A 115343-nucleotide genomic window follows, 5' to 3' on the forward strand; every position below is an offset into this window, starting at 1 on the left:
CCTTTATGACCAAAAGCTCGAAAGAAACGGTCTAGGAAAATCTGAGCTTCTTTCCTTTCTTTGCCAGTAATATGCTGTTGACAAAAATCAATAAATTCCTGTAAGCTTTCAAGGGTAGTAGTCATCTTTTGCTTCACTCGCTTAAAGTCTTTGCTTGTGGTGGCTGGTTCTGGAGTGCTACCGCACCGAAGCCAACCGTTGGACGGACAAAGTTTTGAGAATTTCAAAGTAGTCCATCATATACTCTGAGTTCTGCTACAGTCTGGGCTAGATCTTGCATTTCATAAGCTGCAGGTAACTCATCAACACTATTGTAAAATTAGGTAGGCGATCATACAGCTATAGATTTGTATCCGAATTCCCTTTTCATTTTTGGTAATGAGGTTGTCGAGTTTAATGTGCATTTTCAAGAACTTCCACAGAAGTTCTATCTGCCATCTTTGTCGGTATATTTCCCCGATTTCTTCATTGCTGACCGCCCCTTCCCCTTCTCAAGGTAAATCCGTTGCTATCCGAAATTTAGTCAGACTTTCTAGATCACAGAAAGCCGCCACGGCAAACTCCCTATTGTGAAGGTAACAATTTGTCTGGATTCTGTCTGTAATAGCATTTTTTGTCTCACTTTTCTCAACGTTTAACACTTCTGCCATCGATGTACTGATTATTTTATGATTAGGATTGAAAGTACCATGCTTACCTAAAGCTGGTTGTGCTTCATCAAATAATGATAGATGGACACCTTTTAAGGACAATTTTTACTACTCTCCCATCCTAAATTGTTAGAAAAAAACAACATTTACCTATTAATTAATCCCACTCTGTTGTGTATCTTGACCTTGCACAGCGTCGGCAGCGGAAACACCATCACCCTGAAAACCAAAATACCATAAAGTAGCGGCAGCTTCAGCGCGAGTTACTGGTCTTTTTGGCTGAAATAGGGTAGTAAAACCAAAAACTCGCCGAATATTGGCTTGTTCGGCATTTTGAAAATCGGCATAAAGAGCGCGCACCAGCTGCGGGTTAATTTTATTAGTATCCTGAAAACCCCAAGTATTTTTAATTGTATCAAGATTGGCGCTCGGTAAAGCTTTTCTGATATCTAATGGCACTTTCCAAGCGATTAAATCTTCCCGGGTTAAAGGGGAATTGGGACGGAATAAAATCGCACTACTATCTCCCGTTAAAGGAGAGGAAATTAACCCCGCTTCCGCTAATCCTTGAATATAAATATAATCGGGATCGTTATTTTTAACATCACTAAAAGCTGGGGAACTATTGGCAGTAGCTAAACGTATTTGTTTACCCGCTACATTAGCATAAATGGCATTATTAGCCTGTAACAACCAGCGAGCAAATTCTCGGCGCGTTATTGTATTATTAGGGTTAAACTGACTGTTATTACCTGTTAATACTCCTAATCTAGCTAAGTCTTGAATGTAGCTTTTTAATGGATTATGTAAGGATTCGAGATCGTTAAAACTGGTGGGATTGAGATTGGGTAACGGGGAGGGACTAGGGGAGGGACTAGGGGAGGGAATAGGGGACGCAATTGGGGTTCCTATTGGACGATAATCGAGGCTATATTCGGTATTGGGAGAAGTGGCAGTTATGGTGATAGTTAATTCTAAATTATCTCGACGGGCCGTTAGGGTACTATTGACTCCTTCCCCAGAAAAGGGAGTGATAATTTCCCAATTATTATTAACTAATTCCTGTTGATAAAAAGCCTCGATCGCATTGCTAGGATCGTTGGATTGCCAACGGGTTTGCCCAGCAGTATTATCAGGATTTGTCTGCACCGATAATAATTCTGATTGACTATATCGAGGAATTTCTGCGGGAAAATTTGCGGGTAATTGCCTGTTATTAGGAGAGTTTTCTGGTATGGGATTTGTTTGTAGATTAGGATCGGCAGCCAGACGATTTTCTAGGGCAGGATTGCCACTACAGGCTGCTAAAATGCCCAGCAGGGTGATCATTGTACTGTAGCGAATAAACTTACTCACGGTCTTTACCAATATTGTTTCCTTAGCTTTATCCTAGCTTATTTACCCAGGGTTTTGACTAGGAAAAATTTTGCGCCACCATTGACGTAATTTCCCCAGCAGAAATCTTCCTAATCCTTTTGTGTATTTTTCAAATTTGTAGTAAAATAAAATGTCGATTATATCCTGGGTGGCAAGATACTTGAGATAGGATACTCCTTGATCTATACGCGCATCACTATATTCTAAATAAACTTTGCGACTGAGGCGATCGGATAAATTCCATTTTGGTTGAAAATATTCTTGCATCCGCTGTTGATAAGGGGCAAAACTGCTCGATTTTCCCTGTAAATATTCTTCTATGTATTCACAAGCAATTTCGGCTCCTTTCATAGCATGGCGAATACCTTCCCCTCCTAAAAAGTTAACCGTAGAAACCGCATCACCAATCGCTATAATATTCGGTTCTTGATAATAAATATCTTGCAGATTGAGCGAATATTCTAAAATAGAGCCATGAATGTCGATTATATCATATTTAGAGAGATTCATGTAGGTTTGAATAATTTGTGTAATATAACTTTTTAAAGGCTTAACTTCAGGAATATAAGGATGTTCTCCCTCTAACCAAGCAGCTCCTATTTTTAATTGCTGATTATCCATAGGAAAAATCCAGCCATAACCCTTAGGACTCCATTTATGACCGAGAAAAAATACTAAATTATCTTGATATTTTTGATAATCTAGTTCTGGCACAGCAATTAAATATTCAATACCAACTGCTTTTAAAAAATTAGGTTTTTCTCGTTTATGTTTATACATAACCCCTCTAGCGTATCCCGTAGCATCAACCAATAAACGAGTAGTAACTGTCTCGATTTCCTCGCCTTTTGATTTCAAGAAAACAGTTAGCTGATCCTCCATCTGTTCATATTTCAGATAACGACAACCTAAACGAACTTCTCCCCCCCAACGCAGCACTTCTGCGGCTAAAAACTCTCGCAACTTGGCAAAATCAAAAACTACCCCTAAAGGTTGCGGTGATGACCAAGAACGATGTATGCTAGTGGAGATAATTTCAATATTTTTCCAAAACCTAGCCACTACGGTTTCGGGGAGATTGAATTGTTCTAAAATTTCTAGGGGAGAAGCGGCACTAGAAAAGTTATTATCTTGCCAACTAGAATGTTGTTCCACTAAAAGAACACGATAACCTTTTTCACTTAATAATCTACCACAGTGACCTCCCGCCGGTCCCCCCCCAATAATTACGACATCATAATCCATGGTCACTCCCTCGCCTTGCCAATTTGCTTCTATTTTACCCTAAATTGCCCTTTGTTAAACCCCAAATGGTTAAGCTGTTGTCCATCTAAATTTGATTCTCTTTTTGCCTTGTTTTCTATCCCATCATCGAAATTATAACTTTAAATGCAAACTGGCTTATGACATTCTTACTATTATTAGTTACTTCCCTATCGCTGATAATTTGGTTATATTTAATTTTAGCTAGGGGACAATTTTGGCTATCTAACCAAAAAATTAATCCTGTCACTTCTACTTTAACAAATTATCCAAAAGTCTCGGCAATTATCCCCGCAAGAAACGAAGCCGACGTTTTACCTATCAGTTTAACCTCACTCTTTAACCAAGATTATCAAGGAGAATTTTCGATTATTTTAATTGACGATCAAAGCAGTGATTACACGGGGAAAGTTGCCCAAGAAATTGCCGATAAATATCATAAATCTGGACAAATAACTATTATTTCTGGACAACCTTTAGAGATAGGATGGACGGGTAAATTATGGGCAATGAAACAGGGAATAACAGAGGCTACCGAGAAATTCGCCCCCGATTATTTTCTGTTCACCGATGCCGATATTGCCCACGCACCGGATAATTTAACCCAATTAGTCACTAAGGCAGTACAAGAAAAACAAGCTTTAGTTTCCCTGATGGTGTTGCTAAATTGTGACAGTTTTTGGGAAAAATTTCTTATTCCTGCCTTTGTTTTTTTCTTCGAGAAACTCTATCCTTTTCCCCTAGTTAATAATCCTAATTCCCCGATAGCTGCCGCCGCTGGGGGCTGCATTTTAATTCGCCGAGATATCCTAGAAAAAATTGGCGGTATTGAGATTCTTAAACAAGCTTTGATTGATGATTGTTCCTTGGCGATTGCGGTTAAAAAATATCTGCAAAATCACCCTGAAAATACTGAGAAATCCATCTGGTTAGGATTAACAGAAACCACCTATAGTCTTCGTCCCTATCCCGATTTAGCCAGCATTTGGAATATGGTAGCCCGCACCGCCTTTACACAACTAAATTACTCAATACTTTGGTTAATAGGGACAATTTTCGGGATGTTTTTAACCTATCTAGCCGCCCCCTTGGGTTTAATCTGGGGATTGGTCTTAAAAGAAACATCAATGATTATAATTAGCACCATAACCTTATTAATAATATCCCTTTCCTATAGCCCGACTTTAAGACTATATAAATTATACCCCCTGCGGGCTTTAACTTTACCCCTAATTGCCCTCTTTTATAGTTTAATGACCGTCGATTCTGCCCTGCGTTATTGGCGCGGTCAAGGAGGAGGTTGGAAAGGGCGAGTTTATCCTAATTAGCTAGAGCAAGCCTCAAGAATTCCTAACAAATTAACTAAGTAGTTATCTTAATGCTTGCTGCTATAAGCTTAATTTTCTTCCTCAACTTCTGGCGTTGGTTGTGGTAAACGAGCGATAAAATCTTTCATTTTAGGATGATTAAACATTTTCTCCGTATCTTGCAGAAGACGTTTACCCCAAAGATTTTCCCCCAAAAATTCCAGACTGACATAACGACTATCGCTAGTGAGAGCGGCCTGAGCTAATTTGATGCCCTCCTCGGTTTTCCCTTGACTATAAACAGCCACCGCAATAGCTAACTGAGGTTCCGCCTGTTTAGGATCGATTTTCAAAGCGGCCCGCCAATCTTGAAGAGCTGCTTCCTTATCACCCTGTTCGTATTTAACTAAACCAATATTATTAATAGCGGGCCAAAAATTTTTATCTTGACTAACAGCTTTTTCGTAAGCTGCAATCGCTTGGGGATATTGTGCTAACTTGAGATAGGAATTACCGAGATCAAAAAGAGCGGGGGAGATATCGGGTTTCATTTGCAAACCCGCTTCAATCTGGGCAATAGCAGACTGGTAATCTTGATTCTGAAAATAAGCACTACCGAGGGAAAATTTAATATTAGCGTGGGCATCGGCGGGAGCAAGGGACAAAGATTGATTTAATGCCTCGATACCGAGTTGCACCTGATCGTCTTGCAGATATAAACTACCGAGAATAAACCAAGTTTGATAGAGATGGGGGGCTAACTGCACCGCTAACTTAGCCCGTCCGAGGGCCGCATCGGTACGGCGGAAACGAGCTAATTGGATGGCATCCTCAGCCATTTCAATTCCCGCTTGTTCCATCTGTTCTAACTCCGGTTCGATGGCGTAGGGGAGTAGTGCTTGGGAAAAAGCCGGCGGGCTGCCAGCGACGAAAAAAATGAGCAAAGAAATGATTAATTGAAGTTTTGGCACAGTTTACCCCCGCGATAGGCCTTTTTAAATCAGTCTATCTCGCTTGGGAGTTGTTGGCTAAAGAAACAACAAAGGCAACTCTAGAGACGTTAGTATATAACCAATTAACTTTCGGCTCATCGATGGCAATAACCGTGTTGGGAAAATCAAATCGCCCCCTATTTTGGATATTCGGACTCATGGCTAGTGGTTTTCTGGCGGTGGGAGTGGTTTCTTATCGCTTGCTGCAAACTCCTCCTCCTGCCCTAGAATTGGCGAAAATGACCGTTCCTGCTCAACGGGAAACCCTCGCTGTGGAAATTAAAGCTAGTGGTAGGGTGGAACCAATCCAAAGTGTCAACATTAGCCCGAAAAACCCCGGCCGATTAGTGCGATTATTGGTGGATCAGGGCATGATCGTTAAAAAGGGACAAACCCTCGCCGTCATGGATAATTTAGAGGTGTATGCCCAGGGGATGCAGTCAGAAGCGCATCTGCGGGAAGCTCTAGCCAGTCTGGAACAGGCTAAACGCAGTATTCCCGAAGATATCCGGCAATTACAAGCCCGATTTTATCAGGCCCAGGCCAGTTATAAGCAATTAGAAGCCCGTTTAGCTCAGGCCAAAGAAAGAATTCCCAAAGATTTAGACCAGCTGCAAGCTCAGGTACAAGCAGCCCAATCCCGTTTTCGACTAGCAGAAAATCGGGTTAAACGCAATGAAAATTTAGTCCGGGAAGGGGCGATCGCTCAAGACCAATTTGATGCCGTCCTCAATGAATATCTCAACGCTAAAGCCAATTTAGACGAATCGATCCGCCGTTTGGAACAAGCGGATAAAACCGCTTCCCCAGAAGTGGCCGGAATTGAGCAGGAAATGATAGGAGCGGCAGCAGCGATCGCAGAAGCGAAATTTGCCCTCGAACAACGCCAAAAAACCCAAGAAACCGAGCTGGCTCGACTAGAATCATCTGTAGCGGCCGCTAGGGCCGATTTAGAGCAAGTTAAGATTCAATACCGCGATACGGTCATTACTGCTCCCTTTGATGGCATCGTCACCCAAAAATACGCCACCGAGGGTTCTTTTGTCACTCCCACCACTTCGGCCTCTAGTACCGCTTCCGCTACTTCCACCTCGATTATCGCCCTAGCATCGGGATTGGAAGTGATTGCTAAAGTGCCAGAAGTAGATGTGGGTTTATTGCAGCGCGGCCAACCCGTGCGAATTGTCGCCGATGCTTTCCCTGAAGAAGTCTTTGAAGGTCGAGTTATTCTCGTGGCTCCTGAAGCAATTATCGAGGATAATGTTACTTCTTTTGAAGTGAGAATCGGTTTGGTGACGGGACGCGACAAACTCAAATCGAAAATGAATGTGGATGTAACTTTTGTCGGCCAGCAGTTAGATAATGCCCTGGTCGTGCCGACTGTCGCCATTGTCACCCGGGAAGGCAAGTCAGGGGTTTTAGTTCCCGATGGCGCAAATAAACCCAGTTTTAAACCCGTTTCGATCGGTTTGGTCTTAGACGATAAAACTCAAATTTTATCAGGTTTGGAAGCTGGAGAAAAGGTCTTTATCGATCTCCCCGAAGGGGCCGAAGATACCTCGAAAACTAATCAAAAATCTCGATAATTTTCTTTAACAAGTATTCCTAAATTGTCTTTTTTATGCTAGGTCAGGATTCGATAAATGGGGGAATGGGGGAATTCAACTAATACCCCAAAACCCTACAACTATCTAACCGATAACCGATAACTGATAACTGATAACTGATAACTGATAACTGATAACTGATATGTTTATCATCGAAAGTTTAAAAATGGCCGTCTCCACCCTAGGGGCCAATAAAGTGCGTAGCGGCCTGACCATGTTAGGAATTATCATCGGTAACGCTTCGGTGGTGGCCATGATCGGTATTGGCCAAGGGGCGCAAACCTTAGCCAATGACCAGTTTGCTAACTTGGGACCGAATACCATTTTTGTGGTGCCAGGGTCGCGACAAGCACGCAATACCACCGTTAATTTACCGAAAACCTTAGTTTTAGCCGATGCTCAAGCGATCGCCGAACAGGTTCCCACCGTCGCCGAAGTCGCCCCGGAAATAAACGCTCGTTTCCTGATTTCCTATCGTAATCGCAATATGACGGCTCTAGTCACGGGAAGCACCCCAGAATACGCTTCTGTCCGCAATTTTACCCTAGAAAAAGGTCGTTTTATCAATAATATCGATCTAGCCCGTAACAAACGGGTAACGGTGATCGGCCGTGAAGTGGCATCGCAACTTTTCCCCACCCAAAATCCCCTCGGTCAACAGCTGCGGATCAAAAATCTTAGTTTTGAGGTGATCGGGATTTTAGAGGCGAAAGGCTCCTTTTTTGGCAATAATCAGGATGAAATGCTGATTATTCCCCTTAGCACCATGAACTCGCAACTGGTGGGCAAAACCTCTCCCTACGGTGTCGAGTTGAGTTGGATTAGTCTCACCGCGCGATCGGGGGAGGAAATCCGTGCTGCTAAGTTCCAAATCCAGAATCTCCTGCGTTTACGCCATAAAATCGTCGCTGAGGATGATTTTCGCGTCGAAACTGCTAAACAGATGATCGAAATCTTCGGCACGATTACCCAGGGACTAACCCTACTTTTGGCTCTAATCGCCGGTATTTCCCTAATTGTCGGTGGTATCGGGGTGATGAATATTATGCTCGTTTCGGTTTCGGAAAGAACCGGGGAAATCGGACTAAGAAAAGCGATCGGAGCCAGAGAACAGGATATTCTCTTACAATTCCTGATTGAATCAACTCTTGTTTCCATCGCTGGTGGTGCCCTTGGTATTCTCGTCGGTGCAGGAGCGATCGTTCTCGTCTCCAGTTTCTCTCCCCTGGCTGCCACTGTTTCCGCCACCGCCGTCGCCCTGTCTTTGAGCGTTTCCACGGGTATTGGTCTCTTTTTTGGCGTTTTTCCCGCCTATCGTGCCTCTAAATTAGAACCGATTGTCGCCCTCAGAAGTGTCTAAGCTGCCCGCGCATTAGTAAAGGGATTGGGGGAGATTCAGCTAATCTCAGGATAGGCGGTTAAAATGCGCCTTAGCTTAATTTTTTAACGTTTCCTTAAATCTGTAAATAGACCATTTAATTGATTATTATTTATTCTCCTGACTCCTGACTACTGGCTACTGACTCCCAACCCTAACAACAATTTTTGATTTTTACAAGAGGTCTAATGTGTGGGACGAATTTGATAATCTCGATAACGACGATAATCATTGAGAATGCGATCATGGTCAAAGCATAAAGGTTGGGGGAATTCCCAGAGATGAAAAACCCCGACTTTTTTGGCATCATCGGCAGCAATTGGTTTGCCTTTTGCCGTGGCGATAAAAACAATACTAATGGTGTGTTGACGTGGATCGCGGTTAGGATCGGAATAGACGTGAAATTGCTCGATTAACTGCACCTGCAAACTGATTTCCTCGTAAGCTTCCCGAATGGCCGCCGTTTCCACTGATTCACCGTAGTCCACGAATCCTCCCGGAATTGCCCAACCAAAGGGCGGATTTTTTCTCTCAATCAGCAAGATCGGACGGTGGGGCGAGTCGATCAGTTCGATGATAATATCAACAGTGGGAGCAGGATTACGATAGGTTGTCATTCTGAATCTTCTTTTGTGGGATTTTTAAACCCTCAACCCAAACCGACTTTTGGATACTATGTACAGTTGGCCTTCATACCTTTTATTTAAACTTAAGTATTTATACTCAGGTAACAAGTAGGATGCTGCCACTTTCTTCTATCTGTATTATCACACTTTTTTTATCTATTTCGATCGTCCCCCAAGTAATAGACCCTAACCGCTAACAGTCCGAAAAAGAACAATCCAGTCGATCTTCTTAAGTGTAACTGCCAAAATAAGGATAATTCTGATGCTGATAGCTAAAATAACTGATATTAGTCAGTTTAGCTCATAATGCTGGCCAAGGCGATAGATAGGAAGTGAAGGACGGGGAAATAGTCAGAATTTTCCCAGATGCCACAGATAAAGCCATTTCTTTGTCCCTTGTTTGATCGAGGAATCTGGCTCTTTTTATGCTAGATATTTTCAGAAATTACTAGAGACAAAAAAAATTAAACCTCCTCAACTGCTCTGACACAGGTTACAAATGCCCCGATAACGGTTAAGCTTATTTTAATCTCTGTAATTGCTTTTATGGATCATTTAACTGCTGAAAGACTCAATTTAACCACAAAGATCGCCTATGGTGCTGGCGATTTAGGACCGGCTATCACTGCCAATATCTCGGTATTTTACCTGCTATTTTTCCTGACTGATGTGGCAGGATTATCGGCTGGATTAGCTGGTAGTGTGCTGATGGTGGTGAGAATTTTCGACGCTATTAACGATCCGATTATTGGAATGTGGAGCGATCGAACTCGTACGATCTGGGGTCGTCGCTTACCATGGATGTTATTGGGTTCAATTCCCTTCGGAATTAGCTATTTTTTACTGTGGTTAATCCCGACTAATAACCAATTATGGCTATTTTTATATTATATTTTTATCGGCATTATCTTTAATTTAACCTATACAGTAGTCAATCTTCCCTACCAGGCTCTCACCCCTGAATTAACCCATGATTATAATGAGAGAACCCGCTTAAATAGTTTTCGTTTTGCCTTTTCTATCGGGGGTAGCATTCTCTCATTAATTCTCTATATTCTCGTCTCATCGTCCTATGCAAACAATCTCCATCAGGCTTTTTTATTGTTAGGTGTAGTTTGTGCTTTAATATCGATTATAGCAGTTATTTGGTGCGCTTTAGTTTTACAAGAACGAGGAGCAAAAGCGATTCTCAATCCCCCTCAGAAAAAAGTTTTGGCAATTGCTTGTATAGTTATCGGTGCGCTTTCCTCGGTCTATGGACTAGGAAAAATTGGGGTAAATACCAGGGACTTTATCGCTATTTCCACAATTTTATTAGGAATACAAGGGATAGTTTCAGGGTTAACCCTTTACTATGGCAAAACTGAAAATCATCTCAGGGATAGCGCAGCAATTAAACAGAGGGAAGCCGCTAATAATACCGAAACTATTCCCCTGAAAGAACAATTAAAAATAGTTTTTGGTAATCGTCCCTTTTTATACGTTATTGGCATCTATCTTTGTGCTTGGTTAGGAGTACAATTAACCGCATCGATTTTGGTTTACTACGTCGTCAGCTACATGAGACTATCGGAAGCAGAATCGGGTTTAGTCGCTTTAGCAGTCCAGGGAACAGCTTTAGTGATGTTATTTTTCTGGCAAGCAGTTAGTCAGAAATTAGACAAAAAAATAGTCTATTTTTTAGGGATGACAGTCTGGATTATTGCCCAAATCGGTTTATTTTTGCTCCAACCAGGAGAAATAACTTTAATGTATGCTTTGGCAGTTTTGGCGGGATTTGGCGTATCTGTGGCCTATTTAATTCCTTGGTCAATGGTTCCTGATGTGATTGAATTAGACGAATTAGAAACAGGAAAACGTCGAGAAGGGATTTTTTATGCTTTCATGGTACTTTTGCAAAAAATTGGTTTAGCTTTCGGGTTATTTCTTGTCGGTATTGCCCTAGAAACATCGGGTTTTAAACCGAGAATACCAGGAGAAGCAATTCCTGTGCAGCCAGATAGTGCTTTAATAGCAATTCGCCTAGCAATTGCGCCTTTACCAGCATTTTTCCTGATCATTAGCTTAATTCTTGCCTATTTTTATCCAATTACTCGCCAAGTTCACGCCGAAATTTTAGACCAATTAGCAGCAAGAAGACAAGAAGAAAAGTAGGCCTTGCTGAATCAAGCTATGAAGGCCAACTGTGCAGCGTATCCAAAAGTTAGTTTGGGTCTAGGTTTTAAAAATCCCCACACCCATTGCCTGATTACAGTTCTAAAGCTTCGTAGATGTATAATTTATTCAAAAAACCGACACTGCTGAAGTGGTAACTAGGTAAAGGGGGAGGGAACCATAATTCCGTTTGATAAACACTGAAAATGAGAAAATTTTTTCTCGTGGTATTAGTGGCGATCGCTTCTTGTAAAAAAGGATGACCCGTATCCACCAACATTTTACAGTAACCCCGCAAGAGAGCTTGCACCTCGAGGGAAGCTTGCGCCCGAGCGCAGACATAATCCCGAAGATAGCTAGTTAACCTCTGAGAAGCGTATTGTTCGTAATCTTCACGATTGGGGTTAGTTGTCAGCAATATCCCCGCAATTCCCCCTAAAACCACTCCTACCACCACTCCCCCTAACCGTGCCAATTTCATAAGCTCTCAAACCATCACTCACTTACCCTAACCATAGCCTGAATTTAGGATAAAAAACCTGTTGCCAACCATTCGTTTTGTGCTATAATAGCAAAGGTGTAAGGCGAGCGTAGCCAAGTGGTTAAGGCAGTGGATTGTGGTTCCACCATTCGGGGGTTCAAGTCCCCTCGTTCGCCCTCTTATGAACTACTCCCATCTACTAGGTAGTCTCCTGTCTCCGATCTCAAAAATGGAAATTAATTTGGCACGACTACTTAACAAATTATTGCGATCGCTTGCCATTAACTAATTTTCAGCGATAATCTAAAGTCAGAGTTGATCGGGAGATAAGATCATGAACTTTCGTCTAGTTCTATTTTCAGGCCTAGTAACGGCCTTAGTTGGCGCTGGTATTGGTTATGGCATTAGCCGCATTGAACGCAATCCTAGCCAAGTCAACTATAAAAATCCCTATAACTATCAAATCATCTATAGACGTTATTTGACCGGTGCTGGGGCAGCAATTGGCTTCTGTGTGGGTGCGAGTTTACAAATGGTCAAAGAACTCAAAGAAGAAAGAGATAGAGAAATGGGCATCCTAGATGATGGCTCAGAATTCTAGTCTTTTGGGGTTAATTCCTCAAGAATGATGAATTGAACGTGATTAATCGCTAAATCGCCGATGGGAACTTGGGTTTTTAACACTGGTTGTCCTTCACTTAGCATTCGTTCAAAGGGGATGTCTTTGGCAATTTCCGTGTGATACCAAGCTAAACCCATAAAGAAACGATTGGGATAGGGACCACCTTCAAAAATATCATCGGGATTGGACTCCATGGGAATCCAACCGATAGAGGGCAGATAAAATTCCATCCAGACGTGATTGTAATCTGGTTCGAGGGGTAAATTACGTTCCAGGGGATGGGGTGGGCATTTATAGCGTCCCACTGTGCGACAGGCAATACCATTGAGACGACACAAAGCCAATAATAAACCCACATATTCCCCACAGGAACCCACTCCGCGCCGCAGGGCAATATCGGGGGTGTCGATGTGGGGTTTGATACCGTAGGAAAGCTGATCATAGACGTAATTACGAATACTATAAACTTTTCGGAGGAGATTGGTTTCTCGACCGATCGCTTCTTCGGCAGCATTGAGGATAATTTCTGTGTTCATGGCCAGATCATCATTATCGATCAAATAGCGATCGGGAAAATCAGCGGGTAAGGAGGGTAAATTTTCGCAATCTTGGGGGGTAATTTGGTATTTAATTCCCCACACTTCTAAAACCACTTTCCACCCAAAAATATGACGTTGTTTGGCGGTTATTTGCTCGAACTTAAATACTGCTACCCGCTGCCCGTCCTGAATTTCTTCAATAAAAGGCAATCCCACCGCTTCGACGCTGCGAATTTTTTGCCGCGGTGTTTCTAAGGGTAAAGCGATGCGCCATTCCACATCTTTTAGTTCGACATTATAGAGAGGTTCCAATTCCTCGACGTAGGATAATTCAATCAGATAACCGTTAGAAAGGGTGTATTTTTTAGCGGGATCGTAGTGAAAATATAGAGGATGGACAAAAGTACGCGGACGATAACTAAGTTCGTGAACCTGTTCGGAATTGGGATTATCGCGGATACAGGGTTCCTGGAAAGCATAGGCCACATATAATATATCCTTGCCACTGTTAGCATCGCGATAAAATGCCAATCCCGTCGGCGATTCAAAAGGAGTTATCATGCTAAAAAGCTGTTCTCCCGTGGCGCGATCGAGACAGTAAACCGTTTGTTCTAGGGTATCCGTTAGCCAAAGTTCTTCCCCGCGAATGGTGATATTTTCGATGCCGATACCCGGCGCGTACAAACGAGTAATTTCCTGTCCCGATTGGCGCTCAAATATAAAGATTTGTCCAGAACGTTGACAAGTGACATAAATTGTGTTGCCGGTTACGGCGACTCCGTTAGCGGTGTAGGGAAGACGGGTAAAAAATTTCGGGGTAAAATCTTCGAGAGTGCAGCAGTAGAGATTTTCGCGAGTAGTGAACCAGAGGTGATTTTGATCATCGATTGCCAATCCCGTCGTCCCGACGAATTCTTGCCAGCGATGGGAATTAAGTACGGTTGTATGACCAGTATCGAGGGCAATTTGGTATAAATAGCCGTTTTTTGCGTCGATAGCGATTAATTTGTTATCTTGAAATACAATTCCGTGCAGGGCTGTGGCGCTAATCGGACGAATCGTTTGACGATGGGAGGAAAGACTGGCAGGATCGAAAATCATAGGAGGAAGCGAAAAGGGAGAGCGTTTTTAAATGAATAAAACAGCAATTCTCCCCACGATAGCAAATTTTCTCGCCCTTGAATGCTCGTAATGAACTGCAATCCCGAAAAAAATGTCAAGAATTGTCACCTATAGTCCCTCTCATACCCTTGTACCTACCTACGAGTGTTTCAATCGTTGCAGTTATTGTAATTTTCGCAGGGATTTAGGCACTGATGGCTGGTTAAGCTTGGAAAAGGCCAAAGAGATTTTAACTGCTTTGCAGGGTTCAGAAATTACGGAAATTTTAATTCTTAGCGGGGAAGTTCATCCTTTAGCAGCCAATCGAGAGTTATGGTTTCGGCATATTTATAATTTAGCAGCATTGGCTTTAAATATGGGTTTTTATCCCCATACCAATGTGGGTATTTTAACTTTTGCCGAGATGGAAAAACTGAAAAATGTCAATCTATCTATGGGCATAATGTTAGAACAAATGACGGTGACTTTATTAAATACTGTCCATCGTCATGCCCCCAGTAAATTGCCGTCCCTGCGCTTAGAACAGTTACAATGGGCGGGAGAATTAGCAATTCCTTTTACCACGGGGTTATTATTAGGAATTGGTGAAACGGAATGCGATCGCTTAGTGACCTTAGAAACTATTGCCGCCATTCATCAACGTTGGGGACATATTCAAGAAGTGATCCTACAACCCTACAATACTGGGAAAAAAGAACAGTGGCAAAATAATCCTTTTGATCTGCAAAAACTGCCCGATCTAGTTAGACAAGCTAGGGAAATTTTGCCCCCAGATATTGTCATTCAAATTCCCCCGAATCTAGTACCCGATCCTCTTTTTATCTTGGATTGTTTGGCGGCAGGAGCGCGGGATTTAGGCGGTATTGGCATTATCGATGAAGTTAATCCCGATTACCTCCATTTACACCCTGATAAATTAAAGGAATTTTTAGCAATTTCTGGCTGGGAATTAAAGGCGCGCTTACCAGTTTATAAGTAAGAGTAAATGGGAAAGTATCGCCCTAATCTAGTTTAAAATATTAAATATAAATCTCAAGACAAAACTTGCTCAAAAACCTTATTTATCCCAGCATAATATCTCGATCAAACTCAAGAATAATTTCCCAAAAACCCAGCAACTTTTTTGACTATAATAACGACAAGATTATCAGTATACCCTTAGACTATCCTATGATCAGCCCGATCTCGATCGCAATATATATTTATGAAATTTAGTGAAATTGCCCAAAAATTAAGCCCTTTAGTCTCTGCTCAAAGTTTGACCGCCTATCCCGACAGAAATCCCCAAATTAAAGCCATAACTCCCATCGAAACCGCCCTAGTCGATACCATTAGCTATATCGAAGGGGGAAAATTTGCTGCCTTTGTCGCCAAAACTGAGGCTACTGCCCTAATTCTGCCTCTGGATACCAATTTACAACAACAGGCCGACGAACGCGGCATCGCTTGGTTAGCTAGTGCCAATCCCCGACTTTTATTCGCCCACGCCATCAAATTATTCTATCAACCCTTTCAGCCCCAACCCTACATTCACGCCACCGCCGTGGTGCATCCATCGGCTAAAATCGGTCATAAAGTTGCCATCGGGGCCCATGCCGTAGTGGAAGCCAATGTCATCCTCGGTGATGGGGTGTGCATTCATCCTAACGCCGTTGTTTACCCCGGGGTGTATATTGGCGATCGCACAATTCTCCACGCTAACTGTACCATCCATGAACGGGTACAAATCGGCAATGATTGCGTTATCCACAGTGGCGCTGTTATTGGTGCCGAGGGCTTCGGTTTTGTGCCTGTTCCCGAAGGCTGGTTTAAGATGGAACAATCGGGTATCGTGGTCTTAGAAGATGGGGTAGAAATTGGCTGCAATAGTGCCGTGGATCGCCCGGCAGTGGGAGAAACCCGCATCGGCAGCCAGACTAAGATCGATAATCTCGTCCATATTGCCCATAATTGCCAAATTGGCCAAGCTTGCGCCCTAGCAGGACAGGTGGGCATGGCAGGAGGCGTAAAAGTAGGCAATCGCGTTATTCTAGCAGGACAGGTGGGCATTGCCAATCAAGCAGTGATCGGGGACGGTGCGATCGCAACAGCCCAAGCTGGCATTCACAACGATATCAGGGCAGGAGAAGTGGTTTCTGGTTCTCCTGCCATGCCGCATAAACTATTCCTCAAGGTAGCAGCCGCTTACAAGCGTTTACCCGAAATCTATCAAGCGGTTAAGCAGTTGCAAAAATAGCCCTATTCAGGAAACAGGAGACTCCGAGACAGGAGACAGGAGATTATTTTTATTTATTCTCCCCACACCCCACACCCCACACCCCACTCTCCACTTCCCCATCTCCCTACACCCTACACCCTACACCCCACAACCCGATCAAAGTGACTCGCAAAAGCAAGGGCGCTATCGCCGCAGGACATCCAAAAACTGCTGAAGCTGGACAATTAATCTTAGAAATGGGCGGCAATGCCTTCGATGGGATTGTTGGCTCGATTTTAGCGGCTTTCGTGGTCGAATTCACCCTCGCTTCCCCGGGTGGCGGCGGTTTTTTACTAGCACATACCAAAGAAAAAGTCAATACCCTTTTTGATTTTTTTTGTCAAACTCCCAAATCTAAAAAACCCTTGACAAATATCGACTTTTACCCTGTGGCGATCAATTTTGGTGGTGCTAGTCAAGATTTTCACATCGGACGAGGTGCGATCGCCACTCCTGGTGCATTACGAGGATTGGAAACAGTGCAGAAAAAACTGGGAAAATTGCCCTTGGCCGTGGTAGCGGAACCAGCGATCGAATATGCTCGTCAAGGCTACATTTTGAGCCAATATAACGGCTTTTGCCTGGGTTTACTCGCTTCGATCCTGCTCAAAGATAGAGAGGGTTTAAAAGTCTATGCTCCCCAAGGAAAACTCCTGCAAGCTGGTGATCGCTGTGTGATGAGGGATTTTGCCAACACCCTAGAGGAATTAAGCAAAAAAGGCGTAAAAGACTTTTATGAGGGAGAAATCGCCCACCAAATCGCCAAAGATATGCAGGAGGGCGGTTATCTTACCCTAGAGGATTTAAGTCATTACCAAGTCCTTGAGAGAAAACCCCTAAAAAGCCAATATCGGGGTTACGAAATCCTGACTAATCCGCCTCCTAGTTCTGGAGGAATTCTCCTAGCTTTTGCCCTAAAATTACTGGAAAAGGTCAATTTATCGGTTTTAGAGCCTCTAGGAGCCAAACATCTGCAAATTTTAACGGAAGTAATGGCCTTAACCAATCAAGCGCGCGCCCAAGGCTACGATAATTTTATCCATCAGGAGGGAATCGCAGAGCAATTTCTCTCACCAGAATTTCTAGGTCAATATCCCAATAAATGGGGCAGTACCACCCATATTAGCATTATCGATGGGGAAGGTAATGCCGCCAGTGCCACCTTTTCCAACGGCGAAGGATCAGCCTATACCGTGCCGGGGACAGGAATTATGCTCAATAATATGATCGGGGAAGCGGACTTAAATCCCTTTGGTTTTCACAATTGGCCCGTTGATCGTCGTTTATCCTCAATGATGTCCCCGACGATGATTTTAGAGTCCGGAAAGCCGCGATTTGTTCTCGGTTCTGGGGGTTCCAATCGCATTCGCACCGCCATTTTGCAAGTTATTAGCAATTTAATCGATTTTCGGAAATCTTTACCCGATGCGATCGGTGCCTCGCGCATACATTGGGAAAATCAACAATTAGGAATTGAACCCCTAGAAGATCAGGAAAATATGCTCAAAAATCTGGTTTTACCCGCAAATACTCAAGTATCCCAGTGGCAAGAACAAAATATGTTTTTTGGGGGTGTGCATGGGGTGGCAGTGAATGATTGGGGGGAGTTAACCGCTACGGGCGATCCGCGTCGGGATGGAGTAGGATTAGTGATTAGTAATTAGTAATCGGCCAACATAGTGGTGTGAGCTTATTTACTTCTTATCGTTTACTGTTTACTTTTGAGATACTCATGTTGCTCTTGCGTTATGGTATTACCGTGAGTGCGGTGCTTGGGTTGATTTTCTTGGCTGAATCCTCGGTTAAGGCACAAACTCAGTCCGCTGCCGATTTATTGAAGAAACCCCGACCTGCTGCCAATCCAGTTTCTCAATTACCCAGTCCCTCGGCGGCACCGGCAACCACGGCAGCAGATCCCAAAGCCCCCAATTATCTTAATCCTAGTGGCAATCCCCTAATTTTTCCCACCAAACCGGATGAGGTGAATATTAGGGTAGTACAACCGCTCACCTTAAATCAAGCGATCGAATTAGCTTTAAAAAATAATCAGACCTTACAGACGGCCCGGGTCGATTTAGAAATCGCTCGCGCCCAATTAAAAGAACAACAGGCGGCCTTATTACCCACGGCCGAAGCGGAAACCAGTCTCACTCAAGATCAATCGGCAGCTGCCCAAAGACAGAATAATTTGGCTCGTCAACAGGGAATCCCAGCAGTTACACCGGAAGATAGTACCAACTTTCTGGGTAGTGTTCGGATTGTCTATGGGGTTTATACAGGGGGTGAACGGACAGCCCAGATCAAAAGAGCCGAAAAAGTGATCCGACAACGGGAATTAGAGGTGGAAAGAGTCTCGGAACAAACTCGTTTTGATGCCACCGATGCCTATTATGAATTGCAGAGGGGTGATGCCCAAGTAGCGATCGCCCAAGCCTCGATCGAAGATGCTAGTCAAAGTTTACGGGATGCACAATTATTGGAGCAAGCGGGACTAGGAACCCGATTTGCTGTTCTACAGGCGGAAGTTGACCTAGCCAACGCTAACCAAGACCTAACCCGGGCGATTTCTACCCAGCGTATTTCCCGACGGCGACTGGCACAGATATTGAGTGTCGGTCAGCACATTGAGTTAACGGCTGCCGATGAGATTCGCGAGGCGGGAACTTGGGGCTTAAGTCTTGATGATAGTATCGTTTTGGCCTACAAAAATCGCGCCGAATTAGAACAACAACTCTTACAGAGGGAAATTAGCGCAGAAGACCGCTCGATCGCTATTTCGGCGGTGATTCCTCAAGTAGACCTTTTGGGTCAGTATAATGTTCTTAACGATCTCAGTGATGATGCCGGTTTTGGCGATGGTTTTAGCGTTGGCGGCCGGATTCGTTGGACTTTCTTTGATGGTGGTCGTGCTTTTGCTCGCGCTCGTCAAGCGGAAAGAAATATCGATCGCGCCGATACGGAATTCTCCCTCCGTCGCAATGAAATCCGCCTTCAGGTGGAGGAATCTTACTATAATTTGATTTCTAACCAAGAAAACATTAAAACCTCACAAAAAAGCATTGAATCAGCCACGGAAAGTCTGCGATTAGCCCGTTTACGCTTTCAGGCGGGTGTGGGAACCCAAACGGACGTTATCAACTCCCAACGGGATTTAACCGATGCCAGAAGTCGTTATCTACAGGCGATCGTCGATTATAATAGATCCTTGAATAGTCTCCAGCGATCGATTAGTAATTTACCGGATAATCGTTTGTTTGAAGTGCGTTAATTGTGCGATTTATTGATCTGTGGTGTGGGGGGAGATGGCCAAATCTCCCCTATTTTAACGGGTTTCGATAGATCACCGGGTTAGGCGATCGTTCCCGTCAGGGGGGAACTAGGACTAGCATAGGACTTCATCGGCATTCTTCCCGCTAAATAGGCTAAACGTCCCGCTTTTGCCGCCATTCCCATGGCTTGGGCCATCATAGCCGGATTGGCCGCCATAGCGATCGCACTGTTAATTAATAAAGCATCAGCCCCCATTTCCATGGCCCGGGCTGCTTCTGAGGGTGTACCGATCCCAGCATCGACCACCACGGGAATTTGGGCGGATTCGATGATAATCGCGATATTTGCCTCATTTTTCAGCCCCTGTCCCGACCCAATCGGCGATCCTAGGGGCATAACCGTGGCGCAGCCAGCTTCCTCTAAACGTTTGGCTAAGAGAGGATCGGCGTTAATATAGGGCAGTACGGCAAAACCTTCTTTAACTAATTGTTCGGCCGCTTGCAAAGTTCCGATCGGATCGGGTAATAAATATTTAGGATCGGGAATAACTTCGAGTTTAATAAAGTTATTGTCTTCCTGTCCCAATAATTTAGCCATTTCTCGCCCTAAACGGGCCACCCGAATCGCTTCTTCGGCCGTTTGACAACCGGCAGTGTTGGGTAACATCCAGATTTTCGACCAATCGATCGCCTCTGCTAATCCCTCATGACCGGGTGCGTTCGTTTGTACTCGTCTAACGGCAACGGTGACAATCTGACATTCACTGGCACTAATACTTTCCTGCATAGTCGTCAGATTGGCATATTTGCCAGTCCCAGTCATCAAGCGGGAGTAAAAGGTTTTCCCGGCAATGGTGAGACTATCATTCTGGGGTGATAAAAGCACTTGGGGTTTATTCTCAATAATAGTTAAGGACATAGGTGGAATAGTAACTGGTGATGGTTGATTAAAGCGATCGCAGCGAAAATGGGTCAAAATGGGATTAACTTTGTCATTAATCACCAGGTCAGCAATCAGGGAAGCAGTAACAGGAGCGAGTAAAATGCCATTGCGATAGTGACCGGTGGCTAAAATCAGGTTATCACAGCTACTGCGGCCTAAAATGGGCAATTCATCGGCTGTACCCGGACGGAATCCCCACCACATCTCCTCGATTTCCCAGTCAGCTAAAGGGGGATAGAGACGGGTAGCACGCGCAAAAAGGGTTTGTAGTCCTTGGGGTGTATTACCCGTTTGCCAGGACACTGTTTCGGAAGTGGCCCCGATAATTAAACGACCATTGCGACGGGGAACCAGATAGGTTTGGGGACCGAATAAAACCCTAGCTAAGGTCTGGTTAGGGGGCATTTTTACCGCAGCCATTTGACCTTTGACGGGATGGATGGGGAGGGGTAAAAGTTGACTGGCCCAGGATCCCGCCGCTAAAATATAAATTTTTGCTTCTAATTCCCCAATTGAGGTATAAATACTCTTGACTTTTCCCTGCTTTTGTTGTAGGGCGTGGACTTCTACCCCTTGGCGAATTTCTACCCCTAAATTTTCGGCCGCTTGTTGCAGCGCAGTCACTAGCTGCCGGTTGTCCACTTGTCCATCGTCGGGATACCACCAACCACCGACCACATCTTTACCTAGTCCGGGTTGGTAGAGGTGAACTGCATTGCTGTCTAACCAAATTTTATTAGCTGTATTGGCAGTAAAAGACTGATCTAGCTCGTAAACGGGAGCAAGAATACCACAGGGATAGTAACCGCTATTTATCCCCGTTAAATCCTCGATTTTGCGGCTCCATTCTGGATATAACCAGCGCGATTGTAAACAAAGATCGAGAAACGGACCCGGGGGAATCCCTTCCGCATGGGGGGCCAACATTCCCGCAGCCGCACGACTAGCGGCCTGAGCTATATCTCGAACTAGGAGGGTAACTTTTGCCCCGCGCAATTGCAAATCGACGGCGATCGCTAATCCGATGATACCACCGCCCAGGATCAAAATTTCGCTAGTTGAGTTCATAAAAGTCTCTGGCACCGAAAAGAATTACTGGAATGACAAGCAATTAGAAGTTAAAACAAGAAAGACGTAGTAAAATAACATATATATTTTTTTATCCCAATTAATCATAATTTTTAGCTTGATTGACTGCTAAACTCGCAATTAGTGGGCCGAGAGGGGGAAGAAGTGAGGCTACTGGCATAATTTAAGCTTAAGATGATTTGTAGTCAATCTTTTCTAAGCTTCCCTTTTTCTTTAGAGCTTATGACTTCCCCTGCTGTCGATCGAGTTTATCAAGGTCAATTCGGAGAGTTTACGATTACGAATAGCGATCGCCTAGGGGTGCGTCTCTACCGTCTGGGGTTAAATTTAGCGGCTTTTAGTTTCGCTGTCGCTACAATTATAGTTCTCACCGGACCGCAATTATTGCCCCTGACCAACCTTTTATACATTGGTTTTTGTCTGGGGTTAGGCATCAGTTTATTGACTATCCATATATATTTAATTCCCCTCCATCGTCTCCTGCAAGTTTTTTGGCTAATCGGGGCGATTACTTCCCTGATTTTCAGCCTTTATTATCACCTTTCTCCCCTAGAATTTGTCTATAACCACCCGGTGAGTTTATTCGGTGTCGGCTTTATTTTTGCTAGTCTCACGGGGATTTATTTCAAAGAAGCTTTTTGTTTTAATCGTCTAGAAACCAAGTTTTTAACCCCTCTAGTTCCCACCCTTTTACTCGGTCATCTTTTGGGGATATTGCCCCTAAATTGGGAAAAGGGGCTATTAATTCTCTGGGCGACTTTATTTGTTATCTTTGCTCTGAGAAAGTTAAGCCAACCTATCCCCAACGATATCGGTGATAAATCCGTCTTTGAACATCTTAATCATTGACTAACTCTCCAGAGATTAAAATCTATTCTAAGATACAGTCTTGCGGGCGGGTGAGTGGAACGAACCACGGAGACACAAAGATCGATCACTACTATATAAGTTAAACTGATCGGGTTTCAGCTTTTTGTTCTTTATCTCTTTCTGGTTTATTCTTGGTCAGTAATCAGTAAGCAGTAATCAGTGAAAAGACAGTGGGAAACTTCTATTTAATACTGTCACTTAAAACTCAAATCTGATAACTGATAACTGATAACTGATAACTGATAACTGATAACTGATAACTGTTACTTATCTGGAGTCCTCGATGGTAGCAGGATTAGCAGTATTGGGAGTCTTGCTAGTGAACATTTGTATTAGACTAAAACCGACAAAAGCGAGTAAGGCTATGCCACCAATAGTAGTAACAATTTTACCCACGAGATTTTCTGTGCGGGGTTGTTCGGGGGCATCCTCATTGGGATCCTCCGAATGGGCAAAACGATTGTAGAGGAAATCGAGGGCTTCATTGCGGAGTTCGTAGTAACGGGGATCCTCGGTAATTTGGGAACGAATCCGAGGACGGGCAAAAGGCATCTTTAACACCTCCCCGATTTTAGCGCTCGGGCCGTTGGTCATCATCACCAAGCGATCGCACAAGAACAAAGCCTCATCGATATCGTGGGTAATCATCAACACGGTTAACTGGTGTTCTTGCCAGATTTTCAGCAATTCTTCCTGTAATTCCTCTTTGGTGATCGCATCCAGGGCCCCAAAGGGTTCATCGAGGATGAGGACTTGGGGACGAATGGCCAGGGCGCGGGCGATCGCAACCCGTTGTTTCATACCTCCCGATAATTGGGGGGGTTTTTTCTGGGCTGCTTCTGTCAATCCCACTAAGGATAGATTTTCTTCCACGATCTTCACCTTCTCAGCCTGAGATTTTTCGGGATAAACCGAATTAACCCCGATATAAACGTTCTCAAAGGCGGTTTTCCAGGGCAAAAGGGAATAATTTTGGAATACCATCATCCGGTCTGGTCCTGGTTCCTTAACCTCTTTATCCTGTAGCAGCACTTGCCCACGACTAGGAGAAGAAAACCCCGCCACCATATTTAAAAGGGTCGATTTACCACAGCCGGAGTGACCGATAATGCAGACAAATTCCCCCTCATTAACTTGCAGATCCACACCGTCTAAAACGGTGTAAACCCCTTCGGGAGAGGGGTATTCTTTGGCAACATTACTAACTAATAAAAAAGGCTGGGTGGTGGTGCTGGAATTCACGGTCTTATCGGTAAAAGTTTGCATATTCGTCCTAGATTTATTTTAAGGTGGGCAAAGCCCACCACAACCATTAATTAGCGACAGGATCATCGAGGAGAACTTCTGAGATGCGATAATCGCGACGGATGGAAAAACGTTCCAGATAGCCGATCGGATCGTCGGGATTGAAAATAAGATGATCAAAGAGGGCGAAACTGTGGCGATCGGGTTCCAAATCGGGAAGGCCCAGGGACCGGCAAGCTTCGCCAAAAAGATCGGGACGACGGACGCGTTCAATCACTTCTACCCAGTTGCGGGGGAAAGGCGCGTAACCCCAACGGGCAAGCTGAGTTAAAGTCCATAGGGCCTCACTCCGGCCCGGACAGTTAGCTTGATCGACGTAAAACTGATTAAATCGGAAAAGGGGTTCGGGGGCAGTTCCTAAACCGCGGTCGTAACCATCGAGGAAACCGGGGCGAATAATTGCGCTATCCACGCCCACATACTGGGGCTGACTGAGAATATTAACGATTTCTTCTCGATTACGCCGATCATCGCAGTATTCACAGGCTTTAATTAAAGCTTTCACCATGGCGATATGGGTTTCGGGATGTTTCGCCGCCCAAGTTTCCCTGACCCCCAGTACTTTTTCCTGGTGTCCGGGCCAAATATCAAGATCGGTGGCGATAACGTAGCCTAATTTTTCCTGAACGGCGTAGGAGTTCCAGGGTTCCCCCACACAATAACCGTCGATCTTACCCGCTTTTAGCAGGGAAACCATCTGAGGCGGCGGAATTACGGCTAAATTCACATCACTATCGGGATCGATGTCGCCACTAGCTAACCAGTAGCGTAACAGCAGATTGTGCATGGAGGCGGGGTGAACCATGCCAAAAGTGGCGATTTGATCGGGACTTTGCTGGAGGGCATCCTTTAAGTCCTCCAGTTTTTCTACCCCCAATTCCCTGTATTTATTGCTGAGGGTGATGGCGTTACCGTTGCGACTGAGTACCAAGGCGCTAATGACGGGGACAGAGGGCTTATTGCCGGCCCCAATGGTCATGCTGAGGGGCATTCCCGCCACCATCTGGGCTGCATCGAGACGACCGGTGGCTACTCCTTGGGCGAGTGCTTTCCAGTTGGGTTCCCGTTGCAGGACAACATCCCCTAATCCTTCCTCGGCGAAGAAACCTTTCTCTTTGGCGATAATAATCGGGGCGCAATCGGTGAGGGGGATAAAACCGATGGTGGGATTGGTTTTCAGTCGGGTAGCTTGGCCGATCACTGTTACTGGTTCGGTGGGTTGGCCGACTTTCTTCGATCGCTTCTGTTGGTTGAGGAAGTAAACGATCTCGTTACGGAGGGCGTAGTAACTGGGGTGATTAACTACTTCCAAACGATGCCGGGGCCGGGGAATGGGAACATCGAGAATCTGACCGATATGGGCCTCTGGACCGGTGGTTAACATCACCACTCGATCAGATAGTAATAGGGCCTCATCTACATCGTGCGTGACCATGATACAGGTAACGTGGCTTTCCTCGACGATTTCCATCAAACGTTCCTGTAAATTGCCTCTGGTTAACGCATCCAGCGCCCCAAAGGGTTCATCGAGTAGCAGGACTTTTGGCCGTAGGGCTAAAGCACGGGCGATCGCTACTCGTTGTTTCATGCCTCCCGATAATTCTCCCGGTCGTTTGTTGGCGGCATGGCGCAGGTGTACCATATCGATACTATGTTCGATGACACTTTTGCGTTCAGCAGCCGGTAGATGACGCAGGACACGGTTAACTCCTAGGGCGATATTTTCCCGGACGGTTAACCAGGGCAGCAGCGAATAATTCTGGAACACCACCATGCGATCGGGACCGGGACCTTTAATTTCTTTTCCCTCTAAAATCACCCCTCCCACCGTCGGGCGATCGAGTCCGGCGACCATATTTAAGAGGGTGGATTTCCCGCAACCGGAGTGACCGATTAAAGAGATAAATTCCCCTTGAGTAACGCTGAGATCGATATTTTTCAGGGCGATATATTGACGGCCATCGGGCAGAGGGAAAACCTTATCAATGTGATCGACTTCAATAAATGCAGACATTTTCAGTAATCAGTTATTAGTTATCAGTTATCAGGAATCAGCTTCTGAAGGCAAGAGGCAAAAGAAAGAATCTGGCAATTCTCCTATCTAACAAGAAGGTTAGAAACTAGGTAGATCAAAGCTTTTAGCTTAACAAATTAGGTTTTAGATTCGGTCTTTGTTATCGGGGGTGAGGTGGGTTGGGTGGCTAATAATTTAGTTTTGAACCTCACCCACTTTTATTTACTTGTAACAAACTTATTTATTTTCTTCGGGTACAACTAATTTAGCAATGTAGGCCATGAGGCGATCGAGTAGGAAACCAACAATACCCACATAAATCAGGGCGAGGATAATTTCACTGATCATGGAACTATTCCAAGCATCCCAGATAAAGAAGCCAATTCCCACGCCACCGATCAGCATTTCCGCCGCTACAATCGCCAACCAAGATAAACCGATCCCGATTCTTAATCCGGTGAAAACGTAGGGAACAGTAGCGGGAAAAAGAATGTTGAAAAAGTATTCAACTTTGGATAATTTTAGCACTCTAGAGACGTTTTTATAGTCTTGGGGAACCTGTTGTACTCCCACGGCAGTGTTAATAATAATTGGCCAAATTGCTGTAATAAAAATTACAAATATGGCACTAGGTTCGTTATTGCGAAAAGCCGCTAGGGAGATGGGTAGCCAAGCTAGGGGGGGAACGGTACGCAGGATTTGGAAAATCGGATCGATCGCATCATAAATTAGGGCGCTGCTACCGATTAAAATACCCGCAGCGATGCCAACAATAGCGGCAAGGGTAAAACCGACGGCCACCCGTTGTAAACTAGCGAAAATTTGCCAGAATAAACCCACATCTGTGCCACCATTATTAAAAAAGGGATTAACAATTAATTCCCATGTATCGCTAACCACTTTAGTGGGACTAGGGAGGGGGGCATCGGGACTAAAACATAGTATTTGCCAGATGAGGAGGAAAATTAATAAAGCAATCGCCGAAGTTGCTAGTTTGGGTAATTTTTTTTGCAGGTCTTTTACCCATTTCGGACCTTGAGAACGACGAGAAATAGAAACAGCCATAATCAGTTATCAGTTATCAGTTATCAGTTATCAGTGGTGGAGTGGTTCAGTTATCAGTGATCAGCATCAGTGATCAGTTATCAGTTATTAATTACCAGTTATGAGCAAATCATCTTTAACTGTTGACTGGTTACTGATCACTGCTCACTGATTTAAACCTTTTTAATCTTGAGAGATTTCAGGTAAGCGGTGGGATTTTCGGGGTCAAAAGTAACACCATCAAAGAAAGTTTCCACACCGCGAGAGGTAGAGGTGGGAATTTGATCGGCCGGAACATTGAGGGCTGTGGCGGCTTCTCTCCAGATATCTTCCCGGTTAACTTTATCAACTAAAGCTTTGATGTCTGTATCGGCGGGAATATAGCCCCAACGGATGTCTTCAGTCACAAACCAAGTATCATGACTCTTGTAGGGATAGGAAGCGTTATCAGCCCAGAATTTCATGGCTACGGGGCTATTTTCGATCGTGCGACCATTGCCGAAATCGATATTACCCTGCATTCTTCCCAAGATATCGGCGGGGTCAATTTTCAGCCATTCCCGTCCCGCAATAATCTCGCACATTTCCTTCACATTAGCGGGATCATTGCACCATTGCTGCGCTTCCAGAACAGCCATGGTTAAAGCTTTTGCCGCTTTGGGATTTTTATCCACCCAATCGGCGCGTAAAGCGAAGGCTTTTTCGGGGTGATCCTTCCACAGTTCCCCAGTTATCAGGGCTGAATAACCGAGTTTTTGCTTAACCAGTTGCGCGTTCCAAGGTTCCCCCACACAGAAAGCTTGCATCGTGCCGACTTTCATGTTAGCCACCATTTGTGCCGGAGGAACAACAATTAGGGATAGATCTTTATTCGGATCAATGCCGCCAGCGGCTAACCAATAGCGCATCCAGAGATCGTGAGTACCACCGGGGAAAGTCATGGCGGATTTAACTTCTTTGCCCGCAGATTTAGCTTTAGCGAAGGATTCTTTCAGTACACCGCTATCGAGGGCAACTTTTAGATCCATGTATTCGTTAGCCACAGAAATCCCTTGACCGTTGGTATTCAAACGCGCCAGAATATACATTGGTACGGGCTGTTTGGTGATTTTGCCCAAGGTCATTAGGTAGGGCATGGGGGATAAAATATGCGCCCCATCGATACCGTTACCCGCCGAACCTAATTCGAGGTTATCCCGGGTTGCAGCCCAAGAGGCTTGTTTCATCACCTGTACATCGGGCATCCCGTGTTTAGCGAATAAACCTTTTTCTTTGGCGATAATTAAGGGGGCAGCGTCGGTGAGGGCAATAAAACCTAGTTTAGCGGTGGTGACTTCGGGAGTTTCTCCACCAGCAACGGGGGAAGCGGCAGGACTGCCGGCCGGGGAGGGACTGGTCGCGGTATTATTGGGAGTGGCGCAACCATGCAGAATTGCGGTTCCTACGGCAGTTGCCCCGGCAGTGAAGATAAATCTACGTCTAGAAAGTTTACTCATGGACTAACAAATCGTGATTAGAAACTAAACAAAGGTGATGAAACGGTGAAAAGTTCTCATTACTTCCCCCAACTGACTGCGGTGATAACCGAGAAAATTTCTTCAAAGTAACTGTTGATTCAGTAAGGGTGCTTTAATTATTTGTATCTCTCGATCGCTTTTGCCTCTCCATCTAGGGAGATTTAGCAGTAGTTTTTGTCTAAGAGATTTTTTCTAGAAGCATAACGGTTTTGAGGATTCGATGTATAGCGTCGGTTTTTAGTCATCTGGGCTGGAAAGCTCATTTTATTTCAGGGTTATCAGCGAAGCAATTAACTTAAATTTACAGTCTTCAACGGGAAAGATAGTATAGATTGTTACAAAATATTGCCAGTCATGTAATAAAAGCATAAAAATTTGTCTGTAACGCATGATTGGGGGCGATGGGGGTTTTTTAGCTATCTTGAATCAGTTACCAGGTTTGAGTTTGCAGTTCACTCATTACTGATGGGTGCATCTCATATTTGTGAATCTCTCCCACTTATGGTGAGCAGCAGAAATTATTACGTCAATGGTAGGGGCGCATTTTGATCCGTGAGTTTATCGAACTGCGTGCGCCCAAAATGTAATATAGATAATATTTCTCCAAAATTGAGCTGCACCCTGTGTGGACAGCTTATTTTGATTAATGCAGAGGAAGTTAGTTATATTGAATTTTGGCAGCATCAAACAGAGGTAACTTAAATGTCGGACTAACAAGAACGAGGGGCTGATAAATTTATAGCGTTTCCCATTCATAAAAGGTACATTCTCGACCTTAAACAGCTTAATCAGTAAAGCTTTAAGTGTGCCGCACAGGTACGAGAACCGCTATAAGCGCAGCTATCAAGCTAAAATTGATCAACCCCCGGGTAAACCGCCCCAGGGTGGTTCTAATGTTAAACCGCCACCAAATCAGGACAAGGAGAAAAATAACCCACTGATTATCTATGCCCCCTTTTACCTGTTCCCTGTTCTAACTGATAACTGATAACTGATAACTGATAACTGAATATGGCTTATTCTCGCATTAAAAAACTAGCAAATTATCTACGTCCCTATTGGCAAATAGTCACTGGAGGGGTAGTTACTCTTCTTATTGTTAATCTTTTGGGTGTTTATATACCGCTTTTAATCCGGGATAGCATCGATGATTTGAGTAAATCCTTTGACTTCAAAAAAATCATTTACTATGTGATTTTAATTGTCGCTTTAGCCTCGATTATGTGGTTTATCCGCATGATTTCCAGAGTGTTATTATTCGGCATAGGTCGTCAGGTAGAGTTCGATCTTAAACAAAAAATCTTTGAGCATTTATTAACCCTTGAACCTGCCTATTTTTCTCGGCAAACTTCAGGAGATTTAATCAACCGTGCCACTAGCGATGTAGATAATGTGCGTCGTCTGGTGGGTTTTGCTTTGCTCAGTTTGGCTAACACTTTTTTTGCCTATGGGTTAACTTTGCCCGTAATGTTAGCGATTCATATTCCCCTTTCAGTCGCCGCTATTTCTATCTATCCTTTGATGTTAATTGCTGTGCAGTTATTTAGTGGTCGTCTGCAGCGGCAACAGAAAAAAGTACAGGCAAAACTCTCGCATCTGAGCGATTTAATTCAAGAGGATATGAGTGGTATTACTCTGATTAAAATCTATGCCCAAGAAGCTAACGAGCGCCTAGCATTTAAACAAAGAAATGGCGAGTTATTACAGGCTAATTTAGATTTAGTCCAGACTCGTAATTTTCTTTTTCCCCTGATCGAAGCTTTATCCTATGTGAGTTTATTGGCCTTGCTTGCCCTCGGTACTAGACAAATTATATCGGGTAATATCACCATTGGGGACTTTATTGCTCTGTTAATTTTGGCGGAAAGATTAGTTTTTCCCACTGCTTTATTAGGTTTTACTATTACGGCCTACCAACAGGGAGAAGTGAGTATCGATCGCTTGGAAACTATCCTGTTAGCTGAGGCTAAAATTAAAGATAATGCCGATTGTATTCACTTAAAAAATATTCAAGGAAAAATTACTGCTAAAGCCTTGACTTTTTTCTATCCTGATGCTAAGGAACCCGCCTTAAAATCTCTTTCTTTTACCATTAATCCGGGGGAAACGGTAGCGGTCGTCGGTGCGATCGGGTCGGGAAAATCTACCCTTGCTAACGCTATTCCCCGTCTTTTGAATATTGCTGAGGGACAGTTATTTATTGATGATCAAGATGTCACTCAAATTGCCCTTGAAGATCTACGAAAAGCGATCGCTTATGTTCCCCAAGAAAGTTTTTTATTTAGTACCACCATTGAAGATAATATCCGTTATGGCGATCCGCTGCTGAGTTTTCCGGCAGTGGCATCGGCGGCCAAACAAGCGAGAATTGAGGAAGAAATCGATAATTTCCCGCAAAAATACGGAACTTTAGTGGGAGAACGTGGGATTACTCTTTCCGGGGGTCAACGTCAACGGGCCTCTTTAGCGCGCGCTTTAGCCATCCAAGCACCGATTTTAATCCTTGATGATGCCCTATCTAGCGTCGATAATCAAACAGCCACGGCTATTTTGGAAAATATCGCTCAAGAAAGCCAAAAAACCGTGATTTTTATCTCCCATCAATTATCGGCCGCTGCCACTGCCGATCGGATTTTTGTCATGGATGGCGGTGAAATTGTCCAGATGGGAACCCACGAGGAGTTAATCACAGTCCCCGGAGTCTATCAAAATCTCTGGCAACAGCAGCAGTTAGAATCTAAGGTTTTACATTAGCTGATAAAATAGGGGCTCTTCTAGGTTCTGTGTGATAAGTTTAACTTACATAGGATCGATCGATCTTTGTGTCCTTTGTGTCTGGAGTGGTTCGTTCCACTCACTGCCCCAAGACTGTATCTTAGAATACATTTTAGCCACCAAACCTGGGAGAGCCAAATAGGGAATCTGCTAGTTATTGCCGGTTAAGCTCTGGACTATCCAATTACTCGTCAAGACTGTTTAAATATAGTACAGCAGTTATCTTTTAGCGATAATGAACAAGAATCAACTTTTAACCGAACCTTTTTTACAATTACCCACCGAAACATCCATACAAGTGATTTGGTTTACGGATTTTTTTGGCACTCGTCATCAGGTGCGCTACGGGGAAAAACTAGAGAAAATTGCCTGCGCTCGCACTAGCAAATTAACTAGAGTTAGAGAAGATGCTAAATCGAGAGCCCTTGAAGCTTATCCATCTTTAACCGAACGAGAAATCTGGCGACATCAGGCCGAAATTACTGATTTAAATTCCGGGGAAAGGGTTCCCTATCAAGTCACCAGTTTTCAGGAAAATACAGCGATTAGAAGTGATATTTATACCCTTACACCAAGACCCAAAAAAGGAACTAATCTCAAAATTCTGCTCACTTCTGATCATCAATTAATGCCCATGACTGCCGCTAATTTGCAAAAAGTTAGCGAAACTATTGGACAGGTAGATGCAGTTTTTTTAGCGGGAGATTTAGTTAATATACCCGATCGAACTTCCGAATGGTTTGATGATAGTCGCGGTGGGGCATTCTTTCCCTGTTTACAAGGAAGGGCTAATTATACTCTTACAAAAAATGGTATTCAGACTATTTATAAAGGGGGAGAAATTATTCAAAATGCGCCCTTATTTCCTGCTATTGGTAATCATGAAGTTATGGGCAGATTTTCTAATTCCAGAGGTTTAAATGAACAGTTTGAAGATGCTATCCCTCAATTTATTGCTAAACAACTAGCAGAGGATACAGCAGCAATTAATGAAAACTGGTTAAAAAATAATGCTTTCAATACAGAAACCTACGAAGAAATTTTTTCTTTGCCTCAAAATAAATATTATTCTCTGACCTTTGGCGATGTTCATTTAGTGGTTTTATATGTTACTAATATCTGGAGAAATCCCAATTTAGAACCCAGTGCCAGGGGAAGATATTACGAAAATCAAAGAGATTTAGACAAACCCGATCGCTGGGGTTATGGTCAGCATATTTTTGAGCCAATTGTCCAGGGTAGTCCTCAATATCAATGGTTAGAAAAAGAGTTAAATAGTCGAGAATTTAAAGAGGCTAAATATAAAGTAGTTATGTTTCATCATCCTCCCCATAGTCTAGGAGGAAATATCGTTCCACCCTACACCAATCCCGTGCCGACAATTCAACGGGATGCCACGGGAAAAGTTACATCGGTAGGCTATGATTATCCCCAAGAAAATGATTATATTATTCGTGATCTAATTCCTTTATTAGAATCTGCCAAGGTTAATTTGGTTTTTTATGGTCATTCTCATTTATGGAATCGTTTTCTTAGTCCTAAGGGGATGAATTTTCTCGAATCTTCTAACGTTGGTAATAGTTATGGTGCTTATTTAGGTGATAAAAAACGTCCTGTACCTCTCGATAGAAATTATGCTGCGATCGGTAATCCCAATGGATTACAAGCAATTATCCCGAATATTGCTCCTCTTGTGGATTGGGTTAATCAACCTTTGCCCTATATTGCCAGTAATGATGTAACGGTTTTTAGCATTTTAGATACAGAAAAAGGAACCGTGAGCAGTTATCGTTTTGATACTCGTTATCCTGACTCCGAGGTAATTAAATTTGATGAATTTGACCTTTTTAGCATAGGTGAAGTATAATAAAATTAAAGATTGGTGGTTAAATAGATTCTCTTGGGGTTAATTGTATGACTACTGTTACTAGCAATGATCTTCAAGAATTGAAAGACTTGCTCTCGGCAATGCGACAGGAAAACCGCAAGCGCATAAGTTACCTGGGAGAAGAAACCCGCGAGCAAATAAGTTTCCTGCGAGAAGAAACCCGCCAGCAAATTGATACGCTAAAGGAAGATAATCGCCAACAACTAGAAACCCTAAGAGAAGAAAATAACAAGCAATTTATTAACCTACACAAAGAAATCACAGAAGTCAAAATTATCACGGCTAAAATTGAAGGAACAATTCAATTCTAAGCAATATTAACCCAAAAAATTCCCGATTTAATCGAGAAAGTTGGGGAATTAAAAAACTGGAAACAAATAGCTATTGTCGCTATCACTGCTTTTACCAGTGCCACAATTACTTGGTTTATTCGAGGAGGAAATTTAAAACCTTAAAGTCTGGTATTTTTCTCAATTCCTAATTGGGGCATTGGCAGAATAATCGGTTTCAGGGTTTCTGCGAAAGCGGTTAAAGAGTATTCAACTTTGGGAGGAATTTGTGGATCAAATTCTCGGTGAATCAGTCCATCTAACTCTAATTCCCTCTAAGCAGTTGACTAGCTGCCACGAGTCAATAATAATACTAAATCTGGTTATTAAAAACTGATTATTTATTTCCCCTTTTGCCTCTTACCTTTTGCCTGTCCTGATATGTAGCCTAATACTCAACGGATTTATAGCGGTGTGCAGTCGTATGAGGTACAGTGTCACGAGCTATAAACCATGCTAGGCAAAGCTTGGTTTGTATCTCACTCAAGCGCTTACCGCTATAGTATAATTTCTAGTCAGCTTGCTCCCATCCCCGATTCTTTCCTTAGCTTTTTGCCTGCCGTTGCTGCATCTATTTTGGGCAAGAGAAGCTGAGAACCTTTGTGGGCAGGCGTTTGAACTTAGCTTGTGTCCGTCTGGTCTAGTTTTTTTAGCCATTGCCTAATAACTGATATATTTCCTGAAAAACTGGGCAATCTAGGATTAGACAGCATTGTGATAAGGGGGATAAAACCTTGGACTCCGCTAACGCTCAGAAAATTCTCGGCTATTTCATCGAAGAAGCAAAAGAACACCTGCAAACTTTGGAACAGGGAATTTTAGACTTAGGCAATCTCGTGGACGACACTGAACAGATTAACGAGATGTTTCGTGCCGCCCATTCCGTCAAGGGGGGGGCGGCCATGCTAGGTTATAGCAGTATCCAAAAAACTGCCCACCGTCTTGAGGATGCTTTCAAAATACTGAAAGAAAATCCCATACAAGTGGATCAAAAATTAGAATCTTTGTTCCTCAAGGGTTATGATCTGCTTCATATCTTGATTGATAAGCTGCAGGAACCTTTAGGTTTGCAAGCCGAGGAAGCTAACGCGATCGTTAAAAACGGTGAACCGACTTTTGCCGAATTACAGGTCCATCTTAAGTATCTTCTCGGCCAAGGAAAATCTACCCCAGCTATGGCGGCAGCCTCTTCTATCTCCATCAGCGTCAGAGATATCCTCAAACAGATGTTACAACTGTTCAAACAGGAAGAAACCAGTGCTTCCCGTCAGCAATTACAAAAATTAACTTTATCTCTGTCTCAATTGGCTCCAGAACAGCGAAAATGGCAATATTTAGTTAAAAATGCCCAACTAGCACTGGCCAACCCCAAACATTCCTATCGTACTCTCGCCCCGGTTATTATTAAAGAATTAAAACAAGCTAGTGATTTATTAGAATGGGGTCGCGGGGAAGAAATCACCGTCAGTCAAGAATTGCAATTATTAGCCACCGCTAAATTACCACAAATCCTGATTACCCTAGAACCGGAATTGGTAGCTAGTACCCTGCGGCAAATGTTCAATCGCCAACAGGTCTCGCAACTGGTACAGTTATTACAAACGAGACGTTAACATCTGCGCTGGTGTAATTAATTGTTCACCAACCGAGGTGGTAATAATCCTAGATCGTGAATTGGGGATAGAGCCAAACCAGAAAAAGCTAAGATATGGCAAGATGAAAACTTAATGCTGACGGCTGACTAATGTCAGACCTGAAGCAGTTTCTCTTTAGTCACCGGTCAAGCTGGGATTTACGGAGAGTAAGTGATCTGCTAGAGTTTTAACGTTCGTTAAATTTCTCGGGTAGAGAAAACAAACAAAACCATAATGGTGTTACTGGGTGTGTGGAAGTGCTTAAAAATCTCAATTTTTCGAGGCGATATTCCTCGCTGGCCCTGCTGCTGGCTATTTTCGGATTATTTCAAGGAACGGCAATTGCCCAAGAAGAACCCCCAGAGACGGTTTTTCCCCGCGTCGAGCAGCTAGTACAGTCTCCTCCCGCGACGGAAGAAACTACTCCACCCGTGGCACCACCGCCAGAAAACCCAGACCCTCCAGAAACTCCCACAACAGCCCCACCAGCCCAGGCCGAGGAATCCCGGGTTTTGGTGGCCGAAGTGGTAGTACAAGGGGCCGATCGAGAATTAGAAAATCTAGTTTATAATACCATTCGCACCCGACCCGGACGAAGCACGACTCGATCGCAACTACAAGAAGATATTAACGCCGTTTTTGCCACGGGCTTTTTTGCCGATGTGCGGGCAGTTCCCCAAGATACGCCCCTAGGAGTGCGAGTTACCTTTGAGGTGCAACCTAACCCCGTTTTTCAGGGTGTACAGATTCAAATTGCCCCAGAAACCGTGGACAAATCAATTTTACCTGCCGGGGTGGTCGAGGAAATTTTCGCTGGTCAATACGGCAAAACCCTGAATTTGAGGGAATTACAGGCGGGGGTAAAAAAAATCAATGACTGGTACAGCAAAAACGGCTATGATCTAGCCCAGGTGATTGGTGCGCCGCAAGTCACTCCCGATGGTCGGGTGATTCTGGTCATTTCTGAAGGTTTAATCGAAAAAATTCAAGTACGCTACTTTAACGTCGAACAGGAACCAGTCAAGGGTAAAACCAGAGAATTTATCATTACTAGGGAAATGCGCCTAAAAGCGGGGGATATTTTTAACCGCAATACAGCCCAACAGGATTTACAGCGTGTTTTCGGTCTTGGTTTATTCGAGGATGTGCGTCTGTCTTTTTCCCCGGGCAGCGACCCAAGGGAGGTGGTCGTTAACGTCGATGTGGTGGAAGGTAATACCGGTTCCCTGGCCGCTGGGGGTGGTATTAGCTCAAATGCAGGCCTATTCGGCACTGTCAGCTATCAACAGCGCAATTTTGGCGGTAATAACCAAACTTTAGGGTCAGAAGTCCAATTAGGGGAACGGGAATTTTTATTTGATCTGAGTTTTTCCGATCCTTGGATTGCCACGGATAACTTCCGCACTTCCTACACGGTCAACGTTTTCCGGCGACAATCGATTTCTCTGGTTTATGATGGGGAAAATTCCTCAATTCGGACACTTAACGATAATGATAGTCCCCGTATCGTCCGGACGGGTGGCGGTATTACTTTTGTCCGTCCTTTGGCCCCCGATGTGTTTACGAAACCAAAATGGGTGGTTTCCCTAGGCTTTAACTATCAACAGGTACAGGTGCAAAATGCCAATGGTGACATCTCCCCCCTGTCGGCACCTCTCAATGGTTTTGGCAGTCAACAACTGTCTTTTAGTTCCTCTGGGACTGATGATCTACTTTCCCTCAATATTGGCGCTATTCAAGATTTTCGCGACAATCCCCTGCAGCCCACCAGTGGTTCTTTCCTGCGTCTAGGTTTAGAACAAACCATTCCGGTCGGTTCTGGCAGTATTTTCGGCACTCGTGTTCGGGGTAGTTACAGTTACTTTATCCCCGTTCGCTTTATTAATTCCTTGAATCTCTTTGAAACCGATATTTTTAAAGGTCAGCAATCCCTCGCTTTTAATGTGCAAGCAGGGACGGTATTAGGGGATTTGCCCCCCTACGATGCTTTTATCGTAGGGGGTAGTAACTCTGTACGGGGTTACGCCGAGGGAGAAGTGGGTAGCGGTCGCAGTTATTTCCAAGCGACGGCCGAATATCGTTTTCCCATTGTCGCAATTATCGGGGGGGCGTTATTTGTCGATTTCGGCACTACTGTTGGTTCCCAAGGCGATGTCCCCGGTCAACCCGGTATTGTCCGGGATTTACCCGGTACTGGTCTCGGTTACGGTTTAGGTGTTCGGGTACAATCTCCCGTCGGCCAAATTCGGGTTGACTACGGTTTTAATGTCGATGGTAGTTCTCGTATCCATTTCGGTATCGGGGAACGATTCTAATCAGTTATCAGTTATCAGTTATCGATAAATTTAGTTTTTTTTGCTGTTCACTGATCAAAGCTTTATTACTTGATAATTATGGGTTCTACTATCGCTAAACAATTTGAATTATCGGGAATTGGCCTGCATTCGGGGGAGATAACACGGGTGCGCGTCTGTGTGGCAAATCCAGGAGAAGGACGTTATTTTGTCCGCAGAGATTTAGCCAATCAACCGATTATTCCCGCTCTAGTTTCTTCGGTTTACCAAACGACTTTATCAACGGAATTGGGACGGGGAGAAGCAAAGGTTAGAACCGTTGAGCATTTATTAGCTGCCTTAACCGCTTTGGGGGTGGAGGATGCTCGCATTGAGGTGGATGGTGCGGAAATTCCCCTCCTTGATGGTTCGGCTAAAATCTGGGTAGAAGCGATCAAAAATGCTGGTTTAGATAACTCTTTTTCTCCATCAGATTTAACTATTTCTCAACCGATTTGGTTGTACGAAGGAGATGCTTTTGTGGCGGCGATTCCTTCCCCTGAATTACGTTTTACCTACGGTATTGATTTTACCTATAAACCGATCGGTAATCAATGGTATAGTTGGAGTCCTGATCAAGAAAGTTTTCGAGATGCGATCGCATCCGCCCGTACTTTCGGTTTTGCCGATCAAATTGAGTATCTGCAAAAGGCTGGTTTAATTAAAGGAGGCAGCTTAGAAAATGCTTTAGTCTGCGATCAAAATCAATGGTTAAATCCTCCTTTACGCTTTTATAATGAGCCAGCAAGGCATAAATTATTGGACTTAATTGGTGATTTAAGTTTACTGGGAACCATTCCCACTGCCCATTACATGGCTTTTAAAGCTAGTCATAAACTCCACGTTCAATTAGCTAAAGCAATTCAGGGTTAATTATTTCTTGGATCAAGGGTACGAACAACAAAAATACCGATGGCTTTGTCCACTTTACTGATATATTTTTGTAGGTCTTTAGCAATAGTAACTTGACCAGCAGGAGAGGCATGAATTAAGCCAATTTTGCCATCAGGAAAGCGATAAACTAGACCGGTATGGGTGGTATCTAAACCAGCAATATTAGTCACGACACCGATAATATCGCCTGCTTGTAGTTGTGGATAAATGGCTTTAATCTTAGGGGTGGGAATATAGGTTATGGATAAGCTTTCTAATTGCTGTTCTACCTGTTGAATACAATCGTAATTACTTTGAGTTTTTAACTGGGGGTATAGAGGGCGATTTTTACTCATAAAGTTGAGCTTTTTGTCAAGAGTAATTCCCCCTAATTTGGCAGTAATATTTTCTAGATTACCTCGTTTTTGGTTGTCATTAATCCAATCGGAGAAGTAATGCAGACGACTACAATAACCGTCGAGAATACCGTGGCGATAACGTTGATTTAAAACCTGCTGACTAAAAGCAGAATACTGATAATTTTTTAAAGCAAAATTGTGACTCAAAGCGAGAACTGTTTCCACAAAAAGGACACAATCAAACTCTTTTAAAGAGATAAATAATTTTTCTGTTGCCGAGTGATCGAGTAATCCTGCTTGATATTTTGCTCCTAAAAATTGAGTGGCGATATTCTGGATTATATCGGCCATGGGTAAGCGATCGAGTTGTTGATTTTGAGCGTACTGCACCAGTTTTTGATAATTAGGATCCCTGACTTCTTGAGCAAGAATAGTTTCCGATCGAGCTATACTCAAGGGAATTAAAACAGGATTAATTAATAAATAGGGTAAAGTTATCCAATTAAAAAACATTGTCGATCGGTTACTGAAAATAATAGGGTTTATCACCGACTAATACAAATTAACTATCGGAGTTATCAACTGTTAAAATCTGCTAGGTTTAGTTGGTATTTCTCTTTGTATTCTACTACATATAGCAGTTATCTTAATGGTGATTTATGAGGTTTTCGTTTTGGGGAGACTCCGAGACGATACCCTATCAAGTTATACTTTCCCTTGATCAAAAACCCTGTAGGAATCCGATAATTTTTTGATGAAATTGAATTAGAAATGATCAATGAGCGTTTCAGTCATTGACATAATTTTTAGTAAACCTCCAGCCTAGTTATCGATTGTTTCTCGCAGCTCCGCAGCTCCGGCGCTCCGACTTTCCTATACTTTTTAAACAGGATTTAGATGACTCCTCACCCTAACAACAATTTTTGATTTTTACCAGAGGTCTAGGACAAGGACAAAAAGCTTATCTTGATTGAGTTATAGCACTTGCAGCCCTCTATAAGATGATCTCGAATCTTAACCCCGATCATGTTTGAACAGGGACATCTCGTCTGAGGAACTAAGAATTAACACTTTTGTAATTAAAAGTCAATAGATTAAATATTAATTTTTGTAAAGAAAAGCCTGAGCAGTTACTCAGAAAGCTCTTTACCATCTGTTACAAAATATGGCAAGATATTTATCGAATTGTGTCAAAACCCAGAGTAAATGCTCATTGGGGTGACATTTTCTGATACAAAACAGAGACATATATATCTAAATACCTTAAGCAAAGGGCGATCATCATCAGATGACGAAAATCCCTCCCTTCGACTTAGCTCAGGGGGCAAGCAAAACCAGACTCAGCAATCATAAGGAGAACCATCATATATGTTCACTCACGTCAAGTCCACCATTCGTCATATAGTTCCCGACGCGTTGAATGGTCGATCGCTGGTCAAGGTGGTCTATGTCGTGCTAGAACCTCAGTACCAAAGTGCGCTGAGTAGTGCCGTCAGGGAAATCAACGCTAACAACCCGAAACTAGCGATCGAAATTAGTGGTTATTTAATCGAAGAACTGCGCGATGGGGAAAATTATCGCAATTTTCAGGAGGATGTAGCCAAAGCTAATATTTTCATTGCTTCTCTCATCTTTATCGAAGATTTAGCCGATAAAGTCGTGGCTGCTGTCAGTCCCCATCGGGATAAATTAGACGCCGCGATCGTCTTTCCCTCCATGCCCCAGGTAATGCGCTTAAATAAATTAGGCAGCTTTTCCATGGCCCAATTGGGACAGTCTAAGAGTGTCATCGCTAACTTTATGAAAAAGCGCAAGGAAAACTCCGGCGCCGGTTTCCAAGATGCGATGTTAAAGTTATTGCGAACCTTACCGCAAGTCCTGAAATACCTCCCCATCGAAAAAGCTCAGGACGCACGCAACTTTATGTTAAGTTTCCAGTATTGGCTAGGAGGTTCCGCAGAAAATTTAGAGAACTTCCTGTTAATGTTGGCCGATAAGTACGTCTTCGATAACAAGGATGACAGCGTAGTTTACAAAGAACCGGTAGTTTATCCGGATCTGGGTATCTGGCATCCTTTATCCATGAAAATGTTCGAGGATGTCAAGGAATACTTCACTTGGTACAATAACCGCAGTGATATTCCCGATGACCTAAAAGACCCCTTAGCTCCCTGTGTGGGCTTAATTTTACAGAGAACTCACCTCGTTACTGGTGATGACGCTCATTATGTCGCTCTCGTGCAGGAATTCGAGTCTATGGGTGCGCGAGTCCTTCCCGTTTTTGCTGGGGGATTAGACTTTTCCAAACCGGTAGAAGAATACTTCTGGGATAAAAGCTTAAAAGGAGTGGAAGCGGTTGCTATCGTTGACACGGTAATTTCCCTGACAGGATTTGCTTTAGTGGGAGGTCCAGCGCGACAAGATCATCCGAAAGCGATAGAATCCTTAAAACGTCTCAATCGTCCCTATATGTGCGCGTTACCGCTAGTTTTCCAAACCACCCAGGAATGGGAAGAAAGCGATTTAGGTTTACACCCGATTCAAGTAGCGCTACAGATTGCCATTCCCGAATTAGACGGTGCGATCGAACCTATTATACTATCAGGCCGGGATGGGGCTACGGGTAAAGCGATCGCCTTACAGGACCGGGTAGAAGCGATCGCTCAACGGGCGCTAAAATGGGCTAACCTAAGAAAGAAACCGAAACTCAATAAAAAAGTCGCCATCACCGTCTTTAGTTTCCCTCCCGATAAAGGGAATGTGGGAACCGCGGCCTATCTAGATGTGTTCGGTTCCATCTACGAAGTGATGAAAGCGTTACAAAATAATGGTTATGACTTGCAGGATCTACCCGCATCTCCCCAAGAACTGATGGAAGCGGTAATCCATGATGCCACCGCACAGTACCATAGTCCGGAGCTAAATATCGCCTATCGGATGTCCGTACCGGAATACGAACGCTTAACTCCCTATTCCGTCCGTTTAGAGGAAAATTGGGGACCACCACCGGGAAATCTCAACAGTGATGGACAAAATCTATTAATCTACGGCAAAGAATTCGGTAACGTCTTTATCGGGGTTCAACCCACCTTCGGTTATGAAGGGGATCCGATGCGTCTGCTCTTTTCTCGTTCTGCTAGTCCCCACCACGGTTTTGCAGCCTACTATACCTATCTCAATCAAGTCTGGAAAGCAGATGCGGTTCTTCATTTTGGCACCCACGGTTCCCTAGAATTTATGCCGGGGAAACAGATGGGAATGTCTGGAGAATGCTACCCCGATAACCTCATCGGGATGATTCCCAATCTCTACTATTATGCCGCTAATAACCCCAGCGAAGCGACGATCGCTAAACGTCGTAGTTATGCGGAAACTATCTCCTATCTCACTCCCCCCGCAGAAAATGCTGGACTCTACAAAGGGTTAAAAGAACTAAGCGAGTTGATCGGTTCCTACCAAACCCTGAAGGATAGTGGGCGTGGGGTGCAAATTGTCAATACCATTGTCGATAAATGTTTATTGGTCAATCTTGACAAGGATATAAGTTTACCTGATGGTGACACTGCCCATCTCAGTCAAGAGGAACGGGATAATATCGTCGGTTCTGTCTATCGCAAACTGATGGAAATTGAATCGCGCTTACTTCCTTGCGGACTGCACGTTATTGGGAAACCCCCTTCGGCGCTGGAAGCGGTGGCAACTTTGGTCAATATTGCCAGTTTAGACCGGGAAGAGGACGATTTACTCTCCTTACCCCGAATTATTGCCAACAGCATCGGCCGGGATATAGAGGAAGTTTATCGCAATAGCGATCGAGGTGTGTTAGAAGATGTGGAACTACTGCAAAACATCACCCTCGCGACTCGCGCTGCCGTCGCAACTTTAGTCGAGTCCCAAACCGACGCAGAAGGTCGGGTATCGATGCTTTCTAAGCTGAATTTCTTGAATATAGGCAAGAAATCACCTTGGATCGAAACTTTACAGTCGATGGGTTATCCAAAAGTTGATCCGGTCGCATTAAAACCTCTGTTTGAATACCTAGAATTCTGTTTAGAACAGGTCTGTGCCGATAATGAATTAGGGGCCCTATTAAAAGCATTGGAAGGGGAATACGTTCTTCCCGGTCCCGGTGGCGACCCCATCCGTAACCCTGGAGTTTTACCCACGGGTAAAAATATCCACGCTTTAGATCCCCAGTCTATCCCGACCCTAGCGGCGGTAAAATCGGCTAAAATTGTGGTGGATCGTCTGTTAGAACGGCAAAAACTGGATAATGGCGGTAAATATCCCGAAACCATCGCTTGTGTTCTCTGGGGAACTGATAATATCAAAACCTATGGGGAATCCCTAGCACAAATTCTCTGGATGGTGGGAGTTCGTCCCGTTCCCGATGCTTTGGGACGGGTGAATAAACTGGAATTAATTCCCCTAGAGGAGTTAGGAAGACCGCGCATTGATGTGGTGGTCAACTGTTCTGGTGTCTTCCGGGATTTATTTATCAATCAGATGAACTTGCTTGACCAAGGCGTAAAAATGGCCGCAGAAGCAAACGAACCGATGGAGATGAATTATGTCCGCAAACACGCTATTGAACAAGCAAAAGAAATGGGTTTAACGGTTCGACAGGCAGCCACCCGCATCTTTTCTAATGCTTCCGGTTCCTATTCTTCTAACATCAATCTCGCGGTGGAAAATAGCAGTTGGGAAGATGAAAAAGAGTTACAGAATATGTATCTCAACCGCAAGGGTTTTGCTTTCGACTCCGATAACCCGGGGATGATGGCCGATAATCGTCAGTTGTTTGAAGCATCCTTAAAAACTGCGGAGGCAACTTTCCAAAACTTGGATTCTAGCGAGATTAGTTTGACTGATGTTTCCCACTATTTCGACTCGGACCCGACAAAAGTTGTCGCTAGTTTACGCGATGATGGCAAAAAACCGGCGGCCTATATTGCTGATACTACCACCGCTAACGCTCAGGTGCGTACTTTATCAGAAACAGTGCGCTTGGACACCCGCACCAAGTTACTCAATCCCAAATGGTACGAGGGAATGTTAAGTCATGGTTACGAAGGAGTCCGAGAATTATCGAAGCGTTTGGTTAATACGATGGGTTGGTCGGCAACTGCTGATGCGGTGGATAATTGGGTGTATGAAGATGTCAACACTACTTTTATTCAAGATGAGGAAATGTGTCAGCGTCTGATGAATCTCAATCCTAATTCTTTCCGCAAGATGGTGGGAACCCTGCTAGAAGTTAATGGTCGCGGTTACTGGGAAACTTCTCAAGAGAATTTAGACCGCTTACAGGAACTTTATCAAGAAGTGGAGGACCGCATCGAAGGAATCGAGTAGAATCTAAAGTAAGGTGGGCATTGCCCACCTTAATTATTTCAATGGGTAAACTCAGTAAATTAGTTGAAAAAATTCTCTCCTATCCTCCCGATGTTCGTTTCGAGGAAGTAAAATATCTTTTAGAAGCGTTCGGATATAGAGAAATTCGCTCTAGAGGTAGCCACCACGCTTTTGAAAATGATTCGGGAGACGTGATGATTATTCCGAAGAAGGGAGGAAATAAAGTTAAACGAACTTACCTTAGAGAGATTGTTAAAGTATTAGATTTGGAGAATTGGCAAGATGACAACCGATAAGGCACTGAAACGTCCACCTCTAGAATACTTTTTATCTCTTAAATATCCGATTTCAATTTATCCCGAAGAAGAAGGCGGATACACCGCTTTAATTCCAGATTTACCCGGATGCATGAGTCAGGGGGAAACTTTAGAGGAAGTGATGATTAATATTGAAGAAGCTAGAAAGTTATGGATAGAGACAGTTTATTTTAGTGGTAAAAAAGAAATTCCCATGCCTTCTAAAAGATAACTCAAAAAATACCAGAAAATTTCAAACTTTCGATTATTGTACCCCGCTCTTGATCGGATTTACCGCTCTTTTTGCGTAGGTTGGGTTGAAGGAAGTGAAACCCAACAACTGAGGTTTTCTGAGGGTTTAGTGACCTCAACCCGACCTACGAATTTACTTTTTTGCCCACTAAAGTATCCCATCTCGATTGCTCCTAAAGAAGAATTGAGGGAGCTAGAAAGTTATGGATAGAGACAGTTTATCATAGTGGTAAAAAAGCAATTCCTTCACCTTCTCAAAGATAAATTTTCTCACTCTCGACTCACAGCGATCGCCAGATGCTGGAATTTAGGGATAACTTTCCCCGGTCTGCAAGCCAGTCCCGATGCCAAAGTTGGCACCGCCAAGCATGAAAATATTCTGATTGACGAATTGGCGTTATTTCAGCTTCTATTTTTAAGTCAGAGCGTTCATAAAAGTAATTGACACTCCCGATCAATCTCTATTAGTCGAGTGATATGAACTACTGTCATCATACCTCTCGCCCCCCCTACTAAAAATAAATTCCTGCCACTCATTCTCATATTAGGATTTGTAACCAACGTCAAGGTTAATTTAACAGGGGAAATGTAATAATTTTTAATCTTTTTGATCTAGAGTTCTTACATAATTAATTTTTGATAGTTCAAAAATGAGAAAAATAGGCATAAAATTGTATAAAATTCCTAAATAGAGCATTTAATTGATTAATGCTCATTCTTAATTTTCCTGACTACTGGCTCCTCACCTAACGGAAAAATTTTGATTTTTGCAAGAGGTCTTCCGAACCCATCGGCAACAGGTAAGGCCAATAAAGAGCAATCCAGTCCGCTTGCGGAGCGATAATCTTCTGAAAATAATCCCTAGCAATCTCCAGTAAACCCTCGCTCATAGCTGACTGGCACAGTAAACTGCCCCCATTAGTCCCACTTGGGCATTAAGGACGATATGAACGGGAATATTGCTCAATAACTCCCTCATCCGACCTTTAGCCCGAAAAGCCTTCATAAAGCTACCCTCGGTCATTAGGGGAAGATTTTTGGCCGCAATCCCTCCCGCGATGTATAATCCTCCGTAGGGAAGCAACTTGAGGGCTAAATTGCCCGCTTCCGCACCGTAGGCCTCGACAAAGATTTTCATGGTTTGATAACAGAGATCATCCGAGTCATCTTGGGCAAAACTGGCAATTTTAGCCGCTAAATCGACGGTTTTTTGCGGTTTACCCATTTCTTCTAACCAAGTGCGGTAAATTTCCGCCATGGCCGGTGATGACTGACTATAGTTATTATCGTGGAGAAATCGATAGATAGAAGTGATTCCGGGGCCAGAAACCACTCGCTCAACGGAAATGCGCTCGATATTATAGAGTTCCAAGAGATAATTTAATAGTTGATATTCTAAACTTGATCGAGGGGCAAAATCGGCGTGGGAACCCTCACTAGCAAACACCCGGTATTTACCCTTCGAGACAGGAATCAAAAAACCCTCTCCTAACCCCGTCCCCGCACCAATAACCGCAATCGGGGCTTCTGGTACTGCCGGGGCCGACTGTAGATTGTGCAGCTCCTCTGGGGCTAATCCTAACACCCCATAACCGATCGCCGCAAAATCATTAATTAATTTTACTCGCTCAATCTGCAGATCGTGGCTTAGGCGATCGCCAGTGAGAGACCAACTTAAATTAGTCAATTCGGAACTATTGTTAACCACAGGACCGGCAATACCGAAACAAGCTTTTGCCACCAGGGGAATAGTGGTTTGTCGGGCCAAAAACTGCTGGACGATCGGGACGAGATCGGGGTATTGTTTACTAGGATAAATTTCTTGATCGAGAGTAGTGAGCAGGGGTTGGGGACTATCCGGTGAGTTTTGGCAATCCACTAAACGCAGGATTGTTTTAGTTCCCCCGATATCTCCCCCTAAAAGAATCGTCATGCTGGTTTTTCCCTGAGTTTGTCCCCATAATTATAGTTTTTTAACCGCTTCCCCTAGCCAAATTTAAAGGCCACCAATCCTATACTATAGTGAAAGATGGTAATGCCTAAGCCCTAATTAAGGACTGATTAATCGTCGCTCCGGGGTTGCAATGGGGATTTGCCAGAGGACAGAAAGGGGACTTAAAGACATTTTAGGTCTAACTATGGCCTCAAGGCGATCGATAGGGCGGCAGAACCTATCACTGTCCCCATAACTTTTAAGATAAACCAGAGAGGGAGAAATTAGCTTGGGTGTAGAACTTCGCAGTTACGTTTATCTTGACAATTTACAGCTTCAACACGCCGCTTACATCGGTACAGTCGCCCAAGGATTTTTACCCTTACCCGGGGATTCTTCCCTCTGGATTGAAATTTCCCCCGGTATCGAGATTAATCGCATCACCGATATTGCCCTCAAATCCGCCGTGGTTCGTCCGGGGGTTCTATTCGTAGAACGACTCTACGGACTCTTAGAACTCCATTCTAGCAGTCAGGGAGAGGTAAGGGCGGCCGGTCAGGCAATTTTGCAGTATTTAGGCGTTAGTCAGCGCGATTGTCTGAAACCGCAAATTGTCTCTAGCCAAATTATTCGCAATATTGACGCTTACCAAGCCCAATTAATTAACCGCAGTTCTCGGGGTATGATGTTAATGGCAGGACAAACTTTATACGTTTTAGAAGTGCAACCGGCCGCCTACGCTTCCCTCGCTGCTAATCAGGCCGAAAAAGCTGCTTTAATTAATATCCTACACGTTACTTCCGTGGGCAGTTTTGGTCGCTTATATTTAGGGGGAGAAGAACGAGATATTATCGCTGGTTCTAGGGCGGCAGTTTCAGCTTTAGAAAATATTCAAGGTCGAGCTTTTCCCGGTAGCGACAAAAAGGAATAAGCTAATAAAGGCAAAAGGCACGAGGTGGTTAGATATGTCTAATTAATTGTGTCTAGCTACTTACTAAATCCTGTTTAAAAGGGATAGGATAGTGGGGAGTGGGAAGAAGAGAAAGGAAGTTTGAGCGTTTGTACTAAATAGCTGAAAAGAGGATTTCGCCCTATTGAGGAGATTCAAAAATTAGTTCGCTATTATTCAGTTTTTCAACGACTAAATGGCGATACAGTGTCACCTGACGAAGGATTTGGTCGGGATTATTTTTCTTATTAGAAAACATGATTGTTTTAATCGATTCAAATTCTATTCTTGTGATCACACCATCTTTGATCGCTCGTTCAATTGTAACTCGTAAATATTCTAATTCTTGGCTTTCCTCTGGGGTAATTTCTAGACTGTTAGGATATTCTATTTTCATGATCGATCGATTGTTCTTACCTGCTAACTGATAACTGGATAATCACGGCTATTTTTTCACACTTTCACAATCGGTGGAGGGAGAGTTTCCGTCTGGGTAGAAACGGCGAGATTATTATTATTTTGGCTGTTATTTTGCGGCAATTGTCCCGAGGCTAAATTTTGCCCCTCTCCCGTAATCAAACGAGCGCCACGACCGCGGGTAAAATAATTCCAACCCCATTGCACCATCACCACTAATTTATTATCAAATTCGATCAGATAGTAAATATGGGCCCAAACCCAGACTAACCAAGCGATGAACCCGGAAAACTTGACAAATCCCAAATCAACCACGGCCGCATTTTGGCCGATCACTGCCAGACTACCTCGATCGATATAATGAAAAGGTTGAATAGTTTGCCCTTTTAGGCGAGAAATTAATAAATTCGCCAGATATTCGCCCTCCTGCATGGCCACGGGGGCAACTCCGGGTAAGGGTTTATCTCCCTGATGGGCAAAATTAGCCAGATCCCCGATCACAAAAATATTGGCATAACCGGCGATACTTAAATCGGGTTCAACGATTACCCGGCCGACGCGATCGAGATTTACTCCGGTTCTTTCGGCCAAAATTCGCCCCATTCTCGATGCTTTTACCCCCGCTGCCCATAAAATTGTCTCGGCAGCAATGTCTGTGGTTTTTTCTCCCTGACGGACGCTGACACGACCTTCAACAATATTGGTAACGATGCTGTTAGTTTGCACTGTCACCCCTAATTTTATGAGAGAATCGGCAGCTTTAGCGGATAAATCGGGTGCATAGGGGGGTAATACTCGATCCATCCCTTCTAAGAGCAAAATTTTCGCTTCTGTGGGGTTAATCTGGTGAAAATCCGATCTAAGCGCACCGTGGGCAATTTCAGCGATCGCTCCTGCCAATTCTACCCCCGTCGGTCCGCCACCGACAATAACAAAAGTTAATAAAGCTTGCCGCTTTTCGGCATCGATTTCTTTCTCGGCCTTCTCGAAAGCGAGATAGATGCGACGACGCATTTCTACTGCGTCTTCAATGGTTTTTAACCCGGGCGCGTAGGGTTGCCATTGATCGTTGCCAAAATAGTGATGACTGACTCCTGTGGCAATAACTAATTGATCGTAGGCGATCGGTGGGTGATCTTCCAAGATCACCTCTCCCTTGACCGGATCTATATCTATAGCATGATCGAGGAGAATATCTGTATTATCATGACCCCGTAGGATTAAGCGCAAAGGTGAGGAGATATCGGCCGGAGACAGGGCCCCAGTAGCGACTTGATAGAGGAGGGGCTGAAAAAGATGGAAATTTCGCTTATCGATGAGGGTAACGTGAACGGGGGCGTTTTTTAGGGCTTTGGCCGTGTATAAACCCGCAAATCCGCCGCCGATGATAACAACTCTTGGCTGTTTTTCAGTCATTGCTTAACAATAATTCATAAATTTTTCCCTAGTGTAGTCCGGATTGTCACAATTTAGCGGTGACAAGCGTTACCGAAAACAGTAGTCTTTACCCTAGAAAAAAATATAGATACTCGCTTCTTTAACCAACCAAGTGGGCAAAACTAAGGAAGTACAGGGACTCTCCCCAGAATTTGTCCTATATATCCTCGAAAAACTTGAAAAGACCGCTACGCCGTTTTACCTAAGTTTATGACCTGGGTTAACCAGGTGGGAACTTATATTACGCGTTTCTGTTTCCGAGTACAAGCTCGGTTTACTACCACACGAATTGGTTATTTGCTCCCTTATCACAATCAAGCATAGATCAAAAAACTTGAAAGGCAGTCACCAACGTAGAAGCCCGATTTGTTTTCATCATAGCATTTTTTTTTCTCAGAGGCAAGAGGAGAGATGGGGAAGTGGGAAGTGGGGAAGCCGTCTCATCACCCTATCATCCTATCACCCTATCACCCTGCCTCCTGACTCCTAACTCCTAACACCCAACACCTGATCTTGTTGGCTCTGTGAAAGTCTGGGACTACAATAGAGGAAAGTGACAATTTTTGCCAGAGTGATTACCGAGGACTAATAAAGAATGACGGCTATCCTAAGGAAACCTGCCACACTCAACACTCCGATTCTGCACCGTCTTGCCAATGGTTTAACGATTATTGCCGAAAGTCAACCGGTAGAAGCGGTTAATCTCAATGTTTGGCTCCAGGTCGGCTCGGCCTTAGAATCGGATCATATCAATGGCATGGCTCATTTTCTCGAACACATGGTTTTTAAGGGAACCCGTAACTTAGACAGTGGCGAATTTGAACGGGCGATCGAATCGAGGGGAGCGGTGACTAATGCCGCTACTAGCCAAGAATACACCCATTATTACATTACCACTGCCCCGCAGGACTTCGCCCATCTAGCCCCGCTGCAGCTAGAAGTGGTTTTAGAAGCTTTAATTCCCGATGAAGCTTTTGAACGGGAAAGACAGGTTATTTTAGAAGAAATTCGTCGTTCTCAGGATAATCCCCGTCGTCGCACTTTTTATCGCACCATGGAGACTTGTTTTCAAGTTTTGCCCTATCGTCGTCCGGTGTTGGGTCCGATGGCAGTGATTGAAAATCTCACTCCTCAACAAATGCGCGATTTTCATCGGACTTGGTATCGTCCCGAATGGATGACGGTGGCGGTGGTGGGTAATTTGCCTGTAGATGATTTAATGGCTATTGTGAGCGATTCTCTAGATAATTTAGGCAGTAAAGGCAATTCTGGACTTATTTCCCATCCTATCGCCAATCTAGAGCCCGAAGCTCCCTTTAACGAGATTATCCGGCAAGAATACGAGGATGAAAATTTGCAGCAGGCCCGCTTAATCCTATTTTGGAAAGTGCCGGGGTTAAGAGACTTAGAAAAAACCTATCCTCTCGATGTTTTAGCGGCTATTCTGGGTCAGGGCAAGGTATCGCGATTATTTCAATCTCTGCGCCAAGAAAAGGGCTTAGTTTCCCAAATAACTGCCAGTAATATGTCCCAAGCAGTGCAAGGGGTGTTTTCCATTTCAGCCCAATTAGCCTCGGAAAATATCGAGCAAGTGGAGAGAGAAGTCTTAGCACAGATTGGACAAATTCAACAGGAAGCTGTGACAGTTTCTGAACTGGAACGAGTCAAGACCCAAGTGGCCAATCGGTTTATTTTTAGCAATGAAAGACCGAGCGATCGGGCCAACCTTTACGGTTATTATCATACTCAGATCGGTGATTTACAACCGGCTTTTTGTTATCCCCAACACATTGAAGCCCTCACTTTAGAGGATATTCAAAATGCCTGTCAAGAGTATTTAAATCCCCACGCTTACGGTGTGGTTGTGGTAAGACCAATTCAGTAAACAGTAAACAGTAATCAGTGAACAGTAATTAGTGAACAGTAATCAGTGAACAGTAATCAGTAATCAGGGATAAAGATGAAGATATAGCGTTTTTCAGTCTGCTGAGGTACAAAAGTTATGGGTTTTAGGCAAAAGGCAAGAGGCAAAAGTCAAAAGGGAAGAAAAATATGTGTACCTCACTAGCTTAGGAAACGCTATAAATAAATAACTAAATAACTAATTAACTTACATCTGATAACTAAATAACTAATTAACTTAAAACTTACATCTGATAACTGATAACTGATAACTGATAACTGATAACTGATAACTGATAAACCATGTGGACTCAAATTGCCCGACATATTGCCCAAACCACGGAAAAACCCTTTGAAATCGAGAAAAGTCGTCCCGTTAGTGGTGGCTGTATCAATCAGGGTTATGCCGTCAGTGGCAATGGTTTAATTTATTTCGTTAAGATTAACCAAGCGAACCAAGAGGCCATGTTTGCGGCCGAAGCTTTAGGATTAAAGCAAATTCACGCTACCAAGACTATCAGGGTTCCAGAGCCAATTTGTTGGGGAATTGCTGAGAAATCTAGTTATTTAGTGCTAGAGTGGTTAGAATTCGGCGGTGGTAATAGTCAAAGCTGGGAAAAAATGGGGCGAAATTTAGCTCATTTACATCAAGTTTCCCTATCCGATCGCTTTGGTTGGCAGTGTAATAATACCATTGGTTCTACTCCCCAGATTAATACTATTAGTAACAATTGGGCGGATTTTTTCGCTCATCAGCGCATTGGCTATCAATTAAGACTGGCGAAGGAGCGCGGCGGCAATTTTCCCGACGAGGATCAAGTTATTCCCGCTATTAGCGAGATTTTGAGTCAGCATCAACCCCATCCCTCCCTCGTCCACGGTGATTTGTGGTCGGGAAATGCGGCCATTACCGTCGATGGGGAACCAGTAATTTTAGACCCAGCCAGCTATTGGGGAGACCGGGAGGTAGATTTAGCCATGACGGAACTTTTTGGCGGTTTTCCGGCGGCTTTTTATCGGGGTTATAACGATGTTTTCCCCCTCGATGCCGGTTATCAACAGCGCAAAACTCTTTACAATCTCTACCATATTCTCAATCACTTTAATTTATTTGGTGGTGGTTACGCTTCCCAGGCCAATCGGATGTTACAGGAAATTCTTTAAGGGTTTTACTTGTGAATATTTACCGAGGATAAATTATGTCTATTCGAGAAACTACTGTGATTAAAACTCCAGAGACAAAAGTATGGACTGATGCAGAGTTTATGGCGTTACCTGACGATGGTAATCGTTACGAATTGGTCAAGGGAGAGTTAATTAATATGGATAATTCTGGGGCTTTACACGGTTATATTGCCATTATTTTAAGTGCTGCTTTATTCGCTTTAGTAACATCTCGAAAACTAGGGGTATTATTGGACTCCAGCACTGCTTTTACTATGAAAAATGGTAATAAACGCTCTCCTGATATAGCTTTTTTTGCCAAGGAACGTCTGCAAGGATTGGAAGAATTGCCGACGGGTTTTCTAGAAGGTGGACCCGATTTAGTGGTAGAAATTCTCTCTCCAGGGAATACAGTGGCAGAAATCGAGGACAAAATTGCCGAATATTTTGCCAATGGGACTCGTTTGCTCTGGGTTATCAGTCCAGGTCAACACTATGTTTTAGTTTATCGTTCTGGGTACGAACCGCAGGAATTATTAACATCAGGAGATTTTCTGGAGGGGGAAGATGTGGTTACGGGGTTCACTTTTCCCGTAGCTGATTTGTTTCAAAAACTATCTTTTTGACTCTTTCTTCTCAACAAATCGGCTAATAAATCGGCACTGTCACTAATAGCTAGATGAGAAGCTTGTTGAGCCATGGCGGCCAATTTTTCGGGATTAGACCATAAATCGAGGACTAATTCGCTTAAAAACTGAGCAGTTAACTCATTTTGACGATAAAGATAAGCCGCTTGAGCTTCAGCGAAAACTTTGGCATTGTAGAACTGATGGTCTTCGGCAGCAAAAGGATAGGGAATTAAAATCGAAGGCGTACAAGTGATCGCTAATTCTGTTAAAGTGCCGGCACCGGAGCGACTGATAGCCAGATTAGCTCTTTGCCATAATCCCGCCATATTGTCGTAAAAAGGCTGGGAAAAATAGTTAGAATGGCGCAAACTATCCGCTTCGGGGTCGTTTTCTCCCGTGAGATGCACGATATAAATGCCTTTTTCTAACCATTGGGGAGCGCTTTGTCGGACAAGTTGATTAAGAGCCACGGCCCCTTGAGAACCACCGGCAACGACAATTAAAAAAGCAGTCTCTGGAATCGGTAAATCTAGGGACTGGGGAATGAGAAACTGCTCCCGTACTGGTGTACTAATCCAAGTGCTGCGAGTGCCGGGTAAATAGCTGGCGGTTCCCTGAAAACCGAGGGCAACCGTATCACACCAGCGACCGAGAACTTTCGTGACTTTGCCCGGTATGTAGTTAGATTCGTGTAGGATGACGGGAATATTGGCTAAACGAGCCGCTAAAATGGTCGGGCCCGCGATATAACCCCCAGTGGTAAAAACTGCCGCTATCTGACGTTTTTTGATTAAACTACGCACTTGCCAAATGGCCCACAGTTGACGCAGCAGAATCTTGAGAGTTTTTAACCCCAAACGGGTTTGAAACCCCTCAATCGGGATGCTGTGCAGGGGATAGGTTTTTGGAACTAAGGACTGTTCCAGACGGTCTGGAACTCCTAACCATTCAATCTCGTAATCCGGCAAGCGCTCGGCCACGGCCAAGGCGGGAAATAAATGACCACCAGTACCACTAGCGGCAATCAATAGACGGGTTGGAGTGCGTGCCATAATTCGAGAGAGGGTAAATTCAGCCCTAGAATGAAATAATCTACCATAGTTATTGATCGATCCTTACACAAACTATCACTAATGCGTAACTTGAACACAATCCCCAATAAATTTTTTCGTCAATCTCTCAATTTTCCCCTATCGTTGCTGTTAGGTTTGGGGTTAACTTTTACCCTTGCCACCGGTCTGCGGGCCGAAAAGCCGGAAACTGCCCCGGCTAATTTAAAAACCCTTATCTCTAAAATCGAAACGGCGGCTAACCAGCGAGATATCAAGCAATTAATGGAGTTTTATAGCCCGAAATTTACTAACTCCGATGGCTTGACCTACGAAAAAACTAAAAAAGCTTTAACTCATTTTTGGGAACGTTATAACAATCTACAATACACCACGACTCTCGAATCTTGGAGTCGTTCTGGGGACAAGTTGACGGCCAATACAATTACTAAAATTACTGGGACGGGAAAGGTGCAGGGAAGAGTGGTGGGAATGAATGCTACGATTCGTTCTCGTCAACAATTTCAAGGTAATAAATTGGTGTATCAGGAGATTTTAAGCGAGAGAGTCGAGTTAAGCACTGGCAAAAATCCCCCCAGTGTTCAAGTGAGAATTCCCGAAAGAGTGAAAGTGGGTCAAGAATTTGATTTTGATGTGATTGTCCGCGAACCTTTAGGGGATGATTTATTGGCTGGAGCGGCGATCGATGAGAAAGTAGATATTGAGCGCTATATTAATACAAAGCCTCTAGAATTGGAATTATTACAGTCCGGTGGTTTATTTAAGCGGGTAACGGCCCCAGCAACACCAGAAAATCGTTGGTTATCGGCGATTTTAATTCAAGGAGATGGGATTGTTGTCGTTACTCAACGGGTTAAGGTAGAAAAATAGTGGTTATCTGGCGGCTTTTTTGGCATTCCCCCTCTAGAGTTACCATCTTAGCTGCCCATAAACCATTGAGTACCAGTAACTAAATAATAGGCTCCCGTCGCCATCAGTGCCACGCTACCTAAACGGATAATCGTCTCGGAATGTTGCAATAAATTCCGGCTTTGTTTGGCTAGACCAGTAAATAAACTGGCCAAGAAAATGAGAATCGTATAACCAAGAGCATAACTAACCATGGTCAGTGTGCCGAGAACTTGAGAACCGGTAGCGGCAGCGGCGGCCAAGACAGCAAAGAGGACAGGACTGGCACAGGGAGAGCTAACAAGAGCAAAAGTTAATCCGACTCCGTAGGGGCCTGCTTGGGGGAGATTTAAGTTCATTTGCGGTAAAGGTAGCTTAATTACTCCCAATAACCACAGACCCATGACCGCCATAATCAAACCCACAACAATATTAATATAACCTCGGTACTCCACCATTACCGTCCCGGCAAAGGAAGAAACTAAACCAAAAAGACTTAAAATTGTCACCGCTCCTAGGACAAATAAACCTGCTTTGCTGAAGGCATCCCAACGAGATTCTATTTTCAGGGTGCCGATATAGCTGAGGTTAACGGGCAATAGTGCCAGAATACAGGGAGATATGCTGGCAATCACGCCACCCAAAAAAGCTAGGGGCAGTAAAACTAGAGGATTGTTTGTATCTTGTCGATCTAACCATTGCTGATAGCTATTTTCGATGATCGAGATCGCTTTTTCCAGAGGATGGCCAATAATTGGTCCGATGGTAAGGACTAAAATAAGAGCTAGAAGCCCTAAAACCAGATAAAATAATAATTTTTTCGATATTTTCGCTTTTTTGTCAGGTTTCAACCCTTCGACTGACTCCGATACTCGTCGCATAAAATTCTCCTGAAATGATCCAAAAAATAAAATTGCCCTGGGAGTCCTTGGCGATCAGTGGTACTCCCCAAGCTGGGCAATCTTCGACTATTTTTTATTAATAGCCGAGTTCAGTACGGAGGAATAGGCGGATTTATCGGCATTATTCCGGTATTGTGCCAAAATATTGCCCGTAGCGGGATCGATAATCGCAATCATGCCAGTTTGGGACTTATTCGCCTCAAAAAAACGACCTAGACCCAATTCTTGGGCTTTGCGGGCCGATTGGGTCGCTTTCGAGCGATCGCTGACATCTAAGACGATAAAATTAGCTTTACCCGCGTAATCTTTTTTAAGTTGGGAAAGAGTGGGGGCAACATTTTTACAGGCAGGGCACCAACTAGCATAGATATCGACAACCACGGGTTTTCCTTGCAATTGTCGCGCTAACGGACCGCCCACATTACCCTGTTTAGCAGCGCAGGGATTTTTCGAGGCACAGGGATCAGTGCTAGCGCAGGGATTTTTCGAGGCACAGGGATTAGCTTGGGCAATACTAAAAGTACCTTTACTGACGACTGAATCAGAATTAGTCAAGGTTTTCGCCGATGTTCCAGCCACAAGGGAAACCGTAACCGCTAAACTACTAAGACAAAGACCGAGCCATAATAACGCTGATGGTTTACGCATGAGTTAAATTTCCCAATTAAGATTAGAGATTTTTTGGTAAGTCAAGGGTATTACCCCAGAAGAATCCAGCTTGCCACCGGAGGAAACCAGTGTCGCTGACAGTTAAGATTAAATTCTAGAAACCTGAGTCTCAGATGAAGACCAGATAGATAATAGATAAAAAATCTGACTTTAACTGGCAATTGCCCTCATCCACCCGGGAGAATCGTCCTTCAATCTTTTCAGCAAAAATTCATCTACCGATCACGAAGGGATCATCTTTTCCCGAAATCTTGCTGATAAAATCAAGAAGAAACCCGATTAATTGCGGCTAAAAGACAACTTTTCGCCATAATATGCTAATTTAAACCATTATTTCGCAACTATGACAGGAAAAGACTGGTTGGTGGATAATCATGGGCAATGCTCGGCCTACGAAATAACCCCCGCAAACGCCGAATTATCCCATCCCTACTGGCTCTATCGCTTTTTATCCGATCTCGAAGATACCTTAACCCAGATTAGCGACGATCGCTCACGATTAGAAGCAATTCGGATTCTAGTTCGCCAACTCTTAAACAATTCACCCTGGTTAGATATTCTTAGTCTAGAACCCAATCCCGAAACCGGTTGGGAGGTATTAACCCTCTACGATGAGCCATTTTTTCCCCTAACAGTACAACTGGTCGCTTGGTCTGTGGGTAGCACTTCCCCGATTCATAATCATGGTTGTTGGGGGGTAGTAGCTTTGTTAAAGGGACAGGAAAAAAACAGCTTCTGGCAACGTTCCCCCACCCCCGGATTACCCGATCAGATCAGAAAAGTAGGCGATCGCCTACTCATCCCAGGTGATATTCTCTGTTTAATGCCGGCTGCTATTCACCATGTAGAAGCGATCGGAGATGAGCCAACCCTGAGCTTTAACTTGTACGGTGAAACTAACTATAGTCAGCGTTTTGAGTTCGATCCCGGACAAGGTACGGCGAAAAATTTTTAAATCTCCCTATATCACTAACCATACACCCATGAAGCTACCTCGCCTTGTCGGCATTTTTGGGCAATTTTTGCCCAGTAAACCCGTTTCTACTAGCTCGCTTCAGTTTCGTTTAACCTTAGAACTATTGACCATCTCGATTATCGGACTTGGTAGCGTAGCCATTTGGGCTGCTTGGCAAATGGAGCAGAATTTAGTCGCCGCCCATAAACAAACTCTAGAATACATCGCTAGGCGTTTTCCTGAACAGTTGGAAATGTACGCTCAGACGGGAACCCTGACTACGGGATTAGAAAAAACCATTGATCGAGTCTCCACTGCGGGGTTAGTCATCTGGGTTAAAAACTCCGATGGGCAACTGTTGGGACAGTCTCCTGGAGTCGATGGCAATGTCACCGAGATGCGTGCGGCGGCATCCCTAACCAGAGTACCCGATGCACCCCAAATTATTCACTTTGACGGACGCGATATTGTTTTATGTGGCACTCCTCTGGCTATCAAGGGTCAACTGTCGGGGAAATTGTATCTATCCCAAGATATCACGGCCGATCACCAGAAATATCAGGCGGGGTTATGGGGCTTATTTTGGCTGAGTATTCTTGTCCTATTGAGCTTAATTGTCTTAATTTCCCAACGGATCCGTCAGGCTATGTTGCCGCTGACTCGCATGAGTCAAATTGCTAGTGCCGTTTCTGCCGATGATTTAAGTGGGGCGAAATTGCAACTCGAACAAGCACCAGATGAAATTTTAGGACTGGCTACCGCTTTTAATCAGATGTTATGGCGATTATCGGGAGCTTGGGAACAGCAACGTCAGTTTGTCGGCAATGTTTCCCATGAACTGCGTACCCCTTTAACAGTCGTGATCGGTTACTTACAAAGTCTCCAGCGACGCAGCACTAATTTAAATCCCTACCAACAGCAAGCTCTGGAAACAGCCACGGCAGAAACCGAGAGAATTATCCGGATGTTACAAGATTTGCTCGATCTCGCTCGTGCCGATAGCGGTCATCTCCATTTTCGCTCCCATCCTATTATTCTCAACACTTTGCTGACAGAAGTGGCGGCGATGAGTCAAAAAGTTAGCGATCGCAAGATGACTTTATTATTAACCAATGAAGATGTGGTAATTTGTGGCGACCAAGATCGATTACAGCAAGTTTTAATCAATTTGCTCGATAATGCGATCAAGTATTCTGCTCCCGGGCAAACCGTCGATCTGATCTTAGAAAAGCAGCCTAGTTCCGCTCTCATCCATGTACGCGATCGGGGAATCGGTATCTCTCTCTCCCATCAAAATCGCATTTTTGAACGGTTTTATCGGGTTGATGAGTCGATGACTCGCTCGCGAGACGGCACGGGGTTAGGTTTGGCGATCGCTAAAAGTCTGATTGAAGGAATGGAGGGTCGCATCACTCTCCGCTCTCAACCCGGTCAAGGCAGTACCTTTACTATCATTTTACCTCTCTGGCAACCGCAATTATGAACGAGCATATTCTTCTCGTGGAAGATGATCCCAAACTCGCCGAATTTATCGCCACAGAACTTCATTTGGAAGGCTATCAAGTTACTATCGCTTCTAATGGCATGGATGGACTGAAAATCGCTAGGGATTCTCCACCAGATTTGTTAATTTTAGATTGGATGCTGCCGGTTATTTCTGGATTAGATTTATGTTTACGACTGCGAAAAACCGGGATAGAAGCACCGATTATTATCTTAACAGCTAAAGATGAAATCCCCGATCGAGTGACGGGCTTAAATGCCGGAGCCGATGATTATGTTACTAAACCTTTTAGCATGGAAGAACTCTTAGCTAGGGTTAAAGCTCGTTTACGTCGCACCCATGTCCAAGATTTAAATATATTTACTTTTGAAGATTTGACCTTGAATTGTCTTGCCCGGGAAGTGTATCGAGATAGTCAATTGATTGAATTAACGGCTAAAGAGTTTGACTTATTAGAGTTTATCTTACGTCATCCCCGGCAGGTACTCACTCGCGAGCAAATTCTCGAAACCGTTTGGGGTTACGATTTTATGGGCGATTCTAATATTATTGAAGTGTATATTCGTGCCTTACGGGTTAAGTTGGAGTCCGCTAATCCTAAACGTTTGATCCAGACAGTGCGAGGAGTAGGCTACGTTTTACGAGATTATGCTTAATTGTGATTTATCAGAGGAACCGAGGGAGTAATTATTTAGCCCCGATTTGATCAAAAAGGCTGTAATAAATACTCTGATTAAGCATAAAGGTGGGAAACATCGCTCGTCCATACTTTAAATTTTGTTAAATTTACTTGACCGAAAGAAGTTGTTAGGGCAGCATCGACGGCATCTAAGCCGCGAGTCATTAAAATCCGCCCGATTCTGGGGGTGTTATGACGAGCATCAAAAGTGTACCATTGATGGTCCAAATAAACCTCAAACCAAGCACTAAAATCCATCGGTAGAGGTTGGGGAGAAATACCGATATCTCCGAGATAGCCGGAGGCATAACGGGCGGGAATATTGAGGCAACGGCAAAAAGTCAAAGCTAGGTGATTAAAATCGCGACAAACCCCCTTTCTTTCCCGATAGACATCATAGGCGGTTTTCGTCCCCCGCGCGTATTCGTAACCAAAACGAATGTGACTATGAACCCAATCACAAACCGCTTGTACCCTTGCCCAACCGGGGGGAGTTTGTCCGAAAAGTTCCCAGGCAATTTCCGAAAGCAAATCTACTTCACAATAACGGCTACTCATTAGGTAGGGGAAAACTTGGGTTGGTAACTCTGTTAAGGGAATTTCTTGGGCATTCCAATTAACTATATCGGGTTTCCATTCATTCTCGATAACGGCTTCATTGTGAACGCGGATCTGTCCGGCGGGTAAAATGAGACGACTGGTCCGATTACCGAAGCTATCTAAAAATTCTTCTATTTTTGTTGCTGGTTCCACCTGCAAGTTTTCTGGCTGTCTAACTTGATCTAAAATTGAGGGGTGTAGATAAAGTTTTAACAACATGACCAAGGGTAAAGGGGCATCAAAGCCAAATTCATAACCAACACGGATTAACATTAGGACTCCTATCTAGATAGCAATTTTGTCGGGATTTGTCGGGATGAAACGCCAATAATCGCCAGACTGAAAAAAGTTAGGCCCGACTACTTAGTTAAAAGTTTGAGGAGAAAGTAATAGCCAAGCTGAAAACCGATAAGCTTTGTACAGAGTTACTTTTATTGTAAACCGCCTCGACTAAAAGCTCTGTAACTTTAAACACAAGCCATCAGCAGGATTAGATCTATCGAAAACAGTCTGGGATGGATGGTTCCTCTAATAAACGAATTTCAATGGGGATGTAGGCTAGTTTAGCAAAAATCTTTTGTTGATGACTGACGGGCCACCATTCGTAAAGAAAGATTTCTAAAGGTCGCCAGAGGGCCACCCAACCACTAATTAATAATCCTTCTTCTAAGAAGTGAATAAATGTATCGCTGCCAAAACGACTAATTAATTCGCTGAGACTCAAACAAACAAAAAGAAAGGAGAGACCAATTATTAAAGATATGCGTCCTTGTCGCCAAATTGTCCGTAATTTTCTTTGTTCTCCCTGTTGGCGATAGTCAAAATAATTATGTAAAGCTGAGGGTAACAGATGTCGGGCGGTGTTTTGTTCTGTAATGGGAAGATAAAAGACTAATTTAAGGGGGGTATTTAGGGGAAATTCATCTACAGAGTTAATAATATAGTTTTCGGCATTATCGTCTAAATCTCTATCTAAAAATGGCGAAGGATCGAGAGAATTAAAGACTTGCTGTAACTGATTAAGTTTAATTTCAATTAAGTAAGTTCCTTCCTCCTCTCGATAATAGGATTGTAATTTATTTACCAGTCTAGACATTAGTTATTAATGTTAAGCAAATGTGGTGAACTGACACAACTAAAATGTACTACTAGAAGTTACTTCATCTTGCATTGAGAGAGATTGAGCTATCTCTGAGAATATTTTAGCTGTATCAGTCCCAGATCATTAATTTAATTTATCGACCAAAACCAGCGTACCAAAAATAGGTAACCATGGGGATTACTGTGGCTAAAACCAGTAAAACTATCACCCAAATCGTGGCACTTTTATCGTCAGTTTCTTCTGCGGTAGTAAAGGTACTTTCGATATTAATTGTCGCTACTTCCGGCGGTCCAGGATCCGCTTCTCCAGAAAGTACCGCCGTTAGACGACGACTAGCATCGAGTAAAGCTTGATTATATTTTCCCCCATCTTTGAGGGGAACTGCCATAGTTTCCGAGAGGATACTATCAGCAATAGCATCGGTTAATAGGGGTTTTGCTTCCTCCCCAACCCGAATAGCAGTTTTATTGGTTAAAGTATCAAGGACGATGATAGTTTGATTGGCACGATCTTCGGGATTAGGATACCATTCTCTCAGGATATCATCGGCTAAATTGTCAATTTTTTGACCGTAATCCAAGCGCCGGACCACTACCATTCTCACTTCTTGGCCGGTTTTTTCGGCGAGGTTTTTCAGATCTTTATTTAATTTTCCCTCGTTAGCGGCACTAATGGCCGAAACGGGATCGACTACATAAGTCGGCGCTCCGGGGCTTAAAATAGGGAGGTCATAGACTCCCATGGCAGCAGCCGGTGACAGGGAAACACCCAAGACTACACAGCAGGAGAGAAGGAGAGAAGCTAATAATTTGAGCATATTGATTCGGTAAAATTCCTATAGAACATAATAGGGGAAAAGTTTACTGTTTTTTGAGCCGGGAGACGGGAGACGGGGTGATGGGGAAATTCAACTAATACCCTCAAACCCTAAAACCCCAACACCCAAACCCTTTTAACTGATAACTGATAACTGATAACTGATAACTGATAACTGATAACTGATAACTGATAACTGATAACTGATAACTGATAACTGATAACTGATTATGAGTGATTTTGAGGAACTAGAGTCTAAAAAACGGGAAAAAGCCCTAGAAATGCAGGCCTATCGCGATAATTTGCTCTCACGGGTGACAAGATTACTAATTTCTCAAGATATCCACTTGGCGATCGATCATACCCTAGAACTGCTCTGTCAATTTACCCAGAGCGCTCACTGTTACATTATTCAATATTCCACCTGTCGTCAGCAGTGGAGTATGGTTTATGAATACTGTCACCCCGACTATCCGCAAGTTATCCCGATTCGGGAACAATCACAAAATCTCTCGACAGAAACCTTTCCTTGGTTTTCCGAACAATTATTAAACGGTATTCCAGTTAAACTGAACTCTTTAGACGATTTACCCCCTACTGCTATCCCTGAAAGAACTATTCTCGCTCATAGTTCTACTCCCTGTCTCTTAATCGTTCCCATGTGGGATAGTTCCGGGGTAACGGTGGGTTATCTGGGATTGGATGCAAGTGCAGAAAAGCAGTGGACGAAGGAAGATGTCACCTTTGTGCGGTTGCTGGGAGAATTAATTGCGATCGCACAAAGTAGATATGAAGCGGAAAAAGAATTAAAAGAAGCTAAGGAAGCGGCAGTTAAGGCAAATAAAGCTAAAAGTGAGTTTCTAGCTAACATGAGCCACGAATTACGCACTCCTCTTAATGCTATCTTGGGTTTTACTCGCTTAATATCCCGGGATAGCAGCATCAGCAGTGAATATCGCCAATATTTGGAAATTGTCAATCGTAGCGGGGAACATTTACTAGAGTTAATCAACGATATTCTAGAAATGTCGAAGATAGAAGCAGGAAGAACGGTTTTTAACCCTAGTAATTTCGATTTATACGCTCTTTTAGAGAATATTGCTGAAATGCTTCGTCCACAAGCGCAGACAAAAGCTTTAAGCTTAATTTTTGATCGCAGCTCCGATCTGCCTCAATATATATGTACTGATGAAAGTAAATTGCGACAGGTGTTAATCAATCTCTTGGGTAACGGATTGAAGTTTACCGACTCGGGAGGGGTGACTCTCCGGGTAAAGTTAGGGGAGAAAAGAGGAGATTATCAGCGATTGCTCTGGGAAATTGAAGACACAGGCGCAGGAATCGCCCCAGAGGAGATTTATAAGCTATTTCAACCCTTTAACCAAACGGAAACGGGACGAAAATCCCAACAGGGGACAGGATTGGGTTTACCTATCAGTAAAAAATTTGTTGAGTTGATGGGAGGTGCGATCGGAGTTAGTAGTATTCTGGGTCAAGGAAGTGTTTTTAGTTTTGATATTCAGGTGGGTTTAGTGGGGGAAAATGAGATTAAAACCGAAACCAATAAAGCAAAAGTTATCGCTTTAGCCGAAAATCAGCCTAAATATCGCATATTAGTCGTCGATGATCGACCAGAAAGCCGTTTACTGTTGCTGAAACTCCTGACTACCCTAGGATTATCCGTGCAAGAGGCCGCTAATGGTCAAGAAGCGATCGCAATTTGGCAAGCATGGCAACCTCATCTTATCTGGATGGACATGAGAATGCCAGTTAAAGACGGTTACGAAGCAACTAGGGAAATTCGGCAGTTAGAGGCTGATAATCGCAGAAAAACGGTAATAATTGCCCTAACTGCCAGCGCTTTTGAAGAGGATCGCGCTCTGGTTATTGCCGCTGGTTGTGATGATTTCGTGCGTAAACCTTTCCGAGAAGAAGTTATCTGGCAAAAAATGGGCGAATATTTGGGATTAAAATATATTTATGCCGATAATGAGCCAAATCAGCCCAATTATTCGCCAGTTTTTCTCGATTCCCTGCAATCCCTATTAAAATTAATCAGTCCCGCCTGGATTAGACAATTGCAACAAGCGGCGCGAGAATGTGATGATGAAAAAATTATCGCCCTAACCGCAGAAATTCCCGCCGATTATGCTACCCTTGCCCAAGGTTTACAACAGTTAGCCGGAGAATTTTCCTTTGATGCGATCGAAACCATAATTAAAGATTTAAACATATCTTAAGAGAGTATTTTATCTATATCTCAAAAACGTGATATTCTAAAGGCATAAATCCCTAAATATGGCAATTTTAAAGGATGAAACTGTTAAAAATGCTCATCGGTACTTGGTTAATACTACCGATTTTTTCTGTTCATGCTCAAGTCCCCTCGCTGCCCCCAATTAAGCAAAATTCCCCCAATCTTGGTGATCTACCGAATAATCCCACCCAGCAGAGAAATTGGCTTTGTAACCAAGGAGATCGACGCATTGCCGTGGCTGCCAAAGAAGTGCAAGGTTGGCAAGAATTAATCGAAAAACAAGGTTGGCAATGTGATGAAGGAAATACCGATATACCCGATCAAACTCTCGGCTTTTCCTGTGAACCAGAACAAACCCTCGGCATCTTGACAGTTTACTGGTTAAATGGTAGTAATGGTCAACAACAATTAAGCCAATGGCGAGATAAATTAGCGGAACAACAGGGGATGGTTTGTACTATTAATAACGTGCGGTTATTCGATACTCAAGAAAATATACTCAACCCATTACAACCATGATTAAATTAGCAGTTTTGCCTCAATCTATCCTCCTGGTTATCAGTTTACTATTAAACAATTCTCTGCCCTTACTTGCCCAATCTACACCCCTGAACGTCGATAATTTAAGAAACACCGTCTATAACATTCCCAATCGGGGTTCCGTAATTGTCAGCGATGGTATTTTTCAATCTAACGAGGGACAAATTTTAGGAGTACAAGTCAGTCAAGAAGCCTTGATGGGGGACTATAATAATGATCAAAGGACTGATGGTATTGTCGTATTAAGAGTGATTACCAGAGAGCAACAGCAATTACATTATTTAGCCCTAGTGATCGATAATAACGGTACTGCCACTAACACCGATACTGTCCTCTTAGCCGATCGAGTAATTGTCGATAATCTTAGTGCTAAAGATGGTATGATCACCGTCAATATGAGAAGATTTCTCCCTCGGGATCCTTCCTGTTGTCCGTCGGGAGTTATCACTCAACAATTTGCGATTAATCCTAGTATTAATCAATTGACTTTACTGAGTACCAACGAAAGTCAACCCACCACCCCAAATGTGCAGGTAGTACCTACTTCTCCCCTGAGAATTAATAATAGTAACCTCCCCTTTCAACCTCCTGCTGGGGCCATCCAAATCCGCTTTTAACCTTGTTTTTGGTGCGTTGGGGCAGCGTAACGCACCCTACTGGACTGTTTCCGCTAAAATAGGGCAATAGATTTCGGCTTAAAGTCTTAGATTATAGAATTTATAGCATTTTTCTAATACACCAAATTAGCTGAAATAAACCACTACCTTTTTACTTAAAAAAAATGGCCTACAAATATCCCATCCAACGCTGGTATATTGCCGCAACTAATCCCGAAAAAATCGAGGGGTTAGCGCGGGAAATGGGATTATCATCCTTATTAGCAACTATCTTAATTAATCGCGGTATTGATACCCCCGAATTAGCTAAAACTTATATAGATCCTGAAGTGGATATCTTACCCTCTCCCCTAGGAGAATTTCCCGACTTAGAAAAAAGTGTCAATTTATTAGTAAAAGCGATCGCCTCTGGCGATAAAATTGCTATCTGTGGGGACTACGATGCCGACGGCATGACCAGTACATCTTTACTATTAAGAGCCTTGAGACATCTCGGTGCCAGGGTAAATCATGCCATACCCAGTCGCATGAAAGAGGGATACGGAATTAATCAGCGCATTGTCGAAGAATTTGCCGAATCGGGAGTCGGATTGATTCTCACCGTTGATAATGGTATTTCCGCTCACGAACCGATCGCCCTAGCGATAGAATTAGGATTAAAAGTTATTATCACCGATCATCACGATCTGCCGCCAATTTTACCAAATGCCTCCGCTATTCTCAACCCAAAATTATTAACCCCGAACTCTCCCTATCAGGGATTAGCGGGGGTGGGAGTTGCCTATATTTTAGCGGTGACAACTGCCCAAAAAATGGGTAAATTACAGGGATTAACCGAGTCATTATTAGCATTATTTACCCTAGGCACTATAGCAGATTTAGCTCCATTAATCGGGGTAAATCGTCGCTGGTTAAAACGGGGTTTAAGAAAATTGCCTAAATCCCAATTAGTCGGGATTCAATCCCTGATGCAAATAGCGGGAATTAGCGAGGAACAAAAGCAATTACAACCGGATGATATTGGCTTTAAATTGGGACCGAGAATTAATGCAATCGGCAGAATTGGTGATCCCCAGATAGTTATTGAATTATTAACCACCGATGACGCAGGAATAGCCTTAGAAAGAGCGATGCAGTGCGAACAAATTAATCGTACTCGTCAAGAATTGTGCGAAAAAATTGAAGAAGAAGCGATTAAATTAGTGGAAAAAACGCCGATTCTTTGGCAAAAAGATCGAGTTTTAGTCTTAGTCGAAAAAGATTGGCATCATGGGGTGATTGGTATTGTGGCTTCCCGTTTGGTGGAACGCTACGGAGTACCAGTTTTTATCGGTACTTACGAGGAAAAAGATGCGGGTAAAATTCGCGGTTCTGCCAGAGGAATTGAAGAATTTCACGTTTTTGAAGCCCTGCAATTTTGCCAAGATTTACTAGGAAAATTTGGCGGTCATAAAATGGCGGGTGGTTTTAGTTTACCCACAGCTAATTTATTAGCATTTAAACAAAGATTGAGTCAATTTTCTTACAAAACTTTACAAATAGAACAATTAAAACCTTTAATTAAAATTGATAGTATCATCGATTTTAAACAAATAACCCTGCAACTTTTTCAACAAATTGATAGTTTACAACCCTGGGGAATTGGCAATGAATTACCCGTTTTTTGGACTCCTAACGTGCGAGTAGTGGAACAGAAAACTATCGGAAAAAATCACTTAAAATTATTGCTGGCTCAAAGGGATGATACCAGAATTCAAGCCCTAGCATGGCGTTGGGGCGAATATTGTCCTCTACCAACTCGTTTAGATATTGCCTATAAACTCAAAGAAAATCCTTGGAATGGTAATACAACCATAGAAATTGAATTAGTGGGAGTGCGATTACCCCAAGAAAATGATAATATTAAAAAAGCAATTTTTATGCACGCCGATAAAATGTATCAATGTAGTTTTTGGGGAGATTTAAACGAGATTCGCATCAAAAATGAACAGGGCGATATTTTAGTCGTGCAGAAAGGGCAGCGCATTGGTTTATTAGGCAAAAATCGGCAACAAGCTAGAGAAGTCAACGTGACTGAACCCCGTTTTTATACTTTAATTAAAGTTGCCATCAAAGCTTTGGCTATCTAGCAACACCTCCAAAAAAAGCGCCTTGACGATGAACCAAACCATAGTGATCAAAATCGGTACTTCCAGTTTGACCGATAATGAAACCGGCCAATTATCCCTCTCCACGATCGCCGCTTTAGTGGAAGTCCTCACCCGGTTGCGCGCTGCCGGTCATCGGGTGGTATTAGTATCTTCTGGGGCTGTCGGGGTGGGCTGCCGTCGTCTGGGAATACAGGAAAGACCGAAAAAAATCGCCCTCAAACAAGCGATCGCCGCCGTCGGACAAGGTCGTCTGATGCGGATCTATGATGACCTCTTTACCAGTCTTGGTCAACCGATCGCCCAAATTTTGCTGACCCGTCCCGAATTGATGGAACGCACCTGTTATGTCAACGCCTATAATACCTTTCAGGCTTTGTTTGAATTAGGGGTGATTGCCATTGTCAACGAAAATGATACGGTGGCGATCGATGAGTTAAAATTCGGCGATAATGACACTTTATCAGCCCTTGTGGCCAGTTTAATCGAGGCTGACTGGTTATTTATCCTCACCGATGTGGATCGCCTCTACAGTGCCGATCCGCGGCTATTTCCCGAAGCACAGGCCATTGTCCGAGTTACTCCCGCAGAATTAGCGCAACTATCGATCGATGCCGGTAGTAGTGGCAGTCAGTGGGGGACCGGGGGTATGGCGACTAAATTGGCCGCGGCCCGGATTGCCACCAGCGCCGGGGTAGAAATGGCGATTACTAGGGGACGGCAGCCTGGTAATATCTTAAAAATTATGGCAGGAGAGGCGATCGGAACCCGTTTTGAGGCACAAAAACGCAGTGATAACGCCCGCAAACGCTGGATCGCCTACGGACTAATGCCCATGGGTAAAATCTATCTCGATGCTGGGGCGATTCAAGCCATTTGTCAGGGGGGAAAATCTCTCCTAGCGGCCGGGATAACCAAAGTGGAGGGGGAATTTAGCGCCTCGGAATCGGTGCAATTGTGCGATCGAGAAGGCCGGGAATTGGCTCGGGGAATTGTTAATTATAGTAGTGAGGAGATCGATCGAGTTAAAGGTCAACATTCCGAGCGTATTGCCAGTTTATTAGGTTATGTGGCCGCAGAAACCATTATTCATCGGGATAATCTCGTCATTTTGAGTGCCTCGTCCACCATCTCGACCAATAAGGGATAATTCCGCCACCCAGGGCAGGTTCGCCCAATGCCTTAAATGTAAAGAAATATCTCAAAAAAACAACAAATTGTTAGACAAGCAAGAGAGTTAGACTAGGGATGTCCCCCGAAGTTCAACCCTGTGAGATTATAAATAAAGCGAAACTCAAAAATGTCTTTATTGCTGTTGGGAGAAACTTCATAATGCGAGACGCGGTAACTAGCCTGATTAGAAAATACGATGTCACCGGACGTTATCTCGATCGAGATGCGATCGATAATCTTAAACAATATTTCGCTTCGGGAACTGCCCGTCTAGCTGCCGCCGCCCTAATTAACGCTAATTCGGCGGCGCTGGTGCGTGGGGCGGCGATTCGTCTATTTGAAGAAGTTCCCGAATTGATCCGCGCCGGGGGTAATGCCTACACCACCCGTCGTTATTCTGCCTGTCTGCGGGATATGGATTACTATCTGCGCTATGCCAGTTATGCCCTAGTAGCTGCTGATACTAATGTTCTAGATGAGCGGGTACTGCAAGGACTGCGGGAAACCTATAATTCCCTCGGTGTTCCCATCGGTCCGACGGTGCGCGGTATCCAAATCATGAGCGAAATGATTCAATCCATGGCTACTGAGGCGGGTATTGCCGACACCTCTCTGATCGCTGAACCCTTTGATCATCTCACTCGCGAATTAAGCGAAGTGTCTATTTAAATTCAGTTATCAGTTATCGGTTAGGAAAGGCAAGAGGCAACAGGCAAGAGGCAAGAGTATTTATTAATTTCTCTCCCGTCTCCTGTCTCCTGTCTCCTGTCTCCTGTCTCCTGTCTCCCGTCTCCTGTCTCCTGTCTCCCGTCTCCCGTCTCCTGAATTATTAACTCGCCGTCGGCGATCGAGCCATTGTTGTAAAATAATCGCCGCCGCTTCCCGATCGATCGCTCCCTTATCCCAAGAGGAAAACTGTTTTTTGGCTTTTAAGAATTCTTCCGCCTCTAGGGACGTGCATCGCTCATCAATGTATTCGAGGGGCAAATACAAGGCGATCGCTAGTTTCTCGGCGTATTTTTGCACCTGTTTAGCCTGAAATCCTAACTCTCCTGCCATCGTATAGGGCAGTCCTGCCACCAAAATCTTAATATTTCTTTCCTTGACAATCGCTTCAAATTGTGCTAAGTCGGCAACAAAGGAAGAACGGATAATCGTGGTCAAACCGGTGGCGATTAAACCTGTGCCGTCACAGCCCGCCACTCCTACCCGTTTTTTGCCGATATCTAAGCCCAAAGCGGCGACTCTTTCCATCACACTGGATGCCCCTGATCGGGGGGTTCCGAGGGCGGTTTAACTGGGGGAAGTTCCCCCGTACTGTCGAGGGATTCTAGGGGGGAATTATTGGGCCATTTTAACCAAGACATCCGACTAGGGATGGGAGTTCGTGGCACCGGTTGTAAACCCTGCAGCATTTCTGCCAGGGCGGAATTTTCTGGCCTAGTTTCGCGGATTTTGTGCCATACCGAGCGGGACATCATCAGGGTGTGGGAACTGCGGATTGCTCCCAATTGTTCCAGATATTCCCGTCTTTCGTGCTGATAATCAGCAGATATCAACTCTAGTGATCGAGGGGCATACTTGTGAGTGATCTGGGCCATCTGGATTAGTAACTTAGGATAGAGCCAAGTGTAGGCAGGATGGACAATTAATTTCGCTTGATGGGGTCGCTCATCCCGGTTAGATAGGATTAATTCAAAATAACCGATCGCAGCTTTTCGTTGTGGTTCAAAAACGTAACCGCGACTAATTTGCGGACCGCCGCACCAACCTTGACAGCGACCGAACAAACTATCAACTAAACTGATTTTAAAATCCTGGATATGGCGATCAAATACCTGACGCAGTAACGGTGGCATAGACACACAATCTAACTGATAGAGCAATTGAGCGTCAGCATTGCTCACCGGCAGTAAATTCGGTAAATCTGCCTCTTGTTTGCTCAATTCCTGTAATAATTGCGGCGGTAAAGACCAATAGGTTAATTCCGCCAAAGGCTGAAAACCGTGTTGCCGAAAAAGTGCCAAACTGTCCTTTTGATTGATATTAACCTCTAACACCCAGGTGCGGGCTTCCCAAACCGTTTCTAGACAATAACGCAGTAATTGCGCCCCGATGCCCTTGGGTTCGCTTAAAGACTCCCCTGGCTGCACCCGCACCTGTTCCACCCGCCAAGTGCTGCGACTACTATTAAAAGGGGCGACTTGGATTGCCCCGCGAATTTTCCCTTCTTCTCCCCGATTAGCCAGGGACTCGGCCACATAGACATGAAAACGGTGTTGGAGAGGATTGGGAAAAAAACTGAGAATTTTAAACAACCCAAACCAAGGCCGCACCAGCTGCACCTGCGTGCGGAAATTTTGGGTGCGACGATCAATATCCTCATCGAAGTCATCCAAGGTTAAAGCTTCAATGTCTTCCAAATCCCGATATTGTACGGGACGGATTGGGCGATCGCTAAAATCGTCCCCTTGGGGAACAGGAGAAGTGGTCATGGCTCTGGGGTAAATATCGTCTATGCACCTATCTTACAGCAGAATCTAGAGGCACTTCTGCACCAATAACAATTTCTGACGGTTCAAGGAGTCCCAGAAAGAACACCTCGATCAGTAACTGGGGTTTTCTGGGCAAAATTTCCGATCATGACAATTCGATGCTACAATAACGGACGGTTAATCAGTCCGAATTTGCAGTAAAAGTCTTTGAGTCAATCTGTAGATACCACTAACACCCTAGACACTCTAGCTCAAGAACTAGCCGCCATTCAGCAGACCGGTTCTAAGCGCGTCGCTTTATTGGGTTCCCGTCACGTTCCCATCACACACCAGCAATTGATCGAAATGATGGCCTATGCCCTTGTACTGGCGGGCAATCGGATTATGACCTCCGGGGCGACGGGAACCAATTCCGCCGTCATTAAGGGGGCAATGCGGGCAGATCCTAATCTGTTAACCGTGATCTTACCCCAAAGTCTTGATCGCCAACCCCTGGAATCCCAAGAACAACTTCAGCAGGTTATCCATCTGGTGGAATGTCCCGAAAATGACCATCTCTCCCTAGGGGAAGCCAGCAGCCTCTGTAATCGCGAGATTATCAATCGTTGTCAACAGTTAATCTGTTTTGCTTTCCACGACAGTCAAACCCTTTTGCAAACCTGCGCGGAAGCGGAAGATCAACGCAAGCTAGTTACCCTATTTTATTTTGACTAAATTCCGCAATGAATCTCTCCGTCAGTGCCATTCTTCTCTATTCGATCGTGGCTGCCGCTATCTCTGTCTATCTACCTTTTCTGCTGGTGGCTTACGCTAGGGCTAAGGTGGGTTACGATACCTCCGCTCCCCGGGCCATGTTCGACCAACTCCCAGACTACGCTAAACGAGCAACTTGGGCCCATCAAAATGGTTTTGAAACCTTTATGATCTATAGTGCCGCCGCTCTCATGGCCTACGTTACAGGAGTCTCCTCCTCTCTGGCTGCTAACTGTGCGATCGCTTTTGTGATCCTCCGGCTTCTATTTTCCCTTTTTTATATCACTAATATCCCGATCGCTCGTTCCCTGATGTTCGGCCTTAGTTCTCTGTGTACCTATACTCTCTTTGGCTTGAGTTTAATCAAGATTCAGTAGTTCGGGAGGGGCAAAAACCCCGATGGGAAATCGGGTTAGAAGTTGCCTAACCCGAACTAAGGTTAATTTTGTTACTGATAAACCGGTAATTTGGGATTATCCACTGATAACAAACCGGTTAAAAGTGAGGCGGGTTTTTGACTATAGGGCCAAGCAAAAGCATGGCGAAAAGCGGCATCTTGACAAGCTTGTAATTGTCGAAAATCGATCACGTCTAGGGTGAGTAAATTCTCGTACTCGAAGGGCAGCCGGACATTGTGTAAACCAGCATTGTCGGTACAGATAGCAATATCAACCCCCGCTTCAAAACAGCGATCGAAGACTATCTTTAATTGCGATAAACTCTCAAGGGTGCCAGTTTTTAAATAGGTGGTGGGACAGACTTCTAAACATTGACGACGACGGGCAACTTCCGGCAGCAGTTCTGGGTATTGTAGGGGAATTTGAATACCGTGACCAATTCTTTGCAGATAGGGCAGTAATTGGGGATAACAACCGTTCTTTGTTTCGTAAAGATGGCCGGTGGTATTTAACCCCTCTTCCCTGGCATAACTGTATAAACCAGCAAATTCCTCTAGTCGAGTTTGGTAGTAGGAATCACCCCCGGCAATATCGATCGCACAGACGTATTCTCTCATCCCTAGGGCCAGATCAACGATCGCTTTGTTGACTTCGTAGGGAAGTCGCGAGTGCATACAGAGAATTTGACTGGTAATAATCGGATATTCGCTCATTTTCGAGGCTTGACCGACGATCTCGACAATCGATCGCATTTGCTCGATTCGCTCTGTTTGGTTCAAATGTTCGTCGGTGCGATAGTAAGGAGTATAGCGCAATTCTAAATAGGCAAGATTCTCGAAGATGTAAGCACCGCGAATCAGACGATAGATAAAATAGGGCAAAGTTTGGGCGGTTTGAACACTTTCCACCAGGGTATGTAATTCTAAATACTCATCTAAACTATTGCGTTCGCGGGTGTAAAATTCCTCAAAAGCGGGGTATTCCGGGAATTTGGCCGCTAAATCCCGCTCATGTCTGTGAAAGTAGCGCCAGAGAATTCTCGGTACTACCGATCCCCCTAAATGCCGATGCAAATCCGCGTATAAAGCCACAACTCCGCTGCTCCTTAGTCTCTCAAATATTCCTTAAATATAACGAAGTTTTACAATTGTTTGACAATCATTCCCAAATAGTATCAGTACCTATTCAGTGAACAGTGTGGGAAATGGGGAAATGGGGAAATGGGGAAATGGGGAAATGGGGCAGCTGTCTCATCACCCTATCACCCGTTCGGACCTCGGCGTGAGACTTCGGCATGAGACTTCGGCGTGAGCTTTTGTCGAACGCTGAGCTCACGGCCGAAGCCCAAAACCCTATCACCCTATCTCCTGATGACCGACTTCTGATAACTGCTCACTGGTAACCAATAACTGATCACTGATTTGATACCATGGAGGAAAACCTATAGAGGGTGAAGCGGTATGAGTGGCCACAAAGATTCTTCTTCCATGCGCTATTTCTGGGCAGGATTAAAACCCTTTGCCCGACCTTTATTTTGGCTACCGTTAGGAATGTTTTCCTTGGCTCTAATGGCTTTCTGGGTATATCAACAGAATCCTCAATGGTTGGGTTCGGGATCAAATACCCCAAGAATGTCCTTAGAGGAACGGGAAATCCTGTCTGACCAGATTACCGATGCTCCTCCCCCCATTGCTCTACCACTGCCGGCCATTTCTGTCGATAATAATACCGCTCGCCAGAAGAAACCTTCCTCGACGGGGACTTTTGATCCTTTAAACAATAATCCCAATAACAACCAAGAACCCTCTTTATTCACCCCGTTGATGCCGCAGACTAAGCCAAATCCAGTACCGAAGGCTAGTAAAAGTCTGCAACCGATTCAAGTGCAACCGATCAGTGGCGACAATAGCAATTATCCTTTACAAAGGGAAATCGAAAATCGCTCGCGGACTGCTAACTCGAATAATTCTCCTAATCTCAACCCTGGTGGCAACCTGAATCAAGTCAACCCCCAGGGAAATTATTCCCCTTATCAACAAAATGTTCCGCCCCTACCCTCCCAGAATAATGCCAACCCTAACCCAGTCCTTGGCTCTAGCAACCAATCTCCCGTATATCAACCCCCCGTATATCAGGCCCCCATCTACGGCAATCAACCTAACGTCACTGGTTATCCCAATCAGGGAATGCCGCCTAACAATAATGGCAACCCCAATCAAGTTCCTCCTCAAACTACTAACCGAGGTTTCTCCATCCAACAACCCATTAATGCCCAGCCTTCTGGCTACTAGAGGGACTTTGAGCTTGCAGGAAGTCTAATAAAATCGGATTAACTATTTCTGGGGCTTCATCCTGGGGACAGTGGCCTAAACCGGCTAAGGGGATAAACTGTTTTACTGTCGGGAATCGTGCTAATTCTTGGCCTAAGGGCAAGGGTTCCCAGGGATCCTCGCTACCCCAAAGCAGAATCGCTGGACAGGGGAGAATCGGCAGCAGGTCTTCTGGGAGTGGGCCGCCAGAATAACCGGTAAAAGCGAGAAAAACCTCGATCGCTCCCGTATCTCTGGCGGGTTTTAAGATTATTTCCACTAATTCCTCCGTTACCGCTTCCGAGCGCCGATAAGCTTGCAGGAGAATTTTACGCACTGTCTGGGGTTTAGCGATCTGTTGGAAGAAAAAAGCCCCAATTGCTTTATTTTTAAGAATTATTTGGGCAATATCTGCGCCTAAACGACGATACCAGGGTAATTTCCCCCGTTTTCTTTCGTGCAGTAGTCTGAGGGAACAATTGATCGCCGCCACCCCAAGGACAAAATCGGGATGATCGACGGCAGCCTGCATAATGGCCACGCAACCGATGGAATTACCCACCAAAAAAGCGGGCCCCCCCACCACTTCCCGACAAAAATCGGCAATTTGCGCCCCCCAAGTCTCGAAAGTGTAATCGATCTGGTTTTTTGGTTCGGGTTTGTCGGAACCGCCAAAACCAATTAAATCTAGGGCAAAACAGCGACATTTTTCGCCTAAAACGGGGATATTTTTCCGCCAATGCCCCCAAGATGCCCCAAATCCATGTACAAGCACGATCGCTGGCCCTGTCTCCCCCGCACTCTGATAGGTGATTTTGAATCCCCGCCAATGCCAAATTTTTGGTTGTGTCTCTAATCCTAGAATTTGCTGCATACTTTTGTTTACCTGTAAAGTATTTGTTGCTTTTCTTAATATATACCGTCAGGTTAAGTGACGGCTAGGAGAGGGGAAGGACTGTATAACGAGTCACTACATCTCAGAAAAAACCCCTTACAATAGAGACAAAAATGATCGGAGATCAATGGGGGTGAACGTCATGTTAGTGATTTTAACCGACGAACACATTCTCGATCCGGGTTCTGTCTGTCAGGGCTGTCTTTTAGCCAACCAGCAGGGGCAACCCCGATGGCGAGAGGGTAAACTAGGCTGTGGTCACTCCTTGGGCAAAGGGGGCAGCCAACAGCCCAATCTCTACGAGTGTCAGATGGGCTTTACAATTGCTAATATTGAAGGCTAATCTGACTGGCCAAAAGCTCAACTTAGAGTTGAGTTAGGGGGATTTTCTTAGCACTCGGAGGAGAGAATCGCCAATTCAGCTTAGATACAATGACAATAATGGCTGAGGGTTTCGTAGCATTGATCGTAGGCTTTTTGGGCTTGGGTTAAAACAGCGTCGGAAATTTCTATATCTAATTTTCTGGCTTGTTTAATAATTTTACCCGCTCTGATATTCTCGGAAGAATCGCCAATACCACGGCTGCCAGTGGTTTTTAAAACTCGATATTCTTCAGAAAATCCCGTTTTAGTATCGAGATGACTCTGTAAACTATCAAAGACCAATTGGCTTTGGTTTAATAGCTGAGCGTGGGTGATAAATAAACTCTTTTCTTTGCTGTTAATTAAGCGAGCATAACTTTCTAGGGTGGCTAAACGACCGGTATAATAATCCAGGGCGTGCTGCTCATTTTGATGGGGTTTAATATCTAGAATACTCGCTAAAGTGCGCCGGGGTTCTCGTAGTAAAAATATGGTCTTAACCGCATCAGATTGCAAAAAACTCTGATCTAAAAACTTCTGATCGTGAAGAACTTTATCTAAAATATATTTATGATTCATGTTTAAATCTTTCAAACGCCAGTAGAGTTTAAACATTAAAGCTTTAAAATCCTGTTCACTCTCATAAACCAGATGAGTTTCGCCAAAACCGATAATTTCAGGATTAGAATTGAGGATATGAGTCAATAAAGACGAACCCGATCGCATATGGCTAAGGATAAATAAAACCTGATAGGGTTGGGGACGAAAGAGGATTTTATAGGGGTCTTTAGGTGTGTCAATGCGTACCTGAAAATACTTATAAGTTAAACGATGGGTTAAACCCTGCCAAGATTTGGGTAGGCGATCGAGGGCTATAGTCATAGGTTAATAAGGAATTCTGTCAACTTGTCGCTAAGATTCCCCTATAATGTATCCCATTTAAGACCCAAACAAAAGTGAGGTTTATACAAAATGGGATTACCAAGTTGTTCGCTCTGGTTTTTTACAGCGCGAACCGATGTCTGGTTTATGATGAACACTATTCCCCATCTAGTCAAAATGAGTCAGTTTCCCTTCCAGGAAAAGGTACTCGCTATTGACACAGCCCCTTTAAGCGGGGAAAAGGTTAATCGCCCCGGACTGGGTACAATGGAGGAATTAAGAGCCTGTGGTGAAAAATTACTTAAAGATGGCATAATCGATCGCCTAGTGGATTTTAACTACGATCCCAGCTATCGTCAGCGTATCTATCAAAAGCATTTCGGCAGTCCCCTCCGTTCCACCCATAACTACAAAGGTTATCCGATTTTCGGCTCGATCTTCAAAATCGAGGAATGTCGCAGCGATTATATGGTTCATTATGACAGTGACATGATGCTCTACCAAGAACCGGATTACAGTTGGATCTGCGAAGGGATCGAGTTAATGGAAACCCATCCAGAAATGATGTTTGTGCGTCCTTTGTCTGGTCCGCCGCGGCCTGATGGTACGATTGATTCTTCCCATCCTTGCACGAAAAATCCCGACGGATTCTATCAATTTAAATTTTTTGGTAGTCGTGCCTATCTACTTAATTGTCGTCGCTATGATCGCCTTTTACCGATGACCCCCCTCTGGCGCTCTTATAAAAATACCTTTCTCGATCATTTACCCGATGGTTTAAAAGCTTGGGGCAATATTTTGACTGGGAAAGGAAAACTTGATTCTTGGGAAATTATGGTTTCTCGCTCCCTAGAACAAAGCAACTACTATCGCGCCACTCTCACCAATCCTAAAGGTTGGACTCTGCACCCCAACGAGCGCTCTGCCGCTTTTAGGCAAGCTTGGCCTAGTATTATCGAAAAGATCGAAACGGGTATTTACCCACCCCAACAAGCTGGTTATTATGACCTGATCCCCGAATTATGGTACTAAGAAAGGGTTAGTTCTCTAGATTTAAGGTGAGGCGGTACTTAGAGATTGTTTATCAAGCGATCGCCGCTTAGATTTCATAGTACCTGTGCAGAAATACGGACAATCAGCAATTATCAGGGACTCTGAAATTGGTACAAAAATATGAACAATTGCCTGTAAGCATCTCGCAGTTAGCCTAATGCGCGCCGAAATAACGCCCAATTTTAGCCGAGAGTTTCCCCTGAAAAATCCCCAACTTAGTAGATTGACAAAAATGAGATTCACCCAATCAAATTTATCTTAAAAAAATTAAAACTGGGAACTTATCGAGAGCTAGATGAAGCTTGCTCCGAGTCTTTTCAGCCTTCGTAATTGGTTCGCACCATCTTGCTTTTTTACCTCATCTATAGGAAAAACGCTGTACATCTACGAAATGTTCTAGGGTAAGGTTGAGGGTATGTGATATAATTTATTCTTGCTTTTACCTACATATTTAAGTAATTTTGTCAAGAAAATGAGCGAATTAAAATCCCAAATCACTGCTATTGATTATCAACTTTCCAAACGTCCGATCGCTCTCGATCCCGCCGGATATTTTATTATTTATCTAGACCGAGAAGCCGGGTTAATCTGTGCCAAACATTACAGCAATATTATCAACGAAAAAGGTTTAGCCGTCGATCCAGAAACGGGAAAAGTTATCGGTGTTAGGCAAAAACTTGATCGCAATCCTGAGACTATTTACACCGCCAGGACTGCCAAAGAATTAGCCGTCCAAGTGATCGAAGAAACCCAACCTTGTCCGATTACTATGTTCGATCATGCTGCTTATTTAGGTCGAGAATTCACCCGCGCTGAATACGCTTTAATCACCGGAGAAGAATATATTCAGGATTAAAAATTGGGCTTTTCAGTAAACAGTAATCAGTAATCAGGGATAAAGATGAAGATAAATAACTTAAAACTTACATCTGATAACTGATAACTGTTAAATCGTGCCTTTAAATAAACCTTGGGGACGGAATAATAACAGCAAGATCATAATTAATAAAGCCACGGCTAATTTATAGTTGGAACCAATTAAGGGAACACTAATTTCTTGAGCAACACCAATAATTAAAGCCCCAGCAATCGCTCCGTAGGGATTACCAATACCACCTAAAATAACGGCGGCAAACATTGGTAAGATTAAAAACCAGCCCATATTGGGACGTACTCCCCCGGTAATTAACCCGAACATACCTCCGGCTAAAGCAGTTAAAACTCCCGTAATTATCCATGTCCAGAAAACAACCCATTCGACGTTAATTCCGGTTACTCTAGCTAAATCGGTGCTGTCAGATACGGCGCGCATCGCCTTACCGATCTTAGTTTTTTGCAATAACAAATGGAGGGCAATAATAACTATAATTGCCAAACCAATAACTAACAAGCGATCAAAAGCTACTTTAATCCCAAAAATTTCTGTAGCGGGCATCACAGGCAGATCGTAGCGTTGATTACTGCCGCCCCAGATCATTAAAATACCATTGCGAAGAAATAAAGCCAAACCGATCGAAATAATAATTAAAGTGGTAGAATCAGCCCGTCGATCGCGCATAGGTTTCCATAATAATCTCTCGGCAACGAGCATAGCAATAGCTGTCACCGCTGCCCCCACCAGCATCGCTAACCAGAGATTAATCCCTTGTGCATTTACCACCCAAGTTATGTAAGCACCCAAAGTCATAAAATCGCCGTGGGCAAAATTAGACAGACGCAAAATGCCACAGGTAAGGGTTAACCCGACAGCAGCCAGAGCAATAATACTACCGACGGCTAAACCATTGAATAAAAGTTGTGGTGTATCCATCAAACCTCTTGTATAAATCAAAAATTGTCCTTAGAAATAGAAGTCAGGAGAGAGAAAATTAATTAACTTTTGTCTTTTACTTCATTTAGCTGAAATCTGACAGCCCGTTGCTTAAATATTTTTGTTTAGACCAAATTACACGGCAGTATAAGCTCAGACAGCTATTATAAAGGTTTGTGTGCCAGCAATTTCTCGCGGCCGGCGAAAAGCTGACGGCCGATGGCTTACTGCTATAAAATCAAGAATGCCCACTGATGGAATTTTCCGCCAATGAAGACTATCTTTCGATTAGCGATCGCTTTTTTTGCCCTACTACTTATCCTATCTCCTGTCAATGCCTTAGCTGCCAGTTCTGCTGCTGTCACAGGAGCCAATGCCAGTTATGAAAACCAGAATCTGACAGGAAAGGATTTTTCGGGACAAAATTTGCAATCTGCCCAATTTACTAACGTTAATCTGCAAGATTCTAACTTTAGCTCTGCCGATTTGCGCGGGGCAGTGTTTAACGGAGCCTCTATCATCGAAGGCAACTTTCATGGAGCGGACTTAACTAATGGGTTAGCCTATCTGAGTACCTTTAAAAATTCCGATTTAAGCGATGCCATTTTTGCCGAAGCAATTATGCTGCGCACCATTTTCGATGGGGTAAATATCAACGGTGCTGATTTTAGTTTTGCCGTACTTGACGCTGAACAAATCAAAAATCTCTGTGAAAGAGCCGAGGGTGTCAACTCAAAAACCGGCGTCTCTACTCCAGAATCTTTAGGATGTGATCAATGATGCAAACAAGGGTTGGTGTTATTGGTGGTGGACAATTAGCATGGATGATGGCACAGGAAGCCAAGAAATTAGGCATTTCTCTAATTGTACAAACACCACACCCCGACGATCCCGCCGTTGCTTTAGCTGACGGGGTTGTCTTTGCGGAAATAGCTGACGTGGAAGGCACAAAAAAACTAGCTCAACATTGTGATCTGATTACTTTTGAAAATGAGTTTGTTAATTTAGATGCCCTAGAAGAATTAGCGGCCACAGGAGTTAAATTCTATCCTAGTTTGGCAAATCTGCGCCCCCTATTGGATAAATACCAGCAAAGATGTTATTTACGCTCTCTAGGGTTGCCTGTGCCTGATTTTTGGGCGATAGATAATTTATCCCAACTAGAAAATTATCCTTTTCCGCTAGTGCTCAAAGCGCGACGACATGGTTATGATGGTCAAGGAACCTTTATTATCCGCACTCCTGAAGAATTAAACGCCAAAAAGCCGCAATTAGAGCGTCTTGACTTGATGTTAGAAGCTTATATTCCCTACGAGCGAGAATTAGCCATCGTTGCTGGTAGGGGATTAACTGGGGAAATCGTCACTTATCCCGTGGTGGAAACCCATCAAGAGGAGCAAGTCTGTCACTGGGTAATCGCTCCCGCCGCTCTTAACCAATCTTTACACACTCAAACCGAACCTATCGCCTCTCATCTGTTAAGTAGTTTGTCGGCGGTGGGTGTTTTCGGGATTGAGTTATTTGTCACTGCCCAGGGAGAGGTATTGATTAATGAAATCGCTCCCCGTACCCATAATTCCGGTCATTACAGCCTTTCTGCCTGTCTTACTTCCCAATTTGCCCTACAACTGCAAGCAGTGGCTAATTTGCCCCTTGGAGCCACGGACTTAAAATCTGCCGGGGCAGTTATGGTTAATCTATTGGGTTTTGAGGATAGTGACGGTGATTATGCCGAAAAAAGAGCAATTTTAGCGGCCATCCCAGACGCTTGCGTTTTTTGGTACGGTAAAAAATCCCGTCCCGGTCGAAAATTAGGCCATGTCACCCTCTTAAGGGATACAAGCGCTCGCTCTGAGTTATTAGCCCTAGCAAAGCAGATAGAAAAGCTTTGGTATGGTTGTTAGGGAAGTGGGAAGTATTTTCAGTGAACAGTAAACAGTAATCAGTGAACTGATAATTGATAAAAATGTTAACTGAAAACTCAGATATGAAAACTCACATCTGATAACTGATAACTAGCAACAAACTTTTTCAGTCAACCCTAATTAAAAGACCTTTTTGATTGCCTCGGCCAGTTTTTGACTAATTAACTCGTTACCGTCTCGGCTAAGATGAATATTATCGATATAGAGGGAATCAGGATTAGGATGGGCTTGAAAAATGGGCAAAAAATCTAGATAAAAAATCTGCTGGTTGCTGGTGAAATCCGCTAGTCTTTGACGGGCTTTTAATTCATAATCTCGCCCCTGTTTTTGAGTTTCGCGAATGAGGGGGGTAATAGCGATAATTAAACGGGCTTGATTAGCCAGAGCAATGGCTTGAATTTGGGCAAGAGCGGTTAAATTATTGCCGACTCGATCGCCTCCTTCTTGCACCGGTGGTAGGGGAGGATAGCGCTTAAAATATCGATCGTACAATTCGATTAAAGCTAAAGCCGGCTGGCGAGAGGGATAATTAATTTCTCGTCCCACCACCGCCGAACTAGGAGCTAAAGCGAACAGATCATCGGTGTTCATTAATAACACGATCACCTGGGATTCAAAGGTGCCGAAACGTCGCAGATAGGCCGATTGATTGCGCGGTCCCCAAGAATTAGCCGAAGCATTGAGAACTTCCACCGAACCCCTCGGATTCTGTCCTAAATTTTTGGCGATTAAAGCAGAAATGGTCTCTTTTTGATCTGTCCACCAGGAACCATTAGCGATCGAATCACCGATTAACATTATTCTCGTCGTCTCCGGAGGCCGTTGGGGTGTAATCGGATCGCTCCGCATCGAATACTGATTAACGGCGATAAAATTGGAAAACCGGCGCGTTTGTTGATTAGGAGCCAAAAGATAGCCAATTTCGGCATCAGCTTTGTAAATAAGCGGATTACCGAACCCGAAGACAATTCTTAAAATAGCCTCAAGGAGAAGGCCAAGAACGAAAAGAACGCCTAGAATGATTAAAGACAGCCGAATGATACCAATTTCTAATAACACGGATAGATGAGAGTTAGCTAATTTATGATCCTAAAGAAGTGTCTCATACTTTCTACATCCATCTCATGAAAAGGAGTTAAAAGCAATGTCAGACTTAAATCGTGGCATCATGAAATTTGAGGGAGCCGATAAACCGGCAGTAGTGGCGATATCGTCGATTATCGTTATCGGTAGTATTATTGCTCTGATTCTTTGGGCAATGAAAGTCGCCTACACCTAGTTAACTAGAATAATTTCGCTCACTTTTGGCATCACTCGGTTTAAGTTTCTTGCCATCACGATCTCACCTCTTGTCCCCTTGAGCCTGTAGGATAGGGTCAAGGGAGAAATTGCTAGTTCCCTCTATTGCGCTTGCTAGTCACACTCGACTCGAAACAGATCATCGATGAGCAGATCAACTTCTGTTTTAACAGAACTGTTGCAGTTACTCCCCCAATTGCGATCGCAGATGTACTTCAAAGCATCCCTGACCGCGTTATCCCACGCCATGGAGGATCAGGTTTTAGCGGAAGACGATCAACCGTTAGTGATTGCCAGTTTTCAGCGTGAGCGCTTTTATCGTCAAGAAGCCCATCGCTATCGACGCATTGCCCAAAAAAGCGGGCAAGTTTACGTTTTATCCGCCCCAGAAACCGATTTTAAACATAGTTCCGAAATTTACGAGACGATCGCTTTTCACCCGCAGGACAGTTTAGCCCAAGAATGGCATCTAGTGGTTATCGGCCGCCATTATGCTAGTTGTTTGATCTGTCGGGAGCGAACCCATCTAGTAGCCGAAGGGGAAAATAGGGCAGCTATGGATAATAATCGCCGTTTTGAGGGGATTTGGACGAGCGATCGCCATCTGAGTCAACAGGCCGCCCAAATTCTTTTCAATCATATTCTCGATTATCGTCCCGAACTAGCCGACAAAATTAGGCGCGCTCAAGAAGAATACCTGGTCTGTGAACTGACGGACAGGGATCATCAAGAGGAACCAGATCCCTTTGTCCAGCGATTGGTCACTTATTTGCAAGCGGGACAGTATAAACTGCTGAAAGCCAATCGCTCCTTGGCATCGAAAGAACACAAGGAAAGACTAATCAACTCGGTGACAGCAGCGATCCGTCGTTCCCTCGATCCGGAAGATATCCTCCAAGTGGCAGTGCAGAAATTGGGACAGGGATTGGGAGTCTGTCGCTGTGTGGTCTATCGTTGTAAGGAAGCCGATATTAACGCCACTATCGAACACGAATTTTTAAACCCTGGCATTACTTCCATCAAAGGACAAAAATGGCCCCTGAAAAATAATCCTCTTTTTCAGGAAGTGCTGGAATTGAGAGAATCCCTAAAAATTGAAGACGCTATTCACGATCCCCGTCTTCCCGGGAATTCCATTCAAAATCTGGTGCGGGAATGTTCCATCTATTCTTGGTTATTAGTACCGATTTTTTACCAAAGTCGTCTCTTGGGAATGTTGGAACTGCATCACTGTGGACCCTATACCACCACTTGGAAGAGCGAGGATGTCGCCCTTGTGGACGCGGTAGCCACTCAAATCGGAGTCGCTCTCATTCAAGCCGAAGCCTACGCTAATTTACAGGATTTAAATGAACAATTAGCCGCTCTCGATCGCACTCGTTCTAATTTAGTCGCCATTACCGGCCACGAATTACGCACCCCCCTGTCCACCATTCAAGTCTGTCTAGAAAGTTTGGCCTCGGAACCGGATATGCCGGCGGAAATGCGCCAAATTATGCTTGATACTGCCCTGAAAGATGCGGAACGAATGCGTAAATTAATCCAAGATTTTTTAACTCTTTCCAGGTTAGAAAGTGGCCGGGTTAATTGGAATCCCGAAGCTTTATCCTTATCGGAATGTGTGGAATTAGCCATCAGTCACGTTCACTCCCGCAATCTCGACAACGAAAACCCCAAAATTAGCAATCTTGTCCCCCCTAATCTGCCCTTTGTTTTAGCCGATGGCGAGTGGTTAGTGGAATTACTCTCCAAACTTCTCGATAATGCCTGTAAGTTTACCGGACGGGAGGGAAATGTCTCGATCGAAGTCGCTTTGGGAAAATCAAAAACTCTAGAAGTAACCATTTCTGACACCGGACGCGGGATCGAACCCAATCGTTTAAAACAGGTTTTTGATCGCTTTTACCAAGAGGAGGGGGCTCTGCGACGCAGTGCCGGGGGAACTGGGTTAGGACTGGCTATCTGTCGTCAGATCGTTAATGGTTGGGGTGGCGAAATTTGGGCAGAATCCCGGGGCAAAAATCACGGCAGTCAGTTTCATTTTACTATTCCAATATTTAAAGATAAAACTAACGACAATCCCCAAAATACTGCTCCGAAAAAATCCTCCCGTCGTCCGGCCAGTAAACGTAAATAGCGGCTGGTTGCCCGTTTAGTTTTGGCTCTTTACTCGTGACTTCCTATTCCTTTTCTTCATCAAAAACTAAACAAAAAAGCATTAAAAAAGAAGCATCCAATCCCCAGGATATATAATAAACTTAAAAGAGTAATCAATTAGTCGTTTTTAGGTGAAAAAATTATGGGACGCGCCAAGAGAGTGGTTTTAGCTTATTCCGGAGGAGTCGATACTTCCGTTTGTATTCCCTATCTCAAACAGGAATGGGGAGTAGAAGAAGTGATTACCCTAGCCGCCGATTTAGGACAGGGAGACGAATTAGGACCAATTCAAGAAAAAGCCCTGCGCTGCGGAGCGATCGAATCCTTAGTAGTCAATGCTCAAGAAGAATTCGTCAAAGAATACGCTTTTCCCTCAATTCAAGCTAATGCTCTCTACGAAAATCGTTATCCCCTTTCTACCGCCCTGGCTCGTCCTTTAATCGCTAAATTATTAGTAGAGGCCGCCGAGAAATACGGGGCCGATGCCGTCGCCCACGGTTGCACTGGCAAAGGTAATGATCAAGTGCGTTTTGATGTGGGCATTATGGCCCTTAATCCTAGTTTAAAAGTTCTCGCTCCCGCCCGGGAATGGGGCATGAGCCGGGAAGAAACCATCGCCTACGGGGAAAAATTCGGGATCGAGTCTCCTGTGAAAAAATCCTCGCCTTTTAGTATCGATCGTAACCTGTTGGGCCGCAGTATTGAAGCAGGTCCCCTGGAAGATCCGATGACGGAACCCCCGGAAGAAATCTATCTCATGACCAAAGCGATCGCCGATACTCCTAACGAGCCGGAATACGTCGATATTGGTTTTAATCAGGGAATTCCTGTCAGTTTAAACGGAGAAAATCTCGCTCCCGTCACGCTAATTAGTCAATTAAATGACCTAGTGGGTAAACACGGTGTTGGTCGGTTAGATATGATCGAAAACCGGGTAGTGGGAATTAAATCGCGAGAAATTTACGAGGCCCCAGCTTTATTAGTTTTAATTGATGCTCACCGGGACTTAGAAAGTTTGACTTTAACTGGAGATGTTACCCAATATAAACGGGGAATTGAAGAGACCTACGGACAGTTAATTTATAAAGGATTGTGGTACAGTCCCTTAAAGGAAGCGATCGATGCTTTTATCATCAAAACCCAAGAACAGGTAACGGGATCGGTTCGAGTCAAACTGTTTAAAGGTAACGCTAAAGTGGTCGGTCGTCAGTCAGCCAATTCTATCTATTCTCCCGATTTAGCTACCTACGGGGCCGAGGATCAATTTGATCATAAAGCTGCCGAAGGTTTCATCTATGTTTGGGGATTACCCAGCAAAGTTTGGGCCGAAAAAACTAGAGGGAAGTAATCAACAATCCTCCCCTAAGTAAGTGGGTGTTAATTCAGATCCTCTCAAGGTAGGGTTAATTCATGAATTAACCCTACCTTGGGGGAAGTGGGGAAGCTGACAGGTGTAGGTACAAACAGACGCAGTTAAAAAACAATTGGCGCGGGGTGGTGATCTATCCGAATCGAAGGGTGGAAAGGGAGAATATAGAGCGATATAGAGAGCTATTACAAGAAACAAGAGTACAAAGGATTTATCTCGAGGAATTAGCTGATATTCCACCAGATTCGCTCGGATTAGCGACGCTAGAGTTAGTAAGCTTACCCGAAGCGCAAGTGATCAACCAAGTTCGGGAGTTAATCGTGCGGGTGAGGGAAACGGGGGTAGAAAATCGCCCACAGGAACTTTTAGAATTAATAGAGACGATTTTGATTTACAAGTTGCCGCGGATTAATCGAAAGGAGATAGAAGCTATGTTTAGTTTAAGCGAGTTAAGACAGACGCGTGTGTTTCAGGAGGCCCTAGAGGAAGGTCGCCAAGAAGGTCGCCAAGAAGGTCGCCAAGAAGGTCGTCAAGAAGGTCGCCAAGAAGGTCGCCAAGAAGGGGAAATCATCGGAAAATTAGCTTCTGTTCCCTTATTATTGCGAGCGGGGGTTAATCCCCAAGAAATCGCCGCTTCTCTGGGATTATCTCTCGAACAGGTCTTAGAAGTGGCTCGGTCACGCGAAGCGTGCGCGAAGCGTTCGCTGGAAGATAGCGATCGCTAGGGTATTTTCAGAAGTTCGATTGCCGATTTCCCCTTTCAGGACGAGTATGAACCCCGAAAGGGACGACTTTCGGCAGTAGAGATATAATATCCTTATCTTCCTTTCCCCCTTTCTCCGATGCTATCCTTACTAAAAAAGCTCTGGAATTGGCTAAAATCGCTCTTTATTGCCAGTCCGAAGGCAATTAACCCCAAAGAAGTCAAAAATACTCCTCCAGAACCCAGCGATGGAGAATATGAAGGGATATTGATGGGGTTATTCGAGCAGGTGGCGGCGGGAACCACTACCGACGGGTTACGGGAATGGCTATACAGTCGCCATTGTGACGATAAAAAGCTGGCGCGGTGGTTAGGGGTCAAAAGCGAGGAATGGCTACAGTATCCAGAAGATTATCAAACTTTAGGGCGGGATCTGGCGGCTTTAGGCAAGGTGATGACGGGAAATCTGGGGGAAGTATCCCAACGGATTAGCCTCCAGTTACGCGACGCGGTGAGGGATGTTTCCAGTGTGGAGGAGGAAAATCTAGACTCAAAGGAGACGGATTTAACGGAAGTCCAAAAATTCTATCAACTTTTGAATCAAGGGAAAACTTCGACAACTCAGGGACTATCCACCGCTAATAATACCCCGATTGTTCAGGATGCCGAATTCTGGTTTGAGCAAGGAACCCAGAAATACATGAATGGGGATTTTATCGGCGCGATCGCCTCCTGCGACAAAGCTTTAGAAATTAAACCCGATCAGCATGAAGCTTGGTACAATCGAGGGATTGCGTTAGGTAATTTAGGCAGATTTGAAGAAGCGATCGCATCTTACGATCGAGCTTTAGAATTTAAACCCGATGACCATGAAGCTTGGAGCAAACGAGGGAATGCGTTAGGTAATTTAGGCAGATTGGCAGAAGCGCTCGCATCTTACGATCAAGCTTTAGCCATTAAACCCGATTTCCATCTAGCTTGGTATAACCGAGGGGTTGCGTTAGGTAATTTAGGCAGATGGGCAGAAGCGCTCGCATCTTACGATCAAGCTTTAGAAATTCAACCCGATTACCATGAAGCTTGGGGCAATCGAGGGAATGCGTTAGGTAATTTAGGCAGATGGGCAGAAGCGATCGCATCCTACGATCAAGCTTTAGCCATTAAACCCGATTTCCATGAAGCTTGGAACAACCGAGGGAATGCGTTAGCTAATTCAGGCAGATGGGCAGAAGAGATCGCATCTTACGACAAAGCTTTAGAAATTCAACCCGATTTCCATCTAGCTTGGTACAACCGAGGGTTTGCGTTAGCTAATCTAGGCAGATTTGCAGAAGCGATCGCATCCTTTGATCGAGCTTTAGAAATTCAACCCGATTTACATCCAGCTTGGTATAACCGAGGGTTTGCGTTAGCTAATCTAGGCAGATTAGCAGAAGCGATCGCATCCTTGGATCAAGCTTTAGCCATTAAACCCGATAACCATCTAGCTTGGTACAACCGAGGGATTGCGTTAGCTAATTTAGGCAGATGGGCAGAAGCGATCGCATCCTTTGATCGAGCTTTAGAATTTAAACCCGATTTCCATGAAGCTTGGTACGAGCGAGGGAATGCGTTAAGGAATTTAGGCAGATTATAAGAAGCGATCGCATCCTTTGATCGAGCGGTAGCCATTAAATCCGATGACCATCAAGCTTAGTCTGACCGAGGGTGGGCGATTTGTTCTCTGGGTAAAATAGGGCTAGATCAGCTAACAGAATATAGCGATCCTTACTATTGGGCAGCCTATACCCTGACTGGACAGGACTAATACCATTTTTCTTTATTCTTGGCAGGTATCTTACCCCCCCTTGCCCCTAGGGTTGATTCATAGTAGGGTTGATTCATGAATCAACCCTACTACCCTTAATAAGGGGGGTGCTGATGATTTTTAACACCTACCTACTTAAAACTACATTCCCATAATTTCGTAACCGGAATCTACATAAATAATCTGACCGGTAATACCACTAGAAAGATCACTGGCTAAAAAAGCGGCCGTATTTCCCACTTCAATTTGTGTCACCGTGCGATGTAAAGGAGCGATTTCTTCCACATGATGGATCATATCAAGAATTCCCCCCACGGCCGAAGATGCTAAGGTGCGAATTGGACCGGCGGAAATACCATTAACTCGGATCTTTTGACCACCTAATTCGGCGGCTAAATAGCGAACACTCATTTCTAAACCGGCCTTTGCCACCCCCATTAAATTATAGTTAGGAATTACCTTGACACCACCGAGATAGGTAAGAGTGATAATACTTCCCCCTTCCGTCATCAAAGGTTTAGCCGATCGAGCTAGACGGGTTAGGGAAAAAGTGCTAATATCTAGGGATTTAGTGAAAGCTTCCCGAGGGATGGCGGTAAAATCGCCCGTTAAACCCTCTTTATCGGCAAAAGCGAGACAGTGAATCAAAATATCCAGTTTGCCCCATTTTTCCGCCACTGTAGCGAAAGTATCTTCTACCTGTTGGTCATTTTGGACATCGCAGGGGACATAAAAAGCGGGATTAAGTTCATCGGCCAATTCTCGCACTTTTTTCTCAAAACGGCCCTTTTCGTCGGGGAGATAGGTGACACCGATATTTGCACCAGCTTGATGGAGTTGTTGGGCAATTCCCCAAGCGATCGAGCGATTATTGGCAATTCCCGTCACTAGGGCGTTTTTTCCCGTTAAATCTAACATAGTTCTCGTTTCTCTTACAAAAATCTCCCCAATAGCCGACCCCAGCGAGATTCGGTATAATAGGGATACAGATAAAGGGGCAGCAATGATCACCCCTCCCCCATTGTCTGGCAAAAAGCGCCCAAAACTTTTCCCAGTTTAGGGAGCGGTTATGTTTAATAGAGGTGACACTCGTTAGATAATAAAAACAATTTTCCCCTTTTTTGGATGTGAGATGGACTTATCATTAATACAAGATAAACCCCTAGCAGATGTGTTCCGTCGAATCGGCAGCGGCAATTTCCCCCCGGTGGTGGAGTTGTTCGAGCGTGGCAAAACGATCTTTTTCCCTGGAGATCCCGCCGAAAGAGTCTATTTTTTGCTGAAAGGAGCCGTTAAGTTGTCGCGAGTCTATGAAGCGGGAGAAGAAATTACCGTGGCTCTACTGCGGGAAAATAGCGTCTTTGGTGTGCTATCCTTACTTACCGGTCAGCGATCGGATCGTTTTTATCATGCCGTGGCTTTTACTCCGGTAGAATTACTCTCGGCCCCGATCGATCAGGTAGAAAGATCCCTCCGCAATAATCCCGATTTATCAATGTTGATGTTGCAGGGGTTGTCCTCGCGGATTCTGCAAACGGAAATGATGATCGAAACCTTGGCTCACCGGGATATGGGTTCACGTTTGGTCAGTTTTTTATTGATTCTCTGTCGTGATTTTGGGGTTCCCACCACCGATGGCATCCGGGTGGATCTAAAATTGTCTCACCAAGCGATCGCAGAGGCGATCGGTTCTACCCGCGTCACTGTCACCCGTTTATTGGGAGAGCTGCGGGATCAGGAAATGGTCTCAATTTACAAGAAGAAAATTACCGTCCATAATCCCGTCGCTCTCAGTCAACAATTCACTTAAATTCTGGATGACTAGCGCTTATATTTTAGTTTTGGCCATCGTGGTTTTAGGTGGTCTGATAGCGGTGGTTGGCGATCGCATAGGGAGCCGTATCGGTAAGAAAAGGATGCGTTTATTTAATCTGCGTCCGAAACAAACCGCAACTTTGATGACGATTGTAACGGGAATTTTTATCGCCGGTTCGACTTTAATTGTCTTGTTTGCTTCTAGTAAATCCCTGCGTCAAGGGGTTTTTGAACTAGATCGTCTTTTAAATGAACGTCGTGCTGCTATTAAGGATTTGGAAAGTCAGGTGAGAAAAACCACCGAACAGAAAAATCAGGTGGAAAAGGCTTTAAAAACGGCTAAAAGTGAACAGATAGCTGTGCAGAAACGTCTAGAGGTTCTTAACAAAAATTATCAAGCTTCGCGTCAACGTTTGCGATTAGTTTCGGGACAGTTGGAAAAGTTTCGGAAGGAAGTGGCTAATTTAAATAATGAACGATTTATTTTAACTAATCAAAAGGCAGAGTTAACCAGTCAACGGGATCAATTGTTCCAACAAAAATCAATTCTTTCTAGTCAGATCAATCAACTACAAACCACCGTTAAAGTTAGAGATAAAGAGTTAGCTAATCAACAAAAGTTATTAACAACCAGACAAGCGCGACTTCAACAGTTGGAAACCGAACAAAAAACCCTACAGCTAGAAATTGATCGCCGGGATCAACGTATTGGAGAACTCGATCGATCGATCGTCGATAAAAATTTGGCTTTGGAACAGCGCGAGGGAAAATTAAAAGATTTAGAAACCCAAATGGCTTTTCTTAAGCGGGAAGTGGAAGTTTTAGAACAATACTATCAAACCTATCAAGAATTGCGGGAAAAACAAATCGCTATTTTCCGGGGACAGGTGTTATCTTTTGGTGCTTTTCGTATTGTTGATCCCCAAGCTATTGTCACCGTTATCGATAAATTATTGCGAGAAGCGAATATAAATGCTATCCGCGCCACCCAACCGAATCAGCCTAATTTTGACCAACGTTTAGTTAAGATCACAAAAGCACAGGTAGAACAGTTAAGTCAACAATTACAGGACGGTAAAGAATATGTGGTGAGAATCCTTTCAGCAGGTAATTATGTCTTAGGAGAAACCGAGATTCGTGTCTTTGCTGATGTGGTTCCCAATCAAAGAGTTTTTGAGGAAAAACAGGTAATCGCTGCCGTTTCTATTGATCCGCAAAATATGACAGAAGAAGACCTACAAAAGCGCTTAGATTTACTCTTAGCTTCGGCTCAATTTCGCGCTAGAAGTGCGGGAGTTTTAGGGGCAATTCAAGTGGAAGATGGTTTATTAACTACGGTAGTTAACTTTATTGGTCAAGTCAAAAAGTCGGGTAATTCTATCGAGACACTTGAGGCCATTGCTGCTAGTAAAACCAATACATCCGGACCTTTAACTTTGCGTTTAGTGGCGGTAAAAGATGGTAAAATTATTTTCAGTACGTCCTCTTAAAAGATAGCTAAAGTTAGGAGTTGAGACTAAAATTAATTCCTTCGTAAATATCGGCAAGATTTAAGCTAATTTCCAAAGAATCTAGGGATATAATTCCCCTGCCTGGGGTGTATTCTTGCAGTAACCAATTATTTTCCGAGGTTTTGCGATAGGATTCTATTAGTATCTCCCCTTGACTGACGAGAAGATATTGGTTTAATTGGGGTATAGAACGATAATAACGAAATTTATCACCCCGATCATAACCAGAGGTGGAAGGGGATAAAACTTCGATAATTAGGCAGGGATTTAAAATTTCATCATTGCGATTATCACTGAATAATGGTTCCCCGGCAATGATCATTAAATCTGGGTATAAACCGCGATTATATTGGGGTATCCATAGACGTAGATCGCTAGATTGAAGACGATAATTAGTTCCTCTTAAAGCTAATTTTAGCAGGACAATAAGATTAATGAGAATACTATTATGATTGATGCTTCCCCCTGTCATCTCGATAATTTCCCCGTCGTGATATTCGTGTTTAGTTTCTGCGCTAGTTTCTAAATTACGATATTCTTCTAAGCTGAGGGTTTTAGGGGGAGATGAAGTCAACATTTTTCCAGATTAGAGCTTCTTTTATTCAATCATAACACCATTACCGCTTTAATCCTAATTCTCCTTGAAGAAAATCAATAAATTGTCTAGCAGTTCTTCCCGATCGCCCATTATGTTGGGTTGCCCATTGTTTGGCACGAAATTCTAAGTCTTCCAAGCTAATTTTTAATTTAGCTAAACTGGCTAAATGACGCACTATTTCCAAATATTTTTCTTGATTAGCGGGTTCAAAAGTTAGGGTTAAACCAAAGCGATCGCTAAAGGATAATTTTTCTTGTACTGTATCCCAATTATGCACTTCATCACTATCTTTTGGTTGCGGTCGATCCGCAAAAAATTCTCTGACTAAATGTCGGCGATTAGAAGTGGCATAAACTACGACATTTTTCGGTCTAGCGGTGATACTTCCCTCTAAAATAACCTTTAAAGCTTTAAAAGCTTCATCGTCTTCTTCAAAGGATAAATCATCGACAAAGATAATAAATTTTTGAGGCAAATCTCGCAAGATTTCAATAATTAATGGTAAATCTTTTAATTGGGATTTTGCCACTTCAATTAAGCGCAATCCTTGACTATGGTATTTTGGCAATAATCCCTTGACTAGAGAGGATTTTCCGGAACCACGGCAGCCATAGAGTAGGACGTTTAAAGCAGGATAACCTGCCAATAAAAACTCAGTGTTTTTAATCAAGGTTTCCTTAGGCGTTTCATAACCGACTATGTCTTGAATCTGCACGGGATCGGGATGAGTAATTCCTTTTAATCTACCTTCTTGCCACCTTAAAGCTTGATAACGGGCAAAAATTCCTGTACCACATTCGCGATAATAATCTGCTAAATCTTCGACTAATTCCGTCCAATCTGAACTGGAATGCAGGAAACTTTCTAATTTATTGTCCACTTCCCAAGCGGGGAAAATTAGAAATTTAATTTGTTCAAAAACTGTCGAATTACTTAAGCTATAAATGCTAGAGTTATAAAGAGATTGGAGGATAGATAAATCCTGTTTAACGCCATCAATTAAAGATTCGGGTAACTCCCAAACACTTTTTTTCTGTACCTGTTGACTAAAGGGATTATCATCTAAGAGAATTTGTTCGATTAGATAATCATTCCAACTGATATTTTTAGATGCTAAAGCTTGAAACCATTGACCATAAGCTTTGAGAAAATCGGCAACATTATCCGTAGCTAATAGGGTAATAAATGTCTGTCCAATAGCATTATCAAAAACCCCTTGATACAAAACCAACAAGCTGACTTTTTTGTAAATTTCAGAGATCATTTTTTATTCTCCACTAATAACTAACATTTCATGATCACCTTTTGGCAATTCCTAATCCGATTTAATAATTGCCGCCTTGTAGCTGAGGGAATGCCAATCAGCTATTATTCTACCAAGATAGGGTGATCTTTGCAAGATTAAGGTTAAAAAGGGAAAATGCCTAGGGACTAATTCCTAGTATTTCTTCAATTGATTCTCAGTTATCTTAATAGTGCGGTACAAAATTTTCCTTTTTGGGGGATGGTCGATGATGCCCTGTCAGGTTACACTTCCTCTTGAGGAGAAACGCTATATTTGATAAAATTTAACCAATCTTGGATTTCCTGTCCTAACCAGAGACATTCATCCTCGCGGAGATTCTGACCGATAAGATAATAATTTTTAGCCGTCCGCAGACGAATCTGATAGTTACCTTCTGTACCGTTGCTATGGAGAAAAATACCCCATAAATCTTGAGTTCTGAAGGCAAATTTTTGGTATATAAAATAGAAGATTTTATATTTAATTAAAACTTCTTGAGGGGTAAGAATTAATTGCATTTCACGCAAACAAATAAAACCAATTAGAGCTATAATAAAGGTAAGAATCGGGGAGATAAAGATACTGACAATAAGGACAATCGCCAAAGACCAGAGAGTAGCTGCATCGGAAGGTAGCTTAATTTTTGGGGGTAAATTAATCTCTAAATTATCCCGGTGTTTAGCAATCCGGATGGAACTGTGGGGAGGTTTTGGTAATTTCTTAGGATCGATTAAACTTGAGGCTTGGCGATAGTAGGGATGTTGGAGAAATTTCAGGGCTTCTCTAGCAGTTTTAAACCGCTTTTCTACCGCCATATCGGTGATAGTTTCTAACCAATCGATTAAATCATCATCGATTGTCACCAGTTGGCGAAATTGAATTTTAGAGTCGCGGTGGGGCAGTTCTATGGGGACAATTCCCGTCAATAAATGAATTAAAGTCATACCTAAAGCATATAAATCAGAACCCGGAACTGCTCGTCCCCAAAATTGTTCTAGGGGTGCATAACCACTCGTCCCCACCACGGTAAAAGTAACTCCTGTTACTGCACCCCTGGACTGGACTGCACCAAAATCTACTAAATAAACGTTATTTTCCGAGTTAATAATTAAATTACTAGGTTTAATATCTCGATGTAATACTGGGGGCGATAATTCGTGCAAATAGATGAGAATTTCGAGAAGTTCTTGGGCAATAGTCCGAATTACCGTAGGGGTGAAACGTTGCCCCCTTTCTAAGCGATCGCTTAAGGATTCTCCTGGTATATAATCTTGTACAAGCACAAACCAAGGAATCCCGTCACCTTGATTTTTATCGAGGGAAAAATAATCGCGATAGCGGGGAATACGGGGATGATGGAGAGAAGCTAAGACGGCTGCCTCCCGTTCAAATAATTTTAATTCTTCCCACTCCATCTGGGGACTAAAAGCGAGGAGTTTAATAATTACCGATTCCTGGGATAATATATCGATAGCTAACCAAGTTTGACGACCGATAGCGGTATTGCCTAGGCGTTGTTGCAGTTGGTAACGTTCAGCTAAAAGAGAATCAGAAGTAAAGGTCATAGTGGCTTTTCCCTTATTTAGACCGTTTTTTTATCAGGAAAACTGCTGTCTGGTACTAATTAATATCGATTTGTTTTTTTTCTGTCCAACAAAGGGCGATTCCTTTTTCTTTATAGGAAGATTCTCCGACAAAGATAGGATATAATTCCGATGCACCACGATAGATGATTTCCTGACCATCAAATCCTAGAAAAATCGGTTGATTAGGTTGAATTGCCTGATAATCTCGTTGGAGAATCTGAGGATGTAACATGGCTTTAATTTCACCCTGTTCATCTCTAGGATAATCGATCGAGCCTAAACGTTGGTAAACTGTTAGGGATTCGCTGAAAGTATCGAGATGGGCAGCGAGATAATTTTCCTGTTCGATATAGTCTAGGATTTGATAGAGGAGTGTTTCGGTTTGACGAAAAAGATAGGGACAGATGACACCATGGTTAATTGGACCGATTTCGAGGGTAAAAGCTAGGGGACAAATTCCTTTCAGAAAATGATTTTCTTCCTCGCTGACGGGATGATAAATTAAGCGCACATCAGGATTAATTTTGGTTAGATAGGTAAAGAGTTTTAATAGCCAAGGATGGGGATTAGAATAAATAATCGCCAGCATCATGTTAGATGTGGTGCTGTGAATATCTATTAATAAATCGATAGATTTTTCTTGGATTTCTTTGACTATTTTTTTGGCTCGTTTTTGTTCGTATTGCTGACAATCGGGATTAACTAAATCTTTCTGGTTAAAACAACGATTTAAATCCGTATCGATATATCTAACCCGTTGCTTTAGGGCTAAGGGATTAGCGATGAGACTGTGGGATTGAAAACTGCTGCGAGCAATGAGATTAGGTGAGTTTTGCAGGTATTTAACCAAATAAGCGGGAGTTAGTTCATTGCCATGCACACCAGCAATTAAAGCCAGATTTTTAATAGTATTTTTTTGCTCGATCATTTTTTATAAGTTTTGAGAATTTGTAATTATTTATCTAGGACAAAATTGCCGTAATTAAATAACAATTATAAGCCTTAAAAAAGGGTAGTCGGGAGGGGCAGGTTTACCAACCCACCCCTATAACTGACTTAGAAAAACCAACCGTAGGAATGAAGACCTTTACCTAAAAGATTCACCCCTAAATAACATACCCAAACCACAACAAAACCACTGGCCGCTAGAATAGCTGGTTTTCTTCCCTGCCATCCCCGGGTAATACGGGCATGGAGATAAGCAGCAAAAACTAACCAAGTGATTAGCGCCCAAGTTTCTTTCGGATCCCAACTCCAATAGGAACCCCAAGCTTCATTGGCCCAAACTGCCCCGGCGATGATACCGATAGTGAGAAGGGGAAAACCGAGACCAATGACCCGATAACTGATATTATCGAGGGTTTCTGCCAAGCTAAGACGTTGGGGCGAAAGAGTCGCCATCGCTGTTAAGGTGGGAGTTAAAAGGGCGGTTGTGCCACTGTTAGCCGTTTCCAGGAAAATTGGAGCGGAAAGAGTGGTAGATAACTTATTTTGCAGACGATAGGCCCCCGTACCCACGGAACTGCCCTTTAACTCGATATTTTGACCTCTCGTGACGATCAGAAAAGCGATCGCCATTAGGGAACCCACCATCAAAGCAGCATAACTTAACATCATGACGCTAACGTGCATCATCAACCAATTCGATTTTAAAGCTGGAACCAAGGGCTCCGAAGTTTGCATTTCCCCGGGTAAGGACAAAGTAGCAAAAGCAGTAATCCCCATCGCTACAGGAGTCGTCACCACCCCCACCAGGCGACTGCGGCTAGTGTACTCAGCAATTAAATGAACCGCAGTTACACCCCAAGCGAGAAAGAATAAAGATTCGTAAAGATTGCTAATGGGGAAATAACCCGCTTCTAACCAGCGCGCCCCCAATAAAGCGGCGATACAGAGGTTAGCGATGGCCACTCCCGTGCTGCCTAAGCCAGACAACAAAGGTATGCTGGGAAAGGCTGCCCCAGCCCAATAAACCAGCATGGTTAAAAACAGGACTAAAAAAGAAGTGTTATCGAGAAAGTTCTCTAAGCTAACTAAATTCATGGGATTTCTCTCGTTTGTCGCTCGCTCGCTACCAAGTATTCCATCCTCTATCCTATCCCATCGGTAAGGCGATCGAGACAGGGAATTGTTAGTATGAACTTTGTATTTTCACCCTCACCTACCCTAAAAATTATGGCTAATCAAGAAGATAATAAATTTTCCTGGTCGCGTTTGCCGCGGTTAGGCAAAATCCTGATCATTTGTTCTGGTGTTGCCGCTTTGGGCTATTTTCTTATCCCTCGTCCCTCAGAATTATCCAATATTCCCCTCGAACCCTACAGCGAATTTATCAGTAGAGTGGAACGGGGCGACATCAGTAGGGTCAGAATTGGCAATCAAGTTATCTATTATCAATTAAAAAATCCTTTAGAATCCCTGCCTATTCCGGGTAATCCCCCCGTTAATCCCGCGGAATCAAGTAATCCCCTTCACGGTGATTCTGGTTCTCTGACCAGCAAACCAAGCAGTAATCTAGTCTCCGGACGAGTCTTGGCAACGATTCCAGTCGATAACCCCCAATTACCTCAACTATTACAGCAAAAAGGCGTAATCTTCGAGGCGATTCCCGTGGCCGAAAACAGTTGGATCACCACTCTACTCGCTTGGGTGGTTCCTCCCTTAATTTTAGTCGCCGCTATGCAGTTTCTGTTCTATCGCAACGATGACACGCGTAAATCGCTGCTTTTTAACAAAAATCTTGCTAAAGTTTACGGAGACGGCGAAAAATATCCGATTACCTTCAGTGATGTGGCCGGGGCCGAGGAGGCAAAAACCGAGTTAAAGGAAATTGTCGAATTTCTCAAGGATGCCGAGCGCTTTAATAAAATTGGGGCGCGTATTCCTAAAGGTGTTCTCTTAGTCGGACCGCCGGGGACGGGAAAAACCCTCTTAGCAAAAGCGGTCGCGGGAGAAGCGGGAGTGACTTTTTTTAGCATTTCGGCCTCGGAATTTGTGGAATTATTTGTCGGGACGGGGGCAGCCCGGGTGCGGGATCTATTTGCCCAAGCGAAGAAAAATGCCCCTAGCATCATTTTTATTGATGAATTGGACGCGATCGGTAAATCAAGAAGTTCGGGATCGGGAACTAGCGGCAGCAATGATGAGCGAGAGCAGACTTTAAACCAACTTTTGACAGAAATGGACGGTTTTAGCCCCAAAGAAGCCGTTGTCATTGTTTTAGCCGCCACCAATCGCCCAGAGACTCTTGATGCCGCTTTATTGCGTCCGGGGCGCTTTGATCGCCAAGTTTTGGTGGATCGTCCCGATTTAGCGGGACGATTGGCAATTTTGGAAATATACGCCCAACGAGTCCAGATGGGTGAAGATGTTAACCTCAAAGCGATCGCCACCCAAACCCCCGGTTTTGCCGGTGCCGATTTGGCCAACCTCGTCAATGAGGCTGCTCTCTTGGCTGCCCGCAATAATCGGGAAAAAGTCAGTCAAATTGACTTTAAAGAGGCGATAGAAAGAGTTATCGCTGGTTTAGAAAAGAAAAGTCGGGTTTTATCGGAAAAAGAAAAGAAAATCGTCGCTTATCACGAAGTTGGCCATGCTTTAGTCGGTGCTGTTATGCCGGGAGGTGGTCGCGTCGAGAAAATTTCGATCGTTCCCCGGGGTTTATCCGCTTTGGGTTATACCCTGAAAATTCCCACGGAAGACCGTTTTTTGATGACAGAAACCGAATTTAAAGAACAAATTACTATGTTATTGGGCGGTCGGGCTGCTGAAGAATTAATCTTTGGCAGTGTCACTAATGGCGCTTCCGATGATTTACAAAGGGCGACAGATATTGCGGAAAGAATGGTGACAATTTATGGTATGAGTAAATCCCTGGGTCCCCTAGCCTACGATAAAACGGGACAGGCTAATTTTTTAGGTAATAATCAGGTTAGTCCCAGACGTTCGATCGGGGAAAATACGGCGAAAGCGATCGATGAAGAGGTTAAACAAATTATCGATGCTAGTTACCAAAAAGCCCTAGCAATTCTCAGTCACAACCGCAATTTATTAGAGTCGATTACCGCTAATCTTCTGACCACGGAAGTAATCGAAGGAGAAGAATTGCAAGAGTTATTAAATCAAGCGCAAATGGTCTGATCAATCATCATAAATAGTCGAGAATAACTAACTTAAGGTGAGGAGAGGATCAGAGCATTGGAAAACTGATATTTCCCCGCTTTGACGGTTAATTTGCCCTTTTTCCAACCCAAAGAAACGGGAGAGTTATCTCGACTTAAACTGTTATAAAGGGCGAAATTTTTTGACCAATCGTGCTTTTGACCGTTACGAATTAAAATCGGCAGTAGATTGATTTGATTATAGGTCAATTGTAAACTTTGCCCCTGACTGCCTTTAAATAAAACCCCGCCTTGCTTAATTTGAGTTAAATTTACTTGACTTTTTTGCTTAAATATGGTCTTGAAATTCTCATAACTGCCCTGAGTTGCCGCTTCCCCCACTTCCAGAGCAAAACCCGCATAATTATTACCTGTGGGTAAAGCTTGGTAGGTATTATCATCGGGATAAGGGGAATTAGGAATCTCGATAATTTCAGGAGAAGAAAGATTGATTAATCTCAGAGCTAACCAAGTTTTTTCTAATTGAATAAACCAGATATTATCATCTTTTTCTACCTTAGCAGTTTTCGGTAATTGCCAGAAAAAAGCTTGGTCTGCCGGTCGTAACCAGATTAAAAGATTACGATATTGTCCGATTTCATCCCCAGGATTTTTGCCCGGTTTTAGTCCATTTTTGCCCGTGTTAGCCACAAAAAAATCCACACCTTTTTGTTGATTAAAGGCCATTAATTTAAATGGGGCTACATCGCCATCGGGGAAAGTTCCCGCCAGACTACCCATTTGATAACTAACCCCGATAAATTGAGTTTCCCAATAACCCGGACTCTGATTATTGCCCGGTTTCCAGTTTTCATACAGGGGTTTACTGGCGAGAATTTCTACCGGTTTATTAAAGTTTTTTCGGGCTAATTCCATCACTGCCAAAGGAGGACGATAACGACTGGTAATTAGATAAAGAGAGTCCAATTCCTGGCGATTATTGGCGACCGGAGTATCACCAAAGTATAACCAAAAAGTGCGGACTGCGTGCGATCGCATTACGCCATGGCCATCACCATAATCACGTTTTACAGGGCCTCCCCAACCACCACGATAATATTTAACACTAGCGGCCATGGATAACCAATCTAAGGCCATTTTTGCCCATTGTTTAACTTCCGTATCTTGAGCAAAATCGTAGAGATTGAGATAGGGAGCAAAGGTATGACCGTGATAAACTTCTGAATCCCATTCCCCCATACCGATGTTATATAAAGCTGAAACGTAACGCTTAATTTTACTTTTATAAATTTGACGAGTTGCCTCATTTCCTGTTTCTTCGGCCATCAGATAAACTGATGTTTCGCGCATTGCCCGCAGGTTATCAGTATTACGACTATCTACCCATAAACCCCGTCTTGTTATACTCCAATCATTACCCGTTCCTTGGCCAGTACCGTGGATAGGATGGGGCCGTTGTAAAGGGTCGGTTTCTGTCCAAATTTTTGCCGCATTATACATTCTCTGACGATAAACTGGATCGAGATACTTTCCGAGAAGAAAATACTTTCTAATTTGTCCTTTTAGGGTAAAAGAAAAATAATAATCTATATAATCGGTGTGGGCTTGTTCTCGTTTTTGTGGGTCATCCTGCTGCAGGAAATCTAGGGCTTTTTGCCGGTTTCCTGCCAAGAAATCAAACATGGCCATAGGATAGGATTTTTTCTCGTTTTCTCCCCACAAATTGCCATAACTTTCTGCCCTAGCAAAATGGTTAATAACTTCCTTGGCCCTTTGTTGAAATTCTGCTTCTAATTCCGGTGTCCAATGATTGAGATATTTGGGTTTAACTTCGGCAATGGGGAAAGAAGTGATCGAGTTTTGAGAAACCGAATAGAGGGAATTAAAGCCAATAGTAAATAGGGCAATTATTCCCGCTAAAATTAGGTATTTAATTCTATATCCAATCGTCATCTTCGGCAAATTCATCGATGTTTCCTTGATTTTCTGGGGACTGAGGTTGATTCTCTTTATCTAATTGTAAAGGAACCGGTTCGGGGGGGATAATTTCTGGTAATAATTCTTCTGGTTTTTGACCATCTACCTCCACCACAATCATTTCTGTGACGGGAAACCAAAGTATCCGGCCTTGATCATCACAAACCGTCAGCGATCGCAATTTATCTGGAGTCTCAGTTGCGAAGAAATCTCCTAACATTTTGGTGGGCAAAATATTCTTACTTTCACCCCCAATAACTCCTAGGAATATATATTCGTTACCTGTGGTCAAATGTTGAACAATAATCGCCATAGTTAAAATAATTCAGTCAATGAAATGTACTTAGTTGATGGCTGACTCTTGAATGATAGCTTTCAACCATAAGATTGCGACTGACAACTGATTACTGATTACTGATTACTGATTACTGCTTAACTTGACTGCCGTGACTGCGGGGATCGGTTTGACTAGCACCCGCCAGGACATTAAAATCAGAATTCTGTCCCGTAGTGGTGGCATAGGGTAGGGTAGAATTAGTTAAAAGTGCCTCTAAATTAGCAGTTAAAATTGATTTTGGTTGTTCTCCGATCGCTTGGGCCACCGGTTGTCCTTGGTTATTTAAAAAGACAAAATGGGGAATACCATCCACACGATAACGGAGAATTTCTGGCAACCATTTATTATTATCAACGTTGAGCATGACAAAATTAATGGTATTACCGTATTGTTTTTTAATTTCGGCAATTTCAGGGGCCATCGCCTGACAACTGGTACACCAATTAGCATAAAATTCTGTCAGGGTGGGTTTACCATTGCTGAGGGCAAGATCGAAAGGTGTCGCTTTTTCCGCTTGCGCTTCCAAAGATACGGAACTAGCGGTGGTTTGAAACCCCAAGAAAATCGCTACACTAAGGATAACTGCCGTCACTGCCAGCAGCAGATTTCTGATTTTATTGGTGGGTGTGGTGGCTGTCATGGATAGTCTCTCAAAAATTATTCCTATCCTATCCTATCCTCATGAAAAAACGCGTTACTCTCACTTTTCCCAAAAAAACCGTCCATATGCCCGTTACCTATCGACTGGCGAAGGATTTTAACGTCGCCGCTAATATTATCCGCGCCCAAGTTGCCCCCAATCAAGTGGGAACATTAGTATTAGAATTATCGGGAGATATCGATGAGTTAGAAGCGGCGATCGAATGGTTACAATTACAAAATATTGGCGTTTCCCAAGTTAGTCGCGAAATCGTCATTGATGAAGAAAAATGCGTCGATTGCGGCTTATGTACGGGAGTTTGTCCCACGGAAGCTTTAACTCTTGATCCCGAAAGTTTTCGTCTTAAGTTTTTGCGTTCCCGTTGTGTGGTTTGTGAACAATGTATCCCCACTTGTCCCGTGGTGGCAATTTCCACAAACTTGTAAAGTAGCAGTTATTAAATTAATTTTTTTGCCCATTTAAATAATAGCCACCGCTAGAGATTTTAAGCCTTCATTTGTCTCCAACCCGGTTAATCGTCACAAATATCTCCTTCCCTTTCTGCCTAAAGACCCTTTCTCCGATATCATAGTTAAAAAGAGATCCTTGACTCTGGCCACATCTGTGGGGATTACATACCATTAATCATGGTTTTTTTGCAAAAAATACAAAAAACTTGACATGACTTCTGCCGTTCCTCGCCTTTCCTATCCTGATAGTCCGATTGCTGATCTTCGCGGCCTCTATAACTTTATCCTCAACCCGCAACTGTTAGCCGCAGAAAAGGGAAATCGGTCGATCATCAGTTTTTGTCAAAAAATTTCCCCCCTTGATCCCCTAGAAATTCTCTCTCGGATTGCTTCTAGCTATCCCACCCATTCTTATTGGGAAAATCCCGAACGAGAAACCGCTTTTCTCGGCTACGGCATCGCCTTTGCTGCCACTTTCCACGGCAAACAACGTTTTTTAAAAGCTCAAAAATTTATTGAAAACTGTCAACAAAGAATTATTAAAATTGATAACTATAGCGAGATTACTTCCCGCATCTTTTGCAGTTTCACTTTTTTCAACTCGGGAACAGCTACCCCATTTCCGTCAGCTACCCTAACCCTGCCTAAGTTTCAAATCATCAAAAAGCAGTCGGAATATTTTTTCCTGACCAATCTCTTAATCACCAGCGAAAAAGAAATAGAAAACTCCCTCGAAGAAACTATTAATAATCTCAAAATCATCCAAAATAACTCGAGCAATTACCGACAAAATCCCCGTCAGGATCCCTGTAGTTATTATATTCATCCTACCTATAATTTTCAAGCGGCTGTTGCCGATGCCCTCCAATCGATCCATGCCCAAAAATTTAGCAAAATTGTCCTTGCTCACGCTCTTGACGTGATTTCTACCCGTCCTTTTCATCTGGTAAACTGTCTCGATAATTTGCGTCAGCGTCATCCCGATTGCTACACTTTTTCCCTCGGCAATGGACGAGGAGATCATTTTATCGGCGCTAGTCCCGAACGCTTGTTAACTGTCCATCAGGGACAATTAATCACCGATGCTTTAGCGGGATCTGCCCCCCGGGGAGAAAATGCGATCGAAGATGCTCTTTTCGCCAATAAACTCCTCGCTAGTGAAAAAGAACAACGGGAACATCGGGCTGTTAGTGACTTTATTAACCAAAAACTGCGACAAATTGGCTTAAATCCGCAAAATTCTCCCTCTAGATTGTTAAAACTATCCAATATTCAACATCTCTGGACTCCTATTCATGCCAAACTCAAACCCTCCATCCATCCACTGGAAATTGTTGCCCAACTACACCCCACTCCTGCTGTTGCTGGGGTTCCCACCGAGATCGCTTTAGCACAAATTCGTCATTATGAAACCTTCGATCGCTCTCTTTATGCCGCTCCTTTGGGTTGGATTGATTGTCAAAATAATAGTGAGTTTATTGTGGGTATTCGTTCGGCATTAATTAAAGGCGATCGAGCGCGATTATACGCCGGTGCGGGTATTGTTGCCGGTTCCGATCCAGAAAAAGAACTAGCAGAAATTCAGCTTAAATTTCAAGCTCTCTTAAAAGCTTTAACTTAAACTATAGCTTTTTAGCGAACCAATAACTTAAATAAGCCTAATTTACCCTTAAAAGGCGGATATTTTAAAGCAGGATTGAACCAAAGAGGTGTTTTCATAACCGCTTTTTGGTGACTAAAATTATCAAAGGAAAAACGACCATGGCAGCTACCAATACCGCTATTTCCCCGGCCACCAAAGGGTAAACTAGGATTAGTAAAATGAAAACTATTGTTGTTAATACAACCTCCCCCAAACTGGACAGATTCTAACCATTTTTTTTCGTTTTTTGCCTTGGTAGTAAACAGATAAAAAGCTAGAGGGTTAGGGTTTTTAGCAATAATTGCTAAAGCTTCCTCAAAAGTGCTAAAGGCAATGATCGGTAAAATTGGTCCGAATATTTCCCCTTGCATAATAGGAGCATCGAGGGAAATATTAGTTAATAAAGTTGGTTGAATATATAAATTTTCTCGATCGGTTTTGCCGCCAAAAACAATCTCACCATCTTTGAGAAATTCAATCAGGCGATCAAATTGTTTCTCATTAATTATCTTACCATAATCAGCACTTAATCTGGCATCTTCACCGAAAAAATTAACAATAGTGTTTGCTAATTCTCTGATAAAATTCTCCTGCTGGGATTGATGTACTAAAACATAATCAGCAGCGATACACATTTGACCAGAATTAGAGAATTTTGTCACGGCAATGCGACGGGTTGCTACGGAAATATTAGCATCAGCTTCGATAACACAGGGACTTTTTCCCCCTAATTCTAGAGTAACAGGAATTAACTTTTCTGCCGCTAGTTGATAAATAATTTTTCCTACCCTGGTACTGCCGGTAAAAAATATATGATCAAAGGTGAACCTGTCTAACATATTCGGAATTACTTCCGCACCATCTCCAGGTACAATTAACACATATTCTTCAGGGAATATCTCTTCAATTATTTTAACTACTAATTTTTCCGTCGCTGAGGCAAATTCACTCGGTTTTAATACCGCACAGTTACCGGCAGCAATAGCACCAACTAAAGGCACTAATAACAATTGGAGGGGATAATTCCAAGCACCAATAATTAAAACCACTCCTAAAGGTTCCTGGATAATTTGACTGGAGGAGGGGAAATTTAAGAGATTAGTTTTAACAGGTTTGGGTTGCATCCATGAACGCAAATTTTTTAAAGCGGTATTAATTTCCACCAAAAGGAAACCATTTTCAGTAATCCAACAATCTTCGGGACTTTTCTTTAAATCGCTATATAAAGCTTGATAGACCTCTGCTTCATATTTAATAATTGCCTGTTTTAACTTCTCTAACTGCTGACGACGGAATTGATAGGAACGAGTGGCACCACTAGCAAAATACTGACGCAATTTGGCTAATTTTTCTGAGTTTGACAGCATCGAAATAATTCCTAAGTTAATAATCAAATTCTACGGCATCCATTGGGGACGAATTCCCGCTAGAGGTAATTCAATTAAATCAGATTTACTTGCTTTTACTCCATCTTGTAGGGGAGGAATTAACATCCACAAACCTCCACCGATAATTGTTTCTCCGGAATCGGTAGTCAGAGGATTAGTCGGATTAGTATCATAACTGGTGCGAAGTTGATCAAAAATAATCGCTAAACTATCGGGAGATAAACTAATGTGAATATCACGATAATCGGCTAATTCTAGTAGGGGAGTCACTTGACCGGTCTTCACATCTATTTTAGCAAAATAGGGTTTTTCTTTGTACTCTTGACTGTTAGTAACTAACTCGGTTAACAAACAATACAAGTCACTACCCGTGGAATTAAATTGACAATCTATAATCGAACCTTGTAGATTGAGTAAGCGTTTTTGTAATCCTTGATTATTGACATAAAAAAGCGATCGAATATAACGCATTTTGGCATTATCAGTATTAAAATTCACCATTGCCGCAGCCGTACCATCAGCAGAAAAATTCAAAATTCGCCCAAATTTTGGTAAAAAATCTAGGGGTTTTGTTTCGGTTTTTAAAGGCAAAAGGGCGATTCCTTCCCCCTGGGTGACAGCTAAAGTTTTACTATCAGGTGCAATCAAAAATTCCCCACCTTGGATGTTTAATTGTTGGGGTTTTTCCCCCGATTTAACTGCCCATAAATCAAAGTTAATCGGATTGCGGCGCTCAATTCTCTGCACGACAATGGTTTTCCCATCTTTAGCTAAATCAAAATGATTATTTTGATAATCTTTATTGTCTAGCACTAACTCAATTTTTGCAGGGGATTGACTGCTATCAACTTGATAAAGCTGTAGTTCACGAATTCCCTGTATCCCCTGATTTTTCGCCACGGCCGAAAAGAGGAGTTTTTTACCATCAGGGTAAAATTCAAAAGCCATAACGGTCAAATTTGCGGGGGTTAAGAAGGTTTTCTTCTCCTCGGTCAAGTTATAAAAAATTAATCTTCCCTGTTCTTCCCCATTAGTGCCAATATAAGCAAAAGCACGATCCCGACTTTTAAATTCTCTTTCAAAAATTGCCAGGGTTTGTCCTAATCGATTACCGCTGCGAAATTGTTCCCGCGCACCTTCAATTTGCAGATGATATTTTTCTCCGTAGGGAATGGGAGAAGTGAGAGTATAAGCTAATCGTCTTCCGGCCCAACTAAACTTCCCCGGCAGCGGAGGATCGATCACTAGATTTTTTTCTACACTAGCATGATCCATGGGGCGATCAAAAGTGATAATAAATGCTTGATCTTCCGCTCCAATTTCTCGATTTTCCCAGCTAAATTCCTTGACCCTTGGACCAGTTTGTAAAAGACACTGATTACCACAGCTATTACCCAACCAAATTAAACCACCAATTACTAAGGTTAGCGATATAATTAATGTTATCGCTAATTTATCAATCGGTTGTAGTTGTAAGGTCTTGATCATTATAGTAGATGGTTAGTAACAACTGATAACTGATAACTGCTCACTGTTAATATCCGTAGGGATCCGCAGGAGTGGGTATAGATTTCACCGATTTAGCCCTAATTACTAATTGTCTTCTGGTGGTTGATTTTCCCACCTCTACGGGTAAAGACTCCGTGGTCATTTCCCCAGTGATTTCTAACCAAGTATCATTGGGATATTGACCGCGAATTCCTGATAGTTTCACTGGCAAACCCACGGGATAAGCATCCACAGCACAACAGGTAAGAATAAAGCGACTAATTAATAAATAATTATCGGGTAATTGGGGCAATTGTACCACAAAACCTGTGACTTTTACCGGTTGTCCTGTGTAAGCATCAGGTTCGGGGTAAGCATTCAAAGTTCTTACCCATTCAATTAAACTTTTTTCCTCCGGTTTAACGGTAGTGCCAAAGGATTGAGTTTGCACGCGAGTTAGGGGTAAAGATTCACTAATTCCCCTCTGTAATGCGATTTGACTGCTGAGGGGCTGCGGGGCGATAAATAGGCCTAAAATGGCAGTTATTACTAATAAACCTGAGCCAAAATGTTGGGGAAGAATGGTAATATGCGTTCGATTATCGTTACTATCTAAATTAATCTTTTTTTGCCACTGTTTTAATAATGTCCAAAGCTTGACTAATCCTAGAGCAAATAAAGCAATACTGGTGATGAGAACTAGGATAAAATAATTAGGATGGATCAGTAAATTTAATTGTCCAGTTATCCAGTATTTAAATAGTAACGACCCCCAACCGATGAGGGCAATAATATCGATAAATTGGGGGGCGATTATTTTTAGACGTGATGAATTCATGGGCAAAACTATCCGGGTACTGACCTAAAATAAATAACTGTGAGCCAAGGTGAGTAAAAAAGTCATTTGCGCTGCTAAAGCAAAGAGATAAATTAACATTCTCGGTTTAAAAATAGACAACATTAAACCAATCCCTTTCAGGTCAATCATTGGACCAAACACTAGAAAAGCCAGCAGGGAACTACTGGTAAAACTAGAGGCAAAGGAGAGAGCAAAAAAAGAATCAACCGTGGAACAAATCGAAACAATGACCGCTAACAGCATCATTGCCAAGATCGAAGTAATCGGATCCTGACCCAAATTAAGCACAAATTCCCGGGGAACAAACACCTGTAAACCAGCCGCTATAGCACTTCCTAAGATTAAAACTCCTCCTAATTCCCGTAATTCCATCACCACGTTTTCCAGAAAAGTTAACCAGCGCCTTTTCATCGGAATAGCTTGCACTGCTGGGAGGACAGCAGTAGCGGCAAAACTTTCGTCTAAGCGCAAAGTTTGCCCAGAATTACCGATCAGAAAAGAACCGGATTGTAGTAGTAGTGGGATAGATTCTTTTTCCGGTGTTTGCGGTTGCCAATTGAGACTTTTTGCCAAAGAGGTTTGGAGGAGTGGTCGCGGATCTTTTTGGATACTAAAGATAATACCGATAACCGTAGCAATGAATAAAGAAAAGATAACTCGATAGAAAACAATTTCCGGTTGATCGCGAAAAGCTACCCAAGTAGACCAGATAACAATCGGGTTAATTGTCGGCGCTGCTAACAGAAAACTAACCGCTACTGCATTCGGCATTCCTTGCACAAGTAAACGTCGCGCCACGGGTACATTGCCACACTCGCAGACGGGGAACAAAAACCCAATACATCCCCCCACAAATGCTCCTAAAACAGCATTGCGAGGCATCAAGGCAACTAGGCGACGTTCATCGACAAATATTAAAAGAATACTAGAGAGAATCACCCCTAGCAGCAAGAAAGGCATCGCTTCCACCAACAGGCTCAGGAATAGGGTAAAGGCATTTTGTAGTTGACTCATCTATCCTCGCCTTGGTAATTAGAGGTTTAGGGATAAAGACTTAGGAACCCTGGAAAAAGGTTCATCTATCAGTTATCAGTTATCAGTTACCAGTGACCAGTTATCAGTTACCGGTTATCAGTTATCCGTTATCCGTTACAGCCTTTCTCGTCAAGATGAAGTATAACCGAATTTGGTATTGACGACCAACTCCCCAAAAGGAAAGCTTCGTACCTCACCATTAAGATAACTGTTAGAGCAGAACGTAGGTTGGGTTGAAGCATGAAACCCAACGCTGTTAGAGCAGATTTGAGTTTTCAGTCCACTGATTACTGTTTACTGATCACTGATCACTGAACTAGAGGACTCGATTAAGCTTACCGCTTTGATAACCTTCTAGATCGAGGGTGACATAGATAAAGCCTAATTTTTGCAGATCAGCGACCAATTCGCTTAAATTTGTCCGATTAATAAAGTCGGGAATTTCTGCTGCCGGCAATTCAATCCGTGCCGTATCGCCGCTCGATCGCACCCGTAATTGACGATAACCTAATTTTCGCAGATAAATCTCCGCCCGTCCGACTCTTTGCAATTTCTCCAGGCTAATTTCCTCCCCGTAGGGAAAACGGGAACTTAAACAGGGTTGCGCCGGTTTATCCCACCAAGGTAAATTTAAGTAACGAGATAGTTGACGAACTTCGCTTTTTGTGATAGCAATTTCGGCCAAAGGTGAACGAGCACCGCGCTCCCTAGCCGCTTGGATCCCGGGACGATAATCCCTTAAATCATCAGCATTAACGCCATCGATGACGTAGGAATAACCACGAGCGAGAGCAAGAGGTTTAAGGGTGTCGTGTAGCTCACTTTTGCAGAAATAACAGCGATTAACGGGATTACTGGTGTAATTGGGGTTATTCATTTCCTCGGTTTCCACCAATTCGTGCCGAATACCGATATAATCGGCCTGAGCGATCGCTTCTTCCAATTCTTCCGGCAGTAGGGAAGGGGAAACCGCCGTAATTGCCAATGCTTGACTCCCTAGCAAATCATAGGCCACTTTGGCCACTAGGGTACTATCCACGCCCCCAGAATAGGCAATCAGAGCTTTTTCGCTGGTTTTTAAGAGGTTTTGTAATTGTCCGAGTTTATCGAGTAATTGACTGTCCATGGCGGCGATTTTGGCAACTGGTTTAGGGAGACCGTTTTTTATTATATGCCGTGCCGTAATTAATCAGGGCTACCCCTCGATTAATAGACTAACTAAGCGAGGTGATAAATTGTGATCAAAAAGTAATTTCATTAGTTAACTAAAATGGTTTGACGTTCACGCTCGGCGGCATAACTCAAACAGGCTAAAATATCCGCCTTGGTTAAGTAAGGAAAATCTTCTAAAATTTCTTCATAAGTCATTCCCGAAGCCAGATAGGAGAGAACATCATAAACAGTAATTCTCATTCCTCTAATGCAAGGTTTTCCGCTCCTTTTTCCCGGTTCTATGGTAATAATATCTTTGTATGACATAATGTTGATTAACTGGTGATCAAATCTAAAATTGATGATAGCATTTCGGGGCAACCCCTCTGTAGTTGCCCCTGCCAAGGATAATTTATCCCCGACGACGAAGGGAAGCGGCACCCAACGTACCAACAGCGATTAAACTCACTATACCACTAGGTTCGGGGGTTGATACAGCACCGCCACCAGTAGCAGTGATATCCCCATTAAGAGCCACAAACCCACCACCAGCAACATTAGCGGAGTTTTCACCAAAGAAGAAGATAGTGGAGGAGTCAGCATTCAGTCCATAGAGACGGAACTGCACCGGTCCGGTTTGGGGTGCTAAACTGCTTAGATCAAAGCTGTAGGTATTAAAGGCACCTGTTAAGCTAACTTGTGTCCCTAAATTATTGGTGAACCCATCAACACTAGAGCGCAAGACCAAATCTAGCCGCGTTTCATCATGCTGCGCATTGAGTTGTAAGTTAGTAAAATCGACTTGAAAACCTGCACCGGGTTGTACGGCAAATTCCACGTATTGGTTGGTATCAACAGTGCTACCTGTATTCCAACTGTTGGTTCCACCACCCAACACGAAACTACTCTGATTACGCCGAAATATCCCGGCGGTGTTTAACCCAGTGCTAGTTATATTCGCACCTACAGTATTCGCCGCTCTGGGATAGGTTGCGGTACTGGCATTAAATTGATTCCAACCAGCTACTATTGCCGCTTGAGCAGGAGTAACCCCGGCTAACCCCATCAGAGTCAAGGGGGTTAAAATTGTCAGTAATTTTTTCATGGATTTGATGGCAATAATAGGACGGAAATATGGTCATATTTAACGCTAGTTTTGCGCCAATATCATACAACAGAAGCTATCACAAGGGGGGGGGAAGTCAAGGGTTATTTAATCATAATTTTTTATTGATTTTTATATTTAAGATAGTTTTGGATTATATAAATATTTTTGACTGGTTGCAAGGTTATAGCTGGCAACGCAGATAAGCGAGGTTCTACCTCTACTTAGTTTCTTTGACCGAAATGATCACCTTCGCTCCTAGGTTCCCCCGCAATAAATTGACCTGGTGCATCTCACATTTGCAGGAATACCGACAATCAGCAATTATACTAAATCCGTTGAGTATAGGCTACTTATAAAGGAGAGAACCTCATGCAAAAGGGGGAATAAATAATCAGTTTTTAATAACCAGATTTAGTATTAGCTTGTTGGCGAATTTTATCTTTAATATAGTCGGGAATAGGGCTAGGATTCATGCTTCTAAGGGTGAAATTAATCCTCTTTTAACCGCTTCATTTAATCCTTGTGCCTTCTTTAACAAGTTTATTTGATAAATTTGCATCAATGACCAAAGTTCCCTATTTTCAAAGGTTGATAAATCCCTCTCTTGTTGTTGATTGAGCAACTCGCTTAATCTTTGATCCTGTTCTGATGCCATTTGTAATTGAGTTAATTTGATAATTTCTTCATCTGATAATGAATTTAGGGATGAGATTTTTTCGCCTTGATAATTGGGACTAATAGAAAAAGTGATCGCTTCTACTAATATATCATTAAGATCACGGTTAATTGAATGGGCTAAGGATTGAGCTAGATTAAAAATCTCATCAGGTAAAGTTAAAGTAATTGAAATAGCCATAAACTTTTTTTATGCGGGTTTATAGAGATATTATAATTATAACTCAAATTTTTGTTACCCATAGGGATAAAATGGTTAAAAAGTAACAGGATAGCTCCTTTAAGCTTGTTTTATCAACCTCAGATTTCGAGGCAAGATTTACCGATAACTTAACTGACAGCAAACTCAGTTAAGTTACGAGTTTCCAGATCGTAAAAAGCTAAAACTATATCTTCTTTAGAAATACCCTCCCTTAATAATTCCGCAGGGTAAGATCATCTCAATTAGGCTTGACAAAAGGCTTTCAGCACAGCCATCATATAGTTATTATCCATGACCGCCCGTGGCTCTTCTAGTTTTCGTGTGTTAATTTTTGTTATGAATTAAAGCAAGCAAACAGCTTAAGTAATTGGTAAATCCATAACTCATTCTTTTCATAAGCTTTATTTTGGTATTCATTCCCTCATAATCCGTTGGTTGTATGATTTTCAAAGTAATTACAAATACCAGGCAAATGCTTCTGGATCATACTGGCACTACTTTGATATAATATCCCGCCTATTCTTATCCATTTTTCCAATTTTCTCTCAGCACCTCTGAACGTTCTACTACTTTGATAAATTTGTCTAATTTCTTCTTTCATTTCCCAGGCTATTCCCAAGCATGGATGTTCTTTCAGTATAACTTCTAGTTGTTGTTTTTGCTCGTCCTTTAAGTCCTCTTTATTCTTCCATAATAAATGAGGTAATCCCTTTTCATGCACCCCCATTAACTTTCTCAATTTATTAAGCTCGTCATTGATGATAGTCATTACATGAAAACGGTCATAGATGATTTTAGCATTGGGAAATAATTCCTTGGTCACTGCTGTAAATCCTGACCACATATCGACGCTCACTTCTTTCACCTTCTCCCGAACTGCGTCTGGCTGTGCTTTTAAGGCTTCCATTAATTCATCTTGCTTATGTCCTTTAATCACATCTAGTAAAATTTTCTTGTCCAGATATACGACCGTTGTTATGAAATCTTTATGTCCTTTTAAGTTACTAAATTCATCTAAGCTTATTCGTTCTGGTGCTTCCCACTCTTCCTTTTCTAGTTCTTTAGCAAAGTGATTAAATATTAACTCAACTTCTTCCCATCCCAACCCTTCTTCTCGACTTATTTCTTCGATACTACAATTTTTTACTCTCTCATAAATCATCGATTCATAGCGAATTGTACTATGCTGTCTTAATCTCATAAAACTCAGTCTTTCGCTCATATACTTTTGGCACTTTTGACAATGAAACTGGCGGCGTGGTACTTCTAAATATACCAGATTGCCTAATATTGACAAATCTCTGACTAGATTATACTATGTCTGATTGATTCTGTCCAAGGTTTGATGGCAATTCGGATATTCAATTGTTTCATTTAAAAGAGCGAGCTTTAGGAAAATTGTCTGAGCAATTTTTTGATAATTGACCACTGTTACATTTGGTAAATCGAGGAGTTGATCAAAATTTATCCACATAACCCACCTGCTGTCCTGTATTATTATTATACCATCCTCACACAGAACCTAGAAGAGCCCTTTTTTGGATATAAACTTGATTCTAGAAAAACTATTGGTAATCAGAAAATGCTGACTTCATCGCCTCCCAATCTCTCGCAACTTGCCCTTTTATTTCTCAAAATCGGCATTATCGGTTTTGGTGGTCCGGCTGCCCATATCGCTTTAATGGAGGAAGAAGTGGTTAAGCGTCGCCGTTGGATGACTAAGGAACGATTTCTCGATTTGGTGGGGGCCACTAATCTGATTCCCGGTCCTAATTCCACGGAAATGGCCATTCATATCGGTTATATTTTTGGTGGTTTAGCGGGTTTAATAATCACGGGGGTTTGTTTTATTACTCCTGCGGTGTTAATTACGGGTTTTCTAGCTTGGATTTATACTACCTACGGGACTTTACCGGATGTGGCTCCGATTTTTGCTGGGATTAAACCAGTAGTAATTGCGGTGATTTTTCAGGCACTCTGGCGCTTAGGCAAAAAGGCACTAAAAACCCGTCAATTACTGTTCATCGGATTGGGGGTTATCGGATTATTAATTTTAGGTTTAAATGAAATTATCGCTTTACTGTTAGGCGGAATTATCGGAATGTTTATCCTAAAAAAATTCGCAACTTTCCCCCTGATTGTGGCAGGAATAGGCGGTGCGACGGCGGTTGCTACTCCTAGCAACATCCCACCGACATTAACAGGATTAGGGCTATTTTTCCTCAAGGTGGGTAGTGTTTTATTTGGTAGTGGTTATGTGTTAGTTGCCTTTTTAGAAGCGGATTTAGTGCAGGGGAGAGGATGGTTAACCCGACAACAATTATTAGATGCTATTGCTATCGGTCAATTTACCCCCGGTCCAGTGT

The 115343-nt window shown here is 43.3% G+C and carries 98 protein-coding genes, 1 tRNA gene, 1 other RNA gene and 6 pseudogenes (1 of these 106 running past the window's edge); 54 read left to right on the forward strand and 52 right to left on the reverse strand.

Features of this window, described 5'->3' with window-relative positions; translation table 11 throughout:
* Positions 1–311: 311 nt before the first annotated feature.
* The 3 genes and pseudogenes from MiAbW_RS04675 to MiAbW_RS04685 all read right to left on the reverse strand — a co-directional run.
* Positions 312–560, reverse strand: a pseudogene (locus MiAbW_RS04675) (transposase); the annotation flags it as partial.
* 243 nt (positions 561–803) lie between these two features.
* Complete coding sequence (locus tag MiAbW_RS04680) at positions 804–2018, reverse strand: S-layer homology domain-containing protein (protein WP_151695130.1); 1215 nt, start codon at positions 2016–2018, stop codon at positions 804–806.
* A gap of 30 nt (positions 2019–2048) precedes the next feature.
* A complete protein-coding gene (locus MiAbW_RS04685) occupies positions 2049–3272 on the reverse strand; it encodes an NAD(P)/FAD-dependent oxidoreductase (RefSeq protein ID WP_151695131.1) in 1224 nt (407 codons plus the stop codon).
* 158 nt (positions 3273–3430) lie between these two features.
* Between MiAbW_RS04685 and MiAbW_RS04690 the strand changes: the two genes are divergently transcribed.
* Positions 3431–4618 (forward strand): glycosyltransferase, encoded by a 1188-nt coding sequence (locus MiAbW_RS04690; RefSeq protein WP_151695132.1) that lies wholly within the window; start codon positions 3431–3433, stop codon positions 4616–4618.
* A gap of 68 nt (positions 4619–4686) precedes the next feature.
* On the opposite strand, the gene MiAbW_RS04695 is transcribed toward MiAbW_RS04690, so the two are convergent.
* Together MiAbW_RS04695 and MiAbW_RS19520 are read right to left on the reverse strand one after the other, a co-directional pair.
* Complete coding sequence (locus MiAbW_RS04695; RefSeq protein WP_151695133.1) at positions 4687–5568, reverse strand: tetratricopeptide repeat protein; 882 nt, start codon at positions 5566–5568, stop codon at positions 4687–4689.
* Positions 5569–5602: 34 nt separating this feature from the next.
* Positions 5603–5749 carry a hypothetical protein gene (locus tag MiAbW_RS19520; RefSeq protein ID WP_172456229.1) on the reverse strand — a complete coding sequence of 49 codons (147 nt, stop codon included), beginning with the start codon at positions 5747–5749 and terminating at the stop codon, positions 5603–5605.
* On the opposite strand from MiAbW_RS19520, the gene MiAbW_RS04700 reads away from it, so the two are divergent.
* Positions 5691–7175: an efflux RND transporter periplasmic adaptor subunit gene (locus MiAbW_RS04700; protein WP_151695134.1), complete on the forward strand. Its 1485-nt coding sequence runs from the start codon at positions 5691–5693 to the stop codon at positions 7173–7175. The two genes, MiAbW_RS19520 and MiAbW_RS04700, sit on opposite strands and share 59 nt — an antisense overlap.
* A gap of 163 nt (positions 7176–7338) precedes the next feature.
* Complete coding sequence (locus tag MiAbW_RS04705; RefSeq protein WP_151695135.1) at positions 7339–8556, forward strand: ABC transporter permease; 1218 nt, start codon at positions 7339–7341, stop codon at positions 8554–8556.
* Positions 8557–8759: 203 nt separating this feature from the next.
* Here the strand turns inward: MiAbW_RS04705 and MiAbW_RS04710 are convergent, their stop codons facing one another.
* Positions 8760–9191: an NUDIX domain-containing protein gene (locus MiAbW_RS04710; protein WP_151695136.1), complete on the reverse strand. Its 432-nt coding sequence runs from the start codon at positions 9189–9191 to the stop codon at positions 8760–8762.
* A 555-nt stretch (positions 9192–9746) separates the two neighbouring features.
* Between MiAbW_RS04710 and MiAbW_RS04715 the strand changes: the two genes are divergently transcribed.
* The gene (locus MiAbW_RS04715) at positions 9747–11354 is read left to right on the forward strand and encodes an MFS transporter (RefSeq protein WP_151695137.1); all 1608 of its coding nucleotides are present in this window, start codon (positions 9747–9749) and stop codon (positions 11352–11354) included.
* A 94-nt stretch (positions 11355–11448) separates the two neighbouring features.
* Here the strand turns inward: MiAbW_RS04715 and MiAbW_RS04720 are convergent, their stop codons facing one another.
* Positions 11449–11835, reverse strand: a complete 387-nt coding sequence (locus tag MiAbW_RS04720) for a DUF4359 domain-containing protein (protein WP_151695138.1) — start codon at positions 11833–11835, stop codon at positions 11449–11451.
* Between the two features lie 103 nt (positions 11836–11938).
* Here MiAbW_RS04720 and MiAbW_RS04725 point away from each other — a divergent pair.
* A tRNA-His gene (locus MiAbW_RS04725) sits at positions 11939–12011 on the forward strand.
* Between the two features lie 158 nt (positions 12012–12169).
* Positions 12170–12436 carry a hypothetical protein gene (locus MiAbW_RS04730; protein WP_108937439.1) on the forward strand — a complete coding sequence of 89 codons (267 nt, stop codon included), beginning with the start codon at positions 12170–12172 and terminating at the stop codon, positions 12434–12436.
* Here MiAbW_RS04730 and MiAbW_RS04735 read toward each other — a convergent pair.
* Positions 12433–14097, reverse strand: a complete 1665-nt coding sequence (locus MiAbW_RS04735; protein WP_151695139.1) for a transglutaminase domain-containing protein — start codon at positions 14095–14097, stop codon at positions 12433–12435. The genes MiAbW_RS04730 and MiAbW_RS04735 overlap by 4 nt on opposite strands.
* A 112-nt stretch (positions 14098–14209) precedes the next feature.
* Here MiAbW_RS04735 and cofG point away from each other — a divergent pair, with 112 nt between their 5' ends.
* The 4 genes from cofG (at position 14210) to MiAbW_RS04760 (ending at position 19643) form a co-directional block, all read left to right on the forward strand.
* Entirely contained in the window at positions 14210–15097 is an 888-nt protein-coding gene (gene cofG, locus MiAbW_RS04740; protein ID WP_151695140.1) for a 7,8-didemethyl-8-hydroxy-5-deazariboflavin synthase subunit CofG, read from the forward strand.
* Positions 15098–15322: 225 nt separating this feature from the next.
* Positions 15323–16354 carry a UDP-3-O-(3-hydroxymyristoyl)glucosamine N-acyltransferase gene (lpxD, locus tag MiAbW_RS04745; protein WP_151695141.1) on the forward strand — a complete coding sequence of 344 codons (1032 nt, stop codon included), beginning with the start codon at positions 15323–15325 and terminating at the stop codon, positions 16352–16354.
* A gap of 143 nt (positions 16355–16497) precedes the next feature.
* Positions 16498–18039 carry a gamma-glutamyltransferase gene (locus tag MiAbW_RS04755; RefSeq protein WP_151695142.1) on the forward strand — a complete coding sequence of 514 codons (1542 nt, stop codon included), beginning with the start codon at positions 16498–16500 and terminating at the stop codon, positions 18037–18039.
* A 68-nt stretch (positions 18040–18107) separates the two neighbouring features.
* Positions 18108–19643: a TolC family protein gene (locus MiAbW_RS04760; RefSeq protein WP_151695236.1), complete on the forward strand. Its 1536-nt coding sequence runs from the start codon at positions 18108–18110 to the stop codon at positions 19641–19643.
* 80 nt (positions 19644–19723) lie between these two features.
* Here MiAbW_RS04760 and thiO read toward each other — a convergent pair whose 3' ends face one another.
* Positions 19724–21655, reverse strand: coding sequence for a glycine oxidase ThiO (gene thiO / locus MiAbW_RS20410; RefSeq protein ID WP_151695143.1), 1932 nt, complete (start codon positions 21653–21655; stop codon positions 19724–19726).
* Between the two features lie 243 nt (positions 21656–21898).
* On the opposite strand from thiO, the gene MiAbW_RS04770 reads away from it, so the two are divergent.
* On the forward strand, positions 21899–22525 hold the full coding sequence (locus MiAbW_RS04770; RefSeq protein ID WP_151695144.1) for a DUF2301 domain-containing membrane protein: 627 nt from the start codon (positions 21899–21901) through the stop codon (positions 22523–22525).
* 288 nt (positions 22526–22813) lie between these two features.
* Here the strand turns inward: MiAbW_RS04770 and MiAbW_RS04775 are convergent, their stop codons facing one another.
* The 4 genes from MiAbW_RS04775 to MiAbW_RS04790 all read right to left on the reverse strand — a co-directional run bounded on the left by MiAbW_RS04775 (position 22814) and on the right by MiAbW_RS04790 (position 28405).
* On the reverse strand, positions 22814–23812 hold the full coding sequence (locus MiAbW_RS04775) for an ABC transporter ATP-binding protein (RefSeq protein ID WP_151695145.1): 999 nt from the start codon (positions 23810–23812) through the stop codon (positions 22814–22816).
* A gap of 46 nt (positions 23813–23858) precedes the next feature.
* Complete coding sequence (locus tag MiAbW_RS04780; RefSeq protein WP_151695146.1) at positions 23859–25865, reverse strand: ABC transporter ATP-binding/substrate-binding protein; 2007 nt, start codon at positions 25863–25865, stop codon at positions 23859–23861.
* A 237-nt stretch (positions 25866–26102) separates the two neighbouring features.
* Positions 26103–26930 (reverse strand): nitrate ABC transporter permease, encoded by an 828-nt coding sequence (gene ntrB / locus MiAbW_RS04785; protein WP_151695147.1) that lies wholly within the window; start codon positions 26928–26930, stop codon positions 26103–26105.
* A 152-nt stretch (positions 26931–27082) separates the two neighbouring features.
* Positions 27083–28405, reverse strand: coding sequence for a CmpA/NrtA family ABC transporter substrate-binding protein (locus tag MiAbW_RS04790; RefSeq protein WP_151695148.1), 1323 nt, complete (start codon positions 28403–28405; stop codon positions 27083–27085).
* A 1032-nt stretch (positions 28406–29437) separates the two neighbouring features.
* On the opposite strand from MiAbW_RS04790, the gene MiAbW_RS04800 reads away from it, so the two are divergent.
* From MiAbW_RS04800 to MiAbW_RS20650, 3 genes and pseudogenes are all read left to right on the forward strand, one after another.
* Positions 29438–31180: an ABC transporter ATP-binding protein gene (locus tag MiAbW_RS04800; protein ID WP_151695150.1), complete on the forward strand. Its 1743-nt coding sequence runs from the start codon at positions 29438–29440 to the stop codon at positions 31178–31180.
* A 256-nt stretch (positions 31181–31436) separates the two neighbouring features.
* Positions 31437–33068 carry a purple acid phosphatase family protein gene (locus MiAbW_RS04805; RefSeq protein WP_151695151.1) on the forward strand — a complete coding sequence of 544 codons (1632 nt, stop codon included), beginning with the start codon at positions 31437–31439 and terminating at the stop codon, positions 33066–33068.
* 134 nt (positions 33069–33202) lie between these two features.
* Positions 33203–33544 (forward strand): annotated as a pseudogene (locus MiAbW_RS20650) (hypothetical protein).
* Here MiAbW_RS20650 and MiAbW_RS20530 read toward each other — a convergent pair.
* Positions 33541–33681, reverse strand: a pseudogene (locus MiAbW_RS20530) (winged helix-turn-helix transcriptional regulator); the annotation flags it as partial. The pseudogenes MiAbW_RS20650 and MiAbW_RS20530 sit on opposite strands and share 4 nt — an antisense overlap.
* A gap of 471 nt (positions 33682–34152) precedes the next feature.
* On the opposite strand from MiAbW_RS20530, the gene MiAbW_RS04820 reads away from it, so the two are divergent.
* The 3 genes from MiAbW_RS04820 to lpxC all read left to right on the forward strand — a co-directional run bounded on the left by MiAbW_RS04820 (position 34153) and on the right by lpxC (position 38258).
* Positions 34153–35031 carry an Hpt domain-containing protein gene (locus MiAbW_RS04820; protein WP_151695152.1) on the forward strand — a complete coding sequence of 293 codons (879 nt, stop codon included), beginning with the start codon at positions 34153–34155 and terminating at the stop codon, positions 35029–35031.
* 272 nt (positions 35032–35303) lie between these two features.
* Positions 35304–37367: a BamA/TamA family outer membrane protein gene (locus MiAbW_RS04825; RefSeq protein WP_151695153.1), complete on the forward strand. Its 2064-nt coding sequence runs from the start codon at positions 35304–35306 to the stop codon at positions 37365–37367.
* Positions 37368–37445: 78 nt separating this feature from the next.
* Positions 37446–38258: a UDP-3-O-acyl-N-acetylglucosamine deacetylase gene (lpxC, locus tag MiAbW_RS04830; protein ID WP_151695154.1), complete on the forward strand. Its 813-nt coding sequence runs from the start codon at positions 37446–37448 to the stop codon at positions 38256–38258.
* Here lpxC and MiAbW_RS04835 read toward each other — a convergent pair.
* The gene (locus tag MiAbW_RS04835; protein WP_151695155.1) at positions 38255–39130 is read right to left on the reverse strand and encodes an N-acetylmuramoyl-L-alanine amidase-like domain-containing protein; all 876 of its coding nucleotides are present in this window, start codon (positions 39128–39130) and stop codon (positions 38255–38257) included. The two genes, lpxC and MiAbW_RS04835, sit on opposite strands and share 4 nt — an antisense overlap.
* 855 nt (positions 39131–39985) lie before the next feature.
* Here MiAbW_RS04835 and MiAbW_RS04840 point away from each other — a divergent pair.
* From MiAbW_RS04840 to MiAbW_RS04860, 4 genes are all read left to right on the forward strand, one after another.
* Positions 39986–43972: a magnesium chelatase subunit H gene (locus MiAbW_RS04840; RefSeq protein ID WP_151695156.1), complete on the forward strand. Its 3987-nt coding sequence runs from the start codon at positions 39986–39988 to the stop codon at positions 43970–43972.
* Between the two features lie 41 nt (positions 43973–44013).
* On the forward strand, positions 44014–44268 hold the full coding sequence (locus tag MiAbW_RS04845; protein ID WP_045362753.1) for a type II toxin-antitoxin system HicA family toxin: 255 nt from the start codon (positions 44014–44016) through the stop codon (positions 44266–44268).
* Positions 44255–44500, forward strand: a complete 246-nt coding sequence (locus MiAbW_RS04850; RefSeq protein WP_151695157.1) for a type II toxin-antitoxin system HicB family antitoxin — start codon at positions 44255–44257, stop codon at positions 44498–44500. The genes MiAbW_RS04845 and MiAbW_RS04850 overlap by 14 nt, the downstream gene beginning before the upstream one ends.
* 246 nt (positions 44501–44746) lie before the next feature.
* Positions 44747–44965, forward strand: coding sequence for a hypothetical protein (locus MiAbW_RS04860; RefSeq protein WP_151695158.1), 219 nt, complete (start codon positions 44747–44749; stop codon positions 44963–44965).
* A gap of 301 nt (positions 44966–45266) precedes the next feature.
* Here MiAbW_RS04860 and MiAbW_RS19525 read toward each other — a convergent pair whose 3' ends face one another.
* Together MiAbW_RS19525 and MiAbW_RS04865 are read right to left on the reverse strand one after the other, a co-directional pair.
* On the reverse strand, positions 45267–45410 hold the full coding sequence (locus MiAbW_RS19525) for a hypothetical protein (RefSeq protein ID WP_172967343.1): 144 nt from the start codon (positions 45408–45410) through the stop codon (positions 45267–45269).
* On the reverse strand, positions 45407–46453 hold the full coding sequence (locus tag MiAbW_RS04865) for a glucokinase (protein WP_151695159.1): 1047 nt from the start codon (positions 46451–46453) through the stop codon (positions 45407–45409). The genes MiAbW_RS19525 and MiAbW_RS04865 overlap by 4 nt, the downstream gene beginning before the upstream one ends.
* A gap of 289 nt (positions 46454–46742) precedes the next feature.
* On the opposite strand from MiAbW_RS04865, the gene MiAbW_RS04870 reads away from it, so the two are divergent.
* Complete coding sequence (locus MiAbW_RS04870) at positions 46743–47384, forward strand: hypothetical protein (RefSeq protein ID WP_110578761.1); 642 nt, start codon at positions 46743–46745, stop codon at positions 47382–47384.
* 160 nt (positions 47385–47544) lie between these two features.
* Here the strand turns inward: MiAbW_RS04870 and MiAbW_RS04875 are convergent, their stop codons facing one another.
* The 3 genes from MiAbW_RS04875 to ssrS all read right to left on the reverse strand — a co-directional run bounded on the left by MiAbW_RS04875 (position 47545) and on the right by ssrS (position 49622).
* A complete protein-coding gene (locus MiAbW_RS04875; protein ID WP_151695160.1) occupies positions 47545–47799 on the reverse strand; it encodes a hypothetical protein in 255 nt (84 codons plus the stop codon).
* Positions 47800–47855: 56 nt separating this feature from the next.
* Positions 47856–49235, reverse strand: coding sequence for an NAD(P)/FAD-dependent oxidoreductase (locus MiAbW_RS04880; protein ID WP_151695161.1), 1380 nt, complete (start codon positions 49233–49235; stop codon positions 47856–47858).
* Between the two features lie 199 nt (positions 49236–49434).
* Positions 49435–49622: non-coding RNA, 6S RNA (gene ssrS / locus MiAbW_RS04885), on the reverse strand.
* 229 nt (positions 49623–49851) lie between these two features.
* Here ssrS and MiAbW_RS04890 point away from each other — a divergent pair.
* The 3 genes from MiAbW_RS04890 to MiAbW_RS04900 all read left to right on the forward strand — a co-directional run bounded on the left by MiAbW_RS04890 (position 49852) and on the right by MiAbW_RS04900 (position 52948).
* The gene (locus MiAbW_RS04890; protein WP_151695162.1) at positions 49852–51141 is read left to right on the forward strand and encodes a M16 family metallopeptidase; all 1290 of its coding nucleotides are present in this window, start codon (positions 49852–49854) and stop codon (positions 51139–51141) included.
* 320 nt (positions 51142–51461) lie between these two features.
* On the forward strand, positions 51462–52322 hold the full coding sequence (locus MiAbW_RS04895; RefSeq protein WP_151695163.1) for a fructosamine kinase family protein: 861 nt from the start codon (positions 51462–51464) through the stop codon (positions 52320–52322).
* A gap of 35 nt (positions 52323–52357) precedes the next feature.
* A complete protein-coding gene (locus tag MiAbW_RS04900) occupies positions 52358–52948 on the forward strand; it encodes a Uma2 family endonuclease (RefSeq protein WP_151695164.1) in 591 nt (196 codons plus the stop codon).
* Here MiAbW_RS04900 and murG read toward each other — a convergent pair.
* On the reverse strand, positions 52930–54003 hold the full coding sequence (gene murG, locus MiAbW_RS04905) for an undecaprenyldiphospho-muramoylpentapeptide beta-N-acetylglucosaminyltransferase (protein WP_151695165.1): 1074 nt from the start codon (positions 54001–54003) through the stop codon (positions 52930–52932). The genes MiAbW_RS04900 and murG overlap by 19 nt on opposite strands.
* 81 nt (positions 54004–54084) lie before the next feature.
* On the opposite strand from murG, the gene MiAbW_RS04910 reads away from it, so the two are divergent.
* Positions 54085–54891 carry a nuclear transport factor 2 family protein gene (locus tag MiAbW_RS04910; protein ID WP_151695166.1) on the forward strand — a complete coding sequence of 269 codons (807 nt, stop codon included), beginning with the start codon at positions 54085–54087 and terminating at the stop codon, positions 54889–54891.
* A 47-nt stretch (positions 54892–54938) separates the two neighbouring features.
* Here MiAbW_RS04910 and MiAbW_RS04915 read toward each other — a convergent pair whose 3' ends face one another.
* Entirely contained in the window at positions 54939–55790 is an 852-nt protein-coding gene (locus MiAbW_RS04915) for a cytochrome c biogenesis CcdA family protein (protein WP_002781740.1), read from the reverse strand.
* Between the two features lie 87 nt (positions 55791–55877).
* Positions 55878–56459 carry a TlpA family protein disulfide reductase gene (locus MiAbW_RS04920; RefSeq protein ID WP_151695167.1) on the reverse strand — a complete coding sequence of 194 codons (582 nt, stop codon included), beginning with the start codon at positions 56457–56459 and terminating at the stop codon, positions 55878–55880.
* Positions 56460–56823: 364 nt separating this feature from the next.
* Between MiAbW_RS04920 and MiAbW_RS04925 the strand changes: the two genes are divergently transcribed.
* From MiAbW_RS04925 to MiAbW_RS04935, 3 genes are read left to right on the forward strand one after another with little or no spacing between them, the layout of a single operon-like run.
* The gene (locus MiAbW_RS04925) at positions 56824–57435 is read left to right on the forward strand and encodes a cupin (RefSeq protein ID WP_151695168.1); all 612 of its coding nucleotides are present in this window, start codon (positions 56824–56826) and stop codon (positions 57433–57435) included.
* Positions 57436–57463: 28 nt separating this feature from the next.
* The gene (locus MiAbW_RS04930) at positions 57464–58918 is read left to right on the forward strand and encodes a sensor histidine kinase (protein WP_045359244.1); all 1455 of its coding nucleotides are present in this window, start codon (positions 57464–57466) and stop codon (positions 58916–58918) included.
* Entirely contained in the window at positions 58915–59595 is a 681-nt protein-coding gene (locus tag MiAbW_RS04935; protein ID WP_151695169.1) for a response regulator transcription factor, read from the forward strand. Before MiAbW_RS04930 ends, MiAbW_RS04935 begins: the two co-directional genes overlap by 4 nt.
* Positions 59596–59672: 77 nt before the next feature.
* On the opposite strand, the gene MiAbW_RS04940 is transcribed toward MiAbW_RS04935, so the two are convergent.
* From MiAbW_RS04940 to psb32, 3 genes are all read right to left on the reverse strand, one after another.
* Entirely contained in the window at positions 59673–60491 is an 819-nt protein-coding gene (locus MiAbW_RS04940) for a transglutaminase-like domain-containing protein (protein WP_151695170.1), read from the reverse strand.
* A gap of 223 nt (positions 60492–60714) precedes the next feature.
* Positions 60715–61314 (reverse strand): hypothetical protein, encoded by a 600-nt coding sequence (locus MiAbW_RS04945; protein WP_151695171.1) that lies wholly within the window; start codon positions 61312–61314, stop codon positions 60715–60717.
* A 139-nt stretch (positions 61315–61453) separates the two neighbouring features.
* Positions 61454–62137, reverse strand: coding sequence for a photosystem II repair protein Psb32 (gene psb32 / locus MiAbW_RS04950; RefSeq protein WP_151695172.1), 684 nt, complete (start codon positions 62135–62137; stop codon positions 61454–61456).
* A 229-nt stretch (positions 62138–62366) separates the two neighbouring features.
* Here psb32 and MiAbW_RS04955 point away from each other — a divergent pair, with 229 nt between their 5' ends.
* From MiAbW_RS04955 to apcB, 6 genes are all read left to right on the forward strand, one after another.
* A complete protein-coding gene (locus MiAbW_RS04955; protein WP_151695173.1) occupies positions 62367–64376 on the forward strand; it encodes an ATP-binding protein in 2010 nt (669 codons plus the stop codon).
* A 74-nt stretch (positions 64377–64450) separates the two neighbouring features.
* Positions 64451–64912, forward strand: coding sequence for a hypothetical protein (locus MiAbW_RS04960; protein WP_151695174.1), 462 nt, complete (start codon positions 64451–64453; stop codon positions 64910–64912).
* On the forward strand, positions 64909–65550 hold the full coding sequence (locus MiAbW_RS04965; RefSeq protein ID WP_151695175.1) for a hypothetical protein: 642 nt from the start codon (positions 64909–64911) through the stop codon (positions 65548–65550). Before MiAbW_RS04960 ends, MiAbW_RS04965 begins: the two co-directional genes overlap by 4 nt.
* A gap of 164 nt (positions 65551–65714) precedes the next feature.
* On the forward strand, positions 65715–67679 hold the full coding sequence (recJ, locus tag MiAbW_RS04970) for a single-stranded-DNA-specific exonuclease RecJ (RefSeq protein WP_151695176.1): 1965 nt from the start codon (positions 65715–65717) through the stop codon (positions 67677–67679).
* 28 nt (positions 67680–67707) lie between these two features.
* Positions 67708–68847: a glutamate 5-kinase gene (gene proB / locus MiAbW_RS04975; RefSeq protein ID WP_238707194.1), complete on the forward strand. Its 1140-nt coding sequence runs from the start codon at positions 67708–67710 to the stop codon at positions 68845–68847.
* A 98-nt stretch (positions 68848–68945) separates the two neighbouring features.
* Complete coding sequence (gene apcB / locus MiAbW_RS04980; protein ID WP_202981344.1) at positions 68946–69539, forward strand: allophycocyanin subunit beta; 594 nt, start codon at positions 68946–68948, stop codon at positions 69537–69539.
* A 63-nt stretch (positions 69540–69602) separates the two neighbouring features.
* Here apcB and ruvX read toward each other — a convergent pair whose 3' ends face one another.
* Both ruvX and MiAbW_RS04990 read right to left on the reverse strand, forming a co-directional pair.
* Positions 69603–70124 carry a Holliday junction resolvase RuvX gene (ruvX, locus tag MiAbW_RS04985; RefSeq protein WP_151695238.1) on the reverse strand — a complete coding sequence of 174 codons (522 nt, stop codon included), beginning with the start codon at positions 70122–70124 and terminating at the stop codon, positions 69603–69605.
* A complete protein-coding gene (locus MiAbW_RS04990; RefSeq protein WP_151695179.1) occupies positions 70124–71365 on the reverse strand; it encodes a GNAT family N-acetyltransferase in 1242 nt (413 codons plus the stop codon). Before MiAbW_RS04990 ends, ruvX begins: the two co-directional genes overlap by 1 nt.
* Positions 71366–71572: 207 nt before the next feature.
* On the opposite strand from MiAbW_RS04990, the gene MiAbW_RS04995 reads away from it, so the two are divergent.
* Entirely contained in the window at positions 71573–72079 is a 507-nt protein-coding gene (locus MiAbW_RS04995) for a hypothetical protein (RefSeq protein ID WP_002741066.1), read from the forward strand.
* An 8-nt stretch (positions 72080–72087) separates the two neighbouring features.
* Positions 72088–72495, forward strand: coding sequence for an MAPEG family protein (locus tag MiAbW_RS05000; RefSeq protein ID WP_151695180.1), 408 nt, complete (start codon positions 72088–72090; stop codon positions 72493–72495).
* Positions 72496–72566: 71 nt separating this feature from the next.
* On the opposite strand, the gene MiAbW_RS05005 is transcribed toward MiAbW_RS05000, so the two are convergent.
* Positions 72567–73607, reverse strand: coding sequence for an adenosine deaminase (locus MiAbW_RS05005; protein WP_151695181.1), 1041 nt, complete (start codon positions 73605–73607; stop codon positions 72567–72569).
* 369 nt (positions 73608–73976) lie between these two features.
* On the opposite strand from MiAbW_RS05005, the gene MiAbW_RS05010 reads away from it, so the two are divergent.
* A complete protein-coding gene (locus tag MiAbW_RS05010; protein WP_151695182.1) occupies positions 73977–74807 on the forward strand; it encodes a hypothetical protein in 831 nt (276 codons plus the stop codon).
* On the opposite strand, the gene MiAbW_RS05015 is transcribed toward MiAbW_RS05010, so the two are convergent.
* Positions 74782–75699 (reverse strand): alpha/beta fold hydrolase, encoded by a 918-nt coding sequence (locus MiAbW_RS05015; protein WP_151695183.1) that lies wholly within the window; start codon positions 75697–75699, stop codon positions 74782–74784. The two genes, MiAbW_RS05010 and MiAbW_RS05015, sit on opposite strands and share 26 nt — an antisense overlap.
* 163 nt (positions 75700–75862) lie before the next feature.
* Here MiAbW_RS05015 and MiAbW_RS05020 point away from each other — a divergent pair, with 163 nt between their 5' ends.
* A complete protein-coding gene (locus MiAbW_RS05020; RefSeq protein ID WP_002769558.1) occupies positions 75863–76063 on the forward strand; it encodes a hypothetical protein in 201 nt (66 codons plus the stop codon).
* 80 nt (positions 76064–76143) lie between these two features.
* Here MiAbW_RS05020 and MiAbW_RS05025 read toward each other — a convergent pair whose 3' ends face one another.
* A complete protein-coding gene (locus MiAbW_RS05025; protein WP_151695184.1) occupies positions 76144–76965 on the reverse strand; it encodes a sulfotransferase family protein in 822 nt (273 codons plus the stop codon).
* A 90-nt stretch (positions 76966–77055) separates the two neighbouring features.
* Between MiAbW_RS05025 and MiAbW_RS05030 the strand changes: the two genes are divergently transcribed.
* The gene (locus tag MiAbW_RS05030; RefSeq protein ID WP_151695185.1) at positions 77056–77997 is read left to right on the forward strand and encodes a hypothetical protein; all 942 of its coding nucleotides are present in this window, start codon (positions 77056–77058) and stop codon (positions 77995–77997) included.
* A gap of 493 nt (positions 77998–78490) precedes the next feature.
* Positions 78491–78874, forward strand: coding sequence for a DUF4346 domain-containing protein (locus MiAbW_RS05035; RefSeq protein WP_151695186.1), 384 nt, complete (start codon positions 78491–78493; stop codon positions 78872–78874).
* Between the two features lie 90 nt (positions 78875–78964).
* Here MiAbW_RS05035 and MiAbW_RS05040 read toward each other — a convergent pair whose 3' ends face one another.
* A complete protein-coding gene (locus MiAbW_RS05040; protein WP_151695239.1) occupies positions 78965–79828 on the reverse strand; it encodes a branched-chain amino acid ABC transporter permease in 864 nt (287 codons plus the stop codon).
* A gap of 270 nt (positions 79829–80098) precedes the next feature.
* On the opposite strand from MiAbW_RS05040, the gene MiAbW_RS05045 reads away from it, so the two are divergent.
* Both MiAbW_RS05045 and MiAbW_RS05050 read left to right on the forward strand, forming a co-directional pair.
* Positions 80099–80608 carry a pentapeptide repeat-containing protein gene (locus MiAbW_RS05045; RefSeq protein WP_151695187.1) on the forward strand — a complete coding sequence of 170 codons (510 nt, stop codon included), beginning with the start codon at positions 80099–80101 and terminating at the stop codon, positions 80606–80608.
* Positions 80605–81732, forward strand: a complete 1128-nt coding sequence (locus tag MiAbW_RS05050; RefSeq protein ID WP_151695188.1) for a 5-(carboxyamino)imidazole ribonucleotide synthase — start codon at positions 80605–80607, stop codon at positions 81730–81732. The genes MiAbW_RS05045 and MiAbW_RS05050 overlap by 4 nt, the downstream gene beginning before the upstream one ends.
* Positions 81733–81873: 141 nt before the next feature.
* Here MiAbW_RS05050 and MiAbW_RS05055 read toward each other — a convergent pair whose 3' ends face one another.
* The gene (locus tag MiAbW_RS05055) at positions 81874–82812 is read right to left on the reverse strand and encodes an SGNH/GDSL hydrolase family protein (RefSeq protein ID WP_151695189.1); all 939 of its coding nucleotides are present in this window, start codon (positions 82810–82812) and stop codon (positions 81874–81876) included.
* Between the two features lie 85 nt (positions 82813–82897).
* Between MiAbW_RS05055 and MiAbW_RS20415 the strand changes: the two genes are divergently transcribed.
* The 5 genes and pseudogenes from MiAbW_RS20415 to MiAbW_RS05075 all read left to right on the forward strand — a co-directional run bounded on the left by MiAbW_RS20415 (position 82898) and on the right by MiAbW_RS05075 (position 88917).
* Positions 82898–83032: a hypothetical protein gene (locus MiAbW_RS20415; RefSeq protein ID WP_008197421.1), complete on the forward strand. Its 135-nt coding sequence runs from the start codon at positions 82898–82900 to the stop codon at positions 83030–83032.
* 165 nt (positions 83033–83197) lie between these two features.
* The gene (locus MiAbW_RS05060) at positions 83198–85189 is read left to right on the forward strand and encodes a DICT sensory domain-containing protein (protein ID WP_151695190.1); all 1992 of its coding nucleotides are present in this window, start codon (positions 83198–83200) and stop codon (positions 85187–85189) included.
* A 162-nt stretch (positions 85190–85351) separates the two neighbouring features.
* Entirely contained in the window at positions 85352–86557 is a 1206-nt protein-coding gene (locus tag MiAbW_RS05065) for an argininosuccinate synthase (RefSeq protein ID WP_151695191.1), read from the forward strand.
* A 113-nt stretch (positions 86558–86670) separates the two neighbouring features.
* A pseudogene (locus tag MiAbW_RS05070) lies at positions 86671–87303 on the forward strand (Rpn family recombination-promoting nuclease/putative transposase); the annotation flags it as partial.
* Between the two features lie 117 nt (positions 87304–87420).
* Positions 87421–88917: a tetratricopeptide repeat protein gene (locus MiAbW_RS05075; RefSeq protein ID WP_238707195.1), complete on the forward strand. Its 1497-nt coding sequence runs from the start codon at positions 87421–87423 to the stop codon at positions 88915–88917.
* Between the two features lie 312 nt (positions 88918–89229).
* Here the strand turns inward: MiAbW_RS05075 and fabI are convergent, their stop codons facing one another.
* Positions 89230–90006 (reverse strand): enoyl-ACP reductase FabI, encoded by a 777-nt coding sequence (gene fabI / locus MiAbW_RS05080; protein WP_002740281.1) that lies wholly within the window; start codon positions 90004–90006, stop codon positions 89230–89232.
* 214 nt (positions 90007–90220) lie between these two features.
* Here fabI and ntcA point away from each other — a divergent pair, with 214 nt between their 5' ends.
* Together ntcA and MiAbW_RS05090 are read left to right on the forward strand one after the other, a co-directional pair.
* The gene (gene ntcA, locus MiAbW_RS05085) at positions 90221–90898 is read left to right on the forward strand and encodes a global nitrogen regulator NtcA (protein ID WP_002793163.1); all 678 of its coding nucleotides are present in this window, start codon (positions 90221–90223) and stop codon (positions 90896–90898) included.
* Between the two features lie 7 nt (positions 90899–90905).
* Positions 90906–92393: a DUF3084 domain-containing protein gene (locus MiAbW_RS05090; RefSeq protein ID WP_151695192.1), complete on the forward strand. Its 1488-nt coding sequence runs from the start codon at positions 90906–90908 to the stop codon at positions 92391–92393.
* Positions 92394–92406: 13 nt separating this feature from the next.
* On the opposite strand, the gene MiAbW_RS05095 is transcribed toward MiAbW_RS05090, so the two are convergent.
* The 5 genes from MiAbW_RS05095 to ccsB form a co-directional block, all read right to left on the reverse strand.
* Positions 92407–92991 carry a Uma2 family endonuclease gene (locus tag MiAbW_RS05095; RefSeq protein WP_151695193.1) on the reverse strand — a complete coding sequence of 195 codons (585 nt, stop codon included), beginning with the start codon at positions 92989–92991 and terminating at the stop codon, positions 92407–92409.
* 40 nt (positions 92992–93031) lie between these two features.
* Positions 93032–94276, reverse strand: a complete 1245-nt coding sequence (locus MiAbW_RS05100; protein ID WP_151695194.1) for an ATP-binding protein — start codon at positions 94274–94276, stop codon at positions 93032–93034.
* 263 nt (positions 94277–94539) lie between these two features.
* Positions 94540–95862 (reverse strand): serine/threonine protein kinase, encoded by a 1323-nt coding sequence (locus tag MiAbW_RS05105; RefSeq protein ID WP_151695195.1) that lies wholly within the window; start codon positions 95860–95862, stop codon positions 94540–94542.
* 55 nt (positions 95863–95917) lie between these two features.
* Positions 95918–96811 carry an aspartoacylase gene (locus MiAbW_RS05110; RefSeq protein WP_151695196.1) on the reverse strand — a complete coding sequence of 298 codons (894 nt, stop codon included), beginning with the start codon at positions 96809–96811 and terminating at the stop codon, positions 95918–95920.
* A 128-nt stretch (positions 96812–96939) separates the two neighbouring features.
* A complete protein-coding gene (gene ccsB / locus MiAbW_RS05115; RefSeq protein ID WP_151695197.1) occupies positions 96940–97926 on the reverse strand; it encodes a c-type cytochrome biogenesis protein CcsB in 987 nt (328 codons plus the stop codon).
* 132 nt (positions 97927–98058) lie between these two features.
* Here ccsB and ftsH point away from each other — a divergent pair, with 132 nt between their 5' ends.
* Positions 98059–100023, forward strand: coding sequence for an ATP-dependent zinc metalloprotease FtsH (gene ftsH, locus MiAbW_RS05120; protein WP_151695240.1), 1965 nt, complete (start codon positions 98059–98061; stop codon positions 100021–100023).
* Between the two features lie 32 nt (positions 100024–100055).
* Here the strand turns inward: ftsH and MiAbW_RS05125 are convergent, their stop codons facing one another.
* From MiAbW_RS05125 to MiAbW_RS05135, 3 genes are all read right to left on the reverse strand, one after another.
* Positions 100056–101972, reverse strand: coding sequence for a hypothetical protein (locus MiAbW_RS05125; protein WP_151695198.1), 1917 nt, complete (start codon positions 101970–101972; stop codon positions 100056–100058).
* Positions 101941–102294 carry a hypothetical protein gene (locus MiAbW_RS05130; protein ID WP_151695199.1) on the reverse strand — a complete coding sequence of 118 codons (354 nt, stop codon included), beginning with the start codon at positions 102292–102294 and terminating at the stop codon, positions 101941–101943. The genes MiAbW_RS05125 and MiAbW_RS05130 overlap by 32 nt, the downstream gene beginning before the upstream one ends.
* A gap of 112 nt (positions 102295–102406) precedes the next feature.
* Positions 102407–102958: a thioredoxin family protein gene (locus tag MiAbW_RS05135; protein WP_151695200.1), complete on the reverse strand. Its 552-nt coding sequence runs from the start codon at positions 102956–102958 to the stop codon at positions 102407–102409.
* 41 nt (positions 102959–102999) lie between these two features.
* On the opposite strand from MiAbW_RS05135, the gene MiAbW_RS05140 reads away from it, so the two are divergent.
* Positions 103000–103404, forward strand: coding sequence for an NIL domain-containing protein (locus MiAbW_RS05140; RefSeq protein ID WP_151695201.1), 405 nt, complete (start codon positions 103000–103002; stop codon positions 103402–103404).
* 235 nt (positions 103405–103639) lie between these two features.
* The gene (locus MiAbW_RS05145) at positions 103640–105049 is read left to right on the forward strand and encodes an isochorismate synthase (RefSeq protein WP_151695202.1); all 1410 of its coding nucleotides are present in this window, start codon (positions 103640–103642) and stop codon (positions 105047–105049) included.
* 11 nt (positions 105050–105060) lie between these two features.
* Here MiAbW_RS05145 and MiAbW_RS05150 read toward each other — a convergent pair whose 3' ends face one another.
* From MiAbW_RS05150 to MiAbW_RS05195, 10 genes and pseudogenes are all read right to left on the reverse strand, one after another.
* On the reverse strand, positions 105061–106437 hold the full coding sequence (locus MiAbW_RS05150; RefSeq protein ID WP_151695203.1) for an aldehyde dehydrogenase: 1377 nt from the start codon (positions 106435–106437) through the stop codon (positions 105061–105063).
* A gap of 30 nt (positions 106438–106467) precedes the next feature.
* Entirely contained in the window at positions 106468–107946 is a 1479-nt protein-coding gene (locus MiAbW_RS05155) for a hypothetical protein (RefSeq protein WP_151695204.1), read from the reverse strand.
* Positions 107947–107992: 46 nt separating this feature from the next.
* The gene (locus tag MiAbW_RS05160; protein ID WP_151695205.1) at positions 107993–108784 is read right to left on the reverse strand and encodes a TIGR03943 family putative permease subunit; all 792 of its coding nucleotides are present in this window, start codon (positions 108782–108784) and stop codon (positions 107993–107995) included.
* Positions 108785–108808: 24 nt separating this feature from the next.
* On the reverse strand, positions 108809–109819 hold the full coding sequence (locus MiAbW_RS05165) for a permease (RefSeq protein WP_002793150.1): 1011 nt from the start codon (positions 109817–109819) through the stop codon (positions 108809–108811).
* Positions 109820–110156: 337 nt separating this feature from the next.
* Positions 110157–110966 (reverse strand): ATP-dependent sacrificial sulfur transferase LarE, encoded by an 810-nt coding sequence (larE, locus tag MiAbW_RS05170; protein WP_043997874.1) that lies wholly within the window; start codon positions 110964–110966, stop codon positions 110157–110159.
* A gap of 131 nt (positions 110967–111097) precedes the next feature.
* Positions 111098–111319 carry a DUF433 domain-containing protein gene (locus MiAbW_RS05175; protein WP_002750124.1) on the reverse strand — a complete coding sequence of 74 codons (222 nt, stop codon included), beginning with the start codon at positions 111317–111319 and terminating at the stop codon, positions 111098–111100.
* Between the two features lie 85 nt (positions 111320–111404).
* Positions 111405–112097, reverse strand: coding sequence for a PEP-CTERM sorting domain-containing protein (locus tag MiAbW_RS05180; RefSeq protein WP_151695206.1), 693 nt, complete (start codon positions 112095–112097; stop codon positions 111405–111407).
* A gap of 472 nt (positions 112098–112569) precedes the next feature.
* Positions 112570–112956: a hypothetical protein gene (locus MiAbW_RS05185; RefSeq protein WP_108937775.1), complete on the reverse strand. Its 387-nt coding sequence runs from the start codon at positions 112954–112956 to the stop codon at positions 112570–112572.
* 149 nt (positions 112957–113105) lie between these two features.
* Positions 113106–113198 (reverse strand): annotated as a pseudogene (locus MiAbW_RS05190) (element excision factor XisI family protein); the annotation flags it as partial.
* A gap of 113 nt (positions 113199–113311) precedes the next feature.
* Positions 113312–114451, reverse strand: a pseudogene (locus tag MiAbW_RS05195) (ISL3 family transposase).
* A gap of 108 nt (positions 114452–114559) precedes the next feature.
* Here MiAbW_RS05195 and chrA point away from each other — a divergent pair.
* Positions 114560–115343, forward strand: partial view of a chromate efflux transporter gene (chrA, locus tag MiAbW_RS05200; protein ID WP_151695207.1) — the 5' portion only. 374 nt of this gene lie beyond the right edge of the window; the window shows 784 of its 1158 coding nt (coding positions 1–784); its start codon is at positions 114560–114562; the stop codon falls past the right edge of the window.

This window comes from Microcystis aeruginosa NIES-4325 (genome assembly GCF_008974145.1).
GTDB classification, from domain to species: domain Bacteria; phylum Cyanobacteriota; class Cyanobacteriia; order Cyanobacteriales; family Microcystaceae; genus Microcystis; species Microcystis aeruginosa_G.

What these genes read in the sequence shown, in the direction of transcription:
- MiAbW_RS04685 (WP_151695131.1), bottom strand. Translation starts at nt 3,272, where the DNA reads ATGGATTATGATGTCGTAATTATTGGGGGGGGACCGGCGGGAGGTCAC.
- MiAbW_RS04690 (WP_151695132.1), top strand. Translation starts at nt 3,431, where the DNA reads ATGACATTCTTACTATTATTAGTTACTTCCCTATCGCTGATAATTTGG.
- MiAbW_RS04700 (WP_151695134.1), top strand. Translation starts at nt 5,691, where the DNA reads ATGGCAATAACCGTGTTGGGAAAATCAAATCGCCCCCTATTTTGGATA.
- MiAbW_RS19520 (WP_172456229.1), bottom strand. Translation starts at nt 5,749, where the DNA reads ATGAGTCCGAATATCCAAAATAGGGGGCGATTTGATTTTCCCAACACG.
- MiAbW_RS04705 (WP_151695135.1), top strand. Translation starts at nt 7,339, where the DNA reads ATGTTTATCATCGAAAGTTTAAAAATGGCCGTCTCCACCCTAGGGGCC.
- MiAbW_RS04710 (WP_151695136.1), bottom strand. Translation starts at nt 9,191, where the DNA reads ATGACAACCTATCGTAATCCTGCTCCCACTGTTGATATTATCATCGAA.
- MiAbW_RS04715 (WP_151695137.1), top strand. Translation starts at nt 9,747, where the DNA reads ATGGATCATTTAACTGCTGAAAGACTCAATTTAACCACAAAGATCGCC.
- MiAbW_RS04720 (WP_151695138.1), bottom strand. Translation starts at nt 11,835, where the DNA reads ATGAAATTGGCACGGTTAGGGGGAGTGGTGGTAGGAGTGGTTTTAGGG.
- MiAbW_RS04730 (WP_108937439.1), top strand. Translation starts at nt 12,170, where the DNA reads ATGAACTTTCGTCTAGTTCTATTTTCAGGCCTAGTAACGGCCTTAGTT.
- MiAbW_RS04735 (WP_151695139.1), bottom strand. Translation starts at nt 14,097, where the DNA reads ATGATTTTCGATCCTGCCAGTCTTTCCTCCCATCGTCAAACGATTCGT.
- cofG (WP_151695140.1), top strand. Translation starts at nt 14,210, where the DNA reads ATGTCAAGAATTGTCACCTATAGTCCCTCTCATACCCTTGTACCTACC.
- lpxD (WP_151695141.1), top strand. Translation starts at nt 15,323, where the DNA reads ATGAAATTTAGTGAAATTGCCCAAAAATTAAGCCCTTTAGTCTCTGCT.
- MiAbW_RS04760 (WP_151695236.1), top strand. Translation starts at nt 18,108, where the DNA reads ATGTTGCTCTTGCGTTATGGTATTACCGTGAGTGCGGTGCTTGGGTTG.
- thiO (WP_151695143.1), bottom strand. Translation starts at nt 21,655, where the DNA reads ATGAACTCAACTAGCGAAATTTTGATCCTGGGCGGTGGTATCATCGGA.
- MiAbW_RS04770 (WP_151695144.1), top strand. Translation starts at nt 21,899, where the DNA reads ATGACTTCCCCTGCTGTCGATCGAGTTTATCAAGGTCAATTCGGAGAG.
- MiAbW_RS04775 (WP_151695145.1), bottom strand. Translation starts at nt 23,812, where the DNA reads ATGCAAACTTTTACCGATAAGACCGTGAATTCCAGCACCACCACCCAG.
- MiAbW_RS04780 (WP_151695146.1), bottom strand. Translation starts at nt 25,865, where the DNA reads ATGTCTGCATTTATTGAAGTCGATCACATTGATAAGGTTTTCCCTCTG.
- ntrB (WP_151695147.1), bottom strand. Translation starts at nt 26,930, where the DNA reads ATGGCTGTTTCTATTTCTCGTCGTTCTCAAGGTCCGAAATGGGTAAAA.
- MiAbW_RS04790 (WP_151695148.1), bottom strand. Translation starts at nt 28,405, where the DNA reads ATGAGTAAACTTTCTAGACGTAGATTTATCTTCACTGCCGGGGCAACT.
- MiAbW_RS04800 (WP_151695150.1), top strand. Translation starts at nt 29,438, where the DNA reads ATGGCTTATTCTCGCATTAAAAAACTAGCAAATTATCTACGTCCCTAT.
- MiAbW_RS04805 (WP_151695151.1), top strand. Translation starts at nt 31,437, where the DNA reads ATGAACAAGAATCAACTTTTAACCGAACCTTTTTTACAATTACCCACC.
- lpxC (WP_151695154.1), top strand. Translation starts at nt 37,446, where the DNA reads ATGGGTTCTACTATCGCTAAACAATTTGAATTATCGGGAATTGGCCTG.
- MiAbW_RS04835 (WP_151695155.1), bottom strand. Translation starts at nt 39,130, where the DNA reads ATGTTTTTTAATTGGATAACTTTACCCTATTTATTAATTAATCCTGTT.
- MiAbW_RS04840 (WP_151695156.1), top strand. Translation starts at nt 39,986, where the DNA reads ATGTTCACTCACGTCAAGTCCACCATTCGTCATATAGTTCCCGACGCG.
- MiAbW_RS04845 (WP_045362753.1), top strand. Translation starts at nt 44,014, where the DNA reads ATGGGTAAACTCAGTAAATTAGTTGAAAAAATTCTCTCCTATCCTCCC.
- MiAbW_RS04850 (WP_151695157.1), top strand. Translation starts at nt 44,255, where the DNA reads ATGACAACCGATAAGGCACTGAAACGTCCACCTCTAGAATACTTTTTA.
- MiAbW_RS19525 (WP_172967343.1), bottom strand. Translation starts at nt 45,410, where the DNA reads ATGAGCGAGGGTTTACTGGAGATTGCTAGGGATTATTTTCAGAAGATT.
- MiAbW_RS04865 (WP_151695159.1), bottom strand. Translation starts at nt 46,453, where the DNA reads ATGACGATTCTTTTAGGGGGAGATATCGGGGGAACTAAAACAATCCTG.
- MiAbW_RS04875 (WP_151695160.1), bottom strand. Translation starts at nt 47,799, where the DNA reads ATGAAAATAGAATATCCTAACAGTCTAGAAATTACCCCAGAGGAAAGC.
- MiAbW_RS04880 (WP_151695161.1), bottom strand. Translation starts at nt 49,235, where the DNA reads ATGACTGAAAAACAGCCAAGAGTTGTTATCATCGGCGGCGGATTTGCG.
- MiAbW_RS04890 (WP_151695162.1), top strand. Translation starts at nt 49,852, where the DNA reads ATGACGGCTATCCTAAGGAAACCTGCCACACTCAACACTCCGATTCTG.
- MiAbW_RS04895 (WP_151695163.1), top strand. Translation starts at nt 51,462, where the DNA reads ATGTGGACTCAAATTGCCCGACATATTGCCCAAACCACGGAAAAACCC.
- MiAbW_RS04900 (WP_151695164.1), top strand. Translation starts at nt 52,358, where the DNA reads ATGTCTATTCGAGAAACTACTGTGATTAAAACTCCAGAGACAAAAGTA.
- murG (WP_151695165.1), bottom strand. Translation starts at nt 54,003, where the DNA reads ATGGCACGCACTCCAACCCGTCTATTGATTGCCGCTAGTGGTACTGGT.
- MiAbW_RS04910 (WP_151695166.1), top strand. Translation starts at nt 54,085, where the DNA reads ATGCGTAACTTGAACACAATCCCCAATAAATTTTTTCGTCAATCTCTC.
- MiAbW_RS04915 (WP_002781740.1), bottom strand. Translation starts at nt 55,790, where the DNA reads ATGCGACGAGTATCGGAGTCAGTCGAAGGGTTGAAACCTGACAAAAAA.
- MiAbW_RS04920 (WP_151695167.1), bottom strand. Translation starts at nt 56,459, where the DNA reads ATGCGTAAACCATCAGCGTTATTATGGCTCGGTCTTTGTCTTAGTAGT.
- MiAbW_RS04925 (WP_151695168.1), top strand. Translation starts at nt 56,824, where the DNA reads ATGACAGGAAAAGACTGGTTGGTGGATAATCATGGGCAATGCTCGGCC.
- MiAbW_RS04930 (WP_045359244.1), top strand. Translation starts at nt 57,464, where the DNA reads ATGAAGCTACCTCGCCTTGTCGGCATTTTTGGGCAATTTTTGCCCAGT.
- MiAbW_RS04935 (WP_151695169.1), top strand. Translation starts at nt 58,915, where the DNA reads ATGAACGAGCATATTCTTCTCGTGGAAGATGATCCCAAACTCGCCGAA.
- MiAbW_RS04940 (WP_151695170.1), bottom strand. Translation starts at nt 60,491, where the DNA reads ATGTTAATCCGTGTTGGTTATGAATTTGGCTTTGATGCCCCTTTACCC.
- MiAbW_RS04945 (WP_151695171.1), bottom strand. Translation starts at nt 61,314, where the DNA reads ATGTCTAGACTGGTAAATAAATTACAATCCTATTATCGAGAGGAGGAA.
- psb32 (WP_151695172.1), bottom strand. Translation starts at nt 62,137, where the DNA reads ATGCTCAAATTATTAGCTTCTCTCCTTCTCTCCTGCTGTGTAGTCTTG.
- MiAbW_RS04955 (WP_151695173.1), top strand. Translation starts at nt 62,367, where the DNA reads ATGAGTGATTTTGAGGAACTAGAGTCTAAAAAACGGGAAAAAGCCCTA.
- MiAbW_RS04960 (WP_151695174.1), top strand. Translation starts at nt 64,451, where the DNA reads ATGAAACTGTTAAAAATGCTCATCGGTACTTGGTTAATACTACCGATT.
- MiAbW_RS04965 (WP_151695175.1), top strand. Translation starts at nt 64,909, where the DNA reads ATGATTAAATTAGCAGTTTTGCCTCAATCTATCCTCCTGGTTATCAGT.
- recJ (WP_151695176.1), top strand. Translation starts at nt 65,715, where the DNA reads ATGGCCTACAAATATCCCATCCAACGCTGGTATATTGCCGCAACTAAT.
- proB (WP_238707194.1), top strand. Translation starts at nt 67,708, where the DNA reads ATGAACCAAACCATAGTGATCAAAATCGGTACTTCCAGTTTGACCGAT.
- apcB (WP_202981344.1), top strand. Translation starts at nt 68,946, where the DNA reads ATGTCCCCCGAAGTTCAACCCTGTGAGATTATAAATAAAGCGAAACTC.
- ruvX (WP_151695238.1), bottom strand. Translation starts at nt 70,124, where the DNA reads ATGGAAAGAGTCGCCGCTTTGGGCTTAGATATCGGCAAAAAACGGGTA.
- MiAbW_RS04990 (WP_151695179.1), bottom strand. Translation starts at nt 71,365, where the DNA reads ATGACCACTTCTCCTGTTCCCCAAGGGGACGATTTTAGCGATCGCCCA.
- MiAbW_RS05000 (WP_151695180.1), top strand. Translation starts at nt 72,088, where the DNA reads ATGAATCTCTCCGTCAGTGCCATTCTTCTCTATTCGATCGTGGCTGCC.
- MiAbW_RS05010 (WP_151695182.1), top strand. Translation starts at nt 73,977, where the DNA reads ATGAGTGGCCACAAAGATTCTTCTTCCATGCGCTATTTCTGGGCAGGA.
- MiAbW_RS05015 (WP_151695183.1), bottom strand. Translation starts at nt 75,699, where the DNA reads ATGCAGCAAATTCTAGGATTAGAGACACAACCAAAAATTTGGCATTGG.
- MiAbW_RS05020 (WP_002769558.1), top strand. Translation starts at nt 75,863, where the DNA reads ATGTTAGTGATTTTAACCGACGAACACATTCTCGATCCGGGTTCTGTC.
- MiAbW_RS05025 (WP_151695184.1), bottom strand. Translation starts at nt 76,965, where the DNA reads ATGACTATAGCCCTCGATCGCCTACCCAAATCTTGGCAGGGTTTAACC.
- MiAbW_RS05030 (WP_151695185.1), top strand. Translation starts at nt 77,056, where the DNA reads ATGGGATTACCAAGTTGTTCGCTCTGGTTTTTTACAGCGCGAACCGAT.
- MiAbW_RS05035 (WP_151695186.1), top strand. Translation starts at nt 78,491, where the DNA reads ATGAGCGAATTAAAATCCCAAATCACTGCTATTGATTATCAACTTTCC.
- MiAbW_RS05040 (WP_151695239.1), bottom strand. Translation starts at nt 79,828, where the DNA reads ATGGATACACCACAACTTTTATTCAATGGTTTAGCCGTCGGTAGTATT.
- MiAbW_RS05045 (WP_151695187.1), top strand. Translation starts at nt 80,099, where the DNA reads ATGAAGACTATCTTTCGATTAGCGATCGCTTTTTTTGCCCTACTACTT.
- MiAbW_RS05050 (WP_151695188.1), top strand. Translation starts at nt 80,605, where the DNA reads ATGATGCAAACAAGGGTTGGTGTTATTGGTGGTGGACAATTAGCATGG.
- MiAbW_RS20415 (WP_008197421.1), top strand. Translation starts at nt 82,898, where the DNA reads ATGTCAGACTTAAATCGTGGCATCATGAAATTTGAGGGAGCCGATAAA.
- MiAbW_RS05060 (WP_151695190.1), top strand. Translation starts at nt 83,198, where the DNA reads ATGAGCAGATCAACTTCTGTTTTAACAGAACTGTTGCAGTTACTCCCC.
- MiAbW_RS05065 (WP_151695191.1), top strand. Translation starts at nt 85,352, where the DNA reads ATGGGACGCGCCAAGAGAGTGGTTTTAGCTTATTCCGGAGGAGTCGAT.
- MiAbW_RS05075 (WP_238707195.1), top strand. Translation starts at nt 87,421, where the DNA reads ATGCTATCCTTACTAAAAAAGCTCTGGAATTGGCTAAAATCGCTCTTT.
- fabI (WP_002740281.1), bottom strand. Translation starts at nt 90,006, where the DNA reads ATGTTAGATTTAACGGGAAAAAACGCCCTAGTGACGGGAATTGCCAAT.
- ntcA (WP_002793163.1), top strand. Translation starts at nt 90,221, where the DNA reads ATGGACTTATCATTAATACAAGATAAACCCCTAGCAGATGTGTTCCGT.
- MiAbW_RS05090 (WP_151695192.1), top strand. Translation starts at nt 90,906, where the DNA reads ATGACTAGCGCTTATATTTTAGTTTTGGCCATCGTGGTTTTAGGTGGT.
- MiAbW_RS05095 (WP_151695193.1), bottom strand. Translation starts at nt 92,991, where the DNA reads ATGTTGACTTCATCTCCCCCTAAAACCCTCAGCTTAGAAGAATATCGT.
- MiAbW_RS05100 (WP_151695194.1), bottom strand. Translation starts at nt 94,276, where the DNA reads ATGATCTCTGAAATTTACAAAAAAGTCAGCTTGTTGGTTTTGTATCAA.
- MiAbW_RS05105 (WP_151695195.1), bottom strand. Translation starts at nt 95,862, where the DNA reads ATGACCTTTACTTCTGATTCTCTTTTAGCTGAACGTTACCAACTGCAA.
- MiAbW_RS05110 (WP_151695196.1), bottom strand. Translation starts at nt 96,811, where the DNA reads ATGATCGAGCAAAAAAATACTATTAAAAATCTGGCTTTAATTGCTGGT.
- ccsB (WP_151695197.1), bottom strand. Translation starts at nt 97,926, where the DNA reads ATGAATTTAGTTAGCTTAGAGAACTTTCTCGATAACACTTCTTTTTTA.
- ftsH (WP_151695240.1), top strand. Translation starts at nt 98,059, where the DNA reads ATGGCTAATCAAGAAGATAATAAATTTTCCTGGTCGCGTTTGCCGCGG.
- MiAbW_RS05125 (WP_151695198.1), bottom strand. Translation starts at nt 101,972, where the DNA reads ATGAATTTGCCGAAGATGACGATTGGATATAGAATTAAATACCTAATT.
- MiAbW_RS05130 (WP_151695199.1), bottom strand. Translation starts at nt 102,294, where the DNA reads ATGGCGATTATTGTTCAACATTTGACCACAGGTAACGAATATATATTC.
- MiAbW_RS05135 (WP_151695200.1), bottom strand. Translation starts at nt 102,958, where the DNA reads ATGACAGCCACCACACCCACCAATAAAATCAGAAATCTGCTGCTGGCA.
- MiAbW_RS05140 (WP_151695201.1), top strand. Translation starts at nt 103,000, where the DNA reads ATGAAAAAACGCGTTACTCTCACTTTTCCCAAAAAAACCGTCCATATG.
- MiAbW_RS05145 (WP_151695202.1), top strand. Translation starts at nt 103,640, where the DNA reads ATGACTTCTGCCGTTCCTCGCCTTTCCTATCCTGATAGTCCGATTGCT.
- MiAbW_RS05150 (WP_151695203.1), bottom strand. Translation starts at nt 106,437, where the DNA reads ATGCTGTCAAACTCAGAAAAATTAGCCAAATTGCGTCAGTATTTTGCT.
- MiAbW_RS05155 (WP_151695204.1), bottom strand. Translation starts at nt 107,946, where the DNA reads ATGATCAAGACCTTACAACTACAACCGATTGATAAATTAGCGATAACA.
- MiAbW_RS05160 (WP_151695205.1), bottom strand. Translation starts at nt 108,784, where the DNA reads ATGAATTCATCACGTCTAAAAATAATCGCCCCCCAATTTATCGATATT.
- MiAbW_RS05165 (WP_002793150.1), bottom strand. Translation starts at nt 109,819, where the DNA reads ATGAGTCAACTACAAAATGCCTTTACCCTATTCCTGAGCCTGTTGGTG.
- larE (WP_043997874.1), bottom strand. Translation starts at nt 110,966, where the DNA reads ATGGACAGTCAATTACTCGATAAACTCGGACAATTACAAAACCTCTTA.
- MiAbW_RS05175 (WP_002750124.1), bottom strand. Translation starts at nt 111,319, where the DNA reads ATGTCATACAAAGATATTATTACCATAGAACCGGGAAAAAGGAGCGGA.
- MiAbW_RS05180 (WP_151695206.1), bottom strand. Translation starts at nt 112,097, where the DNA reads ATGAAAAAATTACTGACAATTTTAACCCCCTTGACTCTGATGGGGTTA.
- MiAbW_RS05185 (WP_108937775.1), bottom strand. Translation starts at nt 112,956, where the DNA reads ATGGCTATTTCAATTACTTTAACTTTACCTGATGAGATTTTTAATCTA.